Origin of the sequence: Paraburkholderia sp. (assembly GCF_028283785.1) — a bacterium.
Classification (GTDB): Bacteria; Pseudomonadota; Gammaproteobacteria; order Burkholderiales; family Burkholderiaceae; genus Paraburkholderia.
In genome coordinates, this window is sequence record NZ_JAPWKB010000013.1 from 172444 (window position 1) to 287786 (window position 115343).

The 115343-nt window shown below is 61.3% G+C and carries 105 protein-coding genes, 1 pseudogene and 1 riboswitch (2 of these 107 only partly in view); of the genes and pseudogenes, 49 read left to right on the top strand and 57 right to left on the bottom strand.

From position 1 onward, the window contains the following. The 3 genes in view from PW947_RS14825 to cobG are tightly spaced (each overlapping or abutting the next) and all read right to left on the bottom strand, a layout consistent with a single transcriptional unit that may run on beyond the window. Nucleotides 1–412: the 5' portion of a precorrin-2 C(20)-methyltransferase gene (locus PW947_RS14825; RefSeq protein WP_299633317.1), read on the bottom strand. The gene continues 320 nt to the left of window position 1, outside the view; 412 of the gene's 732 nt are visible here — the first part of the coding sequence; its start codon is at nucleotides 410–412; the stop codon falls past the left edge of the window. Then, on the bottom strand, nucleotides 412–1044 hold the full coding sequence (locus PW947_RS14830) for a precorrin-8X methylmutase (protein WP_299633086.1): 633 nt from the start codon (nucleotides 1042–1044) through the stop codon (nucleotides 412–414). The genes PW947_RS14825 and PW947_RS14830 overlap by 1 nt, the downstream gene beginning before the upstream one ends. Further along, the gene (gene cobG / locus PW947_RS14835; protein ID WP_299633087.1) at nucleotides 1037–2377 is read right to left on the bottom strand and encodes a precorrin-3B synthase; all 1341 of its coding nucleotides are present in this window, start codon (nucleotides 2375–2377) and stop codon (nucleotides 1037–1039) included. The genes PW947_RS14830 and cobG overlap by 8 nt, the downstream gene beginning before the upstream one ends. A gap of 227 nt (nucleotides 2378–2604) precedes the next feature. Beyond that, a riboswitch (cobalamin riboswitch) is annotated at nucleotides 2605–2780 on the bottom strand. A 96-nt stretch (nucleotides 2781–2876) separates the two neighbouring features. Between cobG and cbiE the strand changes: the two genes are divergently transcribed. The 4 genes from cbiE (at nucleotide 2877) to cobM (ending at nucleotide 6815) form a co-directional block, all read left to right on the top strand. Further along, nucleotides 2877–4172 (top strand): precorrin-6y C5,15-methyltransferase (decarboxylating) subunit CbiE, encoded by a 1296-nt coding sequence (gene cbiE, locus PW947_RS14840; RefSeq protein WP_299633088.1) that lies wholly within the window; start codon nucleotides 2877–2879, stop codon nucleotides 4170–4172. A 6-nt stretch (nucleotides 4173–4178) separates the two neighbouring features. Continuing rightward, on the top strand, nucleotides 4179–5270 hold the full coding sequence (locus PW947_RS14845) for a cobalt-precorrin-5B (C(1))-methyltransferase (protein WP_299633089.1): 1092 nt from the start codon (nucleotides 4179–4181) through the stop codon (nucleotides 5268–5270). Further along, complete coding sequence (locus PW947_RS14850) at nucleotides 5267–5983, top strand: cobalt-precorrin-6A reductase (RefSeq protein WP_299633090.1); 717 nt, start codon at nucleotides 5267–5269, stop codon at nucleotides 5981–5983. Before PW947_RS14845 ends, PW947_RS14850 begins: the two co-directional genes overlap by 4 nt. 106 nt (nucleotides 5984–6089) lie before the next feature. Continuing rightward, on the top strand, nucleotides 6090–6815 hold the full coding sequence (gene cobM, locus PW947_RS14855; protein WP_299633091.1) for a precorrin-4 C(11)-methyltransferase: 726 nt from the start codon (nucleotides 6090–6092) through the stop codon (nucleotides 6813–6815). A 127-nt stretch (nucleotides 6816–6942) separates the two neighbouring features. Here cobM and PW947_RS14860 read toward each other — a convergent pair whose 3' ends face one another. After that, on the bottom strand, nucleotides 6943–8421 hold the full coding sequence (locus PW947_RS14860; protein ID WP_299633092.1) for a sodium:solute symporter: 1479 nt from the start codon (nucleotides 8419–8421) through the stop codon (nucleotides 6943–6945). Continuing rightward, a complete protein-coding gene (locus PW947_RS14865; protein WP_299633093.1) occupies nucleotides 8418–8630 on the bottom strand; it encodes a DUF3311 domain-containing protein in 213 nt (70 codons plus the stop codon). The genes PW947_RS14860 and PW947_RS14865 overlap by 4 nt, the downstream gene beginning before the upstream one ends. A gap of 355 nt (nucleotides 8631–8985) precedes the next feature. On the opposite strand from PW947_RS14865, the gene PW947_RS14870 reads away from it, so the two are divergent. Next, nucleotides 8986–9660, top strand: a complete 675-nt coding sequence (locus PW947_RS14870; protein WP_299633094.1) for a MarC family protein — start codon at nucleotides 8986–8988, stop codon at nucleotides 9658–9660. Here PW947_RS14870 and PW947_RS14875 read toward each other — a convergent pair. Together PW947_RS14875 and PW947_RS14880 are read right to left on the bottom strand one after the other, a co-directional pair. After that, on the bottom strand, nucleotides 9653–11449 hold the full coding sequence (locus PW947_RS14875) for a cobalamin biosynthesis protein CobT (protein ID WP_299633095.1): 1797 nt from the start codon (nucleotides 11447–11449) through the stop codon (nucleotides 9653–9655). The genes PW947_RS14870 and PW947_RS14875 overlap by 8 nt on opposite strands. A gap of 9 nt (nucleotides 11450–11458) precedes the next feature. After that, nucleotides 11459–12790: an AAA family ATPase gene (locus PW947_RS14880; RefSeq protein WP_299633096.1), complete on the bottom strand. Its 1332-nt coding sequence runs from the start codon at nucleotides 12788–12790 to the stop codon at nucleotides 11459–11461. A gap of 264 nt (nucleotides 12791–13054) precedes the next feature. On the opposite strand from PW947_RS14880, the gene PW947_RS14885 reads away from it, so the two are divergent. Both PW947_RS14885 and PW947_RS14890 read left to right on the top strand, forming a co-directional pair. After that, nucleotides 13055–14185 (top strand): porin, encoded by a 1131-nt coding sequence (locus PW947_RS14885; RefSeq protein WP_299633097.1) that lies wholly within the window; start codon nucleotides 13055–13057, stop codon nucleotides 14183–14185. A 161-nt stretch (nucleotides 14186–14346) separates the two neighbouring features. Continuing rightward, nucleotides 14347–15423 (top strand): NAD(P)/FAD-dependent oxidoreductase, encoded by a 1077-nt coding sequence (locus PW947_RS14890; protein ID WP_299633098.1) that lies wholly within the window; start codon nucleotides 14347–14349, stop codon nucleotides 15421–15423. Between the two features lie 19 nt (nucleotides 15424–15442). Here PW947_RS14890 and PW947_RS14895 read toward each other — a convergent pair whose 3' ends face one another. The 6 genes from PW947_RS14895 to PW947_RS14920 form a co-directional block, all read right to left on the bottom strand. Beyond that, nucleotides 15443–16498 (bottom strand): ABC transporter ATP-binding protein, encoded by a 1056-nt coding sequence (locus PW947_RS14895; protein ID WP_299633099.1) that lies wholly within the window; start codon nucleotides 16496–16498, stop codon nucleotides 15443–15445. A 21-nt stretch (nucleotides 16499–16519) separates the two neighbouring features. Next, entirely contained in the window at nucleotides 16520–18145 is a 1626-nt protein-coding gene (locus PW947_RS14900) for an iron ABC transporter permease (RefSeq protein WP_299633318.1), read from the bottom strand. A gap of 123 nt (nucleotides 18146–18268) precedes the next feature. After that, a complete protein-coding gene (locus PW947_RS14905; RefSeq protein WP_299633100.1) occupies nucleotides 18269–19285 on the bottom strand; it encodes an iron ABC transporter substrate-binding protein in 1017 nt (338 codons plus the stop codon). A 56-nt stretch (nucleotides 19286–19341) separates the two neighbouring features. Then, a complete protein-coding gene (efeB, locus tag PW947_RS14910; RefSeq protein ID WP_299633101.1) occupies nucleotides 19342–20628 on the bottom strand; it encodes an iron uptake transporter deferrochelatase/peroxidase subunit in 1287 nt (428 codons plus the stop codon). Between the two features lie 83 nt (nucleotides 20629–20711). After that, nucleotides 20712–21890: a hypothetical protein gene (locus tag PW947_RS14915; RefSeq protein ID WP_299633319.1), complete on the bottom strand. Its 1179-nt coding sequence runs from the start codon at nucleotides 21888–21890 to the stop codon at nucleotides 20712–20714. A 68-nt stretch (nucleotides 21891–21958) separates the two neighbouring features. Next, nucleotides 21959–23461 (bottom strand): carbohydrate porin, encoded by a 1503-nt coding sequence (locus tag PW947_RS14920; RefSeq protein ID WP_299633102.1) that lies wholly within the window; start codon nucleotides 23459–23461, stop codon nucleotides 21959–21961. A 418-nt stretch (nucleotides 23462–23879) separates the two neighbouring features. On the opposite strand from PW947_RS14920, the gene PW947_RS14925 reads away from it, so the two are divergent. The 8 genes from PW947_RS14925 (at nucleotide 23880) to hutC (PW947_RS14960) (ending at nucleotide 31954) form a co-directional block, all read left to right on the top strand. Continuing rightward, nucleotides 23880–24572, top strand: a complete 693-nt coding sequence (locus PW947_RS14925) for a hypothetical protein (protein WP_299633103.1) — start codon at nucleotides 23880–23882, stop codon at nucleotides 24570–24572. A 238-nt stretch (nucleotides 24573–24810) separates the two neighbouring features. Beyond that, nucleotides 24811–25635, top strand: a complete 825-nt coding sequence (locus tag PW947_RS14930; protein ID WP_299633104.1) for an arylamine N-acetyltransferase — start codon at nucleotides 24811–24813, stop codon at nucleotides 25633–25635. Nucleotides 25636–26068: 433 nt separating this feature from the next. Next, nucleotides 26069–26926 carry a transporter substrate-binding domain-containing protein gene (locus tag PW947_RS14935; protein WP_299633105.1) on the top strand — a complete coding sequence of 286 codons (858 nt, stop codon included), beginning with the start codon at nucleotides 26069–26071 and terminating at the stop codon, nucleotides 26924–26926. Nucleotides 26927–27086: 160 nt separating this feature from the next. Further along, the gene (locus PW947_RS14940) at nucleotides 27087–27809 is read left to right on the top strand and encodes an ABC transporter permease subunit (protein ID WP_299633106.1); all 723 of its coding nucleotides are present in this window, start codon (nucleotides 27087–27089) and stop codon (nucleotides 27807–27809) included. Nucleotides 27810–27824: 15 nt separating this feature from the next. After that, nucleotides 27825–28577: an ABC transporter permease subunit gene (locus PW947_RS14945; protein ID WP_299633107.1), complete on the top strand. Its 753-nt coding sequence runs from the start codon at nucleotides 27825–27827 to the stop codon at nucleotides 28575–28577. Between the two features lie 35 nt (nucleotides 28578–28612). Next, a complete protein-coding gene (locus PW947_RS14950) occupies nucleotides 28613–29404 on the top strand; it encodes an ATP-binding cassette domain-containing protein (RefSeq protein WP_299633320.1) in 792 nt (263 codons plus the stop codon). A 67-nt stretch (nucleotides 29405–29471) separates the two neighbouring features. Then, a complete protein-coding gene (hutH, locus tag PW947_RS14955; protein WP_299633108.1) occupies nucleotides 29472–31076 on the top strand; it encodes a histidine ammonia-lyase in 1605 nt (534 codons plus the stop codon). A gap of 194 nt (nucleotides 31077–31270) precedes the next feature. Then, a complete protein-coding gene (gene hutC, locus PW947_RS14960; protein ID WP_299633321.1) occupies nucleotides 31271–31954 on the top strand; it encodes a histidine utilization repressor in 684 nt (227 codons plus the stop codon). 70 nt (nucleotides 31955–32024) lie between these two features. Here hutC (PW947_RS14960) and hutC (PW947_RS14965) read toward each other — a convergent pair whose 3' ends face one another. From hutC (PW947_RS14965) to PW947_RS14985, 5 genes are all read right to left on the bottom strand, one after another. Continuing rightward, complete coding sequence (hutC, locus tag PW947_RS14965) at nucleotides 32025–32813, bottom strand: histidine utilization repressor (RefSeq protein WP_299633109.1); 789 nt, start codon at nucleotides 32811–32813, stop codon at nucleotides 32025–32027. Between the two features lie 15 nt (nucleotides 32814–32828). Next, on the bottom strand, nucleotides 32829–33707 hold the full coding sequence (locus PW947_RS14970; RefSeq protein WP_299633110.1) for an amino acid ABC transporter ATP-binding protein: 879 nt from the start codon (nucleotides 33705–33707) through the stop codon (nucleotides 32829–32831). A gap of 25 nt (nucleotides 33708–33732) precedes the next feature. After that, nucleotides 33733–34395 carry an amino acid ABC transporter permease gene (locus tag PW947_RS14975; protein ID WP_299633111.1) on the bottom strand — a complete coding sequence of 221 codons (663 nt, stop codon included), beginning with the start codon at nucleotides 34393–34395 and terminating at the stop codon, nucleotides 33733–33735. Between the two features lie 83 nt (nucleotides 34396–34478). Beyond that, entirely contained in the window at nucleotides 34479–35129 is a 651-nt protein-coding gene (locus tag PW947_RS14980) for an amino acid ABC transporter permease (RefSeq protein WP_299633112.1), read from the bottom strand. Between the two features lie 56 nt (nucleotides 35130–35185). Next, entirely contained in the window at nucleotides 35186–36013 is an 828-nt protein-coding gene (locus tag PW947_RS14985; RefSeq protein WP_299633113.1) for a transporter substrate-binding domain-containing protein, read from the bottom strand. Between the two features lie 238 nt (nucleotides 36014–36251). Between PW947_RS14985 and PW947_RS14990 the strand changes: the two genes are divergently transcribed. Both PW947_RS14990 and PW947_RS14995 read left to right on the top strand, forming a co-directional pair. Next, nucleotides 36252–37220, top strand: coding sequence for a 2-oxoglutarate and iron-dependent oxygenase domain-containing protein (locus PW947_RS14990; protein WP_299633114.1), 969 nt, complete (start codon nucleotides 36252–36254; stop codon nucleotides 37218–37220). 11 nt (nucleotides 37221–37231) lie between these two features. Next, nucleotides 37232–38656 carry an FAD-binding oxidoreductase gene (locus PW947_RS14995; RefSeq protein ID WP_299633115.1) on the top strand — a complete coding sequence of 475 codons (1425 nt, stop codon included), beginning with the start codon at nucleotides 37232–37234 and terminating at the stop codon, nucleotides 38654–38656. A 90-nt stretch (nucleotides 38657–38746) separates the two neighbouring features. On the opposite strand, the gene PW947_RS15000 is transcribed toward PW947_RS14995, so the two are convergent. From PW947_RS15000 to PW947_RS15010, 3 genes are read right to left on the bottom strand one after another with little or no spacing between them, the layout of a single operon-like run. Further along, complete coding sequence (locus PW947_RS15000) at nucleotides 38747–38926, bottom strand: hypothetical protein (protein WP_299633116.1); 180 nt, start codon at nucleotides 38924–38926, stop codon at nucleotides 38747–38749. Continuing rightward, nucleotides 38898–39905: a cytochrome d ubiquinol oxidase subunit II gene (gene cydB, locus PW947_RS15005; RefSeq protein ID WP_299633117.1), complete on the bottom strand. Its 1008-nt coding sequence runs from the start codon at nucleotides 39903–39905 to the stop codon at nucleotides 38898–38900. Before cydB (PW947_RS15005) ends, PW947_RS15000 begins: the two co-directional genes overlap by 29 nt. 27 nt (nucleotides 39906–39932) lie before the next feature. Then, on the bottom strand, nucleotides 39933–41333 hold the full coding sequence (locus PW947_RS15010; RefSeq protein ID WP_299633118.1) for a cytochrome ubiquinol oxidase subunit I: 1401 nt from the start codon (nucleotides 41331–41333) through the stop codon (nucleotides 39933–39935). 545 nt (nucleotides 41334–41878) lie between these two features. Here PW947_RS15010 and PW947_RS15015 point away from each other — a divergent pair. Then, nucleotides 41879–42421, top strand: a complete 543-nt coding sequence (locus PW947_RS15015) for a putative glycolipid-binding domain-containing protein (RefSeq protein ID WP_299633119.1) — start codon at nucleotides 41879–41881, stop codon at nucleotides 42419–42421. Here PW947_RS15015 and PW947_RS15020 read toward each other — a convergent pair. The 9 genes from PW947_RS15020 to PW947_RS15060 all read right to left on the bottom strand — a co-directional run bounded on the left by PW947_RS15020 (nucleotide 42396) and on the right by PW947_RS15060 (nucleotide 51028). Continuing rightward, complete coding sequence (locus PW947_RS15020) at nucleotides 42396–43307, bottom strand: alpha/beta fold hydrolase (RefSeq protein ID WP_299633120.1); 912 nt, start codon at nucleotides 43305–43307, stop codon at nucleotides 42396–42398. The genes PW947_RS15015 and PW947_RS15020 overlap by 26 nt on opposite strands. A gap of 13 nt (nucleotides 43308–43320) precedes the next feature. Then, nucleotides 43321–44202: a metal-dependent hydrolase gene (locus tag PW947_RS15025; protein ID WP_299633121.1), complete on the bottom strand. Its 882-nt coding sequence runs from the start codon at nucleotides 44200–44202 to the stop codon at nucleotides 43321–43323. A 26-nt stretch (nucleotides 44203–44228) separates the two neighbouring features. Beyond that, nucleotides 44229–45134 (bottom strand): SDR family NAD(P)-dependent oxidoreductase, encoded by a 906-nt coding sequence (locus PW947_RS15030; protein WP_299633122.1) that lies wholly within the window; start codon nucleotides 45132–45134, stop codon nucleotides 44229–44231. 39 nt (nucleotides 45135–45173) lie between these two features. Then, nucleotides 45174–46808: an NAD(P)/FAD-dependent oxidoreductase gene (locus tag PW947_RS15035; protein ID WP_299633123.1), complete on the bottom strand. Its 1635-nt coding sequence runs from the start codon at nucleotides 46806–46808 to the stop codon at nucleotides 45174–45176. 170 nt (nucleotides 46809–46978) lie between these two features. Next, complete coding sequence (locus tag PW947_RS15040; protein ID WP_299633124.1) at nucleotides 46979–47869, bottom strand: MerR family transcriptional regulator; 891 nt, start codon at nucleotides 47867–47869, stop codon at nucleotides 46979–46981. A gap of 56 nt (nucleotides 47870–47925) precedes the next feature. Then, nucleotides 47926–48441, bottom strand: coding sequence for an N-acetyltransferase family protein (locus tag PW947_RS15045; RefSeq protein WP_366146121.1), 516 nt, complete (start codon nucleotides 48439–48441; stop codon nucleotides 47926–47928). 161 nt (nucleotides 48442–48602) lie between these two features. Next, nucleotides 48603–48863, bottom strand: a complete 261-nt coding sequence (locus tag PW947_RS15050; protein ID WP_299633126.1) for a hypothetical protein — start codon at nucleotides 48861–48863, stop codon at nucleotides 48603–48605. Between the two features lie 100 nt (nucleotides 48864–48963). Then, nucleotides 48964–49926, bottom strand: a complete 963-nt coding sequence (locus PW947_RS15055) for a zinc-binding alcohol dehydrogenase family protein (protein WP_299633127.1) — start codon at nucleotides 49924–49926, stop codon at nucleotides 48964–48966. A gap of 214 nt (nucleotides 49927–50140) precedes the next feature. Beyond that, on the bottom strand, nucleotides 50141–51028 hold the full coding sequence (locus tag PW947_RS15060) for a DMT family transporter (protein WP_299633128.1): 888 nt from the start codon (nucleotides 51026–51028) through the stop codon (nucleotides 50141–50143). 631 nt (nucleotides 51029–51659) lie between these two features. Here PW947_RS15060 and PW947_RS15065 point away from each other — a divergent pair. The 3 genes from PW947_RS15065 to PW947_RS15075 all read left to right on the top strand — a co-directional run bounded on the left by PW947_RS15065 (nucleotide 51660) and on the right by PW947_RS15075 (nucleotide 53037). Further along, nucleotides 51660–51923, top strand: a complete 264-nt coding sequence (locus PW947_RS15065) for a CsbD family protein (protein ID WP_299633129.1) — start codon at nucleotides 51660–51662, stop codon at nucleotides 51921–51923. Nucleotides 51924–52309: 386 nt separating this feature from the next. Next, nucleotides 52310–52684, top strand: a complete 375-nt coding sequence (locus PW947_RS15070; protein ID WP_299633130.1) for a phage holin family protein — start codon at nucleotides 52310–52312, stop codon at nucleotides 52682–52684. Next, entirely contained in the window at nucleotides 52681–53037 is a 357-nt protein-coding gene (locus PW947_RS15075) for a hypothetical protein (RefSeq protein ID WP_299633131.1), read from the top strand. The genes PW947_RS15070 and PW947_RS15075 overlap by 4 nt, the downstream gene beginning before the upstream one ends. 86 nt (nucleotides 53038–53123) lie before the next feature. On the opposite strand, the gene PW947_RS15080 is transcribed toward PW947_RS15075, so the two are convergent. The 3 genes from PW947_RS15080 to PW947_RS15090 form a co-directional block, all read right to left on the bottom strand. Next, nucleotides 53124–54224, bottom strand: coding sequence for a TAXI family TRAP transporter solute-binding subunit (locus PW947_RS15080; RefSeq protein ID WP_299633132.1), 1101 nt, complete (start codon nucleotides 54222–54224; stop codon nucleotides 53124–53126). Between the two features lie 130 nt (nucleotides 54225–54354). Then, complete coding sequence (locus PW947_RS15085; RefSeq protein WP_299633133.1) at nucleotides 54355–55764, bottom strand: hypothetical protein; 1410 nt, start codon at nucleotides 55762–55764, stop codon at nucleotides 54355–54357. 425 nt (nucleotides 55765–56189) lie between these two features. After that, nucleotides 56190–57722, bottom strand: a complete 1533-nt coding sequence (locus PW947_RS15090) for an MDR family MFS transporter (RefSeq protein WP_299633322.1) — start codon at nucleotides 57720–57722, stop codon at nucleotides 56190–56192. Nucleotides 57723–57846: 124 nt separating this feature from the next. On the opposite strand from PW947_RS15090, the gene PW947_RS15095 reads away from it, so the two are divergent. Then, on the top strand, nucleotides 57847–58521 hold the full coding sequence (locus PW947_RS15095; protein ID WP_299633134.1) for a TetR/AcrR family transcriptional regulator: 675 nt from the start codon (nucleotides 57847–57849) through the stop codon (nucleotides 58519–58521). Nucleotides 58522–58534: 13 nt separating this feature from the next. On the opposite strand, the gene PW947_RS15100 is transcribed toward PW947_RS15095, so the two are convergent. Both PW947_RS15100 and PW947_RS15105 read right to left on the bottom strand, forming a co-directional pair. Further along, on the bottom strand, nucleotides 58535–59254 hold the full coding sequence (locus PW947_RS15100) for a ribonuclease activity regulator RraA (RefSeq protein ID WP_299633135.1): 720 nt from the start codon (nucleotides 59252–59254) through the stop codon (nucleotides 58535–58537). Nucleotides 59255–59522: 268 nt separating this feature from the next. After that, entirely contained in the window at nucleotides 59523–59756 is a 234-nt protein-coding gene (locus PW947_RS15105) for a hypothetical protein (protein WP_299633136.1), read from the bottom strand. Here PW947_RS15105 and PW947_RS15110 point away from each other — a divergent pair. Beyond that, nucleotides 59730–60140, top strand: a complete 411-nt coding sequence (locus PW947_RS15110) for a response regulator (RefSeq protein ID WP_299633137.1) — start codon at nucleotides 59730–59732, stop codon at nucleotides 60138–60140. The two genes, PW947_RS15105 and PW947_RS15110, sit on opposite strands and share 27 nt — an antisense overlap. 43 nt (nucleotides 60141–60183) lie before the next feature. Here the strand turns inward: PW947_RS15110 and PW947_RS15115 are convergent, their stop codons facing one another. The 8 genes from PW947_RS15115 to PW947_RS15150 form a co-directional block, all read right to left on the bottom strand. Next, entirely contained in the window at nucleotides 60184–60870 is a 687-nt protein-coding gene (locus PW947_RS15115) for a Fur family transcriptional regulator (RefSeq protein WP_299633138.1), read from the bottom strand. A 67-nt stretch (nucleotides 60871–60937) separates the two neighbouring features. Beyond that, nucleotides 60938–62539 (bottom strand): tetratricopeptide repeat-containing glycosyltransferase family protein, encoded by a 1602-nt coding sequence (locus tag PW947_RS15120; RefSeq protein ID WP_299633139.1) that lies wholly within the window; start codon nucleotides 62537–62539, stop codon nucleotides 60938–60940. A gap of 135 nt (nucleotides 62540–62674) precedes the next feature. Beyond that, nucleotides 62675–63100 (bottom strand): rubredoxin, encoded by a 426-nt coding sequence (locus PW947_RS15125; RefSeq protein WP_299633140.1) that lies wholly within the window; start codon nucleotides 63098–63100, stop codon nucleotides 62675–62677. Nucleotides 63101–63188: 88 nt separating this feature from the next. Further along, nucleotides 63189–63320, bottom strand: a complete 132-nt coding sequence (locus PW947_RS15130) for a hypothetical protein (protein ID WP_299633141.1) — start codon at nucleotides 63318–63320, stop codon at nucleotides 63189–63191. Nucleotides 63321–63397: 77 nt separating this feature from the next. Continuing rightward, entirely contained in the window at nucleotides 63398–64264 is an 867-nt protein-coding gene (locus tag PW947_RS15135; RefSeq protein ID WP_299633142.1) for a ferritin-like domain-containing protein, read from the bottom strand. 150 nt (nucleotides 64265–64414) lie between these two features. Continuing rightward, complete coding sequence (locus PW947_RS15140) at nucleotides 64415–64621, bottom strand: hypothetical protein (RefSeq protein WP_299633143.1); 207 nt, start codon at nucleotides 64619–64621, stop codon at nucleotides 64415–64417. 13 nt (nucleotides 64622–64634) lie between these two features. After that, on the bottom strand, nucleotides 64635–64952 hold the full coding sequence (locus PW947_RS15145) for a DUF4148 domain-containing protein (protein WP_299633144.1): 318 nt from the start codon (nucleotides 64950–64952) through the stop codon (nucleotides 64635–64637). A gap of 237 nt (nucleotides 64953–65189) precedes the next feature. Next, nucleotides 65190–66368, bottom strand: coding sequence for a tyrosine-type recombinase/integrase (locus PW947_RS15150; RefSeq protein ID WP_299633145.1), 1179 nt, complete (start codon nucleotides 66366–66368; stop codon nucleotides 65190–65192). Nucleotides 66369–66530: 162 nt separating this feature from the next. Here PW947_RS15150 and PW947_RS15155 point away from each other — a divergent pair, with 162 nt between their 5' ends. Continuing rightward, nucleotides 66531–67625 carry a DNA-binding protein gene (locus PW947_RS15155; protein ID WP_299633146.1) on the top strand — a complete coding sequence of 365 codons (1095 nt, stop codon included), beginning with the start codon at nucleotides 66531–66533 and terminating at the stop codon, nucleotides 67623–67625. A gap of 61 nt (nucleotides 67626–67686) precedes the next feature. On the opposite strand, the gene prpR is transcribed toward PW947_RS15155, so the two are convergent. Beyond that, complete coding sequence (gene prpR / locus PW947_RS15160) at nucleotides 67687–69687, bottom strand: propionate catabolism operon regulatory protein PrpR (protein ID WP_299633147.1); 2001 nt, start codon at nucleotides 69685–69687, stop codon at nucleotides 67687–67689. Nucleotides 69688–69882: 195 nt separating this feature from the next. Between prpR and prpB the strand changes: the two genes are divergently transcribed. From prpB to PW947_RS15225, 13 genes are all read left to right on the top strand, one after another. Then, a complete protein-coding gene (gene prpB / locus PW947_RS15165; RefSeq protein WP_299633148.1) occupies nucleotides 69883–70779 on the top strand; it encodes a methylisocitrate lyase in 897 nt (298 codons plus the stop codon). Nucleotides 70780–70800: 21 nt separating this feature from the next. Continuing rightward, entirely contained in the window at nucleotides 70801–71970 is a 1170-nt protein-coding gene (gene prpC / locus PW947_RS15170) for a 2-methylcitrate synthase (protein WP_299633149.1), read from the top strand. Nucleotides 71971–72142: 172 nt separating this feature from the next. Further along, nucleotides 72143–74740: a Fe/S-dependent 2-methylisocitrate dehydratase AcnD gene (gene acnD / locus PW947_RS15175; RefSeq protein ID WP_299633150.1), complete on the top strand. Its 2598-nt coding sequence runs from the start codon at nucleotides 72143–72145 to the stop codon at nucleotides 74738–74740. A gap of 16 nt (nucleotides 74741–74756) precedes the next feature. Continuing rightward, nucleotides 74757–75938, top strand: a complete 1182-nt coding sequence (gene prpF / locus PW947_RS15180; RefSeq protein WP_299633152.1) for a 2-methylaconitate cis-trans isomerase PrpF — start codon at nucleotides 74757–74759, stop codon at nucleotides 75936–75938. Between the two features lie 179 nt (nucleotides 75939–76117). Further along, nucleotides 76118–77560: a cytochrome ubiquinol oxidase subunit I gene (locus PW947_RS15185; protein ID WP_299633153.1), complete on the top strand. Its 1443-nt coding sequence runs from the start codon at nucleotides 76118–76120 to the stop codon at nucleotides 77558–77560. Nucleotides 77561–77562: 2 nt separating this feature from the next. Then, nucleotides 77563–78570, top strand: a complete 1008-nt coding sequence (gene cydB / locus PW947_RS15190; RefSeq protein WP_299633154.1) for a cytochrome d ubiquinol oxidase subunit II — start codon at nucleotides 77563–77565, stop codon at nucleotides 78568–78570. A gap of 13 nt (nucleotides 78571–78583) precedes the next feature. Then, the gene (locus PW947_RS15195) at nucleotides 78584–78751 is read left to right on the top strand and encodes a DUF2474 domain-containing protein (RefSeq protein ID WP_299633155.1); all 168 of its coding nucleotides are present in this window, start codon (nucleotides 78584–78586) and stop codon (nucleotides 78749–78751) included. Nucleotides 78752–78968: 217 nt separating this feature from the next. Further along, entirely contained in the window at nucleotides 78969–80204 is a 1236-nt protein-coding gene (locus PW947_RS15200; protein ID WP_299633156.1) for an MFS transporter, read from the top strand. 237 nt (nucleotides 80205–80441) lie between these two features. Then, the gene (locus PW947_RS15205) at nucleotides 80442–80750 is read left to right on the top strand and encodes an EthD family reductase (RefSeq protein WP_299633158.1); all 309 of its coding nucleotides are present in this window, start codon (nucleotides 80442–80444) and stop codon (nucleotides 80748–80750) included. 260 nt (nucleotides 80751–81010) lie between these two features. Beyond that, on the top strand, nucleotides 81011–82312 hold the full coding sequence (locus PW947_RS15210) for an MFS transporter (RefSeq protein ID WP_299633159.1): 1302 nt from the start codon (nucleotides 81011–81013) through the stop codon (nucleotides 82310–82312). Between the two features lie 104 nt (nucleotides 82313–82416). Next, a complete protein-coding gene (locus tag PW947_RS15215) occupies nucleotides 82417–83349 on the top strand; it encodes a LysR substrate-binding domain-containing protein (RefSeq protein ID WP_299633160.1) in 933 nt (310 codons plus the stop codon). Nucleotides 83350–83548: 199 nt separating this feature from the next. Beyond that, nucleotides 83549–84892: an MFS transporter gene (locus PW947_RS15220; protein ID WP_299633161.1), complete on the top strand. Its 1344-nt coding sequence runs from the start codon at nucleotides 83549–83551 to the stop codon at nucleotides 84890–84892. A 31-nt stretch (nucleotides 84893–84923) separates the two neighbouring features. After that, nucleotides 84924–86165 (top strand): amidohydrolase family protein, encoded by a 1242-nt coding sequence (locus tag PW947_RS15225; RefSeq protein WP_299633162.1) that lies wholly within the window; start codon nucleotides 84924–84926, stop codon nucleotides 86163–86165. An 83-nt stretch (nucleotides 86166–86248) separates the two neighbouring features. Here the strand turns inward: PW947_RS15225 and PW947_RS15230 are convergent, their stop codons facing one another. Beyond that, nucleotides 86249–86641 (bottom strand): DUF2917 domain-containing protein, encoded by a 393-nt coding sequence (locus PW947_RS15230; RefSeq protein WP_299633163.1) that lies wholly within the window; start codon nucleotides 86639–86641, stop codon nucleotides 86249–86251. A gap of 385 nt (nucleotides 86642–87026) precedes the next feature. On the opposite strand from PW947_RS15230, the gene PW947_RS15235 reads away from it, so the two are divergent. Next, nucleotides 87027–89465 (top strand): transglycosylase domain-containing protein, encoded by a 2439-nt coding sequence (locus PW947_RS15235; protein ID WP_366146122.1) that lies wholly within the window; start codon nucleotides 87027–87029, stop codon nucleotides 89463–89465. 126 nt (nucleotides 89466–89591) lie between these two features. Continuing rightward, complete coding sequence (locus tag PW947_RS15240; protein ID WP_299633164.1) at nucleotides 89592–89831, top strand: hypothetical protein; 240 nt, start codon at nucleotides 89592–89594, stop codon at nucleotides 89829–89831. A gap of 40 nt (nucleotides 89832–89871) precedes the next feature. Here PW947_RS15240 and PW947_RS15245 read toward each other — a convergent pair whose 3' ends face one another. Both PW947_RS15245 and PW947_RS15250 read right to left on the bottom strand, forming a co-directional pair. Further along, on the bottom strand, nucleotides 89872–91176 hold the full coding sequence (locus PW947_RS15245; protein ID WP_299633165.1) for an MFS transporter: 1305 nt from the start codon (nucleotides 91174–91176) through the stop codon (nucleotides 89872–89874). Nucleotides 91177–91300: 124 nt separating this feature from the next. Beyond that, the gene (locus PW947_RS15250; protein ID WP_299633166.1) at nucleotides 91301–92071 is read right to left on the bottom strand and encodes an IclR family transcriptional regulator; all 771 of its coding nucleotides are present in this window, start codon (nucleotides 92069–92071) and stop codon (nucleotides 91301–91303) included. Between the two features lie 419 nt (nucleotides 92072–92490). Between PW947_RS15250 and PW947_RS15255 the strand changes: the two genes are divergently transcribed. Beyond that, entirely contained in the window at nucleotides 92491–92865 is a 375-nt protein-coding gene (locus PW947_RS15255; RefSeq protein ID WP_299633324.1) for a hypothetical protein, read from the top strand. Between the two features lie 9 nt (nucleotides 92866–92874). On the opposite strand, the gene hutC (PW947_RS15260) is transcribed toward PW947_RS15255, so the two are convergent. The 3 genes from hutC (PW947_RS15260) to PW947_RS15270 are packed head-to-tail and all read right to left on the bottom strand — an operon-like array spanning nucleotide 92875 to nucleotide 95664. Then, nucleotides 92875–93612 (bottom strand): histidine utilization repressor, encoded by a 738-nt coding sequence (gene hutC, locus PW947_RS15260; protein ID WP_299633167.1) that lies wholly within the window; start codon nucleotides 93610–93612, stop codon nucleotides 92875–92877. 49 nt (nucleotides 93613–93661) lie between these two features. Further along, the gene (hisC, locus tag PW947_RS15265) at nucleotides 93662–94813 is read right to left on the bottom strand and encodes a histidinol-phosphate transaminase (protein WP_299633168.1); all 1152 of its coding nucleotides are present in this window, start codon (nucleotides 94811–94813) and stop codon (nucleotides 93662–93664) included. Next, nucleotides 94810–95664, bottom strand: a complete 855-nt coding sequence (locus tag PW947_RS15270) for a phytanoyl-CoA dioxygenase family protein (RefSeq protein ID WP_299633169.1) — start codon at nucleotides 95662–95664, stop codon at nucleotides 94810–94812. The genes hisC and PW947_RS15270 overlap by 4 nt, the downstream gene beginning before the upstream one ends. A 417-nt stretch (nucleotides 95665–96081) precedes the next feature. Between PW947_RS15270 and PW947_RS15275 the strand changes: the two genes are divergently transcribed. The 4 genes from PW947_RS15275 (at nucleotide 96082) to PW947_RS15290 (ending at nucleotide 103358) form a co-directional block, all read left to right on the top strand. Further along, the gene (locus PW947_RS15275) at nucleotides 96082–96537 is read left to right on the top strand and encodes a (2Fe-2S)-binding protein (protein ID WP_299633170.1); all 456 of its coding nucleotides are present in this window, start codon (nucleotides 96082–96084) and stop codon (nucleotides 96535–96537) included. Nucleotide 96538: 1 nt separating this feature from the next. Beyond that, on the top strand, nucleotides 96539–98767 hold the full coding sequence (locus PW947_RS15280; RefSeq protein WP_299633171.1) for a xanthine dehydrogenase family protein molybdopterin-binding subunit: 2229 nt from the start codon (nucleotides 96539–96541) through the stop codon (nucleotides 98765–98767). Between the two features lie 13 nt (nucleotides 98768–98780). After that, nucleotides 98781–100076 carry a cytochrome c gene (locus PW947_RS15285; RefSeq protein WP_299633172.1) on the top strand — a complete coding sequence of 432 codons (1296 nt, stop codon included), beginning with the start codon at nucleotides 98781–98783 and terminating at the stop codon, nucleotides 100074–100076. 645 nt (nucleotides 100077–100721) lie between these two features. Next, nucleotides 100722–103358: a glycoside hydrolase family 3 C-terminal domain-containing protein gene (locus PW947_RS15290; protein WP_299633173.1), complete on the top strand. Its 2637-nt coding sequence runs from the start codon at nucleotides 100722–100724 to the stop codon at nucleotides 103356–103358. Between the two features lie 9 nt (nucleotides 103359–103367). Here PW947_RS15290 and PW947_RS15295 read toward each other — a convergent pair whose 3' ends face one another. From PW947_RS15295 to PW947_RS15325, 7 genes are all read right to left on the bottom strand, one after another. Beyond that, nucleotides 103368–104927, bottom strand: a complete 1560-nt coding sequence (locus PW947_RS15295) for a carboxylesterase family protein (protein ID WP_299633174.1) — start codon at nucleotides 104925–104927, stop codon at nucleotides 103368–103370. Between the two features lie 142 nt (nucleotides 104928–105069). Further along, nucleotides 105070–105762, bottom strand: a complete 693-nt coding sequence (locus PW947_RS15300; RefSeq protein ID WP_299633175.1) for a mobilization protein — start codon at nucleotides 105760–105762, stop codon at nucleotides 105070–105072. 250 nt (nucleotides 105763–106012) lie between these two features. Then, complete coding sequence (locus PW947_RS15305) at nucleotides 106013–106684, bottom strand: M20/M25/M40 family metallo-hydrolase (RefSeq protein ID WP_299633176.1); 672 nt, start codon at nucleotides 106682–106684, stop codon at nucleotides 106013–106015. Between the two features lie 46 nt (nucleotides 106685–106730). Next, nucleotides 106731–107402: a DUF1028 domain-containing protein gene (locus PW947_RS15310; protein WP_299633177.1), complete on the bottom strand. Its 672-nt coding sequence runs from the start codon at nucleotides 107400–107402 to the stop codon at nucleotides 106731–106733. Beyond that, entirely contained in the window at nucleotides 107399–107827 is a 429-nt protein-coding gene (locus PW947_RS15315; RefSeq protein ID WP_299633178.1) for a RidA family protein, read from the bottom strand. Before PW947_RS15315 ends, PW947_RS15310 begins: the two co-directional genes overlap by 4 nt. 20 nt (nucleotides 107828–107847) lie before the next feature. After that, entirely contained in the window at nucleotides 107848–109332 is a 1485-nt protein-coding gene (locus PW947_RS15320; RefSeq protein WP_299633179.1) for a 4-hydroxyphenylacetate 3-hydroxylase family protein, read from the bottom strand. 78 nt (nucleotides 109333–109410) lie between these two features. Further along, nucleotides 109411–109974: a flavin reductase family protein gene (locus tag PW947_RS15325; RefSeq protein ID WP_299633180.1), complete on the bottom strand. Its 564-nt coding sequence runs from the start codon at nucleotides 109972–109974 to the stop codon at nucleotides 109411–109413. 162 nt (nucleotides 109975–110136) lie between these two features. Between PW947_RS15325 and PW947_RS15330 the strand changes: the two genes are divergently transcribed. The 5 genes and pseudogenes from PW947_RS15330 to PW947_RS15350 all read left to right on the top strand — a co-directional run. Then, a complete protein-coding gene (locus PW947_RS15330; protein ID WP_299633181.1) occupies nucleotides 110137–111096 on the top strand; it encodes a LysR family transcriptional regulator in 960 nt (319 codons plus the stop codon). A 114-nt stretch (nucleotides 111097–111210) separates the two neighbouring features. Then, nucleotides 111211–112395, top strand: coding sequence for an SRPBCC family protein (locus PW947_RS15335; RefSeq protein WP_299633182.1), 1185 nt, complete (start codon nucleotides 111211–111213; stop codon nucleotides 112393–112395). 49 nt (nucleotides 112396–112444) lie between these two features. Continuing rightward, nucleotides 112445–113630 (top strand): annotated as a pseudogene (locus tag PW947_RS15340) (ABC transporter ATP-binding protein). 2 nt (nucleotides 113631–113632) lie between these two features. Beyond that, complete coding sequence (locus tag PW947_RS15345; RefSeq protein ID WP_299633183.1) at nucleotides 113633–114697, top strand: ABC transporter substrate-binding protein; 1065 nt, start codon at nucleotides 113633–113635, stop codon at nucleotides 114695–114697. Between the two features lie 47 nt (nucleotides 114698–114744). Next, on the top strand, nucleotides 114745–115343 hold the 5' end (the start) of the coding sequence (locus tag PW947_RS15350; protein WP_299633325.1) for an ABC transporter permease. 646 nt of this gene lie beyond the right edge of the window; 599 of the gene's 1245 nt are visible here — the first part of the coding sequence; the start codon lies at nucleotides 114745–114747; its stop codon lies beyond the right edge, outside the window.

A 115343-nucleotide genomic window follows, 5' to 3' on the forward strand; every position in this document is an offset into this window, starting at 1 on the left:
AGCACACGCCGGGCACGACTTCCGCATCGAAACGGCTCGCGAGACGGTCATGCAGATACATGTATGAGCCGTAGAAAAACGGATCGCCTTCGCAAATCACCGCGACGTCGCGGCCTTCGTGCAGATGCGTGGCGATCACGTCGGCAGCGGTGTCGTAGAAGTCGGCAATGATCGCTTCATACGACAGCGGCGGTTCGAGCGCTTCGGTCGTGACCGGATACACCAGCGGCAGATGTTGCTGCGCTTCGTGCAGATGCGCCTCGATGATGCTGTATGCGTTGCCTTTCTTTCCTTTCGCGACGAAATAGGCCACGACGGGGGCAGCTTTCAGCACGCGCAATGCTTTCAGCGTAATCAGCTCGGGGTCGCCCGGACCCACGCCGATGCCGAACAGACGCCCATGCTCCGCCATCATTCAATCTCCGATGCAAGCGCGTTGACCGCAGCGGCCGCCATCGCACTTCCGCCGCGCCGTCCTTGCACGATCACGTACGGGACGCGATGCGCGTCGAAGCTTTGCGCGAGCAGTGCTTTCGATTCGGCGGCGCCCACGAAACCAACCGGAAAACCGAGAATCAACGCGGGACGAGGTGCGCCGCGTTCGAGCATTTCAAGCAGATAAAACAGCGCGGTAGGCGCATTGCCGATCACGACGACGCTGCCCGCGAGATACGGCCACCACAACTCGAGTGCCGCAGCCGAACGGGTATTGCCGATCTCTTGCGCGAGTGTCGGCACGGATGGATCGTTCAATGTGCAGACCACCGGATTTTCGGCGCTCAACCGCGCGCGCGTGATGCCTTCGGCGACCATCCGTGCGTCGCACAGAATCGGCGCACCGGCTGCGAGCGCAGCACGTCCGGCCGCGCCTGCGCCCGACGAAAAGCGAAGATCGTCGACGATGTCGACCATGCCGCACGCATGAATCACGCGCACGGCGAGTTTTTCGAGGTCGGCAGGGATCGCCGACAGATTGGCTTCCGCGCGAATCGTCGCGAAGGATTGGCGGTAGATCTGCTGACCGTCGCGAATGTAATCAGGCATCGATAGGGCTCCGGGCCAGCCGCGCAAGGGCGTCGGCGGCCTGTTCGATCGTCAGGTGATGCGCGACGCATGCGCCGGGTCCCGGCTGCGTGTCGTCGCGTCGATAAAGGTCGTAAATCCCGGGTGCTTGCGCAAGCAATGTCCACGCAGCGCGATGTGCGGCAGCGCAGGATCGCAGGCAACCGGTCAGATGAATGTCGGCGACGCCGTCGGGCAGGCATGTCGCGAGCCGTTGTGCATCTGCCTTGGTATCGGCGAGGCTTTTCGCGCAACCGGTCGAACCCGCGCATGCAATGACGCGCGCGAATGGATCGTCGGCGCTGCATGCAAGACCTAAAGCGGCGACGCGTGCCAGGACATCGGGCGCAATGGCAGTGTCCACATCGGGCAACACGATGCCTTGCCACGGCGTCACGTGCAGCATTCCGCCTGCGCATGCATGCGAAATCGCTGCAAGTTCGCGCAATGTGGCGGTGTCGATGCGGCCGAGTGATGCCTGCGCACCTACGTATGAGGTATGCGCATGCATCTGTGCATGCATTCCGAAACGTAATGATGGGTCCGCGGCCGGTCGTCGCCACGCAGTCACGGATGCGTCGCGCTGCAACGGAAAGCCGAGATTGCGTTGAGCGTGCGTGAGGATGATTTCAGCGTCGTACGTTGTGAGCAGATCACGCATGCGGGACTGGTCGGGCGTTGCCAGTTCGAGAAACGTGCGCAGCAATGCCGCAACCGTCGGCACGACCTGATCCGGCGCAATAGCGGCCAGCGCCGCCGAGTCTGACGGCGCGCCGTCGATCGGCGGGCACCCGGCGAAACCGAACGCAAAACGCACATGCTTTGCACCTTGCACAGCCGGCATCGCGCAGAACCAAACGTCGTGCGGATGCTCGACCATCGCAAGTCTTTCGCCGCCGTCCAGCATCATGGCGAATTTCGGCGAAAGCGCCGCAAAATGCGGTTCGCTTTGCAGCAACGAGAGAATGTCGGCGGCGAGCGTTGTCGTGTCGAATAGCGCTAGGGGATCACGACCGGCGGTCGGACTGATCATCAGATTGCGCACGTCGTCGGCGGCGGCATCGCCCGTGGGTCCCAATCCCGCCGACAGCAACGCGCCGATCAACGCGGCTTCATGTCCCGCGCGGACGCCGCGCAACTGGAGGTTGGCGCGATTCGTCAGTTCGATCACTCCGCTGGCGTATTCGTCGCTCGCATCGGCGATCGCGTTGGCTTGATCCGCGCGCAATGCACCGCCCGGCAGTTTGATCCGGCAGATTCCACCGTCGCGAGCGGCGACGATGCGCAACAAACCCGGACACGCGGACGGCCGCATGCCAGTTTCGGATGCATGCGCTGCGTGCATGGACGCAGCCGGGCCGCCTGACACAGAAGTATCAGCGGCCGTGGCGGCAGCGGCGGGTCGCGAAGCGGACTCGCCAGCAGCGGCATCGAAGGTCGAAACGTGGTTCAAACGGGCACCGGATTAACGTCGCGCGACGGCCCGAGCAACCCATGCAAGGGAATTGCTGCGGCATCGGTACACCCCGCCCGATGTTGGCTGGCACGAACAGTCTGGCCGGCAGGTCTCCTGGCTGGCAGGTCGTCGTCAGCGCGGGCCTTCCCGGTCTTGCCAGTGGCGTGGGCGCGCGGACTCGCTGCATACAGTTGCGGGGGCAGCCACAGTGATCTGTGTTCCCTCTTCGGCCCCGAAAGGCACCGGCGAGCAGGTATTATGCCTTTTTTCGAACAGCGCACCTACGCGGAAGCCTTACGCGGCGTGCCGCGGCGCACTTATTGAAGATAGCTTGAAGATCGCGAAAGAGGATGGATGCATGCCGGCCTGGCTGACGGTGGTGGGCATTGGTGAAGACGGATACGCCGGTCTCGGACGTGCGGCGCGCCGCGCGTTGCTCGACGCGACCGTGGTGATCGGCGGCGAACGTCATCTGGCGATGCTGCCTGCGCGGATTGCTGCACGCCGCGAGGCGTGGCCGCGCCCGTTCGATCTGGCGCCACTGCTGGCGCGTCGGCAGGCGTTGAATGCAGACCTATGCTGGCATGCGTCCGACGCATGCGAAAAACCGTCGCATGCGCGTAGCGCATCGATCTGCGTGCTGGCGAGCGGCGATCCTATGTTGTTCGGCGTCGGCGCCACGCTTGCGCGGCAGTTGCCGCCGGACGAATTGTGCGTGCTGCCTGCGCCGTCGTCGTTGTCGCTGGCAGCGGCCAGGCTCGGCTGGCCGTTGCAGGACGTTCAGACGGTGTCGCTGGTCGGTCGTCCGTTGGCCACGTTGAACGCGCATCTGCGCGACGGAGCGCGTATTTTCGTGCTGAGCGCCGACGGCAGCACACCCGCATCGCTTGCCGCGATGCTGACGACGCGCGGTTTCGGCTCGACCCGAATGGCTGTTCTCGAACATCTCGGCGGCGCGCTCGAACGGCGAATCGACGGCTGTGCAGATCAGTGGTCCGCACATGACATCGCTGCATTGAACGTGGTCGCGCTCGAATGCCGGGCGTCCGATGGCGCACCGCGTTGGCCGTTGACGCCCGGTTTGCCCGACGACGCATTCCGGCACGACGGTCAGTTGACGAAGCGGGATGTCCGCGCCATCACACTGGCGCGTCTTGCGCCCGCGCCCGGCGAGTTGCTGTGGGATATCGGCGCGGGCAGCGGTTCGATCGGGATCGAATGGATGCGCGTGCATCCGTCGTGCCGGGCGATTGCCGTCGAAAGTCATCCCGAACGGCAGCGTTTTATCGAACACAATCGCGATGCGCTCGGCGTACCCGGTTTGCAACTGGTGGCGGGACGCGCGCCGGATGCACTCGACGGGCTGGCGACGCCGGACGCGATCTTCATCGGCGGCGGCGTGACCACGGCGGGTACGCTCGACGCGTGCTGGTCGGGTCTGCGAGACGGCGGCCGGCTGGTCGCGAACGCGGTGACCTTGCAGGGCGAAGCCGCGCTCGTCGCGTGGCGGGAGCAGCATGGCGGCACGTTGACGCGAATCGCGCTCGCCGAAGCGCAACCGCTTGGCGGTTTCGATACGTGGCGTCAGGCGTTGCCGATTACGCTGCTCGATGTGCGCAAACCGCATGCGTCGGAATCCCGCGCGAAGGACTGATCTGCGATGCGCGACGAAACGCCCGAACAACCCGCGCCGCTGCGTAGCGGCTACACGACCGGCAGTTGCGCGACCGCGACTTCGCTCGCGGCTGCGCGTCTACTGTTGAGCGGCCTCGCGAGCGATGTCGCCGAGATCACCTTGCCGAAGGGCCAGCACGTACCCATGCCATTGGTGTTTTGCCGGGCAACCGACGATGGCGGTGCGGAGGCGGGCACCGTCAAGGATGCAGGCGATGATCCCGACGTCACGCATGGCGCAATCGTATTCGCGCGCGTGCAGTTGAGTCAGGAACCGGGCGTCCGGTTTCATGCAGGTCCGGGCGTGGGCACGGTCACGCGAGCAGGCTTGACGCTACCGGTTGGTGAGCCGGCGATCAATCCGGTACCGCGTCGAATGATGACCGAACATCTGACCGAACTTGCCGCGGAGAATGGATATACCGGTGGTTTCGACGTCACGATTGGTGTCGAAGGCGGCGAAGCCCTCGCGCTCAAGACGATGAATCCCCGGCTTGGGATCGTCGGTGGTTTGTCGATTCTCGGCACGACCGGCATTGTGCGGCCGTTTTCGTGCTCCGCATATATCGCGTCGATTCATCAAGGCATCGACGTCGCGCGCGCGAACGGTTATGCGCATCTTGCTGCCTGTACCGGCAATGCAAGCGAAGACGCGATGCGCGCACATTACGGCTTGCCCGATATCGCGTTGATCGAAATGGGCGATTTTGCGGGCGCGGTACTCAAGCATCTGAAGCGTGCGCCGGTCGCGCGGTTAAGCATGTGCGGTGGCTTCGGAAAACTGAGCAAACTCGCGGCGGGACATCTCGATCTGCATAGCCGTCACTCGTCGATCGATCTTCCGCAACTGGCTGCGTGGGCTGCGGCGCACGGTGCCGATCATGCAACGCAACAAGCCATCATCGCGTGTAATACCAGCCAGCAAGCGCTCGCATTGTCGCGTGAACGCGGGGTGCCGCTCGGCGATATCGTCTGCGAACACGCGCTGGCCGTGGCCCGCGATATCGTACCGGCGGAAGTGTCGGTCGAGATGTTTGCAATCGACCGGCAAGGCACGATCGTAGGGATGGCTCGATGACCCGGATCCTGTTGCTTGGCGGGACCGGCGACGCATTGCGCATCGCGCGTCACCTCGGACCGAACGACGTCTATAGTCTCGCCGGGCTTGGGAAAGTGCCGCATGACCTTCCATGCGCCGTACGCATAGGTGGATTCGGCGGTGTGGAAGGACTGACGCGTTATATCGTGCAAGAGCGGATTGGCTTGCTGGTCGACGCAACGCATCCGTACGCGGCGCAGATGAGTGCGAACGCTGCAGCAGCGAGTGGCGCGACCAATGTGCCGTGTTGGGCGTTGCGTCGCGCGGCCTGGGACGCGCAGGAAGGCGACGACTGGCGGATGGTCGGCGATTGGGCGGAGCTCGTCGCCGCACTTAAACCCTTTGCGCGGCCGCTATTTACGGTAGGGCGCGAGCCGCTTGCGCATCTGCACGAGATTCCGTCGCATCAGTTCTGGACCGTGCGGATGCTCGATCAACACCCAGGCAATGCGCGTGCGCGCATTCTCGACGCACGCGGGCCGTACACGGCCGAGGGCGAACGTGCGCTGTTTACTTCGGGCGCGTTCGACGTGATTGTCAGCAAGAACAGCGGCGGCGCGGCGACGGAGGCCAAACTCGACGTTGCGCGAGAACGCGGTTTGCCGGTCATCATGCAGCGACGTCCAGTGTTGCCTCCGGTACAACGGGCGTTCTCCGGGATCACAAGGTTGATCGACGCACTCCCGAAATAAATCACGCATGCGCTACGCGCATGGACGCATGGCAACAATTTCACGGATGCTATCCGCGCATGCATGACGCATGCGCGGATAGCATCGAAGAATCACGGAGCAAGGCATGACGGTGTTTTTTATCGGCGCAGGTCCAGGCGACCCCGAATTGATCACGGTGAAAGGGCAGCGCCTTGTGCGCAGTTGTCCGGTGATCCTGTATGCGGGATCGTTGGTGCCTGCTGCGGTGCTCGACGGTCATTGCGCGGATCAGGTGGTCAACACCGCCGACCTCGATCTCGATCAGATCGTTGCGCTGCTGAAGGCCGCGCACGATGCGGGTCAGGACGTCGCGCGCGTCCATTCGGGCGATCCATCGCTTTACGGTGCGATCGGCGAGCAGATCCGTCGCCTGCGAGAGCTGGGCATTCCGTTCGAAATCGTGCCCGGCGTGACGGCCACGGCCGCATGTGCCGCCACGCTCGGCTGCGAACTGACGCTTCCGGATGTTTCGCAAACGGTAATCCTGACGCGCTACGCCACCAAAACGTCGATGCCGGAAGGGGAGCAGTTAGGCGATCTCGCCCGTCACCGCGCAACGCTCGCAATCCATCTCGGGGTTCGGCATATCGCGCGCATCGTCGATGAGTTGCTGCCGCACTATGGCTCGGCATGTCCGGTCGCGGTGATCTACCGCGCAAGCTGGCCCGACGAGGAAAAAGTGATCGGCACGCTCGCGGATATCGCTGAAAAAGTCGGGCAAACCAATATCGAGCGCACAGCGCTGATTCTGGTCGGGCAGGTGCTCGCCGCCGAAGGCTTTGCGGACTCGACGCTCTACAGCAAGGATTGATCGACACGCATCGCACTATGCGACGCGCCCGGTCGATCCGCAAGGATCGCCGGGCGCGTACTGTACGTCGCTAATACCGATAAAACCGTGAGCGTCCTACGTGGTATGCGTAGCGCTCATGCGAGCATCACTGCACATGCGTGGTTGCGTGCGACCGACCGGCGCTGCGCGGTTGCGTGACAGCGCTGACCACCGCGAACACGACGATGTTGACGGTCAATGCAAGGAAGCCAATATTCACGTCCTTCAGCGCGTCCGGCAGGAACGGCATCAATTGCGCGACGCTCAGCTTCATGCTCGTGGTGATCGCGACTACCGCGACGCCCGAAAGAATCCCGCAAAACGCGCCTTGTTTCGTCGCGCGATTGTGCGTTGCGAGACTGCAGACGACGGCCGGGAAAAGTTGCGTAACGAAGTTGTAGCCCATTAGCAGCAACGAAACGATCGTGTCGCCGCCATGCAGCGTGAACGCCACTGCGACCAGCGCGACGACCGGCACCAGCATCCGCGCGAGCGTACCGACTTCCGCGTCGCTTGCAGTGCGCTTCAGTGCGCCACGATAGACGTCGTTTGCGAGCAGTGTCGAGGCGGACGTGAGAATCATCGAGCCAGGTACGAGCGCCGTGAGTACACCGGCTGCACCGATCACGCCGATCAGCCACGGATCGAAGGTCAGCAACGACAGACGGAACAGCGACAGATCGATATCGCCGCCCTTGAGACCGGGCACCGTCAGTACCGCAGCAAAACCCACAAAGAACACGAATAGCAGGATCAACTGATACAGCGGCAAAACCATTGCGTTGCGGCGGAAAATCCGCTCATCGCGCGCGGTGTAGATCGAGCCGAACGTATGCGGCCACATGAAGAATCCGAGTGCGGTCAGTAGCACGGTGGACTGGAACCACGTCACGCTCGATCCCTTCGCGGGGAAGGTCAGGAAGCCAGGACGGGCGGCTTCGATTGCATGGAACATCTCACCGAGACCACCGTAATGATGGATAGGCAGATAGATGCCGAGGAACAGGACGACGCCGAGAATCAGCAGATCCTTGACGACCGAGTTCCACGCAGATCCGCGCACGCCCGACACGATCACGTAGACAGTCACGACCGCCGCACCGATCCAGATCGCGGCCGTCGACGAGATCGCGCCATAAGATGCAGTTGCAACGATAATGCCGAGCCCCTTCAGTTGCAGCACGAGGTACGGAATCAGCGCGGCGACGCCCACCAGTGCAACCAGCGTGCCGAGCGCGGGACTGTCGTATTTACGTGCGAAGAAATGCGGTTGCGAGACGAGACGATGCGTTTTCGCGTAGCGCCAGATGGGCGGCAGCAACCAGTACGACAGGATGTAGGCGAGCGTGCCATAGGCGAGAATGTAATAGACCGGGGCACCCTTGCCGTAGGCGAATCCGCTGCCACCCAGGAACGTGAACGTGGTGTAGATTTCGCCGGCCATCAGCAGGAACACGAAGGCCGTTCCGAAACTGCGGCCGCCGACGGTCCACTGTTCGAGGTTCATGTCGTGGCCGCGACGTGCGCGCACGCCGAGGTAAAGTGCGAACAGTGTGATCGCAGTAATGATGATCAGCGCGCTCATGGGGCGACCTCCTCAGCGCTCGCTGCCTGACGGTTCACCGGATCGAGCCGGTAGACGATCGCCATCAGCACGGACCCCAGCACCACCCATAAAACGATCCACGCCAGTACGAACGGCATGCCGAGGATCAGCGGCTCAACGCGATTGACGAACGGAACGCCAAGCAGAATGCCGATGAACGGCAGCGCGGCGAGAATACGAAGCATCATGAGTGCGACTCCTCAAACCGGTGATTACGTCTGTTTTTGTGGTGTGAATCTCTTCTGAGGTCTCGTTGAACATGACTTGCCCTGCGACTGTATGCCGGTTGCGGCGCGTCCGTAAAGCTGTCAAAAAACTGTAGGCTTGGTGAAAGTTAGGTGGCCGTCAACGCGTTACCGCGATGCTGCAATGCGCCAGTGAAATGGCCCGTCCATCCGCGCTATACCGCTGCCGCCGCAAGGCATGCGATGATGCGCATGCCTCGGGAGCTACGCTGAAAAATCGATCGCGTAGCCCGTGCCCGACGCCCATTATTTATTGCAGCGCGATAGTCCGCGCGCGTTTTTCGAGGGATGCCGAACCATGGTGGCAAGTCTGATTTCCGACATTCTGTTTGGCTTTATCGGGCTTATCAGCATCATCAATCCGCTCGGTATTGCGTTCGTGTTCCTGGACCGGACGGCGTCGCTGACGACCGAAGAGCGCACCGAGCTTTCCAGAAAAATTGCGATCAACGTATTTTTCGTGCTGATGGTCGCGTTTTTTCTGGGCACGCCGACGCTGCATTTTTTCGGCATTTCGATGCAGGCGCTGCGGATCGGCGGTGGCCTGGCAGTAGCGGTGGCCGGCTGGAACATGTTGAATGCGCCGGATACCGCGCCGGCTGACACCCAGGTTCGGCGTGTCGATCCGGATAGCGCGATGTCGAAAGCATTCTTTCCATTCACGGTGCCGTTGACGACCGGGCCGGGTTCGATCGCGACGGCGATTGCGCTGAATGCGAACCGCACGCACAAGCTGTCGGAGTTTCTGCTGTCGAGCGTGGCTTCGATCGCCATTTCGATGATCGTCGCTTTCGTGGTGTATTGCACCTACAGCCGCGCGGTGATCTTCGCCAAGTATCTCGGTACCGATGGGACCAAGGTCGCGATGCGCGTGTCGTCGTTCCTGCTGTTGTGCATCGGCGTCCAGATTATTTTGACCGGCGTGTCGGAGTTTTTGATCCCTATTGCGCAAACGCCGCCGATGGTCAAATAGTGGGAACAGGTATTGCGGTGTGCGTGCCGCGTTTCAACAACATTGCGCTGAGTACCGAGAACACCGTCGACGGCAATTCGGCGAGGCGACTCACCACGACGTTGTGCGGATAGAACGATTCGACGGCATCGGTCAACACGCCGATGCCGACCAGTTCGATGCCGCGCTGACCGATCGCGTCGATGCGTCTGCGTAGATCGGTGCGCAGCACTTGCGGGTCGCCGTCGCCGGTGGCCGGGTAGCCGTCCGAGAACACGATGAGGATGCGGCGTGCGGCTTGGTGATCGGCGAGGCGGGTGGCGGCCCATGCAAGCGCTTCGCCGTCGGGATTCTCGTGACCGCAATCCAGATTCGCCAGACCGCTCGGATCAGCGCTGCCGAAGCGTTTGTAGATCTGCAGGTCGAGTCGCTCGACGAAGCGGTTGTAGCGGCTTAAATCGGCTCCTGCGGCCCGTTGCCGTTCGACAAGCCGCTTCATCGGCTCGCTTTCGACAGAACTGTAGCCAAGCACCTCGCAATCGAACGATAACTGCATCAGCGCATCGCACAGCGCGGCCGCGCAGAGTTGCGCGAGTTCGATCTTTTTGCCAGCCATCGACCCGCTCCGATCGATCAGCAAGGTGACCGCCACATCGCGCCCCTGAGTAGTCCGTTGCACACGAAACGGCGTGCGATAGCCGGGTGTCGTCGCGAGTTTTGCGAGGGCGGTTCGGTCGAGTTCGCCGCGCTCCTGCTCACGTTTCCAGCGCGTGCGTTCGTCCGCACTCAATGCGCGTTCGAGCTTGTCGCGCAGCGGTGCCGTCTGAGCGCGCGCGGCGGCGCGAATTGCGCGCCACGCGGCGCTGTCGCCTGCGCCGGTCTGGTCGGTGATGACGTCGAACTCCGTGGATAGCGGGATCGACAAACTGGGCCGGGCCGTGCGAGTGGATCGGGCGGGCGGGGTTCCGGGTTGGAGGTCGGATGACGCCGAAGCATCGGTGGGCGAGTGTCCCATGCCGACCGGCTGTGGTTGATCGCGATCCGTGCCGCTTTCGCGTTGCGATCTGGGCGACGCAGGCGATGCATCGCTAAATGGATCGTCTGGATTCAGCAGCGTTTCGATCGATTCCGCATCGATGTCTTCGTCGGCGTCTGCGGTGAATGCCATCGGATTGGCGTCGCCTGCCGACAACTGGCGAACCCGCGCAACGATCGCGTGGGCCGTGGCAATACTCTGCGCGGTGGACATGCTGTGCCGTGCGGCATCGATGCATTCCTGGGACGCATGCAAGGCCGCATCGAGCGAATGGCTTCCTTCGTTCGATTCCGCTGGCTCATGCCACAGCATGCGCTCGACGCGCCACAAGAACCGGTCGCGCCAGCGCAGCGTATTCCAGCGCGCATGCGTGTTCGCCGCTGCATGCGCGCGCAGCTTGCCGACGAACCAGCGCGCGCCCGGATATTCGTCGAGCAACGCTGCGCATACGCGGCGGTCTTCGACAATCTGCGCGAGACTGGCCGATACATCCTGCGGCAATGCGGCGATCGCATCGAGCGACGAATGTTTGGCGCGCGCTACCAGCAGATCGAGATAGCCCGTCAGCACATCCCGCGACACCGATTCACCGACGTCGTATTCCGGAATCACGATACGTCCACGTTCCACGCGCGGACCATCCGGACTGAAGACGACGCTCACACCATATTGGCCCGTCAGCACACGCGCAATCTTGCCGAGCGTGGATTCGAATTCGAATCCACGGGTATCGCGTGCGGCGTGACTTTGGGTATGCGTGCGTGAGTGCGCCATGATCGGGTGTCAATCGCGCTGGTCGTGTTGGTCTTGCGAGTCGTGGCCGTCGCCGACGTCCGGCAGCGCGATGTGATGACGCACGATGCCGCGAATCAGCGCTGCATCTTCCGGACTGACTTTAGCGTAGATCGCGGGACCGGCGGCGCGTTCGGGGTCGCCGGTGCGCAGCATCAAACCGGCCCAGTCGAGCAGTCGCCGTGTAGAGAATGCGCTGGAAAGATCTTCGCGTGCAAAGGCGGCGCGGCAGTCGGCGGCAATCGCTGCGAGCGTGTCTGCGAGTCCGCGGGTCATATGCGGTGCGAGCGTCTTCATCAGCACATCGGCTTCATCGGCAGGCGACAGATAGTCGAGCATATAGACGCGCCATCGATCCAGAAACGCCTCGTTCATCAGGTTTGCACCTTGATACAGATGACGAAACTGACTCATGGCGCCCACGGCATTCGCCGTGGCGAACAGCCTGAACGACGGATGCGGCGCGACGACTTCATTGCCTTTTTCTTTCAGCACCAGACGGCCGCGAGGTTCGAGGACCGCGGTGAGCGCCGCGAGAATCGACGGCTCGGCAAAGTCGATTTCGTCGACGATAAGCCACAAGCCTTCGCGCATCGCACTCGGCAAGACGCCGTCGACCCAGATCGTTTCGCCACCTTTGACGGTCCAGAAGCCGACAAAATCGCCAACCGTGGTCTGGCCGTTCATGTTCGAGCGCAGTACGCCATGCATGGAGCGCGCGGCAACCTGTTCGATCAGGCTGGTCTTTCCCGCGCCGGTGTGGCCGATCAGCATGACCCGCTGGTTTTCGACGATATCTTCGATGATATCGTCGAAGCGGTCGGAAAACAGATAGGCCGGGTTGATATCCGGGACGAGCGCATGACGCAGCCCGCAAGGAACGTCGATCTGACCGATGCGCACGGATTCGCGCGGTTCGCTCTCAGCGTCGCGATTGCCGTGGCTGTCGCGCGCTGGTATCCGGCGCGCGTTGCGCTCCAGTCTGGACGCGGCCATTGCCGCAGCGGCGCGCCGCAGCGCCGGCATGAACGCGGCGCGTTCGTCGCTGCCGGAAGTTTGCGTTGAATCCACCTCATCCGACACGAGTACAAAACCCTCGCGACGCCACTTTTTCAGCTTCGCGCGCAGGTTTTCTTCATCGACGACGAGATCCATATCGACCGGACCGGTGATTCCTTCCGATGCGTCGATCCCATGTTCGAGGCGCCATGTTTGCGGCCGGTCGGCGACACTGACTCGCCACCATTCGACGCGGCTGTCGGCGTCACGGCGGTAGACGCCGAGCAAGGTTTCTTCGATCGAGGTGGAAGCAGAAGGAGTCATGGTCAACGGATTGAAAGGCTGGCGCGTGTCCGATTCCGTATGGTATCGCGGCGCAGCATTGCCATGCGCGCCACGCATGCATAACCGATGCATGATTCATGCATGCATTCGCTGCGACCGACCGGTTGCCCGAGCCCTGGCGCGCCCGAAGCGCCATTTTTCCGGGAATGGTATTTTCGGATTCATGCGTGTCGAGACACCGCGCATGATACGAATGCGTCACGCAAATTCACCCGCGTATGAGTTACAGCCACGGTCGCGAAAATGAAACTACGTGAAAAACTGCTGTCCGCATTGCTGGTGGGCGGGCCCATGCTCAGCCTGATCGATAGTCCGTCTGCACAGGCGCAGTCGAGCGTCACGATGTATGGCCGCATCGATGGCGGCGTGGAGTATCTCAACCATATCGCCAATGCCGACGGTAGTTCATCGAGCCGCTGGCGAGGCGAAGGCGGCGACTGGGGTACCAGCATGTTCGGCCTGAAAGGCGTCGAAAATCTGGGCGGCGGCCTGACAACGATTTTCAACCTCGAAACCGCGTTCAACGTGATGGACGGCACGACCGGCGGTGGCAAGCTGTGGTCGCGCCGTGCGTACGTCGGACTGAAAAGCGACACGTGGGGCACGTTGCAGGCGGGGCGCAATCTGTTTATCGATAGCGACGGCGTCTGGGAATTCGATCCGTTCGTGCAACAGGCATTTTCTTCGGCATCGCTGGTGCGAGGCAGGAACTGGCAGCAGACCAGCAACAATATCGAGTATCACAGCCCCACCTTCGCGGGCTTCGATATTCAAGGGCAATACGCGTTCGGCAACCAGTCTCGCGGCTTCAACTACGGTCCCACCGACGATTTCGGCCGCTCGGACGGCATCATGCTGACCTATCATTCGCAGCTGTTCGATGTGCGCGGTATCTACGACGAACTGCGCGACAGTAATGGGCGATTCAGCAATATCTTCGTGAGTTCCCGCGAGTTCTTCGTCGGTGCAAACGTGCATTTCGACGCGATCAAGATCCAGGGTGCCTATACCCACTACGCCGCGCCCGACACACCCGCAGGTCTCGCGGACAGTGCCGACCATTACTGGCTCGGTGCAACCTATTCGGTGACGCCGAAATGGGCGGTGACGGCTGCAGGCTTTTACGTGAAAGTGGGCGATGGCGGCGGTGATGCATCGCACGATCCTTCCGGTCACGCGACGATGTACGCATTGGGCACGACGTACAATTTCTCGAAGCGCACCTTCCTTTACGGCACGGTCGCTTATGTGCGCAATAGCGGGCAGGCGAACTTCTCCGCAATGGCGACGCCGCGCGACGACTCGCCCAATACCAGTCCGCTGGCCGGTCAATCGCAAACGGGCGCCTATGTCGGGATGATGCATACGTTTTAAGCATGCATGCATGAGTCGCGCATGCCATGTGCGTTTCGGTCTCGCATGTCTATCGATGGATGAGTCCCCACAGCGGGTGGTGGCTTCATTGCCGCGCGCGGATCGAATCTGTATCGTTGTGAGTATGGCGCCGCGATGCCGCGCATTACTCCGGATCCCTGATGACACAAGCCGTTGATTCATCCCATGCCTCGTCCGAAAACGCTGGCGTTCAAGCTCCGATCCGCACGGATGTGCTGATCGTCGGCGCTGGGCCGGTGGGGCTGTTCGCCGCTTTCGAGGCGGGCGTGCTGGGGCTTTCGTGTCAGATCGTAGATGCATTGGGGCGCATCGGTGGGCAGTGCATCGAGTTATATCCCGACAAGCCCATCTACGATATTCCGGCCGTGCCGTCATGCACGGCGCGTGAACTGGTCGATCGTCTGATGGAGCAATGCAAGCCGTTCGACGTGCCGATCCATCTCGATCAGCGCGTCGATACGGTCGAACAACGTCAGGACGGACGCTGGACCGTGCGCACGGATCGAGGCATGACATTCGATGTGGCCGCAATCATGCTGGCCGCAGGCAACGGCGCATTCGCGCCGCAACGGCTCGTGCTGGACGATGCCGTGTCACTCGAAGGGCGGCACGTTCATTACAGCGTCAAGGAATTGGCCGCGTTCAACGGCAAAAACGTTGTGGTCGCGGGTGGTGGCGATTCGGCACTGGATTGGGCGCTGGCGTTACGCAAGGTCGCGAAGCGGGTCACGCTGGTGCATCGGCGCAATGGCTTTAGTGCGGTTGACTCCAGCGTGTCCGCGATGCGCGCGGCTGTCGAAGCTGGCGAGATGGATTTTATGATCGGCGCGGTGAATGCGATCGACGCGCCGGACGGCGTTCTCGACGCATTGGAAATCCGGCAGATTGGCGGCGCGATTCGACTCGAAGCGGATCATCTGGTCGTGTTGTTCGGACTGGTCGCCGATCTCGGGCCTATCGGTAAGTGGGACGTCGAGATCGTCGGCGGCAGGGTCGTAGTGGATACGTCCAACTACGAAAGTTCGCGGCCTGGCATTTTTGCGGTGGGTGATATCGCGACGTATCCGAACAAGCAGAAATTGATTCTGTCGGGCTTTCACGAGGCATCGCTTGCGTTGAGGAAGGCGTATGCGTACGCCTTCCCGGAAGTCAAACGCGTGCACGTGCATTCAAGCTACGACGCAAAGTTGGCGGAGAAAGTGAAGTCGCATCCGTGAGTACGACTTATCCGATGCATCAAACTGGATAGACCGTCACGCCGCCATCCACCCCGACGCGAACGCGTTCGCCGCGTAGCGGTGTTCTGTAGCCCGGCACACGCGCTCGCAAGATCGCTCGCTCGCCACCCATCATCCTGACGTCGACGCCCGCGTCTTGCCCCTGAAACACGACATCGTGGACGATGCCCTCCAGGAATCGTCCACCGACCGGCGCAATATCCCCTTCGCGTAACATCACGATCTGTTCGGGGCGGACCATCACGTCGACCGCGCCGTCATCGACCGGTGCCGCCAGCGTAAGCTCTCCCAACTCGCACTTCACGCGACCGCCCGCGACGATACCGCCCAGCATGACCGCTTCGCCGACAAACGAAGCCAGTTCACGCGTCACCGGACGCCGATACAAGGTCTCGGGCGTCGCCGTCTGGATCAGCTTGCCGTGCCAGAGTACGGCCACCTCGTGACCCATCGACAGCGCCTCGGATTGATCGTGCGTCACGAGCACGGCAGTCGCGCCGGTTGCACTCAAAGCAGCAGCGACCGCTTGCCGCGTCTCCAGTCGCAATGCCGCGTCGAGCGACGAAAAAGGCTCGTCGAGCATCACCAGTTCTGGCGATGGCGCCAATGCGCGCGCAAGCGCGACGCGCTGTTGCTGACCGCCCGACAATTGTTGCGGCGCGCGCGACGCGAACGCCGCAGGCAAGCCGACGAGTTCCAGTAATTCCGCCACGCGATGCCGCGCTTTTCGCTGCGCACGCGGCAAGCCGAAGACGATATTGTCCGCCACCGACAGATGCGGAAACAACGCGCCTTCTTGCGGTACATAACCAATCCGTCGCTGCTCGGCCGGTACGTGCAGCCCATCGGCGACGACGCGCCGTCCGCTCATCTCGACGGTACCGTCGTCGGCGCGCTCGAAGCCGCATAACACGCGAAGCAGCGTCGTTTTTCCGCTGCCGGATGGACCGAGCAGGGCGAGCAATGTGCCGCGTTCGACAGACAGATCGATGCCATGCAACACCGGGTGCCCGTCGAATGCTTTATGCAATCCGCTGATAAGTAATTCGCTCATGAAGATCCAGTGACGATGAAATCAGCCGCGTTCGCCGAGCAACGCGGAACGGCCGAGCAGGACGAACAGCAGTCCGGACGCGCACAGTGAAATGCCCGTCAGCAACGCGGCATACGGCGCGGCGGCCGCAAATGCCATCGTCGATGTGTCGGCCCAGACTTGCGTGGCCAGCGTGCGTGTGTCGATTGGCGATAGCAGCAGCGTCGCGTTCAACTCGGTCACCACGGAGATAAACACCATCGCTGCCGCGGCGCCGAGTCCAGGACCCGCAAGCGGCAACATCACACGGCCCAAGGTTTGCCACCAGTTAAGGCCTAATGCACGCGCGGTTTCTTCGAGGCGCGGTTGGGCCTGCATCAACGCGGCGCGCACGCTGACGAGCGCAAGCGGCAGAAAGAGGATTGCATACGCGACCACCAGTAACGTGGCGCTTTGATACAGCGGTTGCAATGCGCGGACTGCGAGCGTGACGATGGCAAGCGCAATCACGAGTCCGGGCACGCCTTGCGCAAGAAACACCGTGCGTTCAAGCAGCGTTGGGATGATTCCAGGAAATCGGACGAGCAGGAAGGCCAGCGGGACCACGAGCAAGGTCGTGAATATCGCCGCGGCGAGACCGAATCCAACGGACGACACCGTTGCGTTGAAGAGCAATTCCGGCGAGACATCGGCGGGTGTAACGGCTGCGGCGCCTGGTTGCGTCAACCAGTATCCGATCATCCCAAGCGGCACGCCGAGCGTGCCGATCGTCAATGCAACGAAGCCGGCGACCACGATCCACTTCCATGCGCCCAGCTCATAACGCAATACGGGGCGTCGAGTACCACGATCGACGCGCTCGTATCGCGCGGTTCCGCGCACGCGAAACTCCGCTGCAAGCACGACGAGGCATAGCATGATCAAAACGCATGCGAACAGCGATGCGCCGCCGCCGTCGAAACTGGTGCGATATTCCGCATAAATCTGCGTGGTGAACGTGCGAAAACGCAGTAGTTGAAATGCGCCGAATTCGGACAGTACGCCGAGTGCGACCAGCATCATGGCGCCGAGCAGCGCAGGGCGCAATTGCGGCAAGATCACGCGCGTGAAGATGGCCCACCGTCCGCAACCGAGCGAACGTGCGCTTTCTTCCAGCGCCGGGTCCATGCCGCGCAACGCGGCGGCAACCGGCAAATAGACCAAGGGAAAGTAGGCGGTCGTGATCACGAGCAATGCGCCCGCGAAGTCCTGCAAGTCGAGACTCAACGACACCCATGCATAACTGGTGATGAAGGCGGGCATCGCGAGTGGTGCGGCGCATGTCACGGCCCAGATGCGACGTCCGGGTAGATGCGTGCGTTCGACGAACCATGCGACCGCCGTGCCGAGTAACGCCGCGGTTAGCGTCGCCGACACGGTGATCGTCAGCGTATTGACGAGCAGTTCGCCCACTAACGGTCGCACGATCAATTCGATCGCGTCCTGCACACCGAAGTTCGCGGCGCGCCAGAACGTCAGTGCAATGGGTAGCAACACGAGCAACGCGCTGAGTGACGCCGCGATAAAAAGTCCGCGCGGCGCACGCCGTGAACCGGCGCGCGCCGCAGATGACGCGATGTTCGGGAGCGGTGCAAGCGACGCGAGCGGAGCCGTGACCGCTGCCGTCAATGCAGCGGTTGCCGCCGTCGCCGTTGCCGTTGCCGTTGCCGGGACAGTAAGCGTGGGCGATGGCTCGCCGTTGGGTGGCGAGGCCTGCATCACGACTCCGCTGTCGGCTCCGGCATCGGCCATTTACAGCAGTCCGGCCTGACGCAACAACTTGCCGGCCTGGCTATCGTCGCCGAGTTGTTCGAGCGTGAGTGCGGGTGGACTCAGCTCGGCGAACGGCTTCAATACAGGGTCCGGTGCAACACCGTTATGCAGCGGATACTCGTAGCTGACATGGCCGGTTGCCATCAGCGTTTGCGCGCGCTCGCTGACGAGGTATGCGAGGAATTTCTGTGCGCCGTCGGTGTTGTGCGCGGACTTCATCACCGCAGCACCCGACACGTTGACGAGTGCACCCGGATCGCCGTGATCGAAGTGATAGATCGCGCTGCGTGTCGACTTGTCGCCGAGTTCCGCGTGCAGACGAGCCCAGTAGTAGTTGTTGATCAGGCCGGTCGCGACACCGCCGCGATTGACGGCGGCTACGACGCCTTCGTCGTCGTCGAAAATCTGCGCGTTTGCCTTCAGACCCTTGAGCCACGCGACGGTTTGCGCTTCGCCCTTCATGGCGAGAACTGCGCTGACTAGCGGCAGGAAGTCGCCGTCGCTCGGTGCAATGCCGACCTTTCCTTTCCATTCCGGTTTCGCGAGATCGAACAACGATTGCGGCAACTGCGATGCCTGCACTTTCGACGTGTTGTACGCGAGCACGTTTTCACGTGCAGTGACACCGACCCAATCGCCTTGCGGGGAGTTGTAGCGGCTTGGGATCGTCGCGAGCGTCGCGGTGTCGACCTTGCTCAGCAGGCCTTTTTCCTGAAGCAGCATCAACTCGGGCGAGTTCTCGGTGAAGTACACGTCAGCCGGCGTCGATGTGCCTTCGGCAACGAGTTGCGCAGCCATCGCAGGACCTTCGCCACTGCGGATTCTCACGGCGATGCCGGTTTGTTTCTCGAAGTCTTTAGCGAGCGAATTGACGACCTGCTCGTGCTGCGCGCTGTACAACGTGATCGATGCAGCGTTCGCGGCCAGCGGCGCGAGCACGAATGCGGCCGCGCCGCTGAGCGCGCGCAGGCGCATGCCGAACGAAGAATGTGCCATGTTTTTATAGTTCCTTGCCAATGGAGTGGTCTGGTTTTAATGCGGTTCGCTTGCGCCTACGTTTCGAATAGCCCTGCACCGATGTACGATCCGCGCTGAGCGCCGGGTGGACATGCGAACACGGCGCTGCCTATATGCGTCGTGAACTGGTTCATCATGTCGAACTTCGACAGCTTCTCGTTGATCGGAATGAAGCCAGTGCGCGGATCGCCTTGATGCGCGATAAAGATCAGTCCCGCGTCGTATTCCGTTTCCTGACGCCACGGCGGCCAGCGTTCGATATAGAAGTTCGTACCGTCGTTGTACGAATACGAGCGTCGCAGAATCTGCGCACCGTTGTTGCTCGCCTGATTCGACAGCCTCACATGCGAGTTATCCGGTATCACCGGATTGCCGTCCTTATCGGCCGCATCGAGATCCACCGGATCGAACTCGTTCTTCTTGCCGATCGGCGCGCCGCTGTACTTGTGCCGCCCGAATACCTGCTCCTGGAAGTCCATCTCGGTGTTGTCCCAGTGTTCGAGCGTGATGCGGATTCGTCGCACGACGGTATAAGTGCCGCCGTTCATCCACGGCGCATCGCTGCTGTTCGCCCAGACGAACTGATTCATCAACTGTGGTTTCTGGATCGACGGATTGTTCGTGCCGTCCTTGAAGCCCATCAGATTGCGCGGTGTCTGGTTGCGCGCACCGGACAGAAAGCCAGCCTGTCCCCAGCGCATCGCGACGATGCCGTAACCCATGCGCGACAACTGACGTACCGCATGAAATGCCACTTGCGGATCGTTCGCGCAGGCCTGGATGAACAGATCGCCGCCTGTTTTTGCAGCGATCAGTTGATCGCCGTTGAAGCGCGGCAGATCGACCAGTGCGGCCGGACGATGTTGCCCAATCCCGTAACGGTCCTTGCCTTCATGCGAAAACAGGCCGGGACCGAAACCGAATGTGATGGTCAGGCCCGACGTGCCGAGGCCGAGTGCGTCGCCGGAGTCGGGGGCGGGTTTGTCGACCGGACCGTCCAGTGAACCGGCCGGCTGACCTTGCGTCAGTCGCGCGGCGGCATCGGTCCATGCGCGCAGCAGTCCGATCACGTCGTCGCGTTTGTCGGTGTTCAGATCGAGCGCAGCGACGTACGTATGGCTTTGCTGCGCGGTGACGATACCGGCCTGGTGCGTGCCGAAGAATGGCTCGACGGCGAGCTGCGGATCGTCCGCATGCGTGGGCGTGCGGGCGAGCGCGTTCTGCGCTACGCCTGTCGTCGCGAGTCCGGCGACGGCTGCGCCACCGGCTTTGAGAAATCCGCGCCGTGATGGCCGCGCGGGTGGCTTTTGATCGTCTGACATGATTTCCTGCCTCATTGCTTCAAGCATGGCATGCATGCGCGGTGCGCATGCATGCGTGCAGCGCATGCGTGACGGATGCAGCGCTATTTTGCGAGCACCAGCGCGTTGACATCGTCTTGTACGAAGTAAAACCCGTCGCCGGCGGGCGTCATCACGATGCCGAACAGATCGCCGTTACCCGGCGGGGATTGTGCCTTGTCGGTATCGATCCAACGTGCGTACAGCTGTTTGCCCGCGACGGGATCGACTTCCACCACCTGGCCGTTCAATGCGTTGGTCACGAGCAGATGGCCGTTCGGCGCCGTGGCCAATGCCAGCGGACGATGCAGCAGGCCGTCGGCCGTGACCTGACGACCGACGCCCGCGCTGGTGTCGCGCGTCATTGGATCATCGATTTCATTGATGCGATTGCCGATTGCGTCGGACACGTACAGCAGTTTCTGATCGGGTGACAGCGCGAGTCCGGTCGGTCCGACGAGGAACACGCCGCGATCGGCCTGCGCGCCGAAGTTGCTGCCCACCACGGTCTCTTTCTTCACGACCGGCGGTTTCCCTTCGGGAATGTCGAGGTCGAGGCGCAACACGGTGGCCTGCTTGAACACCGGCGAATTCTCGGTCGCGGCACCGACGCCGAAGCCTGCATTGCTGACGAAAAGCGTCGCACTGGTGCCGTTGTCGACGACCGCCATGTTGCCCCACGGATCGTTGATATTCGGGCTGACGATAGTCGATGCGACCTTGCCGTTGCTATCGAGCACGATCAGGCAACCCGCGCCCTTGGTGCCGGTCGTGCCGTCGTTGCTCGGCGTGCTGCCGACGATCACCCAACCCGATTTCAGCATCGTCATCGCGGTGGACAGTCCGATTCCACCGGGGCATTCCTTCAGATCGCGCGGGATCGTCGCGAACACGGTCATCTGTTTCGTGTCCGGGTGATAGTTGACGATGGTGCTGCCCGTGCCCTGCATGTTGGTCGAGTTGTTGAAGTTGTCGATCAACACGTCGCCGGCTTTCACGCTACCCGCCGACACAGGCGCTACCACGAGTGCATACGGATTCTGGTCGCCGTTGTCGGGGACGGTATTGATCAGCGTGGTATTGCGATGCAGCGTTTCCAGGAAGCCTTGCGGCTCGGCATGCGCGACGCCGGCGGACAGCAACGCGGCTGCGCCGACGGTCGCGGCAAACGCCGCGCGCACGCTGCGCACGGTCCATGCAAGGCGCGCGGCGCGAGGCGGATAAGTGCGGTTGAGGTCGTTCATCATGGGATTCGATTGGTCTGTTGAGCGTTCGGACGCGCGGCAGTGAGCGTCGGCATGCATCGTTGGGATCAGAACGTGATGTTGGTTCGCACGCCGATCACGAACGTATTGCGCAGTGCTTTCGTCGGATCGTTCGGATTCTGGCCGGCACCTGCATTGAACGTGTATTGCGCGTCCGCCTGCAAGACCCACCACGGTGTGACCTGATATTGATAGGTCGCTTCGAGCGCGGTTTCACTGCCGCGCGGTACGAAGCCGGAATCGATATCGAATTCGCGCGCCTGCGGACTGATCTTGATGTATGTGAGCGCGAGCCCGACGCTGTCGTCGTCGCGGCCCTTGAACGGCGCTTTCATCACGACGCCGAGGTTCGCTGCAAGGCTCACCAGATTGCGGTCGTTCGGCGCGCCCATCACGCGCGCGAATATACCGATGCTACGTGCTTCGTCGGGGTCCGGCCGCCACACCATCTGATCGGCGACGGCATAGATGCTGTAGTCGCCATGATGGTTGAGCGGCGTGCCGCCGGTCGCGCCGAGTAGTTGACCGGTATTGTCGAAACGCTGGTCGGCAAAGCTGCCGTTGTTGTACCAGATACCGATCTTGTACGTCCCCGGCAAACCGGTTTTGGCCATACCGACCATTTCGCCTTCGGCAGGCTGGTTGATCGCGTACTGCAACTCGCCGATAAACATCGTGCCGTTGTGCAGATTGAAGTTGGTGCCGTGCAGATTGTCCGGATTGTTGCCGGTCGGATCGCCGTCGAACACGCCGGCCAATGCCGTCAACGAAGGCGTGATCTGGCCGCGCACGCGCACGCCGAGTGCGGATAACGGATACGCCGGACCACCCGACGGCATGTCGTATGAAGGCAGTGCCGGCCAGCCAAACATCGTGTTGACGAACAGCGCGGAGTACTGGCTCGTGATGAATTCCTGGTCGATACTTTGCTGACCGATCTTCACGTCGACGCGCTTGTCGAGGAACGACTGCTGATACCACAACTCCCACAGGCGAGTCGTCGCATCCGTTTCGATACCGCTCGCGGTATTCAACGTGCCGAGCTTGTCGCTACTCAGATTGCGGCCGTGAATATTCAGGCCGCTGACGTTGAACAGACCGCCGGGTAAACCGAACGCTTTTTGCGTATCCAGTTGAACGGTGGCGGTGGTCAGGCCGTCGTATGCGGCGCCTGTATCGAGGCCGCCGCGCAGGTTGCCGAGCAGTTCGCTGGTTTCGGTCAACGCAAACGAAATGCCGTATTTTCCGAGCCATGGGCGCAATCCGCCGATGTCGCCGAGCAGTGTCTCGCGTGTCCAGACGCCTGTCCATTGACCGGTTTGAGCGGCCTGAATGTTCAGGTCTGCTTCAGGTGCTTCGGGTGTGGCATCCGGGTTCGCTTCTGCGAATGCGGTGCCGCCCGTGAGCGATGCACACGCAAAAGCCGTGCAGGCAAGTGCGCGACGTATCGACGTGAGTCGCACGCGTTGAAGGGCGTGTGCAGGGTCGCGAAGCGAGCCGACGCGAGCCGTTGGCGAGGGAGCGGGTCCGGTGGACAGGGTGGCCTTCATCGAAATCCTTATTGGTGTTGTATCGACGGACCGGACATGTCATGCGGCTGGTTGCGGTTCTGCGCCGACATGCCCGACACCTTGCAAGGAAACATTGCTGGGTTCGCGACGCCCAGCGGCAAAGTGAGTAAATCGTACGCACGCTAATTCGCACGGTCAACAATAATGAGAATGGTTCTCAACAATATTACCCAAATGTAAGTCTGAAGATTTGTGGACTGCTATTAATCGATATGAAGGTGTAAACCAATAAAAAGCAGCTGTATCGGAAACGTAATGCTGAGTTGTTTTAGTGGGCTCAATAACTTCGCGCAGTTCGTATGCGTCCGGATAGAACGCTCATACAAATGTCGTGTCGAACGCGCAGAATCGATCGTGATTCACGAAGCACCCCGAAGTGTTATCAGGAGATAGACGTATGAAACATCGCAATATTTTTCTTTCGCTAGCGGCTGGAGCGGCGATGACCGTCGCTGGTGCGGCGCATGCACAGCTCAATCTCAAGCAATTGGGTATTGGGGGAAACAGCGGCTCGGATAACGCGGCGACGAGTGGTATGGCGGGTGGCGCGGCAACATCCGGTGGTATGTCGCAACTGCTGCAGAACTACGTGGGCGCGAATCAGCAGGTGTTGAGCGGGCAGTCGAGCCTTGCGTCGGCGATGGGTTTGTCGAGTGCCGCGGGCAAGGCGCAACAGGCGTCGAGTCTGTTGAGCGGGGGCACACCGTCGGTGAGCCAGCTGACGCAGGTGGGCAACACGCAGCAGTCTTTGTCGAGCACGCTGACGCAGGCGTTTTCGAAGAACAGTGCGTCGTCGGCGCCGGTTAACAAGGAAGCGTTTTCGAGTGGTCTCGCTTCGTTGGGCCAAGGCGTCAGCCAGTATGCAAGTCTGAAGTCCAGCCTGGGCGGTGCGAGTCAGATGAGCGCCGGCTCATTGCTCCAATCCGGTATGAATCCGTCCACGGCGCAATCGGCATCGTATATCGCGAAGACTGCGCCGGGTCAGTTGCAATCGCTGACTTCGGTGTTGGGTCAGGCCGTGCAGTTTGCATCGAGTCACGGCATCAGCGTGCCGTCTATCGCGACCTCCGCGCTGGGCGCGGCGCAATGATGCGACATCATCGCGCTTGACGAAATATGCGTTGAAACAGGGCCTATCGCGCGATGGGCGATGAATGGCCGCTTGCGTTCGTCGTCCTCGCCGTCCGCTGTCTTCGCTGCGCTCTGCCGGGCGCGCGCAGGGTGGTGAAAGCCCCGGTTAGTCTGGATGGTTGTTCGTGCGTTGCCGACACGTTATGATCGCCGCCGTCCGGCGACGTATCTGACGTCGCTTTCCACCGGAATCCTCCATGTCAGCCACTCTCGATCTCGACCGCTATTTTTCACGCATCGGCTATCACGGGCCACGTGCCGCGACACTAGAGGTATTGCGCGAAATTCATGCGCTACATCCGCTCGCCATTCCGTTCGAGAACCTTGCCGCACTGACGGGGCGCCGTGTCGCACTCGATCTGCCGTCCGTCGTGGAGAAACTCATCGAAGGCGGGCGTGGCGGTTATTGCTTCGAGCAGAACCGTCTGTTTGCGCATGCGTTGATGCAACTCGGTTTCAATGTGACGCCGATGCTCGCGCGCGTGTTGTGGGGGCAAGCGCCCGATGCAATCATGCCGCTGACGCATATGATGTTGCGCGTCGATATCGACGACGAAGCGTGGATTGCCGACGTTGGTTTCGGCGGCGTGACCTTGACCGAGCCGCTACGGTTGCAGACGGGTACGCCGCAACAGACGCGCCTCGAAGCGTTCCGGCTTGCGGATGCGTCGCGCGGCGCGTTCGATCTCGAAGTGCAGTCGGGCGACGTATGGACCAAGGTGTATCGATTCGAACTCGCCCGCGCCGAATGGGTCGATTACGAGGTCGCCAACTGGTTCACGTCGGCCGAGCCCGACTCGCTGTTCGTGAACCACTTGCTCGCCTGCCGCGTGCTTCCGGAAGGGCGACTCGCGTTGTTCGATACAGCGATGACGCGACGCGGTTCACGCGGCGAGCTCGTCGCCGAATGGCAACTTGAGAACGCGGATGCGTTGTCCGCCTGCCTGCGTGAAGAATTCGGTTTGACGCTCGACGGCATCGATATGGATGCGGTATTTTCCCGCGTCGCCAACACGCGCTAAACGCGTTTTCGTTTTAGTCTCGCACGCGCCGTTTCGTCCTGGGACGGCGCCATCTTCTGTCGGCATCACAACGCGCTTCATCGCGCGCGTTTCATACCAGGCCGGCGCACTCGCTGCGTCGATCGCCATTCCCGTTTTATCCCGCCGCTACGTTTCACGCCCCAACTCCGCGCATCGCATGCACCGCGCGATGACATGTCTAGACATAATGCACCGGCTTTGCGCGTCCGTTTTTGAGTCGGAATTGGTGTATTTCTCATCGTTTGTACAGCGAAATGGACGTCAAACGTCAGGGCTTACCCGAGTATGTCTCCACTTTTTCTAGAATCCGCTTGCTCGACATTTTTTGCTCATGCAGACTTGTCTATACAAATTCACGGGCTAGGAATAGCCCAACCGGTTGAGAACTTCCCTGAATCAAAGGAGTGTCGACGTGAAGGTAAAGCGCACCAGTTTGGCAAAGGCAGTGATCGGCGCCGTGTTCGGCGCGGCGGTGGTTTTCGCGGCGCCCGCGCAGGCAAAGGACTGGAAGACGGTCACGATCGCGCTGGAAGGCGGCTACGCGCCGTGGAACCTGACCTTGCCGGGCGGCAAACTGGGCGGCTTCGAACCGGAGCTCGTCGCGAACCTGTGCGCGCGTATCCAGCTTCAGTGCAACCTCGTCGCGCAAGACTGGGACGGCATGATTCCGGGCCTTCAGGCAGGCAAATTCGACGTGCTGATGGATGCCATTTCCATCACGCCGGAACGCGAAAAGATCATCGCATTTTCCAAACCGTATGCCGCCACACCGGCGTCGTTCGCGGTGTCCGATCCGAAGGTACTTGCCAAGGCGTCGCCCGCATCCGGTGTCGTCAAACTGACCGGCGATCCGAAGACCGACAAGCCTACCGTCGATGCGTTGCGAAAGGATCTGAAGGGTAAGACGATCGGTATTCAATCGGGCACGGTCTACACGAAATTCATCAACGACGGCTTCAAGGACATCGCGACGATTCGCGTCTACAAGACGTCGCAGGAACGCGATCTGGACGTGTCCAACGGCCGCATCGACGCATCGTTCGACGACGTCACCTATTACGCAGCGAATGCCGACAAGAAAGACGGCGCGCTGGTCGTAGCCGGCCCGAAGATCGGCGGCCCGATCTGGGGTCCGGGCGAGGGCCTCGCATTCCGCAAGCAGGACGCCGACCTCAAGGCAAAGTTCGATACGGCGATCACTGCCGCGATGGCAGACGGCACCGTCAAGAAGCTGTCGATGAAATGGTTCAAGACCGACGTCACGCCATAACGTCACCACTGGAAACGACGGCGTGAATGCAGGCCGGTAACGGCAAGCCACTTCATACGGATTCCGTAGTGATGAATTGAGCGGTGTGAAGCAGGCGGCGTACTGGATCTGTACGCCGCGTTTTTCCGGTTGTACAGGTGGGTCGCATCAGGAGACGGTGATGACGTTGATCGGAATGCTCGGATTTGGACCGGACGGCTGGGGCGGCGTATTGCTGCTCGCGGCATTGATGACGGTCGCGTTGACGCTCGCGGCGCTCGCGGTCGGGGCCGTGTTCGGCGCGGTGATCGCAACGGCCAAGCTGTCGCGTTTCCGTAGCGCGCGCATTGTCGGCGATCTCTACACGACAGTATTTCGCGGTGTGCCTGAACTGCTCGTGATCTACCTTTTCTATTTCGGTGGTTCGACGCTGGTGACGACGGTCGGTCAGTGGTTCGGGGCGGAAGGCTTCGTCGGTGTGCCGCCATTCGTGATCGGCGCGCTGGCGGTCGGGATGATCTCCGGCGCGTATCAGGCCGAGGTGTATCGCGCGGCCGTTCTTGCCGTGTCACGTGGCGAGCTCGAAGCCGCGCGCGCGATCGGCATGCCCACGCTGACGATGGCGCGTCGCATCCTGATCCCGCAAGTGCTGCGGTTTGCACTGCCGGGCATCGGCAATGTGTGGCAACTCAGCCTCAAGGATTCCGCGCTGATCTCTGTGACGGGTCTCGCGGAATTGCTGCGCACCAGTCAGATTGCAGCCGGTTCGACGCACCAGTACTTCACGTTCTTCGTCGCGGGTGGCGCGTTGTACCTGTTGATGACGGGCATCTCGAACCGCATCTTCAATCGCGCCGAAGCGCGTGTGGGCCGATCCTTCAAGCGCAACTTCGCGCGCAACTGACGAGGTACGCTCACCATGCATATCGACTTCGACTTTCTGCTCGATACGTTGCGCCAGTTGTTCGGCGCCGTTCCGACTACACTCGGTCTGTTCTTTTGCTCGCTGGTGCTCGGTGGCTTGCTGTCGCTCGTGATCGTTACGATGCGCGTCTCGTCGCACTGGTTGCCTAACCGTTTTGCGCGCGCTTATATCCTCGTTTTTCGTGGTTCGCCGCTGCTGATCCAGATGTTCCTCGTCTATTACGGCATGGGTCAGTTCGGCGTGATCCGTCATAGCTTCCTGTGGCCTGTGTTGCGCGAGCCGTATATGTGCGCGGTACTTTCGCTCGCGCTATGCACGGCCGGATACACCGCGGAAATACTGCGTGGTGGCCTGATGGCGGTGCCGGTCGGACAGATCGAAGCCGGCTATTCGATCGGCCTGTCGGGCTTCGCATTACTGCGTCGCGTGATCGGTCCGATTGCGTTGCGCCAATGTTTGCCGGCGTATTCGACTGAAGCGGTGTTGCTGGTGAAATCCACCGCACTCGCCAGTCTCGTGACCGTGTGGGAAGTCACGGGCGTCGCGCAGCAGATCATTCAGCAGACATACCGCACGACCGAAGTGTTTATCTGCGCGGCGCTGATTTATCTGTTGCTGAACTTCGTGATCGTGCGTGCGCTTGGCATGCTTGAAAAGCGCCTGTCGCGCCACCTGCGCGCCGCGCCGCAAACGTCGGCGGCCCGTACCGTATCCGCAACTACCGAAGCCCGTCGCGCCGCTCCCTGAACGGCCCCATTCCGGAGATTCTCATGAACGCAACGATGAACGCAGCGGCGCCCGTCGCCTTGTCGGTCAGGAACATTCACAAGTCGTTCGGCGAGCATCATGTGCTGAAAGGCATTTCGCTCGACGCGCATCAAGGGGACGTGATTTCGATCCTCGGTGCGAGCGGTTCCGGTAAGAGCACGTTTTTGCGCTGTCTGAACCTGCTCGAGACACCGGACGACGGCTCGGTGTCGCTCGAAGGTGAAGCGTTGAAAATGAAGCGTCGCGGTGACGGCAAGCTGCAACCGAGCGATCGTCGCCAGGTCGACCGGATCCGCTCGCAACTCGGCATGGTGTTTCAGAACTTCAATCTCTGGTCGCACATGACGGTGCTGGAGAACCTGATCGAAGGACCGATGCGCGTGCAAAAGCGCAGTCGCGCGGAGTCCGTCGAAGAGGCAGAAGCTTTGCTGGCGAAAGTGGGTCTCGTGGAAAAGCGTGGCCACTATCCGGCGCATCTTTCCGGCGGCCAGCAACAGCGTGTGGCGATTGCGCGCGCGCTCGCAATGCATCCGAAGGTGATGTTGTTCGACGAACCCACGTCGGCGCTCGATCCCGAACTGGTTGGTGAGGTGTTGCGCGTGATGCGTTCGCTTGCAGAGGAAGGGCGCACGATGCTGGTAGTCACGCATGAAATGGGTTTTGCGCGTCACGTGTCGAATCGCGTGATGTTTTTGCATCAGGGTCAGGTCGAAGCCGACGGCACGCCAGACGAAGTGTTCAACCACAGCAAATCCGAGCGCTTCACGCAATTCGTGTTCAGCCATCATTCGCGGACGGCGAACTGAGCGTGAGCGTTCTGCGTAAAAGCGCCTGAAATACCGACGTATCAACCCAGCACTATCGAGCGTTGTCATGGCCGTGATCCGTACCGATCGTCCCCTTGTGTGGTCCCAGCTTGCGGCCGTAGCCGCAGGTGAATTGCTTCAGCTTTCGACGGCCGCGCGCGCCAATATCGTCGCGGCGCGCGTGCTGGTCGAGCAGATCGTCGCGCGCGGCATCCGTGCGTATGGCGTGAATACCGGCGTGGGTGCGTTGTGCGATGTCGTCGTGTCGCCGTCCGAACAGCGGACCTTGTCGCGCAACATTTTGATGAGTCACGCGGTCGGTGTGGGCGCGCCGTTGAGTGCGACCGAAACGCGCGCGATCATCGCTGCGGCCGTCAACAATTTTGCGCATGGACATTCGGGCGTGCGACTCGACGTGGTCGAACGGCTCGTCGCGTTGCTCGATGCAAGCTGCCTGCCTGAGGTGCCGGCGTTTGGATCGGTCGGCTATCTGAGCCACATGGCCCACATTGCGCTGGTGTGCATTGGCGAGGGGCATGCGTATCTGAACGGTGAACGCGTGCGCGGCCGTGATGCGTTGCAGCGGCTCGGACTCGAACCGCTGGTGCTCGAAGCGAAAGAAGGATTGAGTCTGATCAACGGCACGCCTTGCGTGACCGGGCTCGCTGCGCTTGCGCTCGCGCGTGCAGAACGTCTGCTCGACTGGACCGATCTCGTCGCCGCCATGAGCTTCGAAAATTTGCGCGGACAAATGGCGGCGTTCGATGCGGAATCGCTCGCGTTGCGCGTGTCGCCGGGTTTGAATGTCGTTGGCGAACGGATGCGTTTGGCCCTTTCCGATAGCGGTATTCTTGCTGCGGTGGTCGGTCATCGCACGCAGGATCCGTTGAGCATGCGGACCATTCCGCACGTGCATGGCGCTGCGCGCGACGTGCTCGCGGCCACGGTGGTAGTGGTAGATCGTGAGCTTGCGTCGATCACCGACAACCCGATCGTTGCGGGCACACCCGACGCGCCTCGCGTATTTTCGCAGGCGCATGCGGTGGGCGCATCGATTGCGCTCGCGATGGACAGCCTCGCAACCGCGATCGCTCAGGTCGCCGCAATGGCCGAACGGCGACTCGATCGTCTCGTGAATCCGCTCGTGAGCGGCTTGCCTGCGTTTCTCGCGGAGCCCGGCGGCACGAACTCCGGCTTTATGATCGCGCAATACACGGCCGCGTCGCTGGTCGCACAGAACCGGCGCCTTGCAGCACCCGCGAGTCTCGATGGCGGCATCACGTCCGGCTTGCAGGAAGATCATCTGTGCCATGCAACGCCTGCGGCATTGAAAGCGCTGGAGATCATCGAAAACGGCGGACGAATCGTTGCGATCGAATTGCTCGCTGCCGCACAGGCTTACGATTTGCAGAGCATCGATGCGCCGCGCGCGCCGCACACAGATGCATTGTGGCGTCGCGTGCGCAATGTCGTTCCGACTTACCGCGACGACCGGCCGCTCGCCGACGATATGGCGATAGCCTTCACGATGATCGCGGGCGATATGCCGCCGCCTTTACCGAAGCCCGGTAACATGCGGCCCGCCGCAACGTTGGACCTCGAACTCGACACCGCGTTGATCCGCGCGAATGCTTCCGCCAACGATGGCGCGCGCCTCGTCGCAGCGTGTTGACGCACGAGTCACGGCTCGAATCACATCACACCGACACAACAGACACTAACCCATGGCAGGCTTTTCAAGCGCTATCCAGTGAGGTTGCCGTAACCATGACGATGAACATGCACACTGACGCATTGCGCGAGCGCGCTGCCGGGGATTCGGCCAATACCGCATTCGATCATGCCGCCGCCGTCCCCACACGCGCGATGCCCGCATACGAGCAGATCAAGCGTTACGTGCTAAAGCGCATCGCACAAGGCGACTGGAAGCCGGGCGGATTGATTCCATCCGAAGCCGAACTCGTCAAAGAGTTTGGCGTCGCACGGATGACTGTGTCGCGCGCGTTGCGGGAGTTGACGTCGGAGCGTGTGTTGACGCGCGTGCAGGGGTCGGGCACGTTCGTCGCACCGCAGCGCTACGAATCCACCGTGCTGGAGATCCGCAATATTGCCGACGAAATCGCAGCACGCGGTCACCGGCATTCGGCGCGCGTGTTGACGCTCGAAACCAGCGACGATCCGCAGGCGCTCGACATGCTGCAACTGTCGTCGGGACCGGTATTCCACTCGCGTATCGTGCACAGCGAAGAGGGTGAACCGATTCAATACGAAGATCGGTATGCGAACCCGGCGGTGTTTCCCGAGTATTTGCAGCAGGACTTCACGGTGGAGACACCGAATCACTATATGGTGCGGCTCGCGCCGATCCAGCGCGCGGAGTTTCGTATCTATGCGCAAAAGCCCGATGCGCATGTGCGCCGTCATCTTGAGATGGAGATCGGCGAGCCGTGTTTGCTGTTGTGGCGGCGCACGTTTGTCGGTGCTTCGGTGGCGACGTCGGTGCAGTTGTGGCATCCGGCATCGCGTTTTCACCTGGCCGGGAATGTCTGATATGACGTGCGCGCATGCATGAACGCAGCGCATGGTGGATGCATGCGCGCACCGCATGCATGCGTTTTCGTCATCCCTGGCGTTGGGAGACGTCGGGCGTAAAGCGGCAACCGAGCCGATAACGCGAACCCGGATGCACGAAGCGCGCAAAAGTTACGGCGACGCCGCTGCTCCACGTGCGACGCACCAGCGTCAGACACGGCTCTTCATCGCTGATTTCGAGTAAACCGGCTTCCGCGTGGGTCGGCAAACCGGCGTCGACGACATGTTCGACATCGTGTGCAGGCACGGTCGCGAACAGATATTCCGACGGGCGTTGCGCCGCAAAATCCTGCTGCAAGAAATCCGGTGCGATTGCGGGATTCACATAGCGGTCTTCGAGTTGCACGGGTTGACCATTCTCGCGATGCACGCAGATCACATGAAACACCGATGCGCCCGGAGCAAGTCCAAGCGCATTCGATACGCCGAGCGGTGCGGTCTCCCGCTGCAATAGCAGCGTGTCGTAACGGTATTCATGTCCACGTGAACGGATTTCATCGCCGATATGCGCGATCATCAGCAGCGTAGATTGGGGTTTTGCTTGCGCGACGAAAGTACCCACGCCCGATACGCGTGTGACGACACCCTCGTCGGCCAGTTCGCGTAACGCGCGATTGACCGTCATCCGCGATACGCCGAGTTCGGCGACCAGATCGAGTTCGGAAGGGATGCGGTCGCCGGGCTGACGCGCACCGGATTGGATCGTACGGCGAATGTGGTTCTTGACCTGCTCGTAGCGCGCAGCAGGTTGATTGCTTTCGTGAGGCGCGCCCGATCCGCCGTTTATCGTCGAGTCGATTCGAGCCTTGGCGCGCATGTCGGTTCACCGTGCTCAGACGACGTTCACGTCGTCGGCGCCGCGCGTCCAGAACGCGTTGCGGTCGAAGTAGTTTTGGAGGAATTGCCGGAGACGGGGCTGGTTTGCATCGTGGAAAACCTCGCGCGGCGAACCTTCTACGGCAATGCGGCCTTGATCGATAAACACGACCTTGTCGGCGACTTGCGCGGCGAAACCCATTTCGTGCGTGACGACAGCCATGGTCATGCCGTCTCGCGCGAGTTGCTTCATGACCTGCAGCACTTCGCCGACCAGTTCGGGGTCCAGCGCGGAAGTGGGCTCATCGAACAGCATGATGTGCGGCTCCATTGCGAGCGCACGTGCAATGGCCACACGCTGCTGCTGACCGCCCGAGAGTTTCGCGGGATAGGCATCGCCCTTGTGCGACAGTCCGACCGTGTCGAGCATCGCATTGGCACGCGCGCGGGCGTCGCGAGTCGGCATGCCGCGCACGCGGACCAAGGCCTCCATCACGTTTCCAAGCGCCGTCATATGCGGCCAGAGATTGAACTGCTGAAACACCATACCGACGTTGCGCCTTACCCGATTGATCTCTGCCGCCGACGCGCGCATCCGCTTGCCGTTGCGATCGCTATAACCAAGCAATTCGCCCTCGATGCGAACCTCGCCTTGATCGTAGGTTTCGAGCGCAGCGATACAGCGAAGCAGCGTGCTTTTTCCGGAACCGGACGGCCCGATGATGCACACCACTTCTGATTTGCCAATTTGCAAATCCACACCGCGCAGCACTTCGGTTTCGCCATAGCGCTTGCGTAGATCGCACACGTCGATCAGCGGCGCCTGTCCGGAAGCGGGCTGGGTTGCAGCAGCGGTTGGGGCAGGTGAGAGGCTCATATCGACAGGGGCATTCATGGATCGATCCGCGTGCGTTGGCCGTTCATGCGATGTAGCGTGCAATGCGTGTTTCGGCCCACATCCCCGCGCGCGATGTCAGTTCGACAAGCGCGAGATAGCACACGCACAGTGCGAGCAGTGTCTCGACAAACGCGAAAGTCGCAGAACCGATACCGGTTAGAACAAAGGTCAGCTCGGGTACGGTGACGATCGACAGCACCGCCGTTTCCTTGCTGAGCACGATGGTGAGGTTGATGAGAGCGGGTACGATCAGCACCAGCATTTGCGGCGTCTGAATGCGCAAAATCGTTTGCCAGCGGGTGAGGCCGAGACACGCAGCAGCCTCGACGTGTCCGGGCGGAACCGATTGGAATCCGGAGCGGAATGCTTCCGCAAAATATGCGCTTCCGTAGAGTCCGAGCCCGACGACGCCCGCTGTCATCGGGTCGAGCGTGAGTCCGATCGACGGTCCGCCGTAGTAGAGCAGAAACAGTTGAACCAGAAACGGCGTGCCTCGCAACAGCTCGATATAAAAGCGCAACACCGCGCGGATCGGGCGGCCACAAAACAGCTGCAGCACCGCAATCAGGAACCCGACGACCAGTCCGATCGCGACGCCGGCGAGCCATGTCCCCACTGTGGTCGCGAAACCAGCTGCGATCGGTTGCAGGTTGTGGGTGATGACGGTCGGGTCGAACTGTTGCATGGCTTGCGTCCTTCGGTGCGTCCCGGTGGCTGCTCTGTTCCGATAAAGCCATGGCACGCATGCGTCGGGCGCATGCATGCGTTTTATGCATGCTTGAGTCGATATTCCGCTGCGTGCGCCACAAGTGCGAGCGCACCGCATATGACGAAGTAAATCAGGCCCGCTGCCAGGTAAGCTTCAAGCGGTCGATAGGTGCTGGCGGCGATATTCTGTGCGGTGCGCGTCAGTTCCGCGACGCCCACCACGGAAATCAGCGACGACGCCTTGATCAGCAAAACCATCTCGTTGACGAGCGACGGCAGTGTCAGACGAAACGCTTGCGGCACCTGGATTCGTCGCAGTTGGTCGAGCGTGGAAAGGCCAAGCATGCGCGCCGCTTCGAGGTGGCCTGGCGGAATGCTGAGAAAGCCGCCACGCAAGATCTCAGCGATATACGACGCTGAACACAATGACACGGCACTAACGGCCGCGACGATCGGCGACACGTTGATGCCTGCAAACGGCAGCAGGTAATAAACGAGCAGTAGTTGCACCAGCATCGGCACGCCACGAAAAAAGAACACGTAGGCGCCGCCGAACCAGCGGGCTGCGCGATGCGTGGACAGCCGCGCGGTGCACACGCCGATCGCGACGAAAAACCCGATCACGAGACCGGTCAGCGAAATGCCGATCGTGGCGAGCGACGCATGCAGCAGCAGCGGCATACCTTGGGCGAAAACGGTGGCGCTGAACATGATGGGCGGGCGTCTATGTCGAGCGTGTGCGCGTATTCACTGCGTTGAATAGCGGATTAGTAGTTCGGCATCGGCATGGTGGTGGGCGCATCCATCGCAACGCCGAACCATTTCTTTTGCAGCGCGGCGAGGCGTCCGTCGTTGTGCATTTTCACGAGCGCTGCGTTGAACGCGTCGGCGAGCGGCTTGCTGTCCGCATCCTTGCGCAGGCAATAGGCGAAATACACTTTCGCTCCGAACGGTGGCTGCACGACGGCAAAGGTTTCGGGACGTTGTTTGGCGACATAGGCGATGTTCGTCATCGAATTCGCCACGGCGACGATCCGGCCCGCCGCGAGGTCTGCATACGCCTGGTTGTTATCGACGTATTCGCGGACTTCAGGCGGCTTCGGCAGCGTGGCGATGTACGCCTTCAACTGGTCCAGTTGCGCTGAGCCTTTGCCTGCACCGACGATCTTGCCCGCGATGTCGGACGATTGTTTCAGCGACGTGTCGCTCGCGCGCTTGAGCAGTGCATCGGTTGCGTCGGCGATGGGCAGCGTGTAGGTGTAGCGCTCCATGCGCGCCTTGGTGACCGTCAGCGGCCCGCCGACCATATCGAACTTGCCGGCTTCGAGGCCCGGCAACACGCTGGGCCACGGCAGGTCGATGAAGCGAACCTTGACGCCGAGTTCCTGGCCGACGGCTGCGAAAAGATCTTTGTTGAAACCCGCTTGCTGACCGTTTTCGAGGAAGTCGAACGGTGCGAATTGCATCTCCGTTCCGACCACCAGTTCACCCGCTTTCTTCACTTTGGCGAGCTGGTCTTCTGCATGCGCGGTGACGCTTGCGGCGCACAGAGCCAACATCACCAGACGACATTTCCAGCTTGCGAGAATGCTCATGAATTTCTCCGGATAGCGAAGTAAAGTGGCACGAACGAATCAGTGGAGCAGAGGGTCGAGGGCAGTATATACCGCGATTTTCGCGCGAAATAAATAAACCTGTGCTGCATGGCAGCGCATCGTTCGACGTGCTTTCTTGTAAGGAACGATGCGGCTTGCGCATGCGTTTCTGGCGGTATATACCACTCGGAATCGCGTGATTTTTCTTCCTTGCGCAGGCCTTTCACGGAGCGTTGCGATGTCGTCCGCCACACCCATTCCGATCATCGACCTGGCTGGTGTCCGCGCTGGCGACCCTGCCTCGCTCGCGCGAGCAGGGCGCGAGATTCATGATGCATGCACGACCATCGGTTTCTTTTACATCGTCAATCACGGCGTGCCGCAAGCTACGATCGACGCAGCAGAAGCCGCGGCACGCGAGTTCTTCGCATTCCCCGTCGAGACCAAACGCCGTGCAGCGGTGAATCAACGTCATCGCGGTTTCAACGCACTCGGCGACGCGACGATGTATCAGGCGAAACGTCCTGACTACAAGGAGTTTTTCAGCATCGGCCTCGAGCTGCCTGAAGACGATCCGGATGTGCTGGCCGGGCAGGCTCTGCGCGGTCCGAACAACTGGCCGGATTTCATGCCTGCATTGCGTCCGGCGTTGTATGACTATTACGACGCCGTCGGCGCATGCGGCGCGGATCTTCTGCGAGCAGTTGCCACAGGGCTCGACGTGGATGCGGATTTTTTTGCGCCGCGCTATACGAAGCGGATGCAGCGTACACAAATGGTGTACTACCCGCCGCAACCGCCGCAGTCGGATGAAGATCAGTTCGGCGTCGCGCCGCATACGGATTACGGCTGCATTACGTTGTTGTGGCAGGATCGGGTCGGTGGCCTGCAGGTGCGCGAAATCGGCAACGACACATGGATCGATGCGCCACCCGTTCCAGGGAGTTTCGTCGTGAACGTGGGCGATCTTCTGGCGCGCTGGACCAACGACAGGTTTCGTTCGACGCTGCATCGTGTCGTAAATGCGTCGGGCCGCGAGCGCTATTCGATTGCTACGTTTTATGATCCGACGTATATCGCGCCGGTCGATCCGCGCGATCTCGGCACCAGCGAGGCTGCGCTAAAGTATCAACCGGTCGCGGCCGGCGACTATATCCTCGGCCGCATCAACGATTCGATGGGTTATCGGAAGAAGCATGCAATGTAAGGGAATCCCGCATGAATGATGGTGTAACTGGGCTTCGCGCCGGCAACGCTCACGCAACGTTTCTCGACACGCTGACGGCGTTGCGCGCCGCACTCGGCGACGACGCCGTGCGGGTCGGCGATCAGATCGGCGCACGCTCGATGACCGACTGGACGCGCCATACGCCCACGCGCGCGGCCGCATTGCTGTTGCCGCGCACGACCGACGAGGTTTCGAAGGCACTCGCAATCTGCGATGCCGTGGGACAAAGCGTCGTGCCGCAGGGCGGCATGACGGGTCTTGCGGGCGGCTCGATTCCTCGCGCATCGGACATAGCGTTGTCGCTCGAACGGATGACGGGCATCGAGGAAATCGATGCGGCGTCCGCCACGATCACGGTGCGTGCCGGCACGACGCTTCAGGCCGCGCAGGAAGCGGCAGCGGAGGCAGGTTTCGAACTCGCGCTCGATCTCGGCGCACGCGGTTCATGTCAGATCGGTGGCAATCTGGCCACCAATGCAGGTGGTAATCGCGTGATCCAGTCGGGCACGGCGCGCGATCAGGTGCTTGGTCTGGAGGTCGTGCTCGCGAACGGCGCGGTGTTGACCTCGCTCGGCAAGATGGTGAAAAACAACACCGGGTACGATCTCAAGCACTGGTTTATCGGTTCGGAGGGCACGTTAGGCGTGATTACGCGGGCCGTGCTGAGGTTGCATCCGCCGCGCGCATCGCGGCATACCGCGCTTGTCGCTCTGGACGGCTACGACGCGGCGGTGAATCTGTTGCGGCGCCTGTCGACGCGCTTCGGAAACGACATCGGCGCATTCGAGATCATGTGGCCGGATTTCTTCGATTTTGGCGTCGAACTGACAGGCACCCGTTCGCCATTCGACGCGCCGCATCCGCTTTATGCACTGATCGAACATGCAAGCTTCGATGCGGCCGATGACGGCGAGCGTTTCGCCGGAGCATTGACCGAAGCGCTCGACGCACATGCGATCCGCGACGCGATCATGGCCCAGTCATTTGCCGACGCGCGCGGCTTGTGGGCAATCCGTGAATGCACGGCGGAGTTTCCGGTGCGACTCGACGCGATCAACTTCGATGTGAGTTTGCCGATCGGCGAGATCGGGCATTTTGTCGATCGGTGCCGGGCGGCGCTGGATCAGAAATGGCCGGGCAATCGCAGCTATTTCTTCGGCCATATCGGCGATTCGAACCTACACGTCACCGTGGACGGTAATTCGGTGCCGGGTGTCGATCATCATGCGGTGTACGCATTCGTCTACGAGATGCTGCGGCCGTTGCAAGGTTCGGTGTCGGCCGAACATGGTGTCGGCTCGATGAAGCGCGAATTCCTGCCGATTTCCCGCTCGGCCGCTGAACTCGCGGCCATGATCGCAATCAAGCAGGCACTCGATCCACGCGGCATTCTCAATCCGGGCAAACTGTTCTGATACGAAAAGGGCGCGCATGACTGAAATCATGCGCGCCCTCAGCGTCGATGCGTATCGCGCATGCCATGCGCAGCACGCATGGCATCAATGCTATCTGACCGCGAACAGCGTCAGGTTCATGAAGACCTTGAATACTTCGCCGAGCGACACGGCAGCAACGACGCCGCCGAGCCACAGCAACACGAACCAAGCCCAACCCGGCAGCCTGCGTTGAGGCGCAGCGGATCGATCCGCGTCGCGCTTAGTGATGGTAGTGATGTTGGTCGCCATGACGCACCTTCCCGCGAAATACCCAATAACCGAGCGTCGTGTACGCAATGATGATCGGGATGATGATTGAAGCACCGACCAGCGTAAAGATCTGGCTGGAGCGCGGTGCCGCTGCTTCCCACAACGTGATGCTCGACGGAATCGCATACGGCCACAGGCTGACCAGCAAGCCGAGATAGCCAAGCAGTACGATGCCGAGCGCCAGCAGGAACGGCGTGTTGTGATGTCGTTCGAGCACGGCGCGACGCATGCGCCACGCGAATACCAGCACAAGAATCGGGGCGGGCAGCAAACGGTAGAACAATCCCGACTCGAACCAGCGTTGTGCGATTTGCGGCTCTTGCAGCGGCGTCCAGAGACTGACGATGGCGATAAACGCGAGCAGCACGATCGTCAGCGGCCACACGACACGATGCAGTCGGCGTTGCAGATCGCCTTCGGTCTTGGCAACCAGCCAGGCGGAACCGAGCAGCGCATAGGTTGCAACGAGGCCGAGGCCCGTCAACAACGTGAACGGTGTGAGCCAGCCGAATGCATCGCCTGCGAAGTTGCCATTCGCAACCGGAATACCTTGCAGATACGCGCCGAGTGCGATGCCCTGAAAGAATGCCGCGCCCGTCGAGCCGCCGATAAACGCGAGATCCCACAGATATTTCGTGCGATTCGCCTTGGCGCGCAGCTCAAACGACACACCGCGAAAGATCAGGCATGCAAGCATGAAAATAAGCGGCAGATACAACGCGGACAGCACGGTCGCGTAGACGACCGGAAACACCGCGAACAATCCCGCGCCGCCGAGCACCAGCCATGTTTCGTTGCCGTCCCAAACCGGTGCGACGGTATTCATCATCAGATCGCGCTCTTTCTCGTCCGGAAAGAACGGAAAAATGATGCCGATACCCAGATCGAAGCCGTCGAGCACGACGTACATGAACACGCCCAACGCGATGATCGCAGCCCAAACTACAGTGACATCCATGTTTCTTTACCTCGTCATGCGTGAAGATCAGGCCGCGTCGATCATCGTGTCGGCGGCGGAAAGCGGACGGCGTGCAGTACCGCCGGTCACGTGATGCGGCGCGTCGCCTGGCAGAGCGGGGCCCGAGCGCATCAGCTTCAGCAGGTAGTAGATGCCGGTGCCGAACACGAGGAAATACACCACCACGAATGCCATCAGCGAGATGCCGACCTGTTGCGAAGTCAACGGGGAAACCGCTTGCGATGTGCGCAGTACGCCGTACACGACCCACGGCTGACGTCCCGCTTCGGTCGTGACCCAGCCGGCCAGCAAGGTGATGAAACCGGTCGGGCCCATTGCGATCGCGAGTTTCTGGAACCACTTCGCTTCGAACAGCGCGCCACGCTTGCGCAGCAATGCGGCCGTCAACGACATCAGGATCATCAGCACGCCGAGGCCTGCCATCACACGGAAGCTCCAGAAGACCACGGTGGAGTTCGGACGATCTTCCGGCGGGAAGCTCTTGAGGCCGCGAATCTCGCCGTCCCAGCTATGCGTGAGGATCAGGCTGCCCAGGTGCGGCACGGAGATCGCGTAGCGCGTGGTTTCGGCCTTCATATCCGGAATGCCGAACAGGTTCAGCGCGGTGCCGCCTTTCTCGGTGTCCCACAGTCCTTCGATCGCTGCGATCTTGGCCGGTTGATATTCGCGGGTATTCAGGCCGTGCTGATCGCCGACCACGGCTTGCAGCGGCGTGAGTACCAGCAGCAGCCACAGCGCCATCGAGAACATCGTTTTGACCGCTGGATCGCGACGTCCCTTCAGCAGATGCCATGCGCCGACCGCCGCCACGACCAGCCCGGCAACGATGAACGCGGCGAGCGCCATATGCGCGAGACGGTACGGGAACGACGGATTGAAAATGATCTTCATCCAGTCGAGCGGCACGACGTGACCGTCGACTACTTCGAAGCCTTGCGGCGTTTGCATCCAACTGTTCGATGCGAGAATCCAGAACGTGGAAATCAGCGTACCGAGCGCGACCATCAGCGTGGCGCCGTAGTGTGCGCGCGCGCTGACGCGCTGCCAGCCGAACAGCATGATCCCGAGGAAGCCCGCTTCGAGGAAGAACGCGGTCATGACCTCGTACATCAGCAGCGGCCCGGTGACGGGGCCTGCGAACCGCGAGAATCCGGACCAGTTGGTGCCAAATTCATAGCTCATCACGACGCCGGACACGACGCCCATGCCGAATGCAACAGCAAAGATTTTCGACCAGAACATGCACAGGTCTTTGTAATGCGATTTACCGGTTTTCAGCCACATGCCTTCGAGCACGGCAATGAAGCTGGCGAGCCCGATACTGAGCGCCGGAAAGACGATATGAAATGAGACGGTGAATGCGAACTGGATACGGGCGAGATCGAACGCCGAAATTGCAGGAGTCATGGCCTTGATACCGATAGCAGACTAATCGCGTCGCTTGCTGCCGACGCACGGGGTGTCGCGAATGGCGCAAGAGTAGGTGAATGTCGCGAACTTTGCTGCGTCGCAATGTGCGTCGATACGCCGCGTGACACGGTGTCCATTTACGAATTCGGGACGATAAAGGCTTGATGCGTATCAAGTTTTTCCTGCATCCGGGCACGGCGTTGTGCGGCACGGTGCGACGTTTTGTACCCATGATGCGGCAATCGACCACGCTGATCCGGTGCCTTTCAATAAGCTCGGGGAGAGGCATTTAAAGGAGATGTCCAACTCGATAAATGCGGCCACGAGATAGTGGAACGCGTGATTACATCTGAATGCGAAGCGATCCTTTGCAACATCTGAGACATTCAAAAGAAAATGCGCATGCATTGGCGGTTCGCATGACGTATGCGCATGCGAGCATGTCACGTATGAATGGGCCGGAATTCGAGCGCGGCATAATGCGTGGCAGGCATTCATTGTCGCTAAGAGCGTGTCAACTACGAACAAAGGGAGATCGGACCATGCGCGAAGTGAGCTGGACATCGCTGGATGACGGCGGCATCGAGCATCTTGCTCTGGACATTCGTGATGACGGTGTGTTCGTCGAAAGCGTCGTGGTCGCGCAGCACTATGGCCTCCACTACCGGCTACGCTGCGACGCTAAATGGCACGTGCGATACGCGTATCTGAAGACGATGGGCGGCGCAACGCTGGAACTGCATGCCGACGGTGACGGAACGTGGCGCGACGGCCACGGCTTGCACCTGGGCATGCTGGATGGGTGTATCGACATCGACATCATGGCGACACCATTTACCAATACCTTGCCGATTCGCCGGTTGACACTGGCCGAAGGCGAGCGGCGAACCTTATCTGCCGCCTATATCGCTACGCCGGATCTGCGTATCGCGCGCTTCGAACAGGCGTATACATGCATAGAACTGGACCGCGAGTACCGCTACGAAGGCTTGACGACGAACTTCGCCGCTCATCTGAGCGTGGATGACGACGGCCTCGTGATCGATTATCCGGCGTATTTCAGGCGCTTGCGGCGCGGTGAGTGACGCATGCGTCCAGCGCATGCGAGGCGACGAAGCGGTCGATACTCGCGGCAATCCGCGCCGGATCACGCAATACGACCCAATGTCCGGCGTCGATTTCCTCGCGGACATTCGGCCCCGTCCACGTTTCGAGTCCGACCGAAAGTAGAGGGCCTACATAACGGTCGCGCATCGGGACGAGGAATTGCACCGGAGCGATCGCACGGCGTGGATCGGGCCGACGCAGTCGATCGACGAAGTTGGCGCGGTACAGATTCAGGCCGTTGATCGCGTTTCGCAGCTGCGACGGATCGCGGCGTACCCGCAAATCTTCGGTGATGCGCAGCCAGAGCGGCCACGCGTGTGCGCCGCCCGCGCGCCATACGAGTTCCGGGACGAGCGGCAGATGGAAGAAGAGGATGTACCAGGACTTCAGCAGTTGCCGCACACTACTGCCGAACGGCTTTTTCGGGCCGTCGCCGCGCAATCCTGCCGATGCATGGTCGAGCGACGGGCCGGAGATCGATGTGAACGACGCGATGCGTCCAGCGAATGCGTCGCGGGTCGCGGCTTCCCAGCTTTGGATCGATCCCCAGTCGTGACCGACCAGATGGAACGCGCGATGCGGCCCGCAGGTGGCGTCGGCGACTGCGGCGAGGTCGTCGGCGAGTCGTTCGAGGCGGTAATCGATGCATGCGCGTGGCGCATCCGACGCGCCGGCGCCGCGCACGTCATAGCTGATTACACGATACCGGGCGTCGAGTAACGCACGGATCGGCTCCCACACGCACGCCGAATCCGGGTAGCCATGCACGAAAATAATCGGCGGTGCATCGCGTGGGCCGCTGACATACACGGCGAGCCGCGTGTGCGCAGCATCGCCCGAATCGACGGTGAAAGCGTCGTGCATTACGCCACCGTGCTCACGCTGCCGCCCGCACACCGCGACGATTCGCTTTCAACGCTGACGGGCTGGCTGCGTTGGTCGCATCGACATCGGCGATCAGGCCGTCGATCCTTGCCAGTTGCGCGCGATTGTCGTGATCCCACGGATGAAACCCGGGTTTGAAAAATCTCAGCCATTCGAGCGCAATGTTCGGAAACACGCCATGACGGGGCCCATACAGAAACTTGACGACTTGCCACATGCCACGCAAATGGCCGCCCCGTTTGCGATCGGCGACGATCAGGCGCACGTGAAAGTCGAAGACGATCAGCCAGAATAGCAGCGTGACGACCAGCATCACACCGGTGCGTATCAGATAGCGACCCATGCCCGGCTTCAGCACGGTATTCCACACGTCGTACGACACCGACTTATGCTCGGTCTCTTCGAGCGCATGCCAGATCCACATCTGCCGGTAGCCATCCACGGAGCCTGCGACACGCGTGTCGTCTTCGAGCAGGATCGCGGCGAGCATGGCGGTGTAGTGTTCCAGCGCGACGGTCATCGCAAGCTGGAACGATTTGGGCAGCACCTTGCGATTTAAATTGAGCAATGCTGCGAGCCGTCGATCGAGCTTGTGGGCGGGTAAACCGGCCGCTTGCAGAAGGTCGTTGTATTCGACGTGTTCCCGCGTATGCATCGCTTCCTGACCGATAAATCCGAGCACCTGTTTCTTTAGAACGGGATCCTCGATCTGGTCGCGATAGTTGCGCACGCTGTCCATAAAGAAGCGTTCTCCTGCAGGAAACAGCAGAGAGAGTGCATTGAAGAAATGCGTGACATGCGGTCCCAGCTTGTGCCAATCCCTGGCGCGCTCGGGCGGTAATGCAAAACGAAGATCTCGGCGAACGGGCATCATGGCCTTTCTCCCTGAGTAAGCTGTGGTTACGCGCGACGTCCCGCGACTTCCGCGGCGCGTGCGCGTTTTTGCGCGATCCGTTTCATCCGGCGCGTCTGCATCACGACGAGCGCCTGGTACGCCGCAGGCAAGGTGCGTGCGAGCCAGTCGGCGGCGCGCGCATCCCGACCGATCAACACACGTCGCCGGTTTTTGCGCACGCCTTCGAGAATGACGCGTGCGGCTTCGTCGGCGGTGGTGATAAAGAACTTCTCGAAGTCGTCCTTGCCTTGCTGCTCGTTTTCAAGCATGAAGCCGACCATATTCGACGCGATCCGGCTCGACTGCGCGATGCTGGTGCGAATGCCGCCGGGATGTACGCACGTGGCCGATACACCGCAATTCATCAGGTCGAGTTCCTGGCGCAATGCTTCGGTGAAACCCCGCACCGCAAACTTCGTCGCGTTGTAACCGCTCATGCCAGGCTGCGAAAACAGACCGAACACGCTCGACGTGTTGATCACATGTCCTTCGCCCGAGGCCTTTAAATAAGGCAAAAACGCTTTCGTGCCGTGAACCACACCCCAAAAGTTGATGCCGACGATCCATTCGAGATCGGCGTATTCCATACCTTCGATCGTGCTCGACAACGCAACGCCCGCATTGTTGAACACGAGGTTCACGCGTCCATGTGCGGCGGCGGACTGCGCGGCCCATGCGAGCATCGCCGCTCGATCGGCGACATCGAGTACGCAGGTCGTGACGTTCAGCGGTGCGCCGACGATTTGCGGCGCGGCGGCCGATGCGAGACGTGCTGTCTCCGCGAGGCCGCTTGCATTGCGGTCGGCCAGCGCGAGATGGCAGCCTTCGCGCGCCAGTTGAATCGCGAGCGAGCGCCCCATGCCTGAGCCTGCGCCGGTTATCGCGGCAACCTTGTCGGTGAAATGCTTCATAAGCTGTCTCCGTTCCTCTCTGAGCGGTGCACTGTCGTTTCAGGCGTTTCGCATCACATCGCTCTGTGGCGATGTCGTGGTGCTCGTGGTACTCGTCGTGTTTGATGTCGTATCTGGCGTCGCGTTGCTGGTGTTTGCGGTGGCCGTGCCAGGTGGAAAGGCAAAGTAGTCGGCGAGGTTGAACGTGCTGGTGGCCTGTCGGAAGCGAAAAGCGAATCCGGGCCACAGAGTGGTGTTTTTGCCGCTTCGCGGATCGAGATACCAACTCTTGCAACCGCCCGTGGACCAGATTGCGCGGCCGAGTCGTTGCTGGATCTGCTCGTTGTATTCACGTTCGATCTGAGGGCGCACCTCGATCGCATTCGCTTTTTCCGCACGCATCGTTTTCAACGCGCGCACGATGTATTCGACCTGCGATTCGATCATGTACACCATCGAGTTATGTCCGAGGCCGGTGTTCGGTCCCACTACCATGAAGAAGTTCGGATAGCCGGGTAGCGATGTGCCGAGATAGGCATGCGCGCCATCGCGCCAGGTGTCGACGATATCGACGCCGCCGCGACCGATGACCACACCGCGCGGAAACGGATCGGCCACCTGAAAACCGGTGCCGAAGATGATTGCGTCCACCGGATGACGTGCACCGTCGCTCGTCACGACAGCGTCTTCCTCGATGCGTGCAATCGATGTCGACACAACCGATACATTGCTGCGCGACAGGGCCGGGAAGTAGTCGTTCGAAATGAGAATGCGCTTGCAACCCATCGTGTAATCGGGCGTCAATGTTGCGCGCAAGTGCGGATCCGGCACTTGCCGCCGCAGATGACGCACCGCGATTCTCTGCGCGGTCTTCATCAGCGAAGGGTGAATCGCAAAACCGAATGCGCGCGATTCGAGCATGCCGTACAGGCCTGCACGCATGAGCTTTTGCGTGAATGGAAGATGCTTGAACAACCATTGTTCGAACGGCTTGATCGCGCGATCGCCCTTCGGCATGATCCACGGCGGCGTGCGTTGAAACAGCGCGAGATGTCCGACTTGCGGCGCGATCTGCGGCACGAACTGGATCGCGCTCGCACCGGTGCCGATCACCGCGACGCGCTTGCCTTCGAACGCATACGTGTGATCCCAGTGTTGCGAGTGAAACGCGTTGCCCTTGAACCGTTCGATGCCGGCAATATCCGGCATCGCTGCGCGCGACAAACCTCCCATACCCGACACCAGCACGCGCGCCGACCAGCGTTGCCCGTTTGAAAACTGCAATTGCCAGCGCTGCGCCGTGTCGTCGAATACCGCACGCGTCAATTCATGCCCAAACCGCAGATACGGTTCGACGCCGAAGCGTTGCGAACAGTCGTCGAGGTACGCGCGAATTTCCGGCTGACGCGCAAACATACGCGTCCAGTTGGGATTCGGCGCGAACGAAAACGAGTAGACGTGCGATTGCACATCGCACGCGCAACCGGGGTAGTGGTTGTCGCGCCAGGTGCCCCCCACGGAGTGCGCTTTTTCGGCCACCATGAAGTCGTTGAGGCCGGCGTCGAGGAGGCGGATCGCCATGCCGAGCCCCGCGAAACCGGAGCCGATGATTGCGACATCGGTGACGACGGGCGGTGTCGATTCGGGCGTCGGGTCCGGCGGCAGGCCGTCTGGAGGCATCGAGCGTGCATTCATCCGATCCGTCTCCTGTTACGTTATTGACTGTTACATTGATGGATGTAACGATAGAAGCGTTTTCGAGGCGATGCAAGCCCCGCGGTTAGACGCGAGGCTCTACGGGGTGCAGCAAAACGTGGGGAAATTGAAAGCCGGTCAGCCGCGAACGGGCGCCGGCACGCGACGGATCAACGGCGCGGTTTGTCTTTTTTCGGCTTTCGCGAAAGGGTTTCGTGAAGCGTGGACTCGACACCCGCCGCCGAATCCGGATCGCGCGTGTGAGGTTTACGGCCGAGCTTAGTTTCGAGGATTGCCGCGACGCGGTCGCCGAGATAGTCGCCGGACGCTTCTTCGAGCGCGCGGTTCATCTCCGATTCGACCAGCACCATCGCGAGCGGCCGCACGCGCCAGATCGCATCCACCAGCGCAGGCACATCGGCAGGCGGCGGCAGCGCGTCAGCGTCGTAGCGGTCCAGTTGACGCACGACGAGGTCCACCAGCGCCTTCGCAACCGCGTTGAAATGCGGCCGCGCGATGCTGACGGCGTCGAGCAGATCGGCGAGCGGAATGCCTTCATGCGCGAGCGCGGCGCCCGCCGACAACGCAGCCGGGCTGGGCGTGACGAACGACAGGCCGTCGCGTTCGAGCAGTCCGAGATCCACGGCTTTGCCCAACGCACTGGGCGACGCCTTGTCGCCGAACATGTGCAGCAGTTCGAGCACCGACAGTTTCTTTGGACGCTCGCGCGACCATCGACCGCCGATCGCGGTTTCGAGTCCGAGAATCGAACGCAGATCGTGGCCTTCATCGACGGCCTTGATCAGATCCTGGATGTTCGACAGCGTGTAGCCGCGCGCGAGCAGGTGATTGATGAGTTTGAGGCGTGACACGTGCGTATCGTTGTACACGCCGACACGGCCGCGTTTTTCGGGCGGCGCGAGCAGTCCGCGATCCTGATACGCGCGAACGTTGCGCACGGTGCTGTCGGTGACGCGCGCGAGTTCGTCGACGGTATATTCGTTTCGCGGCGCTGCGGCGGCATCCGGCGTTTCGGCGGTGTCGATAGGCGTGTTCGTCATGCTGCGATTTTAGCGTGTGACGCGTTTAAAAAGCGTATGTCGCACAGCGCGTGTGCTCATTGATCCGGTGGCGTGGTGTTGCCATCGCCGAGTACGCGTTGCATCAGCGTGGTGTCGAGCCATCGGCCATGTTTGAATCCTACCGATTTCAATGTGCCGACGAGTTCGAAACCGAGCGAGCGGTGTAACGACAGTGAACCGCCGCTGCCGCCGTCTGCGATGACGGCGATCATCAACCGCCACGGCCCGCGTTCGCATTGTTCGATCAAGGTCTGCAGCAGCAGACGTCCGAGGCCGCGACCGCGATACGTGTCGTCGATATAGATCGAATCTTCGATCGAGTTGCGATACGCGGCACGCGGTCGATACGGCGTGGCGTAGCAGTAACCGGCGACCTTGCCGTCGATTTCCGCGACCATATAGGGCAAACCGTGACCGACAACGCTCGCATGACGTGCGCGCATGTCATCGACGCTGGGTGGCGTTTCTTCGAACGACGCGACGCCGGTGAGCACATGGTGCGCGTAAATGGCCTGAATCGCGGGGATATCGTCGTCGGTCGCGTCGCGCATGAGCGGCGCGGTGGAGTGGGCGTGGGCGGGTGTCATCTGCTGTTTGAAAACAACTGTTTTTGCGGACGTTTGATCGGCAACGCGCACGACGGCGCGGCGCGTGGTGATCAAGTGCCATTCCGTCGTGCTATGCGTCTATGTCATGGGAACGCAAACCCGCATCAAGGATGCGTATACGTATCGTTATTCGGCATATTGTGCGCGTTGTTGTGATGCGGCGGAACGTGATGCTTTTTCTTGTGTTTAGGTTTCGGCGCGGGCTTGTGGTCGGGCGGCGGGTCGCCCGCAACCGGGCGCGGATGCGCCTGCTGCGGTGTCGACTGGCCTTCGCCGAAGGTGTACGTCTGCGAAGTCTGCGCGACTGCATGGGCGGCGATGCCAAGCGTCAACACTGCGCCGGCGAGATAGATCGAAAGCTTCATCAGTCCTCCTTGTGCGAAGCCGATAGCTTACCGCAGCGCATCAAAGGAAGGGCTTCGAAGCTGAAAAGGCGGGAATCCCCGCCTTTCGTTTTATCGTGGGTTACATCGTAAAGACCAGGCGGTCGCCAGCGTCGCTTTGCCATGCGTTTTCCACATCCGTCAACGGCACCGCCTGCGCATTGACCGACAGTCCCGCGCTCGTCACCGCGTTCAGCACGCCGCCGATCGAACGCAGCAAGCCTGCATTCGACACGCTGCCCAGGCCGGTGCCGAGCATCTCGAGTCCCGAACTGCGTAATGCGGATGCCGGAAAATTGATTGTCGTGCCGCCGAGCGATCCGATCTGCACATAGCGGATACGAGGTTCGGCGTCGTCGCCGCTGCCGTGTCCCGAGACGGCGCCGAGCAGGCATTCCGCGGACGGTCCCCACAGATAATCGAGGATCACATCGACGCGGTGGCCGCGGATCGTATCGCGGAAGGTTTGCGTAAGGGCTTCCGGCGACGCATCCAGTGGAATCAGCACATCGGCGCCGAGTGCGTCGAGGCCTTGAACGCTGCGCGCGGTGCGACCGGTGACGATCACGGTGCCCGCGCCGAGATGCTTTGCGATCTGGATCGCGAGCCGTCCGGACGTGCCGGTTGCTCCGTTGATCAGCACGTTTTCGCCGCGTTGGAAACGTGCACGTTCGACCAGACCGGCCCATGACGACATGCCCGGGTTGCCGATCGCCGCGGCCGTCACGTCATCGACGTCATCCGGAACGGGCACGCAGTACGCTTGCCTGACGACAGTGGATTGCGCCATCGATCCATACGGGCTGCGTGGAAATGCAAAGTAGACGCGCTGTCCGTCCGGCAGCGTCCCGATACCGTCGACGCCCGGCACGAGCGGCAGCGTGGTGCCGCTACTGTAATGTTTGCCGGAAGCCTGGCTGCGCACGAGTTGGCTCAACGCGGCGGCGTGAACCTTGACGAGCGTTTCGCTCACACCCGCGACCGGGTCGGCGAATTCGTCATAGCGGGGTGGGGCGGCAAAGTCATGAACAACGGCAGCTTTCATTCGTCTCTCCATGCGTTCCAAACCCGCATGTTACGTAGATTCGTTGTTGGAGGTCGCGACGATGTGCATGACATATCAGCGGTGCGTCGCATGCCGGGCGCGCATGCGACGCAGATCGTGGCATGCGTGCAGCGCATTTGCGCATCGCACGCATGCGTTGCCGTCATGCATGAATGGTGGCATGCGTCACGCGCATGCGAATGCTTCGAAGCGTTTATGCGGTGCGTCGCGAGGGCACGCTGCGCGAAAAGTGCTTCGCGCCCGCTACGCATGCGACAACCGCGATCGTGACGAGCACCATCACGACGGGAACCTGTTCGTGAAGGAGCCACGCGGCAAGCACGAGTCCGAAAAACGGCTGAAGCAGTTGCAGTTGTCCGACGGCCGCGATGCCGCCAAGTGCGAGTCCGCGATACCAGAATACGAAGCCGATCAGCATGCTGAACAGCGACACGTATGCCAAACCCCAAAGCGATGCTTGGCCGATACCGTCGAACGACGCCGGGCGCAGCCACCATGCGAGCGGCGCCATCAACGGCAATGACAGCACGAGCGCCCAGGAGATCACCTGCCATCCGCCGAGGTGCCGTGATAGTCGGGCGCCTTCCGCATAGGCCAGACCGCACACGACGATCGCGGCCAGCATCAGTGCATCGCCGAGCGGCGATGCATGCACCCCGTCGCGGATCGCAAACCCGACGACGGCTGCACTACCGAGCGTCGAGAAGATCCAGAACGCCGGATGCGGATGCTCGCCGCCGCGCAGCACGCCGAAGATCGCAGTGAAGAGCGGCAGCAAGCCGACGAATACCACCGCATGCGCCGAGGTGATGTGTTGAAGCGCGAGTGCCGTGAGCAGCGGAAATCCGACGACGACACCGATCGCGACGATCCCCAACGGCAACAGATCACGGCGTGCGGGGCGGGTCTGGCGAAAGACGAGCAGCAGGAGCGCCGCGAGCGCACCCGCGATGCTCGCGCGCGCGACGGTCAGGAACACGGGATCGAGACCCCGGACGGCGAGACGCGTGGCGGGCAGCGATCCGCTGAAGATCAGCACGCCGAGCAGGCCGTTCAGCCAGCCGGTGGTGGATTTTTCCATTTTTAGAGAGGGCGCGCGAGTGAGATGAACGCGTGAGCATCGCGCAAGGCGAACGAAAAGATAAGGTACGGATCGGCCGGATTCGTCCGAACTGTACAGACGAACTTGACTGCACAGATCGTGATCGAAATCGAAATGGAAAAGCCCCGGCCTGAGTTCGATCAGGAGCGGGGCTTGGGTGAAGAGTGATGCATTACGATCTCAAGATGAAGCTACAAACACCAACGACAAACACCAACGACAAACACCAACGACAACCACCAACGACAAACACCAACGACAAACACCAACGACAACCACCAACTACGAATCCCCCAGCGGCCCTCTCAAACCTCTCGACCCCTCCGTCTTTCCTTCCTGCCGACACGATCACTCGCGCCATGGAAATCAGTGTATTTCGCTTGTCACCGGTTCAATCGGGCGAAGAAAGCACCGCTAACGTCCCAATTCGATCTTTTGCACAGCATCGCTCTCATCCCCCCAACCCCAAAAACACCGAAAAACCTCCGCGCGAGCGGACAGGCATACCTCTTGCGAACCCTTACGTGTAGCACTCACCTGCGGGCACGCGCGGCGTCCAACGATTTCGTCTGACGACGGCGCCGTTCCCGCTCAACGACGGAGAATTTGCATGGACACGAACAAGGCAGAAGGCGTCGCGAAGGAAGCGGTAGGCAAGGTCGAAAACGCAGTCGGCGGATTGCTCGGAGACACGCAAACGCAGATTTCAGGCAAGGCACGCGAGTTGACCGGATCCGCGCAGCAGCTTTATGCGGACGCCGCCACCGCACTGCGCGACGCAGCGGTACGCAGCCCGATCACGACTGTAGCCGTGGCCGCGCTGACCGGCTTCGTGGTCGGCGCATTGTGGCGCGGCGGTCCGGATCGCGACTGAACGGTACGCGCACGGAACACGCACTGAAAGCGCATTGAATGCGAGCAATGCGGCCGGACGTGTAACCCCGGCGTCGTGGATTTGCGCATGCGATCCATGACGCCGCGATCACCGGGCGCATACCGCGGCGTCGGAAAAGTACGTAAAAACATCCTTCGCACGCGAAGGAATCCCAGCATCGATCGATCGCGCAGACGTCGAATCGATCCAGAAAGCCAGCAGAAAAACGCCAGCGAACCCGCATCGCCAGCCAAAGCAGCATACGTAACACCATTCGTATTAACGCATTACGTATCAAGCACCTAAAGCACCCAAAGCCCGAGCCGCGAGCTTTCGCGCTCACCCGTTTATCGCCGGATTGCCGGATTGCCGGATGGAGCTACAAGATGTCGATTCGTTCGAAGATCACGCAATGGCGAAACGTGGGCCGCTTCGTCAGCCGACGGGTTCCCGATTACGGCGAGCTGCTCGCGATCGAGCTTGCCGAAGCCAAGACACTCGTCGTTCGCGAACTGATCGCGTTGATGACGCTGGTGGTCGGCGCGCTGTTCACGCTGTCGTTCGTCTGTGTCGCGGTGATCATCACGACGGTTGGCACGCCGTACTTTCGTATCGCCGCATGGGCGATCGCCGGTGTGTGGCTGGTGGTATCGCTGCTGGCGTTCGTGCTGGTGCGCGCGCAGCGTCCCGTACAACCGTTCAGGATTTTGCAGGCTGAGCTCAACGAAGATCTGAAAACCGTTAAAGAGGCGCTGAAATGAAACATCGTCATTCAGATTACGCACGCGACGAAGCGCTGGTGCTCGCGCGGATGAGCGCAAGCCGCAGCGAACTGGTCGGAATCGCTTATGAAGCGTCTGCCGCGAACAACGCGCGCCGCACGCTCCCGGTCACGCCCGTCACACGCATGCCGTCCACCGCAGTCGTGTCGCTCGACTCGTTGCAGAACGTCCCCGCACCGACGCTGATCGCGGCCGCTCTCGCGACGCTCGCGGTGTTACGTCAGCGTCGGCTGGTGATGAAAATGATCCGCTTCGGTGTGCGGTGGTGGATCACGCAAACGATGCGCGATATCGCGTCCGCACGCACGCCGCGCCTGCCGTCGCCCAGGTGAGCGGCCAGGGTATGGCGTTACGCGCCATACCCTGGCGCGGACGGGAACGGAGCAGACTCAAAGTCATTCCGGCGTGACCCGGAAAATCATTTGCACAACAGCAGCAAACGCTCCTGATCGGTACAACTGCTGCGTACCTGCGTTTTCTGCGACGCCTGTTGCGGTGTTGCGCTTGCGGCAGCCGTTCGCGTCGCGGCGCATGTCCGCAGACGTTTTTCAACGGGGCCGTAATATTTCCAGCCTTTGCCAAGGCCCGGCAATTCAAGTTTCACCTGTTTCCACTTCGGATGACCGTGTTCCTGGAGCGCGTCGAAATTCGTGCAAAGCGAATCGGCGAAACGGTTCAGATTGACGACGGTGTCGCGCAAACCATAGTCGTACGTGACGAGAAACGCCTTCACGGTCCACGTCGGCACGTCTTCTTTCAGCCAGTTCGGATAGCTGCTCGCGCGCAATGTCGCCGGAAAATAGGTCTGTTTTGCGCGCGCGGTTTCGGGCGCATTCGGATCGACCCGCAGCACACGAATCTGCTGCAACAGGTCCGGGTTCATGTCGGTGAACAGCTTGGCCGGTTGTCCCGCGACGATGATCGCGACATCGATCTTTTTGACGATCAGTGCGGCGAGCGCATCCTCGTTGCTCAGATGCTGCGCGTTCTGTTCGGGGATCGGTGTGCCGAACATCAGCCGGTACAAGGTCGTCGCGGACTGCGCCGTGCCGCTGCCGATCAGGCCGACGCTGATGACCTTGTCCTTGATCTCGTTGATCGACTTGAGCGGCGAATCGGCGCGCACCACGAAGTGAATTTCCTCGTCGTAGAGCGGCATGATCAGGCGCAACGGACGGATCGCCGTGCCCGCGTCGGCGTTGCCGTTATTGGCCATATCCACGTATGCCTGGTAGACGTCCGATTGCACCAGCGCGAGCTTCACGCCGGGTTCGAAACGCATCCGTTGCACGTTCTCGGCGGAGCCTTTCGACGGCATCACTTCGAGGTCGATGCCGGCGGGCCCCGCGACGTACTTCGACAGGTCCGCGCCGATCTGGATATACGTGCCGCGTTCGGGTCCGGTCACGATCTTGTAGTGCGCGGCGGGCGAGGGCGCGGGTGTCGGCGCGGCATGGGCGACCGACATCGCGACGGTCAGGGTCAGCGCCAGCCACCTTGCCAGAGTTGTTGTCAGCATGTGTGCACCTTGTTGGTCTGATTGATCGGCCTTCGCGCGACGCGCGAAGCGACGGTGAAGCGGTGCTGCGAAATCGTAGGTGCGGCGGTCGATGCTGCAATCGCGTCGATGGCCACACATTCCCCGCACGCTACGGCGCGGCGCCGGTCTTTGCCGCGCCCGGCGCGCTCGCGGGCAAGCGCTTCCAGCCGTTCTCGAGAATCGCGCGCTCCTGCGCATCGACGCTGTTCGCTGCGGGCGGACGCGCCGTCTGATTCGCGGCCGTGCTGAGCGCGGGTGCGGGCGTCGGTGTCGGCGGTGTCGGTGCTGGAGCGGTTGTCGTGGGCGCGGTCGCGGCGGCTTTGGTGTTGGGGCTGGCGTTGACGTTGGCCGTTGCGCCCGTTGCGGCTTGCGATGGCGTCGTGCCGGCCGGCTTCGTCGCCAACGGCAACCAGCCAGCTTGCAGAATCGCGCTTTCCAGAAGGGACTTTGCGTCGGCGTTGCCGGTGTCGAGCGTGAGAACGGTGCTGGCGTTCTGTCGCACGCAACTCCAGACACGCTCTTTCGCGCACAGTTTCGCGGACTGCAATGGGATATCCCGACGCTGCTGCAACGGCCGCAAATTACGCTGGATCATTTGCGCATCCGCGTTGTCCGGCTGCATCGCGAACGCGGCATTCAACGCGGCTTGCGAACCGGTCAGATCGTTCGCGAGCATTTTCGTGCGCGCGGCCTGAAGACTGTCCGCGAGCGAGCGATAGTGCGGCGCGTTGGCGGCGGGTGTGGCGATCGCGGTGGAGGGCGCGGGCGCAATGGTGGGTGCTGTCGCGATCACGGGCGCGAGCGACGGCTTCGGTGCAGGCGCTGGCGTCGGCATTACCGCTGGCGGCGCGATCGACGCCAGCGTCGTGCTTTTGCTCGCGGGCGGAATGATCGGCGTGATGACGGGCGCGGCGGTCGGCGGCACGATGGGCGTCTTGCCGATGGGTTTGTTCGCGGCAAACGACGGCGCGATAGTGGGCACAATCGCAGGCGCAATCGCCGGTGCAACGGACGGCGTGGCCGGACGCGCAAGCGGCGTCGCCGGTGCGGGTGTCGGCGCGGGCGCAAGCTGTGCGGTCGCGGTCGTGGTCGCCTTCGGGCCCGACGGTTCGATCGTTCCTGCCGCGCTTTGCGCTGCCTCGTCGTCGTGTGTCGCCGTGGTTTTCGACGGCGCTTTTTCGCCGATCAGCACATGCGCGGCAAAACCGACGGCAATCACTGCGAGCAAGAGCACCATCACGCGGCTCAGCATCTTCGCGACGGGCCACGATGAAGGCGGATGCGCAAGCGGCGGAATCGGTGTGTCGGGCGACGCGAGGGGCGGCAGTTCGCCTTCGTCGGTTGCCAGTTTGGCAGTCGCGAGATGCGGCGCCTTCAACGGCAGCCGGATACTTTTTGCGGGCTTCGCCGGCGGCACGAGACGCGTGTGCGGACCCGGCGCGAGCGGATGAATGGCGCCGCAATAAGGGCAGAATTCAACGTGCTGATACAGCGCCCCGCCGCACAGTTGGCATGGCATGGGAAAGCTTTGGCCAGGATCAGTCTGCGCGGACATGCGGTGAACCTATCGGTACTCAAGTCTTGCCATAACGGCATGCTCCGGCGCAATGACGATGCGTCGCTCGACGGCATCGAGACTCATGCACTGGAGAGTGGCATTACGCGCTCTGGATTATGCGGGGCGCGCTACTCCCAAATATGTGAGCTTTCGGGTTCAACGTCAATCGACGTAGCCACCTACCTATGGTGCGTTACCGCACACAACGAAGGCACTCCTGGCATGACGAAACATTTTTTATATGAACACTACGCGAAATGAGAATTTACGCGGACGTAGCCGGTAAAAATGAACGATGATGGTTGCGCAAAATGCGAAGCGGCGACGCATCGAATGCGTGCCATGTGCACGATTCGAGTGCGTCGCCGCAACAGGCGAGCCGACGATTACCGCTTGCGCAACGGATGATTTTTCAGGAACCACGACATCGCGAATGCGGTGATCGCCACACACGCCGCCGCCAGATAAACCGTATGCAGCGCGCCCGCGAATGCATGCAGATAGTCGTTACGCAGCGCATCGGGCAGATGCTGGATTGCCGCGGGACCGACACCGCGCGGCAACTCGGCGCCGTCGGGCAGCGTCGCCTGCAAGCGCGAGGCCAGTCCATTCGAAAACACCGCACCGAAACCCGCTACGCCGACCGATCCGCCGATCTGCCGGAACAGCGTCACGCCCGACGTCGCCACGCCGAGATGGCGGACCTCGACGGTGTTTTGCGTCGCCAGTACGAGCACCTGCATCACCATGCCGAGTCCGCAACCGAGCAGACCCATATACAGATACATCACGTGCAGCGGCGTTTCGATCTGCAGACGGGCGAGGAGCAGCATCGCGATACTGGCGAGCAGCGTGCCCGCAATCGGAAAGAAGCGGTATTTGCCGATCTTGCTGATGATGCGTCCGCTGACCATCGACATCACCAGCAGGCCGCCCATCATCGGCAGGATCTGCATGCCGGCTTCAGTAGGCGTCGAACCTTTGACGACCTGCAGATAAAGCGGCAGGAACGTGATCGAGCCGAACATCGACACACCGACGATAAAGCTGATCAGGCTGCTCAGCAAAAACGTACGTTGTTTGAACAGCGCGAGCGGAATGATCGGCTCCGACGCGAGTCTTTCTTCATAGATGAAGCCGCCGATACATACGAGGCCCAGCGCCAGCGTGAACCACAATTGCGGCGACGACCACGGCAGCATCGTGCCGCCCTGACTCGTGAACAGAATGATCCCGGTTAGCGCGCCGGCCAGAAACGTGGCGCCCATGTAGTCGATCTTGTGCTTCACGTGCGCGGCATGCGGCTTGAACACCGCGCCGATCACGACGAGCGCGATCAGGCCGAGCGGGAGGTTGATGTAGAAAATCCAGCGCCACGTCAGATGCTCGACCAGAAAGCCGCCGAGCAGCGGGCCGATCACGGTTGCAAGTCCGTAGACGCCGCCGAACAGACCCTGGTAACGGCCACGGTCGGCAGGGGGGATGACGTCGGCGATCGCGGCCATCGTGATCACGAGCAGGCCGCCGCCGCCGAGTCCCTGGATTGCGCGCAGTACGATCAATTGCGTCATGTCCTGCGCGACGCCGCACAGCGCGGAGCCGACCAGAAAAATCACGATCGCCGTCTGCAACACGATCTTGCGGCCGAACAGATCGCCGAACTTGCCGTACAGCGGCACGACGATGGTGGACGTCAGCAGATACGACGTGACGACCCACGACAGATTGTTCAGCCCGCCGAGATCGCCGACGATGGTGGGCAGCGCGGTCGAAACGATGGTCTGATCGAGCGCGGCGAGCAGCATCACCAGCAGCAGCGCGGGAAACAGCAGCCGGATGGGCGGATGCTGGGCGGGGGGTGTCGCGGGTTCGGACACGGCAGCAGGCGTCGAAGCCGCGGGCGGCACCGGCGCCAGCATTGCGGCGTCGGCTTCGACGGCGTTGCGATCCGTTGTACGAGTGTTCATAGGGGACGTGGTATTGAAATTAATTAACTCGGAGGTTAATATATGCGACATCTCGATTCTGGTCAAATGGAAAGCAATGACGACTTCCGTCCCCGATGACATTCCGCCGCCCGCGCGCCGCCCCGGCCGGCCCGCGGGCAGTGCGCGCGGCCCCGAGCAGCGCGCGCGGCTGATGGACATCGCGCTCACGCTGTTCGCGCGGCAGGGCATCGTCGATACGACGCTGGGCGCGATCGCCCGCGAAGCCGGCGTTACGTCGGCGATGGTTCACTACTACTTCAAGACGCGCGAGCAGTTGCTCGACGTATTGATCGACGAGCGTTTCGTGCCGTTGCGGATGTCGTTGGGTTCGCCGTTTCGCGAGCATCCGGACGATCCCGTGCTGGCGATCACCGAGCTGACGCATCGTCTGGTGGCGGTATCGAGCGAATCGCCGTGGTTTGCGCCGCTGTGGCTGCGCGAAGTGATCAGCGATAGCGGCATGTTGCGGCAGCGGATGCACGAGCGTTTCGGCGATTCGAGCCAGAAAGTGTCGCTGGCCGCGGTCGCGCGCTGGCAGCAGGAAGGGCGGCTGAATCCGGGGCTGGAGCCGGCGCTGCTGTTCCCGACCTTGCTGGGATTGACGCTGTTGCCGCTCGCCGCATCGAAATTGTGGCGCGACGATCCGGACCGCCACAATCTCAACGCCGACGATATCGCGCGGCATGCGATTGCGTTATTGACGCAAGGCGTCGGGCCGCGCGGGAAGTAGCGGCCGTATCGTCTTACTCGCCGCGCGATTTACGCCACGCGTCGTACGCGGCGCGTGTCTCGTCGTTCGGCGGATAGGTGCCGGGCAAGGCCGCGCCCGCCCGAATCCGCTCGGTCAGAAACCCCTCCAGGTGCTCCTGTTGCGCGGACGCTTGCGCGATCTCCGCCGCCATTTCATGCGGAATCACCACGACGCCATCGGTATCGCCGACGATCACGTCGCCGGGAAACACCGCCACGCCGCCGCATCCGATCGGCACATCGATATCCACCGCGTGATGGCGCAGCAGATTCGGCGGCGCGCTCGCGCCCGCGCAAAACACCGGCAGGCCCAGCGCCGCGATCGTCGCGGCATCGCGCACGGGTCCGTCGGACACCATCCCCGCGACACCCCGCACTTGCAGACGTAAGGTCAGGATCGATCCGAACGACGCGCTATTTCGCTCGCCCCGGCAATCCTGCACCAGCACATGTCCCGCCGGGATCGTCTCGACGCACTTGCGTTGCGCGTACTCCGGATTCGCGAACAGTTCGAGCACGTCGAGATCTTCGCGCGACGGGATATTGCGCAGCGTGAACGCCGGTCCGACGAGATTCGGGCCGGTCTGCGCGACCAGCGGCGCGACGCCCTGCATAAAGGTATTGCGCAGACCGCGCTTGAATAGCTGCGTGGTGAGCGTGGCCGTGCTGACATGACGGAGGGTGTCGAGCGTCGCGGAATCGAGGGCTGGCATCGTCTTGACCGGTCTGGGTGGGCATTGCGTGCGCGGGCGCACCGTGGGACTGCGCGTTGCTGGTGGATGATAGCGCCGGCTTTTCGACGGCGGGATCGGTATTAGCGCGCAGCACTGCGCGGTCGGGCACGCGGTGTGCTGTCAGCGAATGGATTCACCAAAAAGAGGCCGACGCCGGTGTGCTGGACCCACGATCCGGACGTCGTTTTTCATGCGCGTGCCTTGCGGGCCAGGTAGAAGTCTGGAGACGGACGATACGAAGGGACGTTCAGGTGCGCGCCGCGTTGCAGCGATCCAGTTCGTCGGGATCGGATCGTTTTGGCAGCCGTCGCGCAAAAAATCGAGTCAAATCATGAGCGGCAACATGCAGCAAGATGTAACTAAGGTGGTCGGAACGGGCGCCGAGCGGCGAGAATTGCGGCAAATTGATGGCCGCGTCGAACGGCCCAACCTGATATATCAGCAGCAAAACACAATGAACGAAGTGTTGAAACTCGATCACGCAACCATCGTCCTTGTCGAGGACGATCCGCTCAGCCGGGAATCGCTGACGCGCTTGCTTGAATCCGAAGGCGCCAATGTGGTCGCCGTGGCCGATGCGGAAGAGGGTGTCGAGGCGGCGATGCGCGTGTCGCCTGACGCCGTGGTCTGCGACCTCGAATTACCCGCGATGGACGGTTTTTACCTGATTCAGCGTATTCGCGATCACGAGATTCGCGGCGATCGTGCGCCGTCCGTGGCGGTTGCGCTGACCGGACATACCGACGACGCGTACCGATTGCGCAGCATCGGTGAAGGATTCCAGCATTTCATGACGAAACCCGCGCGCCCGGACGATCTGGTGACGCTGCTGCACGACGCCATCGAGGCTCGCGCAGCGGGTTGATCCGAGCGCCGACCGGACGCGCGCGATGCCGCGCGTCCTGGCGTCAGCTGTTTGACGCGTGTTCGGCAGGCGTGGTGCCGTGCGTGCCGGCATGTGTCGCCGCTGTCGCTTGTCCGGCGGCTTTCGTGCTTTTCTGCGAACCCGACCGACCCGCGCCTTCGATCGATTCCGCTGCCTGACAGGCAGCGCACAACCCTTTCAGCTCGATGTTGTCGCCCGCGAGCCGATAACCCGCCAGTTCGATCTGTGCGACGAGTGCGTTGCGCAGGGTCGGCTCATGCAGTTCCGTCACGTTGCCGCATTGCTGGCACACCACCAGAATGCCGTGCTGACAATGCGTCAGGTCGTGACAGACCGCGAATGCGTTGATCGATTCGATCCGGTGGATCAATCCCGCCGACAACAGAAAATCCAGCGCGCGATACACCGTCGGTGGCGCGGAGCCGGGGTGGATCTGACGCATATCGTCGAGCAGCGAATACGCCTTGGTCGCACGACCCGAGGTCAGCAGCAGTTCAAGCACCTTGCGCCGGATCGGCGTGAGTTTCTCGCCGCGCTCGCGGCAATATTCATCGGCAAGCGTCAACGCGGCTTCGGGCGAAACCGGGTGCGCGTGAGCGTGCGTCTCCGCGTGAGCATGATCGTGCGAATGTGCGGCGGCCGCGTCCGGCGCGGGAGCGTTCGCGGCGTTGAGCGTGCTGGCGGCCGTAGCGGATTTTGCGTTCTTCATGCGTCGATTATAGGGGCATCGTCCGATGGCGGCAGCGCCTCCGGTGCGCGGCCGCGTCGCGCCGATTTCAGCGCGGCGCGTCGGACGATGCGCGCTGCGTCTGCAACGCGCATCGCATGTCCTCGATCACGTTCGACCAGTCGTTGCGCGCGGTCTGGCGGAACAGTCGCGCCGTCGGATACCACGGGCTGTCGCTGCGGCCGAGTTGCCAGCGCCAGTCGGGCGTGAACGGCAACGCGATCCAGACGGGTTTGCCGAGCGCGCCGCTCAGATGCGCGACCGAGGTATCGACGCTGATAACCAGATCGAGCCCGTCGATCAGTGCCGCCGTGTCGTCGAAACCGGCGAGCCGCGCCGAGACATCGACCAGTTTGCGTTGCGCAACAAGCCGATCAAGCGTCGCGCGATCGTCGTCGCGCACGTCTTTTTGCAGCGACACGAAATCGGCGTCGGCATCGAAAATCGGCGCGAGCGTTGCCAGTGGAATCGAGCGGTTACGATCGTTCAGATGCCCGGTACTGCCCGACCATACGATACCCACGCGCGGCCGTTTCGACGCACGATCCGGCACCGCATCGAATGCGGCGAACACATCGTTCCATTGCGCGCGTCTGGCGGCGTCCACGTGCAGATATGGCTTCGGCATCGCGAGATCCGCGTCGCGGGCTTTCAGCGCGAACGCGAGACTAAGCGTCGGACAGTGATAGTCGAACGACGGCACCGGCTCGTGTTCTCCGATCACGCGGGTCGCGGCCGGATAGTCGCGCAGCAGCGGCAGCAACGCGTCCTGCACGCGCAGCACGACCTGCGCGCCCGCATCGCGCAACCGGTCGATGAAGCGCACGAATTGCAGCGTATCGCCGAGCCCCTGTTCGTGATGAACCAGCACCGTTTTTCCAGCGACTGCTTGCGTGCCGTTCCATTGCGTGGCCGGATCGAAACCGAGTTCGACCGTACCGTCGCGCCAGCGCCATTCGTACTCGCGCCAGCCATGTTCGAACTGGCCGAGCAGCAGATTGGTCTGCGCGCGATTGGTGCGCGCGCCGGGGTCGTTCGTGTCGATCTGAACGGCTTTCTTGAACTGCTGAAGCGCGTCGTCGAAGCGATGCAGATCGCGCAGCGCGACGCCGAGGTTCACATGCGCGGCGACGAATTGCGGCTTGAGCGCGATGGCTTGCCGATACGCGGCGATTTCGTCGTCGTACCGGCCGAGCATGCCGAGCAGATTGCCTTTGTTGTAATGCGGTTCGGCGAGGCGCGGATGAAAGCGGATCAGCCGGTCGAAGTGTTCGAGCGCGCGATCGTGGTCGCCGAGTCGCACCAGCGACAGCGCGATACCCAGCAACGATTCCGCGTGGGCCGGGCTTTTCGCGAGCAGGCGTTCGAAATGGCCGACGGCTTGCGCGTGATGATTTGCGTGCTGGCAGAGATGCGCGGCGAAGTGGAGTTGTTCCGTGCCTGGATTGGGCATGGCGTCGATCGCGCGGGTGATGAAGCGGGCGGCTTTTTCGGCGTCGCCCTGTTTTGCCGCGATGTAGCCGATGCCTTCGAGCGCTTCGGCGTGGTTCGGCTGAGTGGCCAGCAGCGATTCGAGGAGTGCCGTGGCTTCGGCCAGTTCGCCCGCCTGAACGTGGCGGTGCGCGACTTGCAATGGATCGGGGAGGGTCATCGGGTTGGCGGTTGACGTGGCTTTCGCTTCCGTCCTGCGGTTGCTGTTGCCGTATTTTGCCTGTGGTCACGCGGGTTGGGTCGATTGGCCGGAGACCGACGACAACCCGCGGACGCTCGCCGCCGCGTCAAACGCTCAGAATTCCACCAGCGCGAAATCCTCTTTGCCCACATCGCACAGCGGGCAGCGCCAGTCGGCCGGCACATCGGCCCATCGCGTCCCGGCGGGAATGCCCTCGTCGGGCAGACCGGCCGCTTCGTCGTAGACCCAGCCGCAGATCACGCACACCCATTGCTTGAAGTCGTCATTCGCGACGACGGCGGCGGCTTCGACTTCGACCGTTGCTGCGTCGGCGCGGCTGCTTGCGTCGCTTGCCACGCCGCGTTCGTCGAGCCCAAATACCACCGGCGCGGCCGTTCCGCCCGCCAGTTTCGTCTGCAACGTCTGCAACAGCGCCTGCGCTTCATCTATCGTCAGATCGATCCAGTACGGATCGCCGGCCCCGTCGTTCAGTCGTTCGGGTGAAAACTGGATTTCTACGGCTACGCCCTTTTTGTACATGGCAAATGCAAATATCGATGAGCCGGCGCGCGGCCGACGGTGATGCGTCAATGTTGCGCAAACATTGCGGGCGACGCCCGCACAAGACTTAAAGCACCAGTTGCAACACGATGCTGGCCAGCAATCCGCTGCCGCCGATGATGGCGAGCAACTGGATCAGCGTGAGCGGTTTGCGGGTTTTCGGGCTGGCGTGGGGGACGGTGGTTCGGGTTGCGGTCACGATAATTCTGGAAAAAGAGATTGGTTAAAACGCGCGAAAGGATAAACGAAATGCCGCGCACGCGGCATTTTCTCCGGCTATTTCACGATCCCGGTCAGCGCACCGGCGTTCTCGGCGAGCCGCGCATTGAGTTCCTTGCGATACCGGTTCAACTCCTGCGCGGACGCGAACGAGCGCTCGGACAGCACCGACAGATTGTGCAAGATCCGCTCGGCGACCTTCTTTTCCCAACTGTCGTCGAAGCGGATCTGCTCGTCGAGCCAGTGCTCCAGCCATTCGGGATTCGGCAGACGCGACTGAACGGTGTCGTTCGGAAACTCGGCCCTGGCGACGTGCAGCGTGGTTGGATGCAGCGGACGCTCGTTGCGCCGCGCCGATGCCATCAGCACGCCAATCTTCGCGAATGCCGCACGCGCGAGATCGCCCGTCTGCGTCATCGCTTTTTTCATGTATCGCAAATAAGCGCCGCCATGCCGCGCTTCGTCGCGCGAAATGGTTTCGTAAATATGGCGAATGACCGGCTCGGTATGCCATTCGGCGGCGCGTCGATACCAGTGATTCAGACGGATTTCACCGGAAAAATGCAGCATTAGCGTTTCGAGCGGCGGCGCGGGATCGAATTCAAATCGAACCGCATGTAATTCCGCCTCGGTCGGCACGAGTTCCGGTTTGAAGCGCCGTAAATATTCCATCAACACGAGCGAGTGCTTTTGTTCCTCGAAGAACCACACGCTCATGAATGCGGAAAAGTCGCTGTCGTGCTTATTGTCGCGCAGGAACATTTCCGTCGCGGGCAATGCGGACCATTCGGTGATCGCATTCATCTTGATCGTGACGGCCTGGTTATCCGTCAGTTTCGTGCCGTCGAACAGATGCCACGGAATATCTTTCTCCATATCCCATCGAACGGCTTCCAGCGATTTGTAAAGCTCCGGGTACAGCATGCTAGTCGATGTCAAAACGAGGCCAATGCAAGGTGAGAATCTTAAGACACGATTATCGCCGCGCATCGGCAGTAGATTAGCCACCGTGCGTAGATGGATTGCTTCCTGAGAGTGCGGAAAGCAGGGGAAACGGCCGTCTGGCGTGGATTTTCATGCGTTGCGGTAAGGCGCGGTAACGCCGGGGCAACGTGCGGTAAGTTCGAGATGTGGCGAATGGTGACGAATCGCGGCGGCCTCCGCGTCATTCGCGATCCGTTCGCTGAAAAAAATAAAGCTCCCCGCAGGGAGCTTTATCGAAGCGACGATGCCGTTAATCAGACATCCGGCAATAGACTCTAATCGTGCATTCAGACTCATCTCTACGCACGTATTAATGTGCGTTATAGACGGGCGGGGAATACGAACTAGCGGTGCTGTCGTGACGGAAACCCGATTGCGAATTACCGTTTGTCGACGAGCCGAAGCCGCTTTGTTCGACGGTATTAACCGGAGCGACACGTGCTTGTGCTGCCTGGACATTTGCCGGGTAATACAGGTCGTTCTGGCTCGGGTTATAACCGGCCTTTTCCAGTTGAACCAGTTGTGCGCGCACTTCAGCACGGGTAACGGGCTGGTTCGATTGTGCAAACGATGCAACCGGAGCAGCGAGAACAGCAGCAATAGCGACAGCCTTGATAAGCGATTTCATGATTGATACCTCCAGAGAGTGTTTTTTGCGGGTCGCAGTGTTTGTCTGCAACCAGTGATGACAGTCTATGACTATGGGTATCCGCGATAAATACTAAAAAGATGAAATCACTATTCTCGCCGGAGACACAATGCTCGCGTCATACGCTGGAATTTGCCGGATTTTTGCACCAATTGAGGGAAAGCGCCGCGGCGCACGCCGTTTTTTCCGACGCACGCCGAGTAGGGCGGTGATCGCTTACCAGTTGATCCGGTGCTTCTCGTCGGTGTCCTGATGGCGGCGGTCGTCGTCGACGTGCAGATACAGGCTGGTCGTCGTCAGCGATGCGTGGCCGAGATTGTCGCGCACGAGCCGCAAATCGACCTGCTGATTCGCCATGTGCGAGCCGGCGCTGTGGCGCATCCAGTGCGCGGACGCGCGCTCCAGCTGTGCCGCGTGCGTTTCGAATGCTTCGCCGCGCTGACGCAGGCGGTCGGCAGCGCCGCGAAACACGTCCTTGACGATCTGATGCAGCGCCGCGCGCGTCAGCGGTTTGCGCGATTGACCGATCGGCAAGACGAGCGGCGTGTCTTCCCGTTCCGACGGTAACGCCGCCATCCCGCATGCGACGCGATACCGGCTCAGTTCCACCATCATCTCCCGCGTCGCGGGCACCAGCCGTTCCTTCTCGCCCTTGCCCAATACTTCGAGCCACCAGCGTTCTTCGCCGTGCGCATCGCGACGCGCGAAAAACCGTCCCATATGGTTTTCGCTGACTTCGGTGATACGCAGGCCGCCCAGATAGAGCAGCGTGAACAGCCAGCGCGCGCGCCCGTAGTGCGCACGCTCGCGATCGGTGTGTTGCGGAAGGCCGTCGATATACGCCTTGACCTCGCCCCACAGATCCGGCGGCAGATAGCGCGTGACACGCGGTTTGGCCCGGCGCGCGCGTTGCCGCGACAGCGACAGCGGATTTCCCGCCAGATACCCGGCTTCGACCAGCCACGCGAACATCACGTTGAGAATCACCATCGCCTGACGTTGACTGGTCGCGGCGAGCGGCCCGTAAAACGGCCGCCAGCGCGGATCGTTGCGTGGATGCTTGCGTCCGCTGCCGGCCACCCACGTGGCGCGCGGCTGCGGATCGCCGAGGAAATGCTGATAGACGAGCAGGTCTTCGTGCGTCAGCGACGACAGCGGTTTGCCCAGTTGCACGACCGACCACAGCAACAGGCGCTCGGCCTCCTTGCGGTAATTCTCGAACGTGGTGCGGGTATCGACGAAACGGGCGAGCCATGCGCGCAGCGCGTCGAGGTCGTTATTCGCGGCGATCTGCGCGACGCCGCTGCGCGCGCGATTCGTGCCGCTGCTGCCGTCGAGGCCGGTCGGCACGGCGAGGGCATCGAGCGGTTTCAGGGACACGACGGGTGCATTCATGGCGGCGAAGGGCGTTGGATGAAGGTGAGCGAGTGCGGGCTAAAACCCGGCACTACGGGTCAACATGAACATTATAAACGTAATGTCTAAACAATAACGAAATAACGTAGAAAATTATCGTTTTACATTATAATATTTTCATAAATTTTATCCTTCTCCATCATGTCCGACGCCATTTCCGACGAAGTCCAGCTTGCCGCCGATCTCGATCGCCTGAAAACGGCCTTTCCGAAAACGCGCGACCTGTACCGCGAAGCCTGCGCGCTGCTGTTCTTTCGCTACGGCATCACGCCAACCGCGAACCGGCTTTATCAACTGGTGAAGCGCGGCAGCATGAGCACGCCGGTCGCGGTGCTGGGCGAGTTCTGGACGGAATTGCGCGAGAAAAGCCGCGTGCGGATCGAGCATCCCGATCTGCCGGAGGAATTGCAGTCGGCAGCCGGCGATCTGGTCGCCACGTTGTGGCGTCGCTCGTCGGAGGCGGCTGACGCAGCGCTCGGCGCGTTGCGCGTCGAAGTCGATGCGGAGAAGTTGACGGCGGAGAAGTCGGTGCTGGCGGCGCGTGCCGAGCTGGAGCGCACCGAAGCCGCGCTCGAACAACGCACGGCGGCGCTACTGACCGCGCAGGTGCATATTCAGGCGCTGGAAAAAGAGCAGTCCGCAAGCGATGCAACACGCCGGTCGCTGGAGTCGGAAAACGCGCGTCTTCGCGACGAAATCGAAGCGCGCGATCAGGCGCTGACGCGCGCGCAAGCCGAGTTTTCGCGCGATTTGCAGGCGTTGCGCGCTGACGCGGAGCAGTCGGCGGAGCGGCTGCGGGCGTCGGAAAAGCGTGCGTTGCTGGAGATCGACCGAGAGCGCAGCACGGCATCGCGGCTGCAAAAAGAACTCGACGCGGCCACGCGTCGTGCGGAAGAGCGCGACGTGCAGCAGCGCGCAAGCTTCGATGCGTTGCAGGCGCAGCTTGGCGATGCGCGTCATCAGGCGGGCGTGTTGCAGGGCAGGCTGGATGCGGCGCAGGCGACGAACGCGCGTCATGCCGAGGACATCGAATCGCTGAGGGCGAGTCTCGCCGTGCAGTCGTTGCAGGCGGCGCAAGCAGCGCAAGTGGCTCAAGCAGCGCAAGCCGTTCAACCGGCTCAGATCGCGCCGCAGCCAGTGGCGCGCGTGTCCGCGCCGCGCCCGGTCGTCGCGAAGAAGCCGGTGTCGCCCACGTCAGCGAAAAAACGCATTCGCGGCAAAAACACATCGAAGTAATCGCAGGTCGAGCGGGGTCACGGTGTCCTGACACGCGGCGCCGCTAACCGCGAACCCACGCTCAAGTCGCGCTCAATTTCCGCCACAGCGTGGTCTTGCTGATACCGAGCGCCTTGCAGGCCGCATCGCGATCGCCGTCGCAAGCGGCGAGCGCTGCGCGAATTTCATCGGCCTCGACGTGCCGGCTGCGCTGGCGCAAGGTCAGCGGCGCATTCTTTCCAGGTAAGCCGATACCCGATCCGGGATCCGGCGCAAACAGTTCCGGCGCAATCACCCGCAAGGTCTCCACGGACAGCGCCAGCGACGCGCCTTCATCACCTGCGTCGCCTTGATCGCTTGCGTCGTCTTCGTCCGGATCCGCGAGTTCCACCGCGATCCGCTCGATCACATTCTGCAACTCGCGAACATTGCCCGGCCACGCATACGCATCGAGCGGCGCGGCAATCGCCGCGAACACGCGCGCGGCGTCGAGGGTATCTCGAATCCGTGTCGTCAGCCGGAGTTCGCGCTTGACGGCCTGCACCATCAATTCCGCCGCAAGCGGCATCAGATCGCCCGGCCGCTCGCGCAGCGGCGGCAGCGCAATGCTCAAAATGTTCAGCCGATAGTAAAGATCGGGGCGAAACGTTCCGTGCTGAATGCCGTCGGTGAGCGCGCGATGCGTCGCCGCGATCACGCGGATATCGACGCGCGTGGGTTCCGTCGAACCGAGCCGCACCACCTCGCGTTCCTGCAACACGCGCAGCAGACGGCTTTGCAGCGGTAGCGGCATCTCGGCGATCTCATCGAGAAACAGCGTGCCGCGATGGGCCGCTTCGATCAGGCCGGTTTTGCCGCCTTTGCGCGCGCCGGTGAACGCGCCTTCTTCGTAGCCGAACAGTTCGCTTTCGAGCAGCGCTTCGGGAAAAGCGCCGCAATTGATCGCGACGAACGGAAATTCGCGGCGCGCGCTGAGTTCGTGGATGCTCTGCGCGACCATTTCCTTGCCCGTGCCGCTTTCGCCGACGACGAGCACGGTCGCGTCGGATTTCGCGTAGCGCCGCACCAGAGTGCGAACCCGTTCGATCGGCGCGCAGGTGCCGATCAGATCGTCGAGCCGGTAGCGTGCGCTGAATTGCTGCGCGCGCGGTCGAGAACGCAGCGTGCGATCGAGTCGCTCGACCGCGCGCGATTCCTGGAACGTCAGCACCGTGCCTGCGGCCGTGCCGTTGCCCGCCAGCGGCCCGCGATGAATCACGTAGCTGACGCCACGCACCGAGCCGAGCGCGTCGCCGTCGGTGTCGGGCAGCGCGTCGGCGATATCGGGTGCGAGATCGAGCAGCGGCCGGCCGACCGCCTGCGCGCCGTCGATCCCAAGCACTGTCGCCAGTCGCTGGTTGATCGCCTCGACGCAGCCTTGCGCGTCGAGCGCGACTACGCCGTCGCGCATGTGCTGCAACAGCGTATCGAGACGCTGGCGGCGGATCGCTTCGCCGCGCGTCGCCTGCGCGAGTTCGAGCGCGCGATCGAACGCGGCGCGCACCGACGCGCGCGAATACAGAAACACCGCGCCCAGACCCGCGCGCGCGGCCAGATCGGTGACGAGTCCCGGTCCGACGACCGCGCCGACGCCGCGATCGCGCAGATCCAGCACGACGCTCTCCGCGTCTTCCGCCGATTGATACGACGCCAGCACGACGTCGATCCCATATCTGCCGACGAAACGCTGCACTTCGTCGGGCGTTTCGCCGTGCGTGACCAGCGCGACCGATCCGGTGTCGCGTCGCGCTCGCGCCAGCGCGTGCATGACGTCGAAGCCGGTCGGGTTGATCAGCACGACCGGCACGTTCGCGCGCGACTTCAGGTAAGCGCCGTTCGATCCGCCCGCGACGATTACGTCCGGCCGTTCCGCGCCCGCGCGACCGAGTTCGTGGATCGCGTCTTCCCAACCACGCGACACCACCCGCAGGTCCGCGCGACCCTCGTATTCGTCGGCGATATCGAAAAACAGATCGCGCAAGCGACTAATACCGACCGCCCAGATACGCGGGCGTGGGCTAGATTGAGAGAGCGGCGTGGCCATGATGGCATTCCTGCAAGGTCGTTCGATCGTCCGATTATGCGCGCCGGCATTTCATTTTAGAAATGATGGATTTCATTTATGGAATCGGATGGCGTCGCGCCGTGATGCGAACGCTCGCAAAATCAGTCACTTAGACCGCGTGGCTGCAACTGGTCTGGATTCTGCTTATTAGGGCCGTTACTTCAGGAGACAGCTTTGAATACAGCATCAAGACAGCCTGCCAGCGCAGGCGCGAAGTTCCGTGCGGCCGTTGCCGAAGAGAAGCCGCTGCAAGTGGTCGGCGCGATCACCGCGTATGCCGCGAAAATGGCCGAAGCGGTCGGTTTCAAGGCGCTGTATCTGTCGGGCGGCGGGGTCGCGGCGAACTCGCTCGGCATTCCCGATCTCGGCATCAGCACGATGGATGACGTGCTGATAGACGCGCGCCGCATTACCGATGCGAGCGGCTTGCCGCTGCTGGTCGATATCGATACCGGCTGGGGCGGCGCGTTCAATATCGCCCGCACGGTCCGAGCATTTATCAAGGCGGGCGTGGGCGCCGTGCATATCGAGGACCAGGTGGGCCAGAAACGGTGCGGGCACCGGCCGGGTAAGGAAGTGGTGCCGAAGGACGAAATGGTCGATCGCGTGAAAGCCGCCGTGGACGCACGCACCGACGACCAGTTCGTGATCATGGCGCGCACCGATGCCGCTGCGGCCGAAGGCATCGACGCCGCGATCGAGCGCGCGTGCGCGTATGTCGAAGCGGGCGCGGACATGATTTTTCCGGAAGCGATGCAATCGCTCGACGACTATCGCCGCTTCAAGGCCGCCGTCAAGGTGCCGATCCTCGCGAATCTCACCGAGTTCGGCTCGACGCCATTTTTCACCACCACGGAACTCGCCGACGCGAACGTGGATATCGCGCTGTACTGCTGCGGCGCGTATCGCGCGATGAACGCGGCGGCGCTGAATTTCTACGAAACCGTGCTGCGCGACGGCACGCAGAAGGCCGCGGTTCCGACCATGCAGAGCCGCGCCGATCTCTACAGATACCTCGGCTATCATGCGTACGAAGACAAGCTCGACGCCCTGTTCGCCGCGCACAAATAAACGGATCTGGAGGAAGACACAATGAGCGAAGCTGATAACAGCACGCCGGCTGCCGGCGCATTCAAACCGAAGAAATCGGTGGCGCTGTCCGGCGTGACGGCCGGCAATACCGCACTGTGCACGGTCGGCAAGACCGGTAACGATCTGCACTATCGCGGCTACGACATTCTCGATATCGCGACCACCTGCGAGTTCGAGGAAATCGCCTATCTGCTGGTCCATGAAAAACTGCCGACCGCAGCGGAACTGAGTGCCTACAAGGCCCGATTGAAAGCGCTGCGCGGCTTGCCCGCGAACGTGAAAGCCGTGCTCGAATGGATTCCCGCCAGCGCGCATCCGATGGACGTGATGCGCACCGGCGTGTCCGCGCTCGGCACCGTGTTGCCGGAGAAAGACGATCACAACATCGCCGGCGCGCGTGAAATCGCGGACCGTCTGATGGCGTCGCTCGGGTCGATGCTGCTGTACTGGTATCACTATTCGCACAACGGCAAGCGGATCGAAGTCGAAACCGACGACGATTCGATCGGCGGTCACTTCCTGCATCTGCTGCACGGCGTCGAGCCGTCGAAGTCGTGGGTCAAGGCGATGCACACGTCGCTGAACCTGTACGCGGAGCACGAATTCAACGCGTCGACGTTCACCGGCCGCGTGATCGCGGGAACGGGCTCGGATATCTATTCCGCCATCACCGGCGCGATCGGCGCGTTGCGCGGCCCGAAGCACGGCGGCGCGAACGAAGCCGCGTTCGACATCCAGACGCGTTATCAGACGCCGGATCAGGCGGAAGCGGATATCCGCAAACGCGTCGAAAACAAGGAAGTGGTGATCGGCTTCGGGCATCCGGTCTATACGATCTCGGACCCGCGCAACAAGGTCATCAAGGACGTCGCGAAGACGTTGTCGAAAGAGCAGTCGAACCTGAAGCTGTACAACATCGCCGAGCGGCTCGAATCGGTGATGTGGGACGTCAAGAAGATGTTCCCGAATCTCGACTGGTTCAGCGCGGTGTCGTATCACATGATGGGCGTGCCGACCGCGATGTTCACGCCGCTGTTCGTGATTTCGCGCACTGCCGGATGGAGCGCGCACATCATCGAGCAACGGATCGACAACAAGATCATCCGGCCGAGCGCGAACTACACCGGTCCGGACGACCTGCCGTTCGTGCCGCTGTCAAAGCGAACCTGAGCGAAGCTCGAAGCTGAGCCGAACCGAAGCGAATCAAAGCGCACAGAAACCCACATCAGCGCAAAAGTACCCGCGCGCTCGCGATGACGACACCACGCTACGACGCGTTTACGCCGTCGCGTCCGCGCGCGCGGCACGATGCAGTTCAGCCTGAAAAAGCGGTCCCCACGCCATGAATACTGATTACAGAAAGCCGTTGCCCGGCACGAAACTGGACTATTTCGACACGCGCGCAGCGGTCGAGGCGATCCAGCCGGGCGCCTACGACACGTTGCCGTACACGTCGCGCGTGCTCGCCGAAAACCTCGTGCGACGCTGCGATCCCGCCACGTTGACCGATTCGCTGAAGCAGATCGTCGAACGCAGGCGCGATCTGGATTTTCCGTGGTTTCCGGCGCGGGTCGTCTGTCACGACATCCTCGGACAAACCGCGCTGGTCGATCTCGCCGGTCTGCGCGACGCGATTGCCGCGCAAGGCGGCGACCCGGCGCTCGTGAACCCCGTCGTGCCGACGCAACTGGTCGTCGATCATTCGCTCGCGGTCGAGTGCGGCGGCTTCGATCCGGATGCGTTCGACAAGAACCGCGCCATCGAAGATCGCCGTAACGAAGACCGCTTCCACTTCATCAACTGGACGAAGAAGGCGTTTCGCAACGTCGATGTAATTCCGCCGGGCAACGGCATCCTGCATCAGATCAACCTCGAACGGATGAGCCCGGTCGTGCAGGTGAAGGATGGCGTCGCGTATCCGGACACGCTGGTCGGCACCGATTCGCATACGCCGATGGTCGATGCGCTCGGCGTGATCGCGATCGGCGTAGGCGGGCTGGAGGCGGAAAGCGTGATGCTGGGACGCGCATCGTGGATGCGTCTGCCGGATATCATCGGCGTCGAACTGACGGGCAAGCCGCAGCCGGGCATCACCGCCACCGATATCGTGCTCGCGCTGACCGAATTCCTGCGCAAAGAGAAGGTCGTATCGTCGTATCTGGAATTTTACGGCGTGGGCGCATCGCATCTGACGCTGGGCGACCGCGCGACGATTGCGAACATGGCGCCGGAATTCGGCTCGACCGCCGCGATGTTCTATATCGACGAACAGACCATCAAATACCTGACGTTGACGGGCCGCGACGACGCGCAGGTCGAACTGGTCGAAACCTACGCGAAGCAGACCGGCCTGTGGGCCGACACGCTGAAAAACGCGCAATACGAGCGTGTATTGCGCTTCGATCTGTCCTCCGTGGTGCGCAATATCGCCGGTCCGTCGAACCCGCACAAACGCGTGCCGACCTCGGAACTGGCGGCGCGCGGCATCAGCGGCGTGGTCGAAAACGAGCCGGGCCGGATGCCGGACGGCGCGGTGATCATCGCGGCCATCACGAGCTGCACGAACACCAACAATCCGCGCAACATGATCACGGCCGGCCTGCTGGCACGCAATGCGAACCGCCTCGGCATGACGCGCAAACCGTGGGCGAAAACCTCGCTCGCGCCGGGATCGAAGGCCGTTACGCTGTATCTGGAAGAAGCGGGTTTGCTGCCCGAGCTGGAGAAACTCGGCTTCGGCGTGGTCGCGTATGCGTGTACGTCATGCAACGGCATGTCGGGCGCGCTCGATCCCGTGATCCAGAAAGAAATCGTCGAGCGCGATCTGTATGCCACCGCCGTGCTGTCGGGCAATCGCAATTTCGACGGACGTATTCATCCGTATGCGAAGCAGGCGTTTCTCGCGTCGCCGCCGCTGGTGGTCGCGTATGCGATTGCCGGCACGATCCGCTTCGACATCGAAAAGGACGCGCTCGGCACCGATGCGAACGGCAAAGCCGTCACGCTGAAAGACATCTGGCCGACCGACGAGGAAATCGACGCGATCTTCGCATCGAGCGTGAAGCCCGAGCAGTTCCGCAAAGTCTACGAGCCGATGTTCGCGGTCACCGCCGACACCGGCGAGCAGGCCGACCCGCTGTACGACTGGCGTGCGGCGAGCACGTATATCCGCCGTCCGCCGTACTGGGAAGGTGCGCTTGCGGGCGAGCGCACGCTGACAGGCTTGCGGCCGCTCGCGGTGCTCGGCGACAACATCACGACGGATCACCTGTCGCCGTCGAATGCGATTCTCGCGGACAGCGCGGCCGGCGAATATCTGACGAAAATGGGCTTGCCCGAAGAGGACTTCAACTCGTACGCGACCCATCGCGGCGATCACCTGACCGCGCAGCGCGCGACCTTCGCGAATCCGACGCTGAAGAATGAAATGGTGGTCGAAAACGGCGCGGTGAAAGCGGGGTCGCTTGCGCGGATCGAGCCGGAAGGCAAGGTCACTCGGATGTGGGAAGCGATCGAAACCTACATGGCGCGCAAGCAGCCGCTAATCGTGATCGCGGGCGCGGATTACGGGCAGGGCTCGTCGCGCGACTGGGCGGCGAAGGGCGTGCGGCTGGCGGGCGCGGAGGCGATCGTCGCCGAAGGTTTCGAACGGATTCACCGGACGAATCTGGTCGGCATGGGCGTGTTGCCGCTCGAATTCAAACCCGGCGTGAACCGCACCACGCTCGGCATCGACGGCACGGAGACCTTCGATGTGACGGGCGACCGCACGCCGCGCGCCGATCTGACGCTGGTGATTCATCGTAAGAACGGCGAGCGCGTCGAGGTGCCGGTCACATGCCGGCTCGACACGGCCGAAGAAGTGTCGATCTACGAAGCGGGCGGCGTGTTGCAACGCTTCGCGCAAGACTTCCTCGAATCGTCGAAAGCAGCCGCATAAGCTAAGGATTTCTCTCATGGCACATCAAGCGCAGATCAGGATTCCCGCTACGTATATGCGCGGGGGCACCAGCAAGGGCGTGTTTTTCCGGTTGCAGGATCTGCCCGAAGCCGCGCGGCAACCCGGCGCGGCGCGCGATGCATTGCTGATGCGCGTGATCGGCAGTCCCGATCCGTATGGCAAGCAGATCGACGGGATGGGCGGCGCGACGTCGAGCACCAGCAAGACGGTGATCATTGCAAAGAGCACGCGGCCGGATCATGACGTCGATTATCTGTTCGGGCAGGTGTCGATCGATACCGCGTTTATCGACTGGACCGGTAATTGCGGCAACCTGTCGGCGGCGGTCGGGCCGTTCGCGATCGGCGCGGGTCTGATCGATCCGGCGCGTGTGCCGGATAACGGCGTGGCCGTCGTGCGGATCTGGCAGGCGAATATCGGCAAGACGATCATCGCGCAGGTGCCGATGACGAACGGCGCGGTTCAGGAAACGGGCGACTTCGAACTCGACGGCGTGACGTTTCCCGCCGCCGAAGTGCAGCTCGAATTCATGGACCCGGCCGCGGAAGAGGAGGGCGCGGGCGGCGCGATGTTCCCGACCGGCAATGTGGTCGACGATCTCGACGTGCCGGGCGTCGGCACGCTGAAGGCGACGATGATCAACGCGGGCATTCCGACCATCTTCGTGAACGCCGACGCGATCGGCTACACGGGCACGGAGTTGCAGGACGCGATCAACAGCGACCCGAAAGCGCTGGCGATGTTCGAAACGATTCGCGCGCACGGCGCGGTGCGGATGGGCCTGATCGAGCACCTCGGCGAAATCGCGACGCGGCAACATACGCCGAAGGTCGCGTTCGTCGCGAAGCCGGCCGCGTACGTCGCGTCGAGCGGCAAGGCCGTGAGCGCGGGCGATGTCGATCTGCTGGTCCGCGCGATGTCGATGGGCAAGCTGCATCACGCGATGATGGGCACGGCAGCGGTCGCGATCGGCACCGCCGCTGCAATCCCCGGCACGCTGGTGAATCTCGCTGCGGGCGGCGGCGAGCGTCAGTCGGTGCGCTTCGGCCATCCGTCGGGCACCTTGCGGGTCGGCGCCGAGGCGAATGTCGTCGAGGGTGAATGGGCCGTGAAAAAGGCCATCATGAGCCGCAGTGCGCGTGTGCTGATGGAAGGCTGGGTGCGCGTGCCGGGCTGATTCGTCAGCCTTGCGTTCGGGCTCCGGCAGCGCGTGCGAATCCGCGATTCGCAGCAACCGGCGATTTCGCGCTTGAAACTGCGGGTTAAGTTTTCTACGCTTCTCGTATCAGGGATGCGTATAAAGATTCCGCCGTCAATGCTCGTAGCCGGATGTCCTGAACGCACAGCGGAGTGAACATGTACAGCGAAAGTGCCGTTGTTCTTGCTCGCATACAGTTCGCGTTTACCGTCGGTTTTCATATTCTCTTTCCCGCCATCACGATCGGCCTCGCGAGCTTTCTCGCGGTGCTCGAAGCGCTCTGGCTGAAGAGCGGGCAAGAGGCGTATCGCGATCTCTACCATTTCTGGTCGAAGATCTTCGCCGTCAACTTCGGCATGGGCGTGGTGTCGGGCCTCGTGATGGCCTATCAGTTCGGCACTAACTGGAGCCGCTTCTCGTACTTTGCTGGCGGTATTACCGGCCCGCTGCTCACTTACGAAGTCCTGACCGCGTTCTTTCTCGAAGCGGGTTTCCTCGGCGTGATGCTGTTCGGCTGGAATCGCGTCGGACGCGGCCTGCATTTCTTCGCGACCGCGATGGTCGCGCTCGGCACGCTGGTGTCGACGTTCTGGATTCTCGCGTCGAACAGCTGGATGCAGACGCCGCAAGGCTACAAGGTGATCGACGGTCGCGCGATTCCGGTGGACTGGTTCGCGGTCATCTTCAATCCGTCGTTTCCGTTCCGGCTTGCGCATATGGCGATCGCCGCGTTTCTCGCGACGGCGTTCTTCGTCGGCTCGTCGGCGGCATGGCATCTGCTGCGCGGCCGCGACAATCAGGCGATCCGCACGATGCTGTCGATGTCGATGTGGATGGCGTTGATCGTCGCGCCGATCCAGGCCGTGGTCGGCGATGCGCACGGCCTCAATACGCTCGAACATCAACCGGCGAAAATCGCCGCGATCGAAGGGCATTGGGAAAATATTCCGGGTCAGCCCACGCCGCTGATTCTGGTCGGCTGGCCCGATATGAAAGCCGAAGTGACGCGTTACGCGATCGAGATTCCGGTGCTGGGCAGCGTGATTCTCACGCACAGCTTCACTAAACAGGTGCCTGCGCTGAAAGAGTTTCCCGCGCAGGACCGCGCCAATTCGACGGTGGTGTTCTGGACGTTCCGGATCATGGTCGGGATGGGCATGCTGATGATCCTCGCGGGCCTGTGGAGCCTCGCGTTGCGTCTGCGCGGCGGTGGCGGGCTGTACCGGTCGCGGCTGTTCCTGACGCTGATCCAGTGGATGGGGCCGGTCGGGTTGATCGCGTTGATCGCCGGGTGGATCACGACTGAAATGGGGCGTCAGCCGTGGGTGATCTACGGCGTGATGCGTACGCCCGATGCGTCGTCGCCGCAGAGCACCGCGCAGATGGGTTTGAGTCTTGCACTGTTCGTGGTGGTCTACTTTTCGGTGTTCAGTCTGGGCGTGATGTATATGTTGCGCCTCGTCCGCAAAGGCCCGATCACCGACGAAGGCAAGCTGTCGACCGCCGGCGGTCCAGGACAGAAACGCACGGCCGCGCGCCCGCTGTCGGCCGCCGACGACGATCACGACGGCGGCAGCGGTTCCGCGCCGCACGGGAGTTGAGCATGGGCGTCGATCTGACCGTGATATGGGCGTTGATCATCGTGTTCGGCGTGATGATGTATGTCGTGATGGATGGTTTCGATCTCGGCATCGGCATCCTGTTTCCGTTCGTCAAGGACAAGGAAGAGCGCGACGTGATGATGAATACCGTCGCCCCGGTCTGGGACGGCAACGAAACCTGGCTCGTGCTCGGCGGCGCGGGTCTGTTCGGCGCCTTTCCGCTCGCGTATTCGGTCGTGTTGAGCGCGCTGTATCTGCCGCTGATCTTCATGCTGATGGGGCTGATTTTCCGCGGCGTCGCATTCGAGTTCCGCTTCAAGGCGAAGGAGCGTTCGCGACACGTGTGGGACAAGGCGTTTATCGGCGGATCGCTGGTGGCGACGTATTTTCAGGGCGTCGTGCTGGGCGCATTTATCGACGGCATTCCCGTCGTCGATCATCAGTTCGCGGGCGGCTCGCTCGACTGGTTCCGGCCGTTTCCGCTGTTTTGCGGTGTCGCGCTGGTGGTCGGTTATGCGCAACTCGGCTGCACGTGGCTGATCATGAAAACGGAAGGGCGCTTGCAGCAACAGATGCACGATCACGCGCGCGTGCTGGCGTGGGCGTTGCTCGGGATGATCGGCATCATCAGTGTGTGGACGCCGCTGTCGCATCCGGAGATTGCGCAGCGCTGGTTCCGTCTGCCGAACCTGATTTTCTTTCTGCCGGTTCCGGTGCTCGTGATACTCGGCTTTTTCGCGGTGTTGCGAGAGATCGCACGCGGCGCCACCGCGACGCCGTTCCTGCTGACCTTGATGGTGGTGTTTCTCGGCTATAGCGGACTGGGAATCAGTCTGTGGCCGTATATCATTCCGCCTTCCGTGACCTTGTGGGATGCGGCGTCCGCGCCGGAAAGCCAGGGGTTTTCGCTGGTCGGCGCGCTGTTCATCCTGCCGTTCATCCTCGGTTATTCCGCGTGGAGCTACTACGTGTTTCGCGGCAAGGTGAAAGTGGGCGAAGGCTATCACTGAGCGCCACGCCGATATGGACCGACTCCACTCTCCCAATTCACGCGATCCGGCAGCAGGCAGCCCGTTCTGGAAGCGCTGCGCGTGGCTGGTCGGCATCTGGTTTGCCAGCGTGTCGGTCGTGCTGATCGTCGTCGAGTTGCTGAAGTTATTCATGGCGGCGGCGGGTCTGAAGACGCACTGACTGCGCGCTTTCCGCGCCTGTCTTCACATGACGCCAACGCATGCGAGCATGGATCGGCATGCTCGCATGATCCGAACGCGTTTTCCGCGATTGTCACGTGTGCCAGCGGTTTTTCATCGCTGCAAGCACATACCGTTTCAAGCCACTTGCACTACACTTGCGAATTTTTGCGCGCGCCATTTGCGACGCCTTCGCGGCGCTTGAACCTGACAATCCGATGACAACGCCTTCGCCAGAACCCGAAAATAAAACGAGCTTGTTTCGTCACGCCCCCTTCCAGCGATTCTGGTGCGCGCGCGTATTGTCGTCCGTATCGTTTCAGATGCTGGCTGTCGCCGTGGGCTGGCATATCTACGCGCTGACGCACAGCGCATTCGCATTGGGTCTGGTCGGCCTCGCACAATTCCTGCCGATGTTCGCGTTGACGCTGGTAGTCGGCCACGTCGCCGATCGTTACGACCGCCGGAAAATCGCGGCCATCTGTCAGGCGCTCGAAGCCGTTGCAGCAGCGATATTTCTGTTGGGTACGCTGGGCGGATGGCTCAGTGCGCCGGTGATCTATGTGCTCGCCGCGTCGGTGGGTGCGGCGCGTGCGTTCGAGTCGCCGTCGATCGCATCGTTGCTGCCGAGCGTCGTGCCGCGCGGAGAGTTGCCGCAAGCCACGGCGTGGGCCACGTCGGCGAATCAGGCTGCGCAGATTCTCGGACCTGCATTCGGCGGCTTGCTATACGGGCTTGGCCCGAATGCGGTGTATGTCGCGTGCACGGTCGCGTTCTGCGCTGCGGCTTCGCTGGTGTGGTCGATTCCGTTACAGGCGAAACCCGCATCGCGTGCGCCGGTCACGCTGGCGTCGGTGTTCTCGGGCATCGCCTTTATCCGTCGCCAGCCGGTGATTCTCGGTGCGCTATCGCTCGATCTGTTTGCGGTGCTGTTCGGCGGCGCGACCGCGTTGCTACCGATCTTCGCGCGCGATGTGCTGCACGCAGGGCCGCTCGGCCTCGGCCTGTTGCGCTCGGCGCCTGCCGTGGGCGCGTTGGCGGGGACCATCTGGCTTGCGCACTTTCCGCTGAAGAAGCGTCCCGGCATGGCGATGTTCGGCGGCGTGATCGCGTTCGGCGCGGTGACCGTGGTGTTCGGCCTGTCGCATTCGTTCGTGCTGTCGCTGCTGGCGTTGGCCGCGATGGGGGCATCGGACGTGATCAGCGTCGTGGTGCGACTGTCGCTGGTCCAGTTGCGCACGCCCGATGAAATGTTGGGCCGCGTGAGTGCCGTGAATGCGTTGTTTATCGGCACGTCCAATCAGCTTGGCGAGTTCGAGTCGGGAGTGACGGCGGGATGGTGGGGCGCGAGAAACGCGGTACTGGTCGGCGGTTTCGCGACCATCGCGATTGCGCTGCTATGGATGAAGGTGTTCCCTGCGTTGGCAAAGATCCGCTCGCTCGACGGGAACTGAGCCCTTGCGGCGGGCGCTCATTCAGGTCGTCAAGTCAATGCTGGTTCGTGCCATGCACTCGACAAACCGCGCGCTTTGGCGCCTCATAGTATCGTGCGTCGATCCGGTCCGATGCGTAGAACGGAACCGGACGAACACGATGATGATGTAGCGCGTCCCCGCTGCGTAATCGCATGAAACGGATGGTGCGGTGCGGCAGGGGCGACGCGGTTTCGATTGATTATCAAGGAGACAATCATGGCAAAACTCGTCGTACTCTATAAAAATCCCGACGACCCCAACGCTTTCGACGACCACTATTTCACGACGCATATCCAGCTTGCAAAGAAGCTGCCGGGACTGGAGCGGTACGAAGTCAGTTCCGGGCCGATCAAGGACGTGGGCGGCCAATCCGCGTATTACCTGATCGCCACGCTGCACTTCGCCTGCACCGATGCGATCACCCAGGCGCTCAATTCTCCAGCCGGGAAGGCGGCCGCCGCAGACCTCCGGAATTTCGCGCAAGCGGGTGCGGAATTGCTGATGTTCGAAACCAAAGACGTGTGACGATGGTGCGCCAGCGGCGCATCCTGCGTGATTGCATGGTCACTGCCTGAAGGCGGCGCGACGCATGCGTGCCGAGCATCGATGCATGCTCGCATGCGTCTCGCGCATGCCATCTTTCTTTTCCACATTTCGCGTTCTAATACCCTGACTACTGAGCCGGGTTAACGCCGATGACACCGCAAATCCTGTCGATATAGTATTACTATAAATCGTCCCATGCGTATAGCGCATGTGAGATTCATAACGACACCGGAGACTGCATGGATAGGGAAACCCGCATCGTCAGGCTGATGACGCTCAAGCTGATTCCGTTCCTGGTTTTGCTGTACCTCGTGGCCTACGTCGACCGTTCGACGCTCGGTTTTGCGAAGTTGCAGATGAACGCCGATACCGGTATCAGCGACGCCGCATATGGTCTCGGTGCCGGTCTGTTCTTTATCGGCTATTTCCTGTTCGAAGTGCCCAGCAACGTGTTCCTCGTGAAAGTCGGCGCACGCCGCTGGTTCGCGCGAATCCTCGTCACGTGGGGCGTGATTACGGTCGCGATGTCGTTGATCAGCGGGCCGTACAGTTTCTATACGCTGCGCTTTCTGCTGGGCGCGGCCGAAGCCGGGTTTTATCCAGGTGTCGTGTTCTTTCTGGGGCAATGGTTTCCGGCGCGGCATCGCGGCCGGATTTTCGGTCTGTTCCTGCTGTCGCAACCGTTCGCGTTGATCGTGACAGGGCCGCTCGCAGGCGGACTGCTGGGTATGGAAGGCGTGGCTGGGCTGCATGGCTGGCAATGGCTGTTTATCCTGACCGGCTTGCCCGCCGTACTGCTTGCATGGCCGACGCTGCGCTTCCTGCCCGATACGCCGTCGCATGCGGCATGGCTCGCCGCCGACGACCGGCGTTGGCTTGAAACGGAACTGATCGAAGAGCAGCGTTCGCGAGCGGAGATCAAACACGGCAATCCGCTGGAAGGGTTGAAGGACCCGCGCGTGCTGTTGCTCGCGTTGTATTTTCTTCCGTATCCGCTGGCGATTTACGGGCTGTCGATGTGGCTGCCGACCATCATCAAGGCATTCGGCGTCAGCAATCTGACGACCGGTTTTCTGTCTGCGATTCCGTATGTATTCGCGGTTATCGGGCTGCTGACGATTCCGCGCCATTCCGACAAACGCGACGAGCGCATCGTGCATATCGCGTGCTGCGCGGCGCTCGGTGCGATTGGATTGTTCGTTTCCGCCGCCGCGCAATCGCATGTCGTCCAGTTGGGCGCGCTGTGCTTCACCGCATTCGGTCTGTATGCCGCGCAACCGATCTTCTGGACCTTGCCGACCCGCTTTCTCGCCGGACCGTCCGCAGCGGCGGGCATTGCGCTGATCAACTCGATCGGCAATCTCGGCGGCTATATCGGACCGTTCGCGGTCGGCGCGATCAAGCAGCACACGGGCAACCTCGCCGACGGCCTTTACTTTCTGTCGGCGGGCGTATTCGTGCTTGGCGTGGCGCTCAGCTTCGTCGTGAGAATGCTGGTCGATCCGTCTAGGATGACAGGAACGCAGGCCACCGCCGAGTGATGCGCACAACGCATGCGTGCGCGCCAGTCGGCTGTTCGGGGTATGGGTGAACGCGATGCCGCCCGTTATCATGGCGGCAATCGAGTTCACCGGCAGCCCTCATCATGCGCATCGCTCCACTTCCGCCGCTTCAATGTCTGATCGCATTCGAATCCACCGTGCGGCATGCCAGTTTCACGCGTGCCGCCACGGAACTGCATCTGACGCAAAGTGCAATCAGCCGGCAGATCGCGCAGCTCGAATCGTTTCTTGGACGCTCGTTGTTCGAGCGCGAGCATCGGTCGCTGCGTCTGACCATTGCAGGTGAGCGTTACGCCAAACATGTGCAGTGGCTGCTAGCGAACTGCGCCGAAGCCACGCTCGACGTGATGAAGCGCTACGGCGAACAGGAGTTGACCATTGCGTGCTCGTCGGGCGTCGCGGTGCTATGGCTGACGCCGCGACTTGGCGCATTTCGCGCCGCGCATCCTAACGTGCGCATCAGGATGATCGTCCGTGACGGACTGGCGTCGATGTCGCCCAACGAATTCGATGTCGGCCTGTACTTTATCCGGCAGCGCGCCGACGCGCATTTCACCGCACGACGGATCTTCGACGAAGAGGTATTTCCGGTCTGCTCGCCTGGCTATCTCAACGGCCGCATCATCACCCCGGCGGAACTGACACGCGAAACCCTGCTGGTTCAGGAAGACGGCCAGCGTCAATGGATGTCGTGGTCGGAGTGGTTCCGGCTGAACGGCACGCAGATGCCGCGCTCGCCACGCATGGTCGAGGTGAATCACTATCCGCAACTGGTTCAGATGGCGATCATGGGGCAGGGCGTGGTGCTCGGCTGGCGGCACATGATCGACGCATGCGTCGATGAAGGCATTCTGGTTCGCGCGACGCGTGAATCCGCAAGTCACGGTGGTGGCTACTACGTGGTGTCGCCGAACGATCGCTCGCAAAGCCCCGCCGCACGCGCGTTTGCGCGCTGGCTGTTCGAGCAGGCAGCCGAACAGACCGGACAGCCGGTCGCGCTGGAATCCGTCAAATGAGTGGCCAATTGACGTGCCGGGATGCGGCGCTATCGCGTCGCATCTGGAAGTTCGCATGCGCTACACGCATGCATGCATGCAAATCTTTCGTTTCGAAAAAAAACAGGTTGTCTGTCAGGATCGGCGTTATGCAAGAAAAACGCGCCGTCGGCGTACCCGCCGCGCATCTTCGACAGACCCGCCCGAAAGGAAAGAGACCATGCAACGAGCATCATCGCCTCCTATTGCGTCGTCCGTAGACGCGCTTGCCCGGCAACGTCGCCGCGCGATTATCGCCACTGTGCTCGGTAACGGGCTGGAATGGTTCGACTTCACGGTCTACAGCTTTTTCGCGGTGATCATCGCGAAGCTGTTCTTTCCGACCGGCAATGAACTGACCTCGCTGCTGCTCGCCGTCGCGACGTTTGGCGTGGGCTTTTTCATGCGTCCGGTGGGCGGCATCGTACTGGGTATTTACTCGGACAAAGTGGGCCGCAAGGCGGCCTTGTCGCTGACGATTCTGCTGATGGCATTCGGCACGGCGCTGATCGGCCTCGCACCGACTTACTCGAGCATCGGCCTGTGGGCGCCGGCGCTGATCGTCGTCGCGCGTCTGTTGCAGGGTTTCTCGGCCGGTGGCGAAATGGGCAGCGCGACCGCGTTCCTGACCGAATATGCACCGCCGGAAAAGCGTGCTTACTATTCGAGCTGGATTCAGGCGAGCATCGGTTTCGCGGTGCTGCTGGGCGCGGCGGTCGGCACGATCGTCACGTCGAGCCTCAGTGCGGATGCGTTGCATACATGGGGCTGGAGAATGCCGTTTCTGATCGGCATTCTGGTGGGCCCGGTCGGTTATTTCATTCGTAGCCGGATGGATGAAACGCCCGCATTCGCAGCGGTGTCGGAAGAAGCACGCAAAGAATCGCCGCTGGTTCAGGTGCTGCGCGACTATCCGCGCGAAACGGCGTCGAGCTTTTCGATGGTCATTTTGTGGACGGTTTGCACGTATGTGCTGCTGTTCTATATGCCGACCTATTCGGTGCGCACGCTGCACCTGCCGCAATCCACGGGTTTTATCGCAGGCATGCTGGGCGGCCTGATGATCATGTGCTTCTCGCCGGTGATCGGCAAACTGGCGGACCGTTATGGCCGTCGTCGCTTCCTGTCCGGCGCTGCTGCACTGATCCTCGTGCTCGCATGGCCGATGTTCGCGTGGATCAATGCGGCGCCTGGTTTCGCATCGCTCGCGGTGTTTCAGGTGGTATTCGGTGTGCTGATCGCCGCTTACACCGGCCCGATTCTCGCGGCCTTCGCCGAGCTGTTCCCGACCAAGGTGTTGTCGACCGGTCTGTCGGTCGCATACAACTTCGCAGTCACCATCTTTGGCGGCTTCGCACCGTTCGTCATCACGTGGCTGATCGCTTCGACGGGCAGCAATATGGCGCCTGCGTTCTACGTGATGATCGCCGCTGCGATCAGCCTGTTCGGTACATTCCAGATTCGCGATCCGCATGAAACCCGCAGCGTGGATCGCATGCGCGACGCGCATGCGGCACGTAGCTAGGCATGCATCCATTCAAGTCAGGAAACCATCAATGACCATCACGGTAATTCAAGGCGGTAACGTTCTCGATCTGTCGCAGGGCGTGTTGCTCGAACATCATCACGTCGTGATCGAAGACGGCCATATCGTCGAAGTGACGGACCGTCCGGTCGATCTGCCGAATGCGCGAGTAATCGATGCGCGCGGCAAGACGGTGATGCCGGGCCTGATCGACTGTCACGTTCACGTGCTGGCGTCGCGCGCGAATCTCGGCGCGAACGCTAACCAGCCGAACATCCTCACGGCGATCCGCGCATTGCCGATTCTCGACGCGATGCTCGCACGCGGCTTCACCAGCGTGCGCGACGCGGGCGGCGCGGACTGGGGCCTGACGCAAGCACTCGAAGGCGGACTGATCCCCGGGCCGCGTATTTTCCCGTCGGGCAAGGCCTTGTCGCAAACGGGCGGTCACGGCGATTTCCGTCCGCGTGGCGATATGCTCGAACCGTGTTCGTGCTGTTTCCGTGCCGGCGCGATTGCGCGGGTGGTGGATGGCGTCGATGCGGTGCGTCTTGCCGCACGCGAAGAAATCCAGAAGGGCGCGACGCAAATCAAGATCATGGCGTCGGGTGGCGTTGCATCGCCGACCGATCCGATCGGCAACACGCAATACTCGGAAGACGAGATTCGTGCGATCGTCGATGAAGCGACGGCCGCCAATACGTATGTGATGGCGCATGCGTATACGGGCCGTGCAATTTCCCGTGCCGTGCGTTGCGGCGTGCGTACGATCGAGCACGGCAATCTCGTGGACGCGGCTGCCGCCGCGGTCATGCATGAACATGGCGCGTTCGTCGTGCCGACCCTCGTCACCTACGATGCGCTTGCAAAGCACGGCGCCGATTACGGCTTGCCCGCCGATTCGATCGCGAAGATCGAAACGGTTCGCCAGGCGGGCCGCGATTCGCTGGAGATTTACGCGCATGCAGGCGTGCCGATGGGTTTCGGCTCGGACCTGCTCGGTGAAATGCATACTTTCCAGAGCGACGAATTGCGGATTCGCGCCGACGTGCTCGGCAATCTCGAAGCGCTGCGTTCCGCGACGACGATTGCCGCCGATATCGTCAACCACACCGGCAAACTCGGCGTGATCGCCGCAGGCGCGATTGCCGACGTGCTGGTCGTCGATGGCGATCCGCTGCGCGATATCAGCGTGCTGACGGGGCAGGGCGAACGCATTGCCTACGTGATCCAGCGCGGTGAAGTGGTCCGCGAACACGCATCCATGCGCTGAACGCATGCGAGCATGAACAGGCATGCTCGCATGCACGGAATGCCGTATCGGCCATTCCGCACGGTTTTACCGCCGCGCCGACACTAACGAAGGCGCGGCGCGAACACATCGAAGTCGAGACTGGCCCAACGCGCCAGACATCGGCCGAGCCAGCCGCGCTGTCGCGGTAATGCGCTCGTCAACGCCAGTCGCGCGGGCCTATCGCCTTCAACCGTGACCCAGATGCGCTCGCCGCGCAGCAACCGCAATTCGTTACCCGGTGCCAGCCAGTGGTCGTAGGGCGAACGCACGCGCGTGAGCCAGATTTGCGCACCGCTGACGCGCAATTGCGTGTCGGCGGTGAGTCGCCACGACAGCGTTGCACCAGGCGAGATTGCGAGCAGAACGACGACCTGCGGCAGTAATTCGTCATGCTGACGCGCGTCGTCCCGTGAGAACGCGGGGTCCTGAAACGGCGGGCTTGCATCTTCCATCATTGCTCTCCAAATGAGCCGGCTGACGGAAGCGCCCCACAAAACAAAAGGCCCCATCCGAATCCGGCGGGGCCTTTGAGGGTGTCTTCTGCTGTCGAGACCGCTAACGCGCACACACTCCCATTGACCCGTCGGTAATGACTCGGTTCATTGGGTTTTTAATCGCTCGCGCGATGAAGGTGGACGTCAGCATGGTTTTGAGTGTGTCTTCGGCGCGTCAGGCTGTCAATAAAAATTGTGATGAATTCGATATCGTGCAAAACGCGTGCTTTCGAAGGATTACACGGCAAGCTGGCGAGCCGCCGCGCCGGTTTTGGTACGATGCAACCCTTTCTGCGATCCTGTGTGCCGTAACGTGTCCTCTGTTCAAGACTATTACTCGAGATTGTTGGCGCTACTGAAGCCCGCTATTGCGCGGGGCATTCACCATCTTCGTCATCCGACATTGCGCGGGTGCGCTTATGCGCTTGCCGCGATTCCCGCGCTATTCGTTCTTTATGTGCTGGTGCTGATTCCGTTTACGCCGGGCATCGGCGACATTCGCAAAGCGAAAATCGAGCAGCCTGCGCAAGTGCTGTCCGCCGACGGCAAACTGCTGGCGGAGTTCAAGCCGACCAATCGCGAGTGGGTGAAGCTATCGGATATCTCGCCGCATGTGGTCGATGCGTTGGTGTCGACCGAGGATCACCGTTTCTACGAGCATCACGGCATCGATTGGCGACGCATGGGCGGCGCCGCATTGAGAACGCTGTCGGGCGATCGGCAGGGCGGCTCGACGATCACGCAGCAGCTCGCACGCAATCTGTATCCGGACGAGATCGGCCGTGCACCGACACTGACGCGCAAGCTGAAAGAGGCGATCACCGCATTCAAGATCGAGGCCGTCTATACAAAGCCGGAAATTCTCGAAACCTACCTGAATACCGTGCCGTTTTTGTATAACGCGTACGGTATCGAAATGGCGGCGCGCACGTACTTCGATAAATCGGCGGACCAGTTGAACGTGCTCGAAAGCGCGACGCTGACCGGCATGCTGAAGGGCAATAGCTACTACAACCCGGTGATCAATCCGGAGCGCGCATTGCAGCGCCGTAACGTCGTGCTCGCGCAGATGGTCAAGTATGGACGGCTCACGCCTTCCGCGTTCGACACGCTGAAACGCAAGCCGTTGCGCGTGGATTTCGAGCGTCAGAAAGAGTTGCCCGGACCTGCGCCGCATTTCGCGCAGCAACTGCGCAAATGGTTGATCGGCTGGGCCGACCGCAACGACTACAACGTGTATTCGGACGGACTCGTCGTGCGAACCACGATCGATTCGCGCTTGCAGGCAATGGCAACGCAGTCGGTCATCCTGCACGGCAACCAGTTGCAAGGCATCGCGAATTCGGCCTGGAATACGCGGGCGGATTGCGCGGGCAATGGCGATCTGTTCCGCGCGTTCATCCGTGAAACGCCGGAATATCACGCTCAGAAAGACGCCGGCGTCAGTGACGACGACGCATTGATGCAGTTGTCCGCGAATCGCGCATTCATGCATGCGTTGTGCGAAAGCAAGACGCGCGTGCAGGCCGATTTCATGGCAATCGATCCGCGCAATGGCCAGATTCGCGCATGGGTGGGCAGTCGCGACTTCACACAGGATCCGCTCGATCACGTGCAGCAGGCACGTCGTCAGCCGGGTTCGACGTTCAAACCCTTCGTCTACGGCGCGGCATTCGCGCAAGGCATGCGTCCCGACGATACGTTCGTCGATCAGCCGGTCGAGATTCAATTGGCCGGTGGCGAAGTGTGGCACCCGGACGACGCGGAAACGCCGAGCGGAAAACCGATGTCGCTACGTGACGCGCTTGCGTATTCGCGCAACCGGATCACCGCGCAATTGATGGAGAAAGTCGGCCCTGCACGCGTTGCGAAACTTGCGCGTGCGATGGGTGTGCGCGACAGTGCGCTCGACGCAGTGCCTTCGCTGGCACTCGGCACGAGCCCTGTCACGTTGAAGGAAATGGTGTCGGCATACGGCACGATCGCAAATAACGGCGCGTATCTCGAGCCGGTGATGGTGACGCGTATCGAAGATCACAACGGCAACGTGCTGGCCGATTTCCATGTGTCGTCGCCGGATCAGGTGTTGCCCGTCGATGCGGATCACATCCTGCTCGATACGATGCGCGATGTCGTGAATCGCGGAACGGGTTCGAGTATCCGCACGCGCTTTGGTATTCGCGGCGACGTCGCCGGTAAAACCGGCACGACTCAGGACAATGCCGATGGCTGGTTCATTCTGATGCATCCGCAACTGGTTGCGGGCGCATGGGTTGGTTTCAACGACAGCCGCGTTACGTTGCGCAGCGACTACTGGGGGCAAGGCGCGCAAAGCGCGCTGCCGATCGTCGGTGATTTCTTCCATCGCTCGCTGGGCTCGCGGCTGATCGATGCGCGCGTGCGTTTCGATACCGAGCCGCAAACCGGCTGGTTCGGCACGATGACCGCGAAGCTGTCGGGTTGGGTCGAGCAACTGTTCACGCGCAACACAAAACCCGAGCCGGCGCCGTCCGCGCACCCGCCACGCCGTCCGGCACGCCAGACGACGCAGAATGCGCCGGCGACCGCCGCGAGCGCGCCTGCGGCCGTCTCGTCGGTCGTAGCGGCATCCGGTGCTGCGCCGGCATCGCGGACGATGCCGGCAGACTTGCCACCGCTGTTGCCGTTGCCGTCTGCTTCGTCCGGCGACGCGGCTTCAGTCGAAAAGGAACCGGCTTCGTCGCCTACGCCGACGCCGGATGTCGGTCCAGTTGATACGGGTCCGGACGTGAACGCCACGCAGTGAAGGCGCGCGTCGTGGCTATCACCGCCACGACGTCGCCAGCACGCTGCTTACCGTGCCTTTCATACGCTCAAGCTGGCGTTGTCAACGACGTTATCCCCTATGTGAACACCACACGTGGAGAATGAAATGTCAGATGCAACGCCGGATCAGATTGCTCGAATGGTGCGAATCAACCCCATCATGATTCTTAGCGGAAGCGGTGACGCCGCCCGCGCGCTGCGGTATCGCGGCAAGCATACGATCACCGCCGTGCTCGGCGTGGTCGCCAGACACCGTGAGTGCCGCGCGCTGGTGTATTGCGACAGCGTGAACGCGCAGAAGCTGTGGGTCGATGTGCAGACCGGCGCATTCTGCACGCTGCAATAAGCAGTAGAACGCTGGCGGCGTTGCGCGGCCTCACCACGCATTACGGATTCGTGCGTTGGGGTGCTGCGCTCGCCGACCCGTTCGTTTCGATTGCTTCCGTCGCATCGGGCACGGTATTCAGATCGCGTCCGCGCGTTTCGGGCAGCATGAATGCAGCCAGCACGACGAGAAAATACGCAGCGCTCGCGCACACGCCCATTGCTGCGCCCAGTCCCATCCTGACGCTGATCAGACCGACCATCGTCGGCATCACCGCGCCCAATGCGCGGCCTGCATTGCCGCACAAACCTTGCGCGGAACCACGGATGCGCGTGGGGAATAGTTCGGCGATATAGGCACCCGTGCCGGCCGCCGTACCCGATTGCAAGGTGCCGAGTACGAAACCGAGAACCAGCGTGACCGCAAGATTGATCGGCGCGAGCGTATAGATGCCGACCGCCACGGCCTGGCAGCACGCGATGATCATGAAGGTCTTGCGACGGCCGAACGCGTCGGCCATCCAGCCATTCAGAAATGCGCCTGCGAACGAGCCGAGAATATTGATCGCCAGATAGCCGCCGATATTATTGATCGACAGGTTCAGCACGAGTTTCAGGTAGGCCGGCAGCCACGTAATCATCACGTAGTTACCGCCGTAGATCCCGAACGTCAGCAGGATGGCTTTCAAGGTCGTCGCGCGACTGGGGCGGTAAAACACTTCCCAGATGCTGACCGTGTCGTGATTCTTTTCGGCCTTCGCGCGCTCTTTCACGTACACCGGCGCTTCTTCGATATTGCGGCGAATCCACAGCACGAGAATGGCAGGCACGATGCCAAGCGCGAACAGCACGCGCCATGCGATCGCCTGCTCGACATAGTCGAAGAGAATCGTCGTGACCAGCACCGCGATCCCGTAGCCGACCGCCCAACCTGCCTGCAATGCGCCGACGACACGGCCGCGCAGCTTCGGATTGATGGTCTCGCTGATCAACACCGCGCCGACCGCCCACTCGCCACCGAAGCCGATGCCTTGCAAGCTGCGCGTCAGCATCAATTCCCAGAACGAGTTGGTGAATGCCGACAGAAAGGTGAACAGCGAGAACCACGCAATCGTGATTTGAAGGATACGTACCCGTCCAAAACGATCCGACAGAATGCCGGCCGCCCAGCCACCGAGTGCCGCCATGATCAGAACGGTCGTGCCCAGAATGCCCGCTTCGCCACGTGTCATGCCCCAGAGCGCGATCAGCGTCGGAATGGTCAGCGCATACATCTGCGTGTCCATCGCATCGAGTCCCCATCCGCTGAAACACGCCCAGAACGTGCGTTTTTCGGATTTCGTGAGTTGAGTGAACCACTGAAACATTGCTGCGTCTCCTTGTTCAACACGATCGACGGCGTCGGGGCCGTGATGTGATCGTTCCTGGTGCGGTTGGGTGTTAGCTGGCGGTCGATGGGTGAGTGTGGGTTTCGAGGGCCTGAAACAGGGCTTAGGTCAGTGCGACGGTGCTGGTGCCGGCGGCGGCGATCAATGCACTGGCATCGCCGCCCAGTCGTTCGGTTGCGCGGGCGGCGAACATCAGCAGTCGCGGCCGGTAACGCTCCATGCCGACGTAGTCCATCCGGCTCGTCGGTCCGACGACACCCAATGCACCGACGAGGCGCTGCTGCGCGCCGAACACGGGCGCGGAAATACCCGCTGTTTCAGGGTCTCTTTCGCCGAACGACGCGTAGCAGAAGTCGGCACGGATCGTGTCGTATGGCTCGCCGGATTCGCCGGAGAACGCCAGCAAAATGCGGCCGCCCGCACCGCGATCGAGCGGTTGCACGTCGCCTTGCTGGACTTCGGCGCGAATCGAAAAGCGCGAACTGATCCGGTAAAGGCAGACACGGTGATCGCCTTCGCGAACATGAAATGACACGGCTTCGCCGAGTTCGGCGTTGAGTTCGCGCATGGGCGGCAACAGTACGTCGCCGAGATTCAACGACGACTCGTAATGGGCCGCGAGGTTGAGCGTGGCAGATCCGAGCCGGAAGCGGCCGTCGTCGAGCCGGATCAGCAAACGGTGATGGCACAGCGATCCGGCGAGTCGCAGCAGCGTGCTTTTGTAGAGGCCTGTGCGAGTTGAAAGCTCGGTCAGCGTCAGCGGCGGATCGTCGGGGCCGAACGCGAAAAGAATCGACGCCGCGCGATCGAGGACATCGATTCCGCTCGGGGTAACGCCAAGCGGTTGCTGTGTGGTGGTGCGTGCTCGTGCCATCTGATGTCTCGTCGTGTTCTATCTAATAGAATATATATTTATCCAATAGAACAACTCTAACGAGCTACTTCGCGTGCGTCAATCCGATGGAATGCCGGGTCGCATGCATAAAACTGGGGCAAGGGTTCGTGCCATGCGCTGGCGGATTACCTGAACGGAGATGCGACATGCATGCGTCCGACGAATCACACAGGTGTGTGAAAGGTGGGCGCAAAACATGCGGTCTTGGGAGTGGAACTTGCTTTGACGGAGTTCGCCGGGATGCGCGACGACGTGCATCGGGCATACCCTCCGGAGAGGAGTTCATGGCCAGAACGATGATTCGACGCGGTGTGGCGCATGCGGCGCTTGCATGCATGCTTTGTTATGCGCACAGCGCATGGAGCGCGGAACCCGCCGTGCAATCCGACCCGCCGCAGATGCTGGCGCAAGCACAGGGCGGTGCTCAGCCGTCGCCGGGTGCGCCGCCCGGCGTTGCGCCCGCAGGCGACGACACCTTTCTATTGACGATTTTCCTGCGACACGACGAGTCGAAGCCGTTGCCGAAAATCAATGATCAGTTGCGCGCGCAAGGTTTCTTCAAGACCTTCCCGCCGCCCGGAATCGAAGTGGTGTCGTGGTACGTGATGATGGGAATTGGCCAGGTCGTGACGTTGCGCGTGCCGGCAAGCCGGTTGCGCGAAGTAAACCGGGCGATCGAGACGACGGCGTGGGGCGGTTACCGGACGGAGTTCTATCCGACCTACGATTACAAGACGCAAGCGCAGAAGATGCGCACGACCGACGGCCAGTAATTACGTTGGTCAGACAACGGGTTGCACCGCGCCCGGCTTGAAGCGCGACCCGAGCCGGTAGCGGTTGCCGGGATGAACCAGATGGGCGAGCGTGACCGGCGTGCCGCCGGTCCACGTACGCCGCGTCAACGTCAGGCAAGGTTCGTCGACGCGCATGTTGAGCATGTCCGCCTGCTCAGGCGTGGGCAAACTCGCATCGACAACGTGCTCGATTTCCAGTTCGTGATGCGACACGTTGTTGAACAGATATTCGGACGGCGGTCCGGCTGCGAAGTCCTGATCGAGAAATCCAGGCGCCGCGGCCGGATTTACGTAGCGGTCTTCGAGTTGAATTGGGCGATCGTTTTCCAGGTGCACGCAGACGAGATGAAAGATCGGCGCACCGACGGGAAGATCGAACGCGGCGGCGATTTCCAGCGTGGCAGTTTCGCGCGCCTGCGTGATGACCTTGCATGCGTACGCGTGTCCGCGTGACACGATTTCATCGCGCACGTGCGCGATCATCAAGAGATTGGATTGCGGCTTGCCTTGCGCGACGAAGGTGCCGACGCCTGCAACGCGTTCGAGTTGTCCTTCCGTGGTCAATTCCCGCAGTGCGCGATTTACCGTCATCCGGGCGACGCCGAACTGGGTTGCGAGTTCGAGCTCCGATGGAATCCTGTCGCCGACCTGCCACTCGCCGTTACGTACTTTGTCACGTACTGCCAGCTTGATTTGCTGAAACGGCGCGCCCGCTTTCTGTGTCATCTGCCACGCCTTGCTTTGGATATGAATTGCGAGCGATTCTATTACGCTTTCACCGGATGTCGAGCGCCGTGAAGAGCGCATCGAGAAAGGCCGCGTTTTCTTCTTCGGTGCCGACCGTGACACGCAACATGTTGTCGAGTGCATACGCGGCGAGCGGGCGCACCACGACGCCGGCCTGAACCATGCGTTGCGCGACGACGGCCGCGTCACGTACATGAATTGCAATGAAATTTGCATGCGTCGGAACGTATGCGATTTTTGCATGCGACAGCGCACGCGTAATCTGTTCGATGCCACGACGATTCGCGTCTTGCGTCTGCATCAGAAACATACGATCGGCGAGGGCGGCCACGGCCGCGCGTTGCGCGAGTGCGTTGACGCTGAATGTTGGGCGGATACGCGCGATGGCGTCGGCCAGATGCGGTTGCATGATGCCGTAACCAATCCGCAGCGACGCCAGCCCATACGCTTTTGAAAAAGTCCTCGCGACGATCAGGTTCGGGTGACGCGCCACGAGCGCGGTTGCGTCCACGCGTAGCGACGGGTCGAGATAATCGATATACGCTTCGTCGAGCACGACAAGCGTATCGGGACCCGTCGCGTCGATAATCTGCTCGATTTCGGCTTGCGACAGCAGCGTTCCCGTCGGGTTGTTCGGATTGCAGATATAGACGAGACGCGTGCGTGCCGTCAGCGCATCGCACATTGCCCCGGCGTCATGACCGAACTCTCGCGCGGGGACTTCGATCGCAGTCGCGCCGCGCGCCTTGATGCTGATCGGGTAAGCCTGGAATGCGTACTGCGCATGCACGCCTTCGGCGCCATCGCGAAGACACAACGCTGCACATAGATCGATCAGTTCATGCGAGCCGTTCGTGACAGCAATATGATCCGACGGCACCTGATGATAGGTCGCGAGCGCCTCGCGTAACTCGAATGCATCGCTGTCCGGATAGCGTGCGAGGGCGGTGCTGGCTGCATCGCCGCGAGTCAGATGCGCGGTCAACGCTTCCGCCACGCGCGGACTGCAGCCCAGCGGGTTTTCATTCGATGCGAGCGTGACGATGCGTGTCAGGCCGTAGTCGCGCGCCACAGTCCGTTCGGATTTTCCGGGGATGTAGTGCGGCAACGCGTTGATATGCGGGAGCACGGGTGTTCTCGCCGCAATGGATTTCACTGCGGGCTCGATGATCCCGTTCATTCCTCCACCTGTCCGCTGTCGGCTCGCCACAATACGGGAAACAGCGGATGCGTCATCGGCGAATCTTCTGGCAGCGACTCGCGCAAGCCCGGGAATTCCGGCGATGTGCGCCACGGACGGGGCTTATGGCGAGTGTCGTCGCCGATAAATCTCAGCGAGAATGCGCGACGTCGGTGATTGCCGCTCACGCCCCCTGATGCATGCAGTGTAAGCATGTGAAAACACACCATGTCGCCGGGTTCGAGTTCCCATCCAAGAATCGGATAGGCGTCGCGATTGGCCTCGATGTCGGGCAGATCCGCGAGGCTGCCCTCCGGAAACCATTTGGCTTCGTTTTCCATGAACGTGCGCGGCATGAGCCACGGTCCGAGATGCGATCCCGCGACGAATTCGAGCGTCGATTCGCGCGAAACAGGATCGACCGGAATCCACATGCTGACGTTCTGCTCGCCCACGATGTTGTAGTACGGCTGATCCTGATGCCAAGGCGTGCGCTGCCGCGTATTAGGTTCCTTGACGAGCACATGGTCGTGATAGAAGCGCATCGCTTCGCCGCCGACCAGCGCGCCGGCCACCGATGCGGCGGGCGATCCGGTGATGAAACGACGGTAACCCGCGTTGTCCTGCCAGTTGCAGAAGTCTTCGAAGAACCAGCCGGGATCGTCCGGGCGGCTTGCGACCTTCGCGCGAGGACTGGGTTGCGCGATGTTGTGATCGATCGCGTCGCGGAGGATGGCCAGTTCGTCCGCGGTAAAAATGTTGCGGATGCGTACTGCGCCGTTCTTTCGGAACGACTGCACAAGTTCATCGGTCACCGCTGCGGCGACGCGTTGCTCAATGGTCTGGGTCATCGGATTTTCACGTTCGTACAGCGGTCATTCTCTCCGCATGCAACCTGAGGCGTAAGCCTGACAACGGATTGAAGCGGTCTAGACCGCACTATACAAGATCAAAAAAAGCGGTGTAAAGCCCCTTTGTCGGGAAAGCCGGGTTTGTACGCACGGGTCTCGCATCATGCATGCGCTGCACGCATGCATGCGTGTGGCGCATCGCAGCAATGCGCGACGCATGCATTCCATCATCGCGCTCAATCTGCGAGTGACCGACCTCGCTTAACGCGGGTGTTGGACGCGGCGTCAGCAGGAGGATTTAGAACGTGCGACATTACGGCCCATAACAGTCTGCGATCCGGACGCGCAACGCGCCGCTACGCAGCAGAAAAATCAAAAGCTCAAGGTTAATGGCCCCCACTTTTCATGGAAATACCTATGACTACGCTAACGATCAACGGACAGGTCCATACGGTCGATGCGCCGCCTGATATGCCGCTGCTCTGGGTGCTGCGCGATCTGGTCGGATTGACCGGCACCAAGTTCGGTTGCGGGATTGCCCAATGCGGCGCGTGCACCGTCCATCTGGACGGCGTCGCAGTTCGCTCGTGCGTGCTGCCGGTGGCTGCCGTCGGCGATCAGAAGGTCACGACGATCGAAGCGGTCGGCGAGACGCCTGCGGGCAAAAAAGTGCAGACAGCGTGGCGCCAGCTCGACGTCGTGCAATGCGGCTACTGTCAATCCGGCCAGGTGATGTCCGCCGCATCGTTACTGGCATCGAACCCGAATCCGTCAGACGCCGATATCGATACCGCGATGGCGGGCAACATCTGCCGGTGCGGCACCTATAACCGCATCCGCGTGGCGATCAAGCAAGCCGCGAAGGAGGCGTGACATGTCGCAAGGATTGCTCGATGCACAAAACGGTGCAACGCCGGGCGGCGTATCGCGTCGCACGTTTCTGAAGTTCGGCATCACGGTCGGCGCGACCGCCGGCGGTGGCCTGTTGCTCGGCTTCAGTCTGCCGGCCGCGAGTCAGGGGCAACAGCCGGCTTCCTCCGTCATTAGCGGCGACGCCGACGAGACACCCAACAGCAACCTCTTCGAACCTAACGCATTCATACAGATAGACCGTAGCGGCAAGGTTGCGCTCGTGATTCCGAAGGTCGAAATGGGACAGGGCATTTACACGTCCATTCCGATGCTGATCGCGGAAGAGCTCGAAGTGCCGCTCGACAGCGTCACGCTGAAGCACGCACCGCCAAACGAAAAGCTGTTCATGGACCCGTTGTTAGGCGGCCAGCTCACCGGCGGATCGACGTCGATCCGTTACGCATGGGAACCCATGCGTCGCGCAGGCGCGACTGCCAGAACGATGCTGGTCAGCGCCGCAGCACAGCAGTGGCAGGTCGATCCTTCGACCTGCGCGGCACAGGGAGGCATGGTCACGCATGCCGCCAGCAATCGCAGCATCGGCTACGGCGATCTCGTCGAAGCAGCGTCGAAACTGCCTGTTCCGCAAAACGTCGCGCTGAAGAATCCGAAGGATTTCAAAATCATCGGCACGCCGGTAAAGCGGCTCGATTCGCCGGAGAAGGTGGACGGGACCGCGCAATTCGGCCTCGATGTACGTGTGCCCGACATGGTGTATGCAGCGATTGCGACATGTCCCGTGTTTGGCGGCACCCTCGCGAGCGTCGACGATACCAGCGCGAAAAAGATTCCGGGTGTTCGGCAGATCGTCAAATTCGACAATGGCGTCGCCGTGATCGGCGACCACACGTGGGCGGCAAAACGCGGGCTTGCGGCACTGGCGATTACATGGAACGAAGGCGCGGGCTCGACGCTTTCAATGAAGCAGATCGTCGCGGATCTCGCGGATGCCGCGCGTCGCAACGGTGCGGTCGCCCGCAAGGAAGGCGATGTGAATCAGGCGTTTTCAGCAGCCAAAAACCGCATCGACGCCGTTTATCAGCAACCATTCCTTGCGCATGCAACGATGGAGCCGGTCAACTGCACGGTGCATGTTCGCGCCGATGGTTGCGACGTCTGGCTGGGCACGCAAGTGCCGACACGCATCGTCGATGCAGCGGTCAAGGTGACAGGTCTGCCGGCGGACAAGATCGTCGTGCATAACCACCTGCTCGGCGGCGGCTTCGGGCGGCGTCTGGAGTTCGATATGGCGACGCAGGCGCTGAAGGTCGGCAAGCAGGTCGGCACGCCCGTGAAGGTCGTCTGGACGCGCGAGGAAGACATTCAGCACGACATGTACCGGCCGTACTATTACGACACGATCTCGGCCGGTCTGGACGCTAACGGCAAGCCGGTTGCATGGCAGCACCGCATCGTCGGTTCGTCGATCATGGCGCGGTTTGCACCGCCCGCGTTCAAGAACGGGCTCGATCCCGATGCGGTCGAAGTGGCGTCGGATCTACCGTACGACTTGCCTAACCAGTTGGTCGACTATGTTCGTCAGGAACCGCATGCGGTGCCGACTGCATTCTGGCGAGGCGTCGGTCCGACGCGCAGCACGTTCGTCGTCGAGAGCTTTATCGACGAACTCGCGGCGCAGGCGAAGATCGATCCGGTGAAGTACCGCCGCGATCTGCTCGGCAAGACGCCTCGTGCTCGCAATGTGCTCGACGTCGCGACGCAGGCGGCGGGTTGGGGGAGTGCCGTATCGCAGGGTCATGGGCGCGGCGTGTCGGTCATGCACGCGTTCGGCAGCTTCTTTGCGATGGTCGTGGACGTTAGCGTCGATCAGGGCGAAGTGTCGGTGAATCGCGTTGTGTGTGCTGTCGATTGCGGAATGATCGTCAATCCGAACACGATCGAGGCGCAGGTGCAAGGCGGCATCATTTTCGGCATTACCGCCGCGCTCTACAGCGAAATCACGATCAAGGACGGGCGCGTCGAGCAGAGTAACTTTACCGACTACCGGATGCTGCGCATCGATCAGACACCGCCTATCGACGTACACATCGTGAAAAGCGGCGAAGCACCTGGCGGTATTGGTGAACCGGGCACGGCAGCACTCGCGCCCGCGTTGACCAATGCAATCTTCTCGGCTACCGGCAAGAGGCTGCGTCAGTTGCCGGTAGGTACACAGCTGCAAAGCGCCTGAGCGGAGACCGTCGATGAAACTTACTCTGAAAGCGTTCGGCGCAACGCTGGGCGTCGCATTCCCATTGATCCTGACGTCGCTGGCGACGACCGCGCATGCAGCGAACGCAGACGACGCACTCGTGCAACGCGGTGCGTATCTTGCGGAAGCCGGCGATTGCATTGCGTGTCATTCGGCGCCTCGCGGCAAACCCTTTGCAGGTGGTTTGCCGATGACGACGCCAATGGGCCGGATCTATACGACTAACATCACGCCCGACCCGACAACCGGGATCGGTCAATACACCGAGCAGGATTTTGCGCGAGCGATGCGCGAGGGCGTTGCTAAAGACGGCCACAATCTTTATCCCGCGATGCCTTATCCGTCGTATGCCAAAGTCAACGATGACGACATGCATGCGCTATACGCATACTTTATGCACGGTGTCGCTCCAGTCGCACAGGCGAATCGTGAGCCGGATATCAAATGGCCACTCAATATGCGATGGCCATTGAAGTTCTGGAATATGGTGTTCCTCGAGAAAGGCGTCTATCAGGACAAACCGGGAAAAGATGTCGCATGGAATCGCGGCGCCTATCTGATTCAAGGCCTTGGACATTGCGGATCGTGTCATACACCGCGCGGTATCGCGTTTCAGGAAAAAGCACTCGATGAATCCGGCAGTGCGTTTCTGACGGGCGGCTTGCTCGATGGCTGGTTTGCATCGAACCTCACGGGTGAACACAACGTTGGGCTCGGTCGATGGAGCGACCAGGATCTCACGATGTTCCTGAAGACCGGCGCGAATGCGCATGCGTCGGCGTTCGGTGCAATGACGAGCGTGATCAATAACAGCACGCAGTCATTGAACGACACGGACGTCACCGCGATGGCCACGTATCTGAAGTCATTGCCTGCGTCGGGTGGTTCGGGTGGGTCTGCATATGCATACGATCCGAAAGCGACGAAGGTGTCGCTCGCGCGGGCATCGCAAAATCCAGGCGCACGCGTGTATACGGCGTATTGCATGCATTGTCACGGCGTGGACGGACGCGGATTTGCACCGATGCTTGCTCCGCTCGCCGGTAATCCGAACGTGATGGAGAAAGACCCGTCGTCGCTAATCAACGTGACATTGAACGGAACGGCGGACCTGGTGATTGGCGGCATTCCCGCGCCGTATCCGATGCCGAAGTACTCGCCAGTGCTGAGCGATCAGCAGATCGCCGACGTGTTGACGTTCGTGAGAGCAGGGTGGAATAACGGCGCACCCGCCGTCGATGCGCAAGCGGTTGCGAAATTACGCAAGTCGACTCAGGCATCGCAATAGGCACCCTGCATTAAGCCTTCGAAGATGGCGCGACACAGTGCTATATGAGCAGACGATTCGCTGTGTCGTGCCATCTTTTCCCGTATGACTAGTTGCTGTTTGGATTCCGCGGCGGCATCAGGTTCGCGCCGGCCGGCGTACTGACTTGCGCCTGTGTCTGTTTCGCGACAGGCGCCTGGCTAACAGGCGAAGTCATATGAGCCGTATCTGCCGCGACACTTGCATCGGGTGGGTCAGATGAAGAATCGTTAGCGGACTGCACGGTTCGCGCCACGGGTGTCCCGCCCGAGTCCGAACTCCCGCCACACGAAGCAAGCGTCATTACGATTGACGTCGCAACGAATGAACTCAATAAGCTGCTCATAAATCGCACGCGAAAATAGCGCGTCGCATGCAAGCTTTTCATCATTCACCTCCATCTCCATTCCGACTTTCCAGGCAACACGCAATACGTCTGAACGAATGCGAAATCGATAACCGGATGCTAAGGAGTCTTGCAGAAACGCGATAAACAAAAAGACGTCGAGTGTAAGAGATTGTTACCGGCCTGTTAGTTTTTTCTGTGCGAACTATTGTCTCCTTTATCTCGCGTTCCCCTTGCCTGTTGGGGGCGTTAAAACGGGCATTGCACATTGGGTGGAAACCATGGGCGCTCGTGTCGTTGTGGCTGCATTCTTCGGTGCGGCGGTACTCGCTGCACACTCCGCGCCCGCCGGTTTGCCGACGAGTGAAGCGCAGGTCAACCAGATTGCGCTGTCGTTGTTGAACCAGATGACGCAGTCGGAAAAGCTCGACTATGTGAGCGGTACCGGTGCCTGGGATGTGAAACCGATCGCGCGACTTGGCTTGCCGCAAATCAAGGCGAGCGATGCCGGGCTCGGCGTGCGTCTTAGCGATCCTCCTGGTGTGGCGTATCCTGCTGGACCCGCACTCGCTTCGACATGGAACGTGGATCGCGCGAAACAGATGGGCGTGGGACTCGGCCTCGAAACGCGGCTTAGTGGCTTTCAGCAAATCGCAGGGCCGGGCATGGACATGTACCGGACACCGTATGCAGGTCGTGCATTCGAATATGTGTCGGGAGAAGATCCATTTTTAGGCGCGGTGATGGCAGCCGCGGAGATCAACGGTATTCAGTCGCAAGGCGTGTGGGCCGACGCAAAGCACTACCTCGCAAACGAGCAGGAGGTTAACCGTTTCAATCTGATGGAAACGGTTAGCGAGCGTGCGTTGCGGGAAATTTATATGGTGCCGTTCGAGTCATCGGTCAAGAATGCCAATGTCGCAGTTGTGATGTGCGGATTCCAGGGGCTTAACGGTGGCGATCCGGTTTGCGAAAACCAGCATGTGATGCAACAGGTCTTAAAGAACCAGTGGGGCTTCCTGGGTTTTGTCGAGTCCGACTATGCGGCGCTCAAGCACACGTTGCCCGCGGCGCTGGCCGGTGTCGATATCGAACGACCAACCGCATCGATATTTTCGCCGACAGCACTCAGTGCATTGCTGTCCACCGGCCAGATCAGCGAGTCGCTGATCGACGACAAGGTGCGGCGTATTCTGTCGCGGGTGGTCGCTTATGGTTTTCAGGCAGGCGTGCCGGCCGCAACCGGCGAGTCGCATCCCGACTTCGCCGAGCGCGCGGCACTCGACGTCGCGCGTGAAGGCATCGTGTTACTCAAGAACGACAACAACGTGCTGCCTTTGAGCCATGACTCGACACGTACTATTGCAGTGATCGGCAAGCTGGCAACCGCACAACCGCCAACCGGATTCGGTAGTGCAAATATCATTGCATCACGCTATATCAGCGAGATAAGTGGCTTGCAGCAGGTTGCCGGTAATGCGCGAATCGTGCTTATCGATTCAATGACACTCGATCCGACCCGTTCGGTCTGGACGACGCCAACGGGCGCGGCTGGTATTCAGGCGGAGTACTTCGGCAACGCTAACTGGAGCGGCTCGCCGGTATTGTCGCGGGTCGAACCGACGGTCAATCTGGACACATCGGGCAGTGCAACCGGCAGCGCGTATGGCACGACGTATGGCGGAAATGGATCGTCGAGTGCACCGGGTTCGGTACGTTGGACTGGCAATGTCACGCCAACCATTTCCGGTGCGCAGGTATTCAAGGTTCGCGCCGATGGTGCCGTACGTTTGTACGTGAACGGCCAGTTGCTCATCGATAACGGTGACGGAAATCCACTCCCCAACAATTCCATTCCGCCGACTATCCCATTGACTGGCCGCATCGTATTGCAAGCGGGGCAAGCGTATACGGTACGCCTCGATTACTCGCCACGTTCGGGATACATCCCGTTGTTCGGCGGCTTTATGGGCGCGCAACTGAGTTGGGCTTCGCTCGTGCCGCCGCCTGACCTTGCTACGTATGACGCAGTCGTCGTCGCGGTTGGAAACAGCTACGAATACGAGGGCGAAGGCTTCGATCACCCGTTTACGCTCCCGGAGTTTCAGGACGAATTGCTGACTAACGTCGGCCGTGCGAGTCCACGAAAGAGCATTGCTGTCGTGCATGGCGGAACGGGGCTCGATATGCATGCATGGATCGACACGGTGCCCGGCGTATTGCATGCGTGGTATCCGGGAGAAAACGGTGGACAGGCGCTTGCGGAAATTCTCTTTGGAGATGTCAATCCGTCGGGAAAACTGCCTATTACGATCGAGCGCAGCATCGTCGACAACCCGACCTACGCGAACTATCCGCAATACTCCAACTCGACGGATGTGCTGACGATGACTTACACGGAAGACATCTTCGTAGGGTATCGCGGCTACGAGAAGAACAATCGCACGCCGCTATTCCCGTTCGGTTTCGGCTTGTCGTACACCACGTTCCGCTACTCCGCCTTAGACGTTTCGCCGGCCGTGGCGAGTGGCGACGGGCGCATCCGGGTGTCGTTCAATGTGACGAATACCGGCGGCCTCGCGGGCGCGGAATCGGCGCAGGTCTATGTCGGAGAGCGAGGCGCCCCGGTGGCCAGGCCGATCAAGGAATTGAAAGGATTCGGCAAGGTATTCCTGCAACCGGGAGAAACCCAACGCATCACGGTATTTCTCAACCAACGCTCACTTGCGTACTTCGACGTGAATCGCAGTACATGGGTGTCGGATGCGGGCTCGTTCGATATTCTGGTCGGCGCATCGTCGCAGGATATCCGCTTGCGCGGACAACTTCTTAACCTGAATGCGCATGTACTCAACACGACGGACAGTAATCCGCTTGCCGAACGTCGTTCGGTTCATGTCGGGCCGGTGCATCTATAGCATCGCGGTTTATCGATGTGCGGCTTCGATCAGATCGAGCCGCTTGCGCCATGGGTCTGACTCGGCTTTCGGGCCATCATGCGTGAAGCCGAGAATGACGTCTTGCACTGGATTGTAACGAGGCCATTGTGGCCCACCGGCGTCCCCGGGATCGCCGGTTTTCGCAAAGGCGACCCAATAGGCGAGTGCGGATCGCGCGGTTTCGCGATCCGCATCGGTCAGTGTTTTGCCGTAGCGAACCGGCAGCGTATTGAAGACGAACGGTATTTCGCTTGCGTGCGGTGCGGCGTGCAACTCGGTGCGCATCGAGTGCGCGACATACGAGAACCGGTACACGTACGAAGGGATATTCTGCTCGGCGGCCAGACGCGCGATCAGTCGTGCGGGCTCGACCATCATCCTGTCGGCCGACACGGCCTGAGCGATCTGGTGAAAATCGGCGATGCCGTTCGGGTCGTAAGCCATGCGTGCGGCGTTCGCATGCGTGCCGAACATGCGAAACAGTTCATCCTTGGTTTTCGCATGCGTGATGCCGAAATCGGCACCCGTCGCGCCGATGATCAGCGGCACTTTCATCTGCTTTCGCTGCGCGAACAGTGCATCAGGATAGCCGGTGACCAGTTTCCCATCGAGTAATGGACCGCCGACATAGGTGTCGTTGATCAGCGAACCCATATCCATGCCGTTGACGACTTTATCCGCGGGCAGGTTGCGCAACGCGCGCAGCGCCGTTGCATCCGTACCTGCGATGCCGACCGACCGCGCGAACGCAACGCCGACTTTCTCTGCGGACGGCAATCGGGGTTGATCGACGGCGATGCGTCGCATGGGCAGCAACGACGCGCGGCCGCCGCCCGATTGGACAATCGCCTTGCTAAAGAGACCGTGCGCAAGCGGCGATGTCATCAAAGCGAGCACCGATGCACCGCCTGCCGACTCGCCGAACACGGTCACGTTCGCCGGGTCGCCACCAAATGCTGCGATGTTTCGCTGCACCCATTTCAGCGCCGCAATCTGATCCATATAACCGTAGTTGCCAAGCAGGCCGCTCTTTCCCGCTTCATGCGTCAGCGCGGGATGCGCGAAGAAACCGAAGCGCCCGAGCCGATAGTTGAAGCTGACCAGTACGACACCTTCTCGTGCGAACGACGTGCCGTCGTAGACGGTTGACGACGAGCCGCCGTTCACGAACCCGCCGCCGTAAATCCACACCATCACAGGCAGTTTATGGCCACTCGTTGCGCCTGCCGGTTTCCATAGATTGACGTAGAGGCAGTCTTCCGCGGGCGACGCGCTGAGCGGCGCGGCATCGCCTGGCATCGGATGTTGCGCGCAGTCATGACCGAAGCTGGATGCGTCGCGCACGCCCGGCCATGCGGCCGCCGTTTGAGGGGCGCGCCAGCGGTTCTTGCCGACTGGCGGCGCCGCATAGGGAATACCTTTGAACGCGATTACATCGCCGGACGTTACGCCTTGCACACGGCCTTTGTCGGTGACGGCCTGATCGGCCGGGGCGGTCGTGGCCGCAGCCGCGCTCGACGCGATCGCTGCGATCGTTGCGATCGCCATCCCGACGATCCATCTGCGCCGCAGTTGCATGGTGTGTTTTATCCTTGACTGGCAAGCGTGAACGCGCCGGATCATGCGCGAACTGCGTCGCGCGAATGATCCGGCATCACTGGCGTGAATACGATCGATGCCTGAAAACAGGCTATAACGCGAGCTTGTCGAGTTCTTCGTAAGTGCGGCTCAACCAGACTTTCACGCGTTGACGTTCGAGCAGGCCGAAGCCTGTCGCGCGGTCGTTGTTATTGATCGCGGACCAGAAGCTCGCGCTTTGACGGTCGATTTTCTGCATCGTCGCGTCAGGCAACCGGCGGATATGCATCACGCTTGCGCCCATCGATTCGGCACGCTCGCGCTGTCCCGACGCATTGAGAATATCGAACCGGTCGCCGCGAATTTCGTTTAGCACCAGCACCAGTTTCAGGCGCTCGCCGAACGTATCGAGCCACTGCTGAAGGAGATCGACGGAATCGCGGCCGGCATCCATGACTTGCCACCACGTCAGCTTCAGGTCGTGCTCCTGCGCGAGTTCGATCACCTGCGCGTCGTCCAGCCATTTGCGCAACGATTCTTGCGTTTGCGCCGCGAGATCGACCAGTACCCGGCGTTCGGGTTGCTCGAGCGCGTGTTCGATGATCGGGTCGAGGCTGTCATGCTGTTCGAGCACGGCGGGCGCAGCGAAGTCGGCATAGAAGCGCAGCAAGGCGCCATGCGATCGGTCGGTGTCGAAGCCGATAAACGGAAGATTACGGTCGATGAAGTACTGCGCAAGCACGCGGGCGACCAGCGATTTGCCGACGCCGCCTTTTTCGCCACCAATGAAGTGGATAGAGCTCATCTCTGCGTTTTCCTTTGTCGTGGAGCAGGCTGGATCGAATCAGGACATTTCATTTCGATGACGCAACAGCGCAACAGACTACACGACAAAAAGGAATGCGTGATGACGAATGCGTGGCGCGGCGTGCGCAAGGCTCGGTCAGCACGCTCAACGCGATGGCGGCGGGGTCGTTTGCGATCAGCGATGCAGCGCAGCATCGGCGCGCACCGTGGTGCACTGGTTGCGCGTCTTGCGATGCCTGGCGGCGATGTCAGGTGGTCAATGTCGTGGCGACGCGGGCGCAAAGACGATCCATGAACGCAAGGCATTTCGACAACTGATCGAGTTCGACGTATTCGTCGGCCTTGTGGCCCTGTTCGATCGAGCCCGGACCGCAAACGACGGTCGGAATGCCGATCGCCTGAAACAGACCGCCTTCGGTGCCGAACGACAACGTGCGAACCGCGTCGTTGCCCGCTGCCGCACAGGCGAGCTCGCGCAGCCAGGCGGCGTCCGGCTGGTCCGCCAGTGCCGGATAATCGACCAGTTCGCGCCATTCGATTGCGCTGTCCTCGTAAGTTTCGCGCATCTGCGGCACGAGTTCGCGATCCGCGTAAGTGCGCACCGAACTGACGATGGCCGACGGATTGTCCGCCGGAAGATTGCGGATTTCGAATTCCACTTCCGCGTGATCCGGTATCACGTTCAACGCGATACCACCGTTGATCTTGCCGGTATGCACGGTGGAATACGGCGGGTCGAAATCGTGATCGAGCTCGCCGTAGGTTTTGAGGTCGCGGGCCGTGCGGCGCAGGAACGTCACGAGTTCCGCCGCGAAGTCGGCGGCGTTGACGCCGAGATGCGTGAGTGCGGAATGCCCGGCGAGTCCTTTTACGCAGCATTCGTACGCGCGTTTGCCTTTATTGGCGACCGCAACCTGCATGCTGGTCGGTTCACCGATGCGTCATACACTCGCCCTCATGATGCGCCTAGAGATCACCGGGAACGCCGTAGGAGGGCGCCTGTTCCGGGTTCTTCGCCCGCCTGGCGTAGTCGTTCATTTGCGGTTCGTAGAGACGCCACAGCGCGCGTAGATCTTCGATTGGCGTATCCGACCAGTCGACGCGCAATTCGGCCACCGGCCACGCGTCACGCTCGAAGACGCAAAAGCCCGCCGAGTGCACCGGACCCGCTTCGCCGCCTGCCGCGAGGCCTGCTTCGAGCGCCGCAAGCAAACGCTCGGCGATTGACGCGTCGGGATTTGCCTCGAAGCCACGCACCATTGCTTCGACAACGCCTGCATGCGCGAGCAGATTTCCCGCGCCGATGCAGTCGCGACCCGGCACAGTCGACGTAATGCCGAGACCTTTCGCACCGGTCACGGCCGCGCGGCTGCCATCACTATCGATCACCGCGAGTTGTCGCCATTCGCTAAAGGCGCGCGCGCCGGCTATCTGTTGCAACACGCTGTCCGCGCCAAAGCCTTGCGCAAGCAGTTGCAAGCCCAATACGCCGAGACGCGGATCCGTCACGTTCTGACTCAGTACGACGCCATGCGGACTGACCCACAGGCATCGACTCGGGACCGCAATACTCGAACTGCACACGATGCCGCCGACGCTCCCGGTCCGCGCGCATCGTCCCGCCAGCGAGAAGGTCATTGCGCCGCTCCGGGTTCATTGGGTATCACGGCCGTGACGTCGATTTCCACCAGCCATTCCGGCCGCGCGAGTGCCGACACGACAATACCGGTCGATACCGGATATACGCCCTTTAGCCATTTGCCGACCACGCGATATACCGCTTCCCGGTAACGCACGTCCACCAGATAGATCGTGATCTTGCAGATATCTTCCAGCTTGCTTCCCGCTTCGTCGAGCAGCATCGCGACGTTCGCCATGGCCTTCTCCGCTTGCGCGGCGACGTCGCCGATTCCGACCGATTCGCGTGTGTCGAGATCCTGGCCAATCTGACCGCGCAGATAGACGGTCCCATTCGCGACCACTGCCTGGCACAAATCGTTGTCGAGCTTTTGTTCCGGGTAGGTGTCACGCGTATTGAACTTCCGGATGCGGGTATGACTCATGAGTGCCTCGGCATGAAGATTTATACGACCCGCTTAAGGCGCGGTTCGGAATTTGATTGCACGACGCGATCCGACAGGTTCGCTGCTTTCTTGACATGCCCGAGCGTGCTGTCGAAATCGAAGTTGCGGAATACTGCCGCAAGATGCGCAAAAGGCGGCGACTGCGCGAACAACTGGAACGTGAGGCGATGTCCGGCATAGTCCGAGTTCAGCAGGTCGCGTGCGAACGCAAGTAACTTGCGACGGTCGTCCGCCGCCCAGTTATCGTTGACGGTGTAGTACTTGTCGAGCCAGCTACTGATTTCCGGATTCGCAAACGACGCCGCATCTGGGGTCACGCAGATTTGTCCGCCGCAGAGTTCGCGCGCGAGATGCATCATCTCGTGGAGTCGCGAACACGCTTGTACGCGGCCGGTATAGAGCAGCGACTGATTCGGCATCATCAATCCGGCCGGGCTGCGTTCGGCCATCGTAATCGACGCGGTCAGGTGCGCATTGATGGTTTCGCGGTAGACCGCCAGCGTCGAGAGCTTTTCCTGTACCGCTTGCTGTTTCTCCAGACCGGTTTGACGCGCGTTGAACAGTGCGGCGCCTATCATCAGGTCGGCGAGTCGCAAATTGCGCTGCACGAATGCAAAAGCACTATAACGATGCAAGGTGGCGCGGATAAACGTCGCGGCCTTGGTGTGCTGATAAAACAGCACGTCTTCCCACGGAATCAGTACGTTGTCGAAAATCAGCAACGTGTCGATTTCATCGCAACGGTTCGATAGTGGATAGTCGTCGGGATTCGCGCGACCGGCAAAGCCGGTACGGCAGATAAACTTAAGACCCGGTGCCGACATATTGACGATAAAGCCGACGGCATAGTCGGAGAGCTTCGCATCGCCCCAATTGGCGATGGTCGGCTTGACGAAGGCCTGGTTTGCATACGCTGCGGCGGTTTCATATTTCGCACCGCGCACGACAATGCCCGCATCAGTTTCCTTGACGACATGCAGCAGCATGTCCGGGTCCTGCTCCTGAGGCGGTTTGGAGCGGTCGCCTTTAGGGTCCGTATTCGCGGACACATGGAACGGGTCGGCGTGCAGCGCCCGGTGAATATGCCGCTCGATATTGTCCGCAAAGCGCGGATCGACTTCGTTCAGGACATCCTTGCCGTCGTAGAGCGACCACATTTCGCCAATGGTTTCATCGCCGACGCGAGTCGCGATGCCGCCGATATCGTCGAGCACGGTATCCACGGCGCGTCGCTTGTCGTGCCAATCCTGCTGCGAATAGGGTAGTTTCAGGCCAATCGCATTGCGCTCGCCGGTCGTCTCGTCGACGTAGCTCATCGCGTCCTGCGTAGCCTTCTCGTGCGCGAGGTCGTAGATGCGGGCGCGAATATCGACGATCGGCTTGAACATCGGATGGGTGGTCACGTCGGCGACACGCTCGCCGTTGATCCACACTTGCCGCCCGTCGCGAATCGAGTCGCGGTACTGCTCGCCTGTCCTGATCATTTAATGTGCCTCGGTCCGGGAGAGAACTGAATGGAATGTGCAACGAAGCCTCGAAAGGCGCGCTAGAGAAGCACTCGCCTAAACACTTTCCTTGAATGCTTCGAAACGGCCGTAATCGCGCCGGCAATAGAGAAGCGGCGATGGCGCGCCGAGCCGGATGCCTTTGACTTCGCCAAAGAACACGGTGTGAGTGCCAATGTCCTGTTGCGCAATCAGCACGCACTCGAGCGATGCCACCGCTTCGTCGATGAGCGGCGCGCAATGTGTGCCGTGCGTGACGGTGCAGCACGAGAAGTCGAAAGGTTTGTTGCTGTTCGAGCGGCCCGCAAAGGTGTCCGCAATGCCGCGTTGAGCAACATTCAGAAGATTGACCGCGAACACGCCGTTCGCCGAAACGGCCGCATGCGCCGGACTGCGCCGGTTGATACAGACGAGCAGGGTAGGTGGATCGGCACTGACCGATGTGCATGCGCTGATCGTGACGCCCACGGGACGCTCGCCGTCGCTGGTCGTCACGACGCTCACCGACGTCGAGTTCGACGCCATCGACTCGAGGAACGCATGACGCAGCGTATGAGCATCGCCCGCTGCGCCCGCCGATGCTTTCGCTTCGCTGCCGACACTCACAGAGATCTGGCCCATCGCCCACTCCTCATTGCGTCTGTCCGTGAGGAAAATCTACGCCGGGGCCAAGCATCTGAAAAACAAATTTCAAAAATGCAAAAGATCGGTTTTGCCTATGCAGCGCATTTATGAACGTGCACAATCGGCGCACACATCGCCAACCACCGGCCGAGGCGTTTGATGGAAGTCACCCAGTTGCGCTACTCGCTGCGCCAGCTTCGCTACTTCGTCGTGACGGCCGAAGTTCTGTCTTTTACGGCCGCCGCGCGGCGTCTGCATATCTCCCAGCCGTCCATTTCGACCGCGCTCGCGGAGCTTGAAACGTCGTTCGGGGTGCAACTCTTTATCCGTCATCATGCGAGCGGACTCTCTCTGACTCAGGCCGGGCGAGATATGCTCGGGCAAGCTCGCAATCTGCTTAAGAACGCGGAAGAACTTCAACTGGCTGCTAAAGAACTGGACGGCGGGATGTCCGGGTCCATTGCGCTAGGGTGTCTTGTTTCTTTAGCACCGCCGTTGATGCCGGCCGTCATGAGCCGCTTCATCGCATCGACGGCCAGTATTAACCCTGATAAAGGCGCAGCCAATTCAGGCATCAACTTTCACACGCTCGAAGCGCATCAGGACGATCTGTTCCGTGGCTTGAACGACGGCTCTCTGGATATCGCGCTCACGTACAGCCTGGATCTGACCGACGACATTGCCTTCACCCCGCTTGTCAATCTTCCGCCTTACGTGATCTTGCCTAAAGCGCACCGGCTTGCAAAAGATCCCACAGTCAGCCTCGAAGATCTGCTGGACGAGCCTTATGTGATGCTCGATCTTCCGCATAGCCGCGAGTACTTCGCCGCGCTGTTCGACGGACTCGGCAACCGTCCGGTACCGGCATTCAGGTCGTCGCAACCGGAAGTCGTGCGGGGCATGGTCGCCAACGGACTCGGCTACAGCATTCTTAACTTCCCGCTCAAGTCGAGCCGGACGGTAGACGGAGAAGACTTCGTGATCAAGCCGTTCAAGGATGAAGTGAATGCGACCACACTTGGCATTGCGCAGTCGCGCAATATGAAACCCCGGCAGGTTGTTCAGCGCTTTGCAGCATTTTGCGAGTCAGAGATTCGTCAATTACATGCGCATCACTAAGCTTCTATTGCATAGCGAAAAACTGTCTACTACATCCGAAAACAATATTTTGGCTGGCAATTTGACTTGATAGATTGGTGGCGTGCGCAACGTAATCGCTGAACTGGAGGCTGGATGGCAACCGTTTCAACGGCACCGGATGCTGGACAGGAGATCGTCCGGCAGTTGCAATCGGGTTGTGAGCGTCCGTTTAACGATGCACGGGCGATGCCGCCCGCTGTGTATACGTCACCTGAGTTTCTGGCTATCGAGCAACGCGAGATTTTCCGGCGCGAGTGGCTTTGCGTCGGGCGCGAGAGTGCTTTAGCGAATACCGGCGATTACGTCACCGCAGATATCGACGGCCAGCCGATCGTCGTGCTGCGCGCCGAGGACGGCGCACTGAATGCTTTCTCCAACGTCTGCCTGCACCGGATGTCGGTGTTGCTGGAAGGGCGGGGCAACGTCAGGCGGATCGTCTGCCCTTATCACGCATGGAATTACTCGCTCGACGGCCATCTGCGCGGCGCACCGATGATGGAGCGCCAGGCGGGCTTCTGCAAGGACATGTACGCACTGCCGTCGATCCGTTGCGAAACCTGGCAAGGCTGGGTGTACGTGACGCTAAACGCGGACGCGCCGGCCGTGGCGACCCAACTTGCCGAGCTTGCGACATTGATCGAAGCGTACGACATGGGTGCGTATGTCGAGACCTTCTACGAAGAGCACGTGTGGGATACGAACTGGAAGATCCTCGCGGAAAACTTTATGGAGAGCTATCACCTGCCGATGCTGCACCGCGCGACGGTAGGCCCGCATTCGCGGCTCGAGGAGATGGAATGTCCACCAGGGTCGGCTGCTTTCAACTATCACTGGATTACCAAGGAAGCATCGTTGCCGATCGGCAATGCGCATCCGGATAACACGCGTCTTACCGGGCATTGGCGCAAGACGACGGCGTTGCTGGCGATCTATCCCACGCATCTGATCACGCTGACGCCCGGTTACTTCTGGTATCTGGTGCTGCAGCCGGTCGGAACCGCACGCGTGCATATCCGATTCGGCGGCGGACTGGCGCCTGAATTCGTCGCCGATCCCAACGCGGCCGGGTATATGGTAACGCTGAAGACCTTGCTGGATGAAGTGAATGCCGAAGACCGGCGCGGCGTGCAGGCGGTATTTCGCGGTGTCGGCGCGCCGCTTGCAAAGCCGGGTCATCTGAGCCATCTGGAACGGCCCAATTATGATTTCGCGCGCTATCTCGCGCAGCGGATGACGGATACCGCCGCACCGTCCACTGCGATGCGCGGTGCGGATTGATGCATGCGCAGCACGCATCGATGAATGCGAACCTCTTTCTCACGTGACGATGGCCAGCCAACCCTTTATTTCGTTCGCGGGCGTGAGCAAATCCTATGACGGCGTACACACCGTCGTGGACGGGCTCGATCTCGATGTCGCCAAAGGCGAATTCGTGTCTCTGCTTGGACCGTCCGGTTCCGGCAAGACGACGACGCTGATGATGCTTGCCGGTTTCGAATCGCCGACGCAAGGCGAAATCCGTCTCGACGGCAAGCGCCTCGACGACAAGCCGCCGCATCAGCGCGATATCGGCATGGTGTTTCAGAACTATGCTTTGTTCCCGCACATGACGATCGCGGAGAACGTCGCGTTTCCGCTGTCGGTGAGAAAGGTGAGCCGTAGCGAGCAGAAAGTGCGCGTGCAACGGGCGCTCGAGATGGTCGAGTTGCCGCAACTCGCGTCGCGCCGGCCGGCGCAGTTGTCGGGTGGTCAGCAGCAACGCGTGGCGCTGGCACGCGCGCTGGTGTTCGAACCGAGCGTGGTGCTGATGGATGAGCCGCTAGGTGCGCTCGACAAGCGCTTGCGCGAAACCATGCAGTACGAAATCATGCGGCTGCATCGCGAGTTGTCGTTGACGGTCGTCTACGTGACGCACGATCAGAACGGAAGCGCTGACGATGTCGAATCGCGTTGCGGTGTTTTCCGACGGACGTATCCAGCAGGCTGCCACGCCGAGCGAACTCTATGAAAACGCGGCCAACGCGTTCGTGGCGAATTTCGTTGGCGAGAACAATGGATTGACAGGCCGTGTCGTCGCGTCGAGCGACACGTGGGCCACGCTGATGCTGGCCGACGGCACCACGATTCGCGGACGCTGCGGCACGGGTGTGGGTCCGGGCGAGGAAGCGATGCTGGCCCTGCGCCCCGAGCGCGCGCATATCGCCAGCGCCACCGATGTCCCCACCGACGCGGACGCGAATACCGTCACCGGCGTCGTCAGGGAACTGGTGTATTGCGGCGATCACCACCGCGTGCATCTGATGCTTGGACACGGCGAAGGCGTGATCGTCAAGGTGCCGAATACGCAGCGTCACGATCTGCCCGCACTCGGTCAACCGACCACGGTGACATGGCGGCACGACGACTGCAAGATTCTCGCAATGGCCGCATCGCGCGGCGCGGTGATGTCCTCCAGTGCTGCTGTCGTTTCCGCTTCTCCCTCCAATTCGCCACTCATAGCAGGAGTCAACTGAACATGCACGCCACTCGCTCAGCCTTCCGGTCTGGCCGCCTCGCCGTCGCCACTTTTGCCGTGCTCGCATTGTTCTCGGCGGCTGCCGATGCCGCTGAAACGCTGTCGGTCGTTACCTTTGGCGGCGCCTATGAAAACGCTGCAAAGAAGGCCTATTTCGAGCCGTTTACCGCGAAGACCGGCATTGACTTCGCAACCGAGTCGTACGACGGCGGGCTCGCCAAACTGTCGGCGATGGAACAGGCGAAGAACCCGACATGGGATCTGATCGACCTCGAAACCAACGATGCGATTACCGCATGCGACGAAGGTCTTCTGCAAAAGTTCGACAAGAAGACGCTCGGCAAGACCAGCGATTTCCTGCCGGGCTCGATCCTGGATTGCTCGGTGGCGGCGATGGTGTGGTCCACGGTTTATGCGTATGACACGACCAAACTGAAAACCGCGCCCACGTCGATCAACGACTTCTTCGATCTGAAGAAATACCCGGGCAAACGCGGCCTTCGCAAATCGCCGAAGGTGTCGATGGAATGGGCGCTGATTGCCGACGGCGTCGCACCGAAGGACGTCTACAAGGTGCTCGCAACGCCTGCCGGCGTCGATCGGGCGTTCAAGAAACTCGACACGATCAAGTCGAGCATCGTGTGGTGGGAGGCCGGGGCGCAAGCGCCGCAGTTGCTCGCCGATGGCGCAGTCGTGATGACGCAGGCCTACAACGGCCGCATCGACGATGCCGCGCATAAGGACAAGAAGCCGTTCAAGTCGGTGTGGGATGCACAGGTCTACGACTACGAATGGTGGGGCATTCCGGCCGGTGCGAAGCATGCGGATGCCGCTGCGAAGTTCATCGTTTCCGCATCGCAGCCGCAGAGTTACGCCGATTTGACCAGGTACATCGCCTATGCGCCGCCGCGCAAGGACGCAATTCCGCTGATCGACAAGAGCCGCCTCGGCGACCTGCCCACTGCGCCCGGCAATTTCAAGCGTGCATTGCAGATCGACGCGACGTTCTGGGCCGATAACGCCGACGCGATCAACAAGCGCTTCCAGGTGTGGCTGACGCAGTAACGGCACACGCATCTCAACCAACCGGAACGGCGACGTTGAACACTCCAATGCGCACGCTGCCGTCCAACGAAACGCCGTCGGGTTTCGCTGGACGCGCGGCATTTCGTAAAGCACGCCAGCGGGCGTCGGCGCGCGCATTTCTACTCGCGTTTCCGCTGCTGGTGTTTTTGCTGGCGACCTTTATCGCACCGATTGCCATCCTGCTCGCGCGCAGCGTCCAGAACCCGGAAGTGCCCGCAAGCATGCCGGAATTGACGCATGCGCTACGCGCATGGGACGGTAACGGCGTGCCGGGCGAGGGCGCTTTTGCCGCATTGGCGAGCGGACTGGTTCAGGCGTCGCAGTCAGGTCAACTCGGCACGGTCGCGCGTCGACTGAATTTCTATCAACCGGAGTTTCGCAGCCTGTTGATGAAGACCGCGCGTACCGTGCGATCGCAAACGCCTGCGGCATGGAAGCCTGCATTGATCGAGCTCGATCCGCGTTGGGGCGAGAGCGATACATGGCGCTTCCTGAAGCGCGCCGCAACATCGCCGACGCCCGACTACCTGTTGAACGCCGTCGATGCGCAGGTCTCGCCCGATGGCACGATCGCACCGGTTGCGGCGGATAGCGCGGTGTATCGCGCAGCGTTTTCACGCACGGT

Coding starts and splice junctions, on each gene's coding strand:
- PW947_RS14975 (WP_299633111.1), bottom strand. CDS start 34,395: ATGCAACAGTTCGACCCGACCGTCATCACCCACAACCTGCAACCGATC.
- PW947_RS15205 (WP_299633158.1), top strand. CDS start 80,442: ATGGCAAAACTCGTCGTACTCTATAAAAATCCCGACGACCCCAACGCT.
- PW947_RS15020 (WP_299633120.1), bottom strand. CDS start 43,307: ATGCACGACGCTTTCACCGTCGATTCGGGCGATGCTGCGCACACGCGG.
- acnD (WP_299633150.1), top strand. CDS start 72,143: ATGAATACTGATTACAGAAAGCCGTTGCCCGGCACGAAACTGGACTAT.
- PW947_RS14990 (WP_299633114.1), top strand. CDS start 36,252: ATGTCGTCCGCCACACCCATTCCGATCATCGACCTGGCTGGTGTCCGC.
- PW947_RS15285 (WP_299633172.1), top strand. CDS start 98,781: ATGAAACTTACTCTGAAAGCGTTCGGCGCAACGCTGGGCGTCGCATTC.
- PW947_RS15045 (WP_366146121.1), bottom strand. CDS start 48,441: ATGCGCGACGCGACCGACGACGATATCCCCGCGATTCAGGCCATTTAC.
- PW947_RS15240 (WP_299633164.1), top strand. CDS start 89,592: ATGTCAGATGCAACGCCGGATCAGATTGCTCGAATGGTGCGAATCAAC.
- PW947_RS15325 (WP_299633180.1), bottom strand. CDS start 109,974: ATGGGCCAGATCTCTGTGAGTGTCGGCAGCGAAGCGAAAGCATCGGCG.
- PW947_RS15080 (WP_299633132.1), bottom strand. CDS start 54,224: ATGCTGACAACAACTCTGGCAAGGTGGCTGGCGCTGACCCTGACCGTC.
- PW947_RS15110 (WP_299633137.1), top strand. CDS start 59,730: ATGAACGAAGTGTTGAAACTCGATCACGCAACCATCGTCCTTGTCGAG.
- PW947_RS14895 (WP_299633099.1), bottom strand. CDS start 16,498: ATGAGCGAATTACTTATCAGCGGATTGCATAAAGCATTCGACGGGCAC.
- PW947_RS15275 (WP_299633170.1), top strand. CDS start 96,082: ATGACTACGCTAACGATCAACGGACAGGTCCATACGGTCGATGCGCCG.
- cydB (WP_299633117.1), bottom strand. CDS start 39,905: ATGGATGTCACTGTAGTTTGGGCTGCGATCATCGCGTTGGGCGTGTTC.
- PW947_RS15305 (WP_299633176.1), bottom strand. CDS start 106,684: ATGCAGGTTGCGGTCGCCAATAAAGGCAAACGCGCGTACGAATGCTGC.
- prpF (WP_299633152.1), top strand. CDS start 74,757: ATGGCACATCAAGCGCAGATCAGGATTCCCGCTACGTATATGCGCGGG.
- PW947_RS15040 (WP_299633124.1), bottom strand. CDS start 47,869: ATGACGAACACGCCTATCGACACCGCCGAAACGCCGGATGCCGCCGCA.
- PW947_RS15185 (WP_299633153.1), top strand. CDS start 76,118: ATGTACAGCGAAAGTGCCGTTGTTCTTGCTCGCATACAGTTCGCGTTT.
- PW947_RS14940 (WP_299633106.1), top strand. CDS start 27,087: ATGACGTTGATCGGAATGCTCGGATTTGGACCGGACGGCTGGGGCGGC.
- PW947_RS15095 (WP_299633134.1), top strand. CDS start 57,847: ATGACGACTTCCGTCCCCGATGACATTCCGCCGCCCGCGCGCCGCCCC.
- PW947_RS15135 (WP_299633142.1), bottom strand. CDS start 64,264: ATGCTGTACCCGGAGCTTTACAAATCGCTGGAAGCCGTTCGATGGGAT.
- PW947_RS15315 (WP_299633178.1), bottom strand. CDS start 107,827: ATGAGTCATACCCGCATCCGGAAGTTCAATACGCGTGACACCTACCCG.
- hutC (WP_299633109.1), bottom strand. CDS start 32,813: ATGCGCGCCAAGGCTCGAATCGACTCGACGATAAACGGCGGATCGGGC.
- PW947_RS14985 (WP_299633113.1), bottom strand. CDS start 36,013: ATGAGCATTCTCGCAAGCTGGAAATGTCGTCTGGTGATGTTGGCTCTG.
- PW947_RS15075 (WP_299633131.1), top strand. CDS start 52,681: ATGAAACATCGTCATTCAGATTACGCACGCGACGAAGCGCTGGTGCTC.
- PW947_RS15255 (WP_299633324.1), top strand. CDS start 92,491: ATGCTGGCGCAAGCACAGGGCGGTGCTCAGCCGTCGCCGGGTGCGCCG.
- hutH (WP_299633108.1), top strand. CDS start 29,472: ATGGCCGTGATCCGTACCGATCGTCCCCTTGTGTGGTCCCAGCTTGCG.
- PW947_RS15210 (WP_299633159.1), top strand. CDS start 81,011: ATGGATAGGGAAACCCGCATCGTCAGGCTGATGACGCTCAAGCTGATT.
- PW947_RS15050 (WP_299633126.1), bottom strand. CDS start 48,863: ATGAAGCTTTCGATCTATCTCGCCGGCGCAGTGTTGACGCTTGGCATC.
- PW947_RS15195 (WP_299633155.1), top strand. CDS start 78,584: ATGGACCGACTCCACTCTCCCAATTCACGCGATCCGGCAGCAGGCAGC.
- PW947_RS15100 (WP_299633135.1), bottom strand. CDS start 59,254: ATGCCAGCCCTCGATTCCGCGACGCTCGACACCCTCCGTCATGTCAGC.
- cbiE (WP_299633088.1), top strand. CDS start 2,877: ATGCCGGCCTGGCTGACGGTGGTGGGCATTGGTGAAGACGGATACGCC.
- PW947_RS14905 (WP_299633100.1), bottom strand. CDS start 19,285: ATGGCACATTCTTCGTTCGGCATGCGCCTGCGCGCGCTCAGCGGCGCG.
- PW947_RS15150 (WP_299633145.1), bottom strand. CDS start 66,368: ATGAATGCACCCGTCGTGTCCCTGAAACCGCTCGATGCCCTCGCCGTG.
- hutC (WP_299633321.1), top strand. CDS start 31,271: ATGCCCGCATACGAGCAGATCAAGCGTTACGTGCTAAAGCGCATCGCA.
- PW947_RS15055 (WP_299633127.1), bottom strand. CDS start 49,926: ATGAAAGCTGCCGTTGTTCATGACTTTGCCGCCCCACCCCGCTATGAC.
- PW947_RS14995 (WP_299633115.1), top strand. CDS start 37,232: ATGAATGATGGTGTAACTGGGCTTCGCGCCGGCAACGCTCACGCAACG.
- PW947_RS14880 (WP_299633096.1), bottom strand. CDS start 12,790: ATGACTCCTTCTGCTTCCACCTCGATCGAAGAAACCTTGCTCGGCGTC.
- PW947_RS15015 (WP_299633119.1), top strand. CDS start 41,879: ATGCGCGAAGTGAGCTGGACATCGCTGGATGACGGCGGCATCGAGCAT.
- efeB (WP_299633101.1), bottom strand. CDS start 20,628: ATGTCAGACGATCAAAAGCCACCCGCGCGGCCATCACGGCGCGGATTT.
- prpR (WP_299633147.1), bottom strand. CDS start 69,687: ATGGCCACGCCGCTCTCTCAATCTAGCCCACGCCCGCGTATCTGGGCG.
- PW947_RS15120 (WP_299633139.1), bottom strand. CDS start 62,539: ATGACCCTCCCCGATCCATTGCAAGTCGCGCACCGCCACGTTCAGGCG.
- PW947_RS15215 (WP_299633160.1), top strand. CDS start 82,417: ATGCGCATCGCTCCACTTCCGCCGCTTCAATGTCTGATCGCATTCGAA.
- prpC (WP_299633149.1), top strand. CDS start 70,801: ATGAGCGAAGCTGATAACAGCACGCCGGCTGCCGGCGCATTCAAACCG.
- PW947_RS14865 (WP_299633093.1), bottom strand. CDS start 8,630: ATGATGCTTCGTATTCTCGCCGCGCTGCCGTTCATCGGCATTCTGCTT.
- PW947_RS15140 (WP_299633143.1), bottom strand. CDS start 64,621: ATGAGTCTGAATGCACGATTAGAGTCTATTGCCGGATGTCTGATTAAC.
- PW947_RS14890 (WP_299633098.1), top strand. CDS start 14,347: ATGACACAAGCCGTTGATTCATCCCATGCCTCGTCCGAAAACGCTGGC.
- PW947_RS14915 (WP_299633319.1), bottom strand. CDS start 21,890: ATGAACGACCTCAACCGCACTTATCCGCCTCGCGCCGCGCGCCTTGCA.
- PW947_RS14850 (WP_299633090.1), top strand. CDS start 5,267: ATGACCCGGATCCTGTTGCTTGGCGGGACCGGCGACGCATTGCGCATC.
- PW947_RS15125 (WP_299633140.1), bottom strand. CDS start 63,100: ATGTACAAAAAGGGCGTAGCCGTAGAAATCCAGTTTTCACCCGAACGA.
- PW947_RS15085 (WP_299633133.1), bottom strand. CDS start 55,764: ATGCCATGCCAACTGTGCGGCGGGGCGCTGTATCAGCACGTTGAATTC.
- PW947_RS15155 (WP_299633146.1), top strand. CDS start 66,531: ATGTCCGACGCCATTTCCGACGAAGTCCAGCTTGCCGCCGATCTCGAT.
- PW947_RS14980 (WP_299633112.1), bottom strand. CDS start 35,129: ATGTTCAGCGCCACCGTTTTCGCCCAAGGTATGCCGCTGCTGCTGCAT.
- PW947_RS14845 (WP_299633089.1), top strand. CDS start 4,179: ATGCGCGACGAAACGCCCGAACAACCCGCGCCGCTGCGTAGCGGCTAC.
- PW947_RS15330 (WP_299633181.1), top strand. CDS start 110,137: ATGGAAGTCACCCAGTTGCGCTACTCGCTGCGCCAGCTTCGCTACTTC.
- PW947_RS14830 (WP_299633086.1), bottom strand. CDS start 1,044: ATGCCTGATTACATTCGCGACGGTCAGCAGATCTACCGCCAATCCTTC.
- hisC (WP_299633168.1), bottom strand. CDS start 94,813: ATGAACGGGATCATCGAGCCCGCAGTGAAATCCATTGCGGCGAGAACA.
- PW947_RS15035 (WP_299633123.1), bottom strand. CDS start 46,808: ATGAATGCACGCTCGATGCCTCCAGACGGCCTGCCGCCGGACCCGACG.
- PW947_RS15245 (WP_299633165.1), bottom strand. CDS start 91,176: ATGTTTCAGTGGTTCACTCAACTCACGAAATCCGAAAAACGCACGTTC.
- PW947_RS15310 (WP_299633177.1), bottom strand. CDS start 107,402: ATGACCTTCTCGCTGGCGGGACGATGCGCGCGGACCGGGAGCGTCGGC.
- PW947_RS15220 (WP_299633161.1), top strand. CDS start 83,549: ATGCAACGAGCATCATCGCCTCCTATTGCGTCGTCCGTAGACGCGCTT.
- PW947_RS15070 (WP_299633130.1), top strand. CDS start 52,310: ATGTCGATTCGTTCGAAGATCACGCAATGGCGAAACGTGGGCCGCTTC.
- PW947_RS15145 (WP_299633144.1), bottom strand. CDS start 64,952: ATGAAATCGCTTATCAAGGCTGTCGCTATTGCTGCTGTTCTCGCTGCT.
- PW947_RS14885 (WP_299633097.1), top strand. CDS start 13,055: ATGAAACTACGTGAAAAACTGCTGTCCGCATTGCTGGTGGGCGGGCCC.
- PW947_RS15280 (WP_299633171.1), top strand. CDS start 96,539: ATGTCGCAAGGATTGCTCGATGCACAAAACGGTGCAACGCCGGGCGGC.
- PW947_RS14930 (WP_299633104.1), top strand. CDS start 24,811: ATGTCAGCCACTCTCGATCTCGACCGCTATTTTTCACGCATCGGCTAT.
- PW947_RS15010 (WP_299633118.1), bottom strand. CDS start 41,333: ATGACTCCTGCAATTTCGGCGTTCGATCTCGCCCGTATCCAGTTCGCA.
- PW947_RS15060 (WP_299633128.1), bottom strand. CDS start 51,028: ATGGAAAAATCCACCACCGGCTGGCTGAACGGCCTGCTCGGCGTGCTG.
- PW947_RS15335 (WP_299633182.1), top strand. CDS start 111,211: ATGGCAACCGTTTCAACGGCACCGGATGCTGGACAGGAGATCGTCCGG.
- hutC (WP_299633167.1), bottom strand. CDS start 93,612: ATGACACAGAAAGCGGGCGCGCCGTTTCAGCAAATCAAGCTGGCAGTA.
- PW947_RS15320 (WP_299633179.1), bottom strand. CDS start 109,332: ATGATCAGGACAGGCGAGCAGTACCGCGACTCGATTCGCGACGGGCGG.
- PW947_RS15000 (WP_299633116.1), bottom strand. CDS start 38,926: ATGGCGACCAACATCACTACCATCACTAAGCGCGACGCGGATCGATCC.
- PW947_RS14970 (WP_299633110.1), bottom strand. CDS start 33,707: ATGAATGCCCCTGTCGATATGAGCCTCTCACCTGCCCCAACCGCTGCT.
- PW947_RS15030 (WP_299633122.1), bottom strand. CDS start 45,134: ATGAAGCATTTCACCGACAAGGTTGCCGCGATAACCGGCGCAGGCTCA.
- PW947_RS15300 (WP_299633175.1), bottom strand. CDS start 105,762: ATGAGCTCTATCCACTTCATTGGTGGCGAAAAAGGCGGCGTCGGCAAA.
- PW947_RS14860 (WP_299633092.1), bottom strand. CDS start 8,421: ATGAGCGCGCTGATCATCATTACTGCGATCACACTGTTCGCACTTTAC.
- PW947_RS15065 (WP_299633129.1), top strand. CDS start 51,660: ATGGACACGAACAAGGCAGAAGGCGTCGCGAAGGAAGCGGTAGGCAAG.
- PW947_RS15270 (WP_299633169.1), bottom strand. CDS start 95,664: ATGACCCAGACCATTGAGCAACGCGTCGCCGCAGCGGTGACCGATGAA.
- PW947_RS15200 (WP_299633156.1), top strand. CDS start 78,969: ATGACAACGCCTTCGCCAGAACCCGAAAATAAAACGAGCTTGTTTCGT.
- cobM (WP_299633091.1), top strand. CDS start 6,090: ATGACGGTGTTTTTTATCGGCGCAGGTCCAGGCGACCCCGAATTGATC.
- PW947_RS14945 (WP_299633107.1), top strand. CDS start 27,825: ATGCATATCGACTTCGACTTTCTGCTCGATACGTTGCGCCAGTTGTTC.
- PW947_RS15090 (WP_299633322.1), bottom strand. CDS start 57,722: ATGCTGGCGCCGGTGCCGCCCGCGGCTTCGACGCCTGCTGCCGTGTCC.
- PW947_RS14925 (WP_299633103.1), top strand. CDS start 23,880: ATGAAACATCGCAATATTTTTCTTTCGCTAGCGGCTGGAGCGGCGATG.
- PW947_RS14950 (WP_299633320.1), top strand. CDS start 28,613: ATGAACGCAGCGGCGCCCGTCGCCTTGTCGGTCAGGAACATTCACAAG.
- PW947_RS15290 (WP_299633173.1), top strand. CDS start 100,722: ATGGGCGCTCGTGTCGTTGTGGCTGCATTCTTCGGTGCGGCGGTACTC.
- PW947_RS15295 (WP_299633174.1), bottom strand. CDS start 104,927: ATGGCGATCGCAACGATCGCAGCGATCGCGTCGAGCGCGGCTGCGGCC.
- cobG (WP_299633087.1), bottom strand. CDS start 2,377: ATGCGGCCGTCCGCGTGTCCGGGTTTGTTGCGCATCGTCGCCGCTCGC.
- PW947_RS14870 (WP_299633094.1), top strand. CDS start 8,986: ATGGTGGCAAGTCTGATTTCCGACATTCTGTTTGGCTTTATCGGGCTT.
- PW947_RS15025 (WP_299633121.1), bottom strand. CDS start 44,202: ATGATGCCCGTTCGCCGAGATCTTCGTTTTGCATTACCGCCCGAGCGC.
- cydB (WP_299633154.1), top strand. CDS start 77,563: ATGGGCGTCGATCTGACCGTGATATGGGCGTTGATCATCGTGTTCGGC.
- PW947_RS15225 (WP_299633162.1), top strand. CDS start 84,924: ATGACCATCACGGTAATTCAAGGCGGTAACGTTCTCGATCTGTCGCAG.
- PW947_RS15115 (WP_299633138.1), bottom strand. CDS start 60,870: ATGAAGAACGCAAAATCCGCTACGGCCGCCAGCACGCTCAACGCCGCG.
- PW947_RS15230 (WP_299633163.1), bottom strand. CDS start 86,641: ATGATGGAAGATGCAAGCCCGCCGTTTCAGGACCCCGCGTTCTCACGG.
- PW947_RS15250 (WP_299633166.1), bottom strand. CDS start 92,071: ATGGCACGAGCACGCACCACCACACAGCAACCGCTTGGCGTTACCCCG.
- PW947_RS14920 (WP_299633102.1), bottom strand. CDS start 23,461: ATGAAGGCCACCCTGTCCACCGGACCCGCTCCCTCGCCAACGGCTCGC.
- PW947_RS15345 (WP_299633183.1), top strand. CDS start 113,633: ATGCACGCCACTCGCTCAGCCTTCCGGTCTGGCCGCCTCGCCGTCGCC.
- PW947_RS14875 (WP_299633095.1), bottom strand. CDS start 11,449: ATGGCGCACTCACGCACGCATACCCAAAGTCACGCCGCACGCGATACC.